The organism is Pararhodobacter marinus (genome assembly GCF_003122215.1).
Taxonomy (GTDB): domain Bacteria; phylum Pseudomonadota; class Alphaproteobacteria; order Rhodobacterales; family Rhodobacteraceae; genus Pararhodobacter; species Pararhodobacter marinus.
On sequence record NZ_QEYD01000009.1, the window covers coordinates 1 to 115343 of the forward strand.

Sequence of the window (115343 nt, forward strand, 5' to 3'; positions counted from 1 at the left end):
CCGTGGTCAACGTGGCCGATCGTGCCGATGTTAACGTGCGGTTTCGTCCGTTCAAACTTTGCCTTCGCCATGATGGCAGCTCCTTGTTCGTGTGTCGGTGATGCCGGGCAGATCCCGGCCTACAGGGGTGGTAGGGCGGGGTTATCCCCGCCTCACCGTCAAGCGTATTTCTTCTGGATCTCTTCCGAGAGGTTCTGCGGAACCGCGTCGTAATGGTCGAACAGCATCGTGAACACCGCCCGGCCCGAGGACATCGAGCGCAGGTTGTTGATGTAGCCGAACATGTTCGCCAGGGGCACCATCGCGTTGATGACGTTGGCGTTGCCGCGCGATTCCTGACCCTGGACCATGCCACGACGGCTGGTGAGGTCGCCGATGATCGAACCGGTATATTCTTCCGGCGTCACGACCTCGACCTTCATGATCGGCTCGAGCAGCTTCGCACCGGCCTTTTTCAGACCTTCCCGCATCGCGGCGCGCGAGGCGATTTCGAAGGCCAGCACCGACGAGTCGACGTCGTGGAACGCACCGTCAAGCAGCGCGACCTTGAAGTCGATCACCGGGAAGCCGGCCAGCGGGCCCGAATCCATCACCGACTTGATGCCCTTCTCGACACCGGGGATGTATTCCTTCGGCACCGCACCACCGATGATGCGGCTTTCGAACGAATAACCCTCGCCCGGTTCGGTCGGGGTGATCTCGAGCTTCACGCGCGCGAACTGGCCGGTACCACCGGTCTGTTTCTTGTGCGTGTAGTCGACCTCGGCGGGGTGCGAGATGGTCTCACGATACGCCACCTGCGGCGCACCGATATTGGCCTCGACCTTGAATTCGCGCTTCATGCGGTCGACGAGGATGTCGAGATGGAGTTCGCCCATCCCTTTCATGATCGTCTGGCCCGATTCGAAGTTGGTCTCGACGCGGAACGAGGGGTCTTCGGCAGCCAGGCGCGCCAGGGCGAGGCCCATCTTCTCCTGGTCGGCTTTCGACTTCGGCTCGACGGCGATCTCGATCACCGGCTCGGGGAACGACATGGTTTCCAGAACCACCTGCTTCTGGGCATCCGACAGCGTGTCGCCGGTGGTGGTTTCCTTCAGACCCGCCAGCGCGATGATGTCGCCCGCGAAGGCTTCTTCGATTTCCTCGCGGTTGATGGCGTGCATCATCATCATCCGGCCAATGCGCTCGCGCTTGCCCTTCGTGGTGTTCATGATCTGGTCGCCCTTCTTCAGGACGCCCGAATAGATCCGGGTGAAGGTCAGCGAACCCACGAACGGGTCGTTCATGATCTTGAACGCCAGGGCCGAGAACGGCGCGGCATCGTCGGCGGGACGCTCGATGTTGCGCTCTTCGGTCTCGTCGTCGGGCGAGAAGCCCTTCAGCAGCGGCACGTCGATCGGCGCGGGCAGCAGGTCGATGACCGCGTTCAGCAGGGGCTGGACGCCCTTGTTCTTGAACGCCGACCCACCCAGGACCGGGAAGAACGACAGCGACAGGGTGCCCTTGCGGAGCAGGGCGCGCAGGGTCGCCTCGTCGGGCTCGTTGCCCTCGAGGTACTCCATCATCGCCTCGTCGTCCATGTCGACGGCCATTTCGATCATCTTGCCGCGCCATTCGTCGGCGAGATCCTGAAGCTCGGCACGGATCGGCTGACGAACCCAGCTTGCGCCGAGATCTTCACCCTTCCAGACCCATTCTTCCATCTTGATCAGGTCGACGATGCCTTCCAGCTGGTCCTCGGCGCCGATCGGGAACGCGATCGGGCAGGGGGTGCCGCCGGTGCGGTCCTTGATCATCTCGACGCACTTGAAATAGTCGGCGCCGATCTTGTCCATCTTGTTGACGAACACGATCCGCGGGACCTTGTAGCGGTCGGCCTGACGCCACACCGTTTCGGTCTGCGGCTCGACACCGGCGTTACCGTCCAGGAGGCAGACGGCGCCGTCGAGAACCGCCAGCGAACGCTCGACTTCGATGGTGAAGTCGACGTGGCCGGGCGTGTCGATGATGTTGAAGCGGTACTTGGTGTCCGAGGTGCCTTCGGCGGTCGGATCTTCCTGACGCTGCCAGAACGTGGTCGTGGCGGCCGAGGTGATCGTGATCCCGCGTTCCTGCTCCTGCTCCATCCAGTCCATGGTCGCGGCGCCGTCATGGACTTCGCCGATCTTGTGGGACTTGCCGGTGTAGAAGAGGATGCGCTCGGTCGTGGTCGTCTTGCCGGCATCGATGTGGGCCATGATGCCGAAGTTACGATATCGCGTGAGCGGATAGTCGCGTGCCATGGTCGGGAATCCTTACCAGCGGTAGTGGCTGAACGCTTTGTTCGCGTCGGCCATCTTGTGGGTGTCTTCACGCTTCTTGACGGCCGTGCCGCGGTTGTTGACCGCATCCGACAGCTCGCCCGCGAGGCGCTCTTCCATGGTGTTTTCGTTGCGCTTGCGCGCGGCGGTGATCAGCCAGCGGATGGCCAGCGCTTCACGGCGCTCGGTGCGGACTTCGACGGGGACCTGGTAGGTCGCACCACCGACGCGGCGCGAACGGACTTCGACGGCCGGCTTGATGTTGTCCAGCGCCTCGTGGAAGACCTCGATCGGCGCGCGCTTGAGGCGCTTCTCGACGCGGTCCAGCGCGTTGTAGACGATGGATTCGGCGACCGACTTCTTGCCGTCGACCATCAGGTTGTTCATGAATTTGGTCAGCACGGTATCGCCAAATTTGGCGTCCGGCAGGACTGCGCGCTTTTCAGCAGCGTGACGACGCGACATGGATGTCTCTCCTTACTTCGGACGCTTCGCGCCGTATTTCGAGCGGCGCTGACGACGGTCTTTGACGCCCTGCGTATCGAGCACGCCGCGCAGGATGTGGTAACGGACACCCGGAAGGTCCTTGACGCGGCCGCCGCGGATCAGCACGACCGAGTGCTCTTGCAGGTTGTGCTTTTCGCCGGGGATGTAGCTGATCACCTCGTAGCCGTTGGTCAGACGCACTTTGGCGACTTTCCGCATAGCCGAGTTCGGCTTCTTCGGCGTCGTGGTGTAGACGCGGGTGCAGACGCCGCGCTTCTGCGGGCAGTTCTCCAGGTGCTGCGACTTGGAGCGTTTCACTTTCGGCTGCCGCGGCTTGCGGATCAGCTGTTGAATCGTAGGCATTCAGCTCGCCCTATCTCTTGCGGCCCGTTCAACCACCGTTCGTCAACGGGGAATCCGGGGGCAGTTCGTTTTGTCTGCCTTGCGCGTCCGCAAAGCACAAAACCGCCGACGCGCCCTTTCCGGGGGTTGGCGTCGCGGTGGAATCTCAGAGGATCGGGGCATGCACCGCCCGGATCGTGACCACTATTGTGTTCTTGTAAGCCCCGGATTCGGCACAGACCGATCCCGGGTGCGCGCCGTATAGGGGGAGTCGCCCCCCTTGTCAACACGCCGCACCCGGTCCAAGCCGCGTTGCCGCGCGCCCGCGCCCTTGCTACGTTACGAAAAAACAATGGGGCAGGCATATGGCCATCAAGGAGTATCTCGAGCGCCGGCGCGCGTCGCGCAGCGCCCATGTCATCGGCCTGTGCCGCTTCTCGTATCCCGCCCTGGGCGGCTTCAAGACCGAGCACGACACGCCCGAGGAGCGGGCGAAGTTCCTCTACGCGCCCGAGCGGCTGGACGAGCGTTTTCGCCTGTTCGAAACCTTTACCCTGCCGTCCCTGCGCACCCAGACCGACCAGGATTTCATCTTCCTGGTCGTCGTGGGCGAGGATTTCCCGCCCGAGCGCATGGAGCAACTGCGCCGGATCACCGCCGATATCGAACAGGTCGTCATCGTCCCGCGTGCGCCGGGCCGGCATCGCGACGTGATGAAAGAGGTGATCGACGAATACCGCGTGCCGGGCAGCTATTCGATCCAGTTCCGGCTGGATGACGACGACGCGATCGGCGTGGGGTTCGTGCATAAATGCCGCCGCATCCTCGATCAGAACTTCATGCTGTTCGAAGGCTCGCGCCACGTGGCGATCGACTTTACCCGTGGCTGGAACGCCCGCCCGACGGCCAAGGGCCTCCAGGCCGAGCGGCAGAAGGCGCTGTATCTCGGCGTGGCCTTCGCCATCGCCTTCCGTCCCGATACCGATCTGTGCGTGATGAACTTCACCCATCACGAAGTCTGGCAGCATATGCCGACCATCACCCGCACCGATCCCGATATGTGGATCCGGGGCGTCAACGATCACAACGATTCCGGCGACCGGATTGGCACCAAGCTGCGCTACCTGACGCCCGAGGAAGAGACGAAGTTCGAGAAAGCCTTCGGCGTCACCCAGGAACACGTCCGCTCGGTGTACCACGATGTAACCGACGGCGCGTGACGCGCTCGCGGTAGAAGGTGAACAACCCCGTCGCCACGATCAGCCCGGCCCCCAGCAGCGTCACCGGGTCGGGCCATTCGGCGAATAGCAGGAAACCCAGCACCAGCGCCCAGACAAGGCCCGAATAGCGAAACGGCGTGACGAAACCCAGCTCTCCCGTCCGCACCGCCATCACCGCCATCAGATAGCCCGCGACGATGGCGACCGAGGTCGCCAGCAACAGCGGCCCGGTCACCAGATCGGGCGCCACGAAGCTTTCGCCCATGGCCCCCGCCAGACCGAAGAGCATCACCGCCGTGCCGTTGGCCCAGGCGATCAGCAGCGACGGCACCTCGCGGGACACGCGGCGGGTAAGCAATTCGCGCAGGGTCACGAAGGCCACGCAAACCAGCGCGTAAAGCGCGTGGATGTCGAAGGCCCCGGCCTGCGGACGGACCACCATGAGAACGCCCAGAAAGCCCATGCCGATCGCCGCCAGGCGCTTCCAGCCGACCGGCTCGCGCAGGAACAAGGCCGCGCCCAGCGTCACGGTCAGCGGCAGGGCCTGCAGGATCGCGGTCAGGTTGGCAATGGGCATGTGGTAGAGCGCCTGCAGGAAGAACCAGACCGAGCCGGTATCGGCCAGCGTGCGTCCCGCCACCAGCCAGCGGTCGCGCCGCGCCAGTCGAACGTGAAACGCGCCCGCGCGCCACGCGATCAGGCCCAGGATCACCGTCACGCCAAGTCCGCGCCAGGCCAGCGTCTGGAACATCGGCAGGGTCTGGCCCAGCAATTTCATCACCGAATCCGACAGCGTGAAGGCCGCCATGCCGGTCATCATCAGAATCGCGCCGCGCGCATTGTCGGACAGCATGGGCCCACCCCGGCAGGAACCTGCCGGTGATGGCATTTCACAGGCGAAAAGAAAAGCGTCCTGATGCGCGCCGGACTTGCCGCGACCGGGCGCAAGGGCTAGGTGAGCGGGGCAGGGAGGCGCCATACGGGACCGGCCTCCTGGTCCCCCGAACACGAAGCGACACGCATGACCGATCTCGCGCCTGATTGCGCCAACGGCCTCGGACGTCCCGGCGGCCGGCATATCCCCGCCGGAACGGTGATCACCGCGCTGGCGATGGGCGGCTTCGCCATCGGCATGACCGAATTTGCCTCGATGGCCTTGCTGCCCGATTTCGCCGCGGAACTGGGTGTGACCGAGGCCCGCGCGGCCGATGCGATCAGCGCCTACGCGCTGGGGGTCGTCGTCGGCGCCCCGCTTCTGGCCGTGGCTGCCGCGCGGTTTCGCAAGCGGATGCTGCTGATCTGGCTGATGGTGGCCTTTGCGCTGTTCAATCTTCTCTCGGCGCTGGCGCCCGGTTTCGGCACCTTCACCCTTGCCCGGTTCCTGTCGGGCCTGCCGCATGGGGCCTATTTCGGCGTGGCGATGCTGGTCGCCGCGTCGGTCGTGCCGCCCAACCGCAAGGCCTATGCCGTGGCGCGGGTCTTTCTGGGCCTGACGCTGGCCACGACCATCGGCGTGCCCGCGGCGAGCCTTCTGGCGCAGCTGCTCAACTGGCGCGCGGCGTACCTGATCGTCGTCGTGCTGGCGCTGCTGACCGCGCTGGCGGTGCTGTGGAAGGCGCCACGCACGCCTGCCAATCCCGATGCCGCGCCGCTGAAAGAGCTGGGCGCGCTGAAGAACCGGCAGGTCTGGCTGACGCTGCTGACCGGCGCGATCGGCTTCGGCGGCTTCTTCGCGGTCTATACCTATATCGCCTCGACGGTCCAAAGCACGCTCGGCGCCGATGAAAGCGCGGTGGCGATCATGCTGTTCATCACCGGCATCGGCATGACCTTCTTCACGCTGTTCATGGGCTGGTGCGCCGACCGCAACCTGAACCTGACCGCCTATGTGTCCTTCGGCGGCGGGGCGGTGGTGCTGCTCCTGTTCCCCTTCGCGGTGCAGACCGGGCTGTGGGCGATGGGCGTCGCGGTGTTCATGATGTGCCTGCTCAGCGGGGTGTCGACCGTGCTGCAGACCCGCCTGATGAACATCGCGGGCGACGCGCAGCAACTGGCGGCCTCGCTGCACCATGCGGGCTTCAACGTGGCGAATGCGCTGGGACCGTTCCTGGCCGCGCGCTTCATCGCGGCGGGCTACGACTTCCCCGTCGCGGGCTATGTCGGCGCAGCGCTGAGCGCGGCGGGCTTCGTGCTGTTCGCGATCACCCTGTGGGACGCAAGGCGCAGCGGGGTCGAGTAGGCCCACGCGGCCTTTACCCGCCCCGGTACACGGGTATCCTGAGCGAATGTACAGGCTCAAACCCGGCATCAAGCAGGATCCGCTGCGCCGCTGGCGGTTGCCTGACCGGATCTTCTTCGGTCACGGCGCCTGTCATATCCTGGCCGGGGTGTATCTGCACGACGCCCCGCTGCCCGGCTTCCGGGCCGAGCGCATCATCCCCGGCGACGGCAAGCCCGGGAACCATGTCTACGTCACCGATGGGACGATTGCCTTCGACTTCCACGGGTATTCCGACCGGGAGGCCCTGTTGACGCATCATGTCCGGGGATGGCGGCGGGTGAGCGGTCCCGAGTGGCGCTGCACGGTGGAAAGCGTGCGTTTCGACCTTCTCGACACCTTGGCACTGAACGCGCGCAAGATGCGGGGACCGGATCAGTATTGGGGCGACGCGGTTGTCCGGGCGCGGGCCTTTCTGGCGCGTTTCGATCACGCCGCCTGCGCCGAGCGGGCGCGACAGCGTGGGGGCACTGCCAGAGAGTGAGCCGCCGATGCCAACGAAAAGCCCCCCGCAAGCAGCTTGCGGGGGGCTTTGTTCTAAAAAGATCCGGCGATCAGCGGTCGTCGTCATCCGCCTGAGGCTCGGCGAAGACCTGGTCCGCGGTGGGCTCGCCCGAGGGGGCGACCAGCACGGCTTCGGCTTCGGCGCGGCGCTGTTCGATCACCTCGGCATCGCGGTCGGCGGCGATCTTGCGGGTCGCGGTGGCGACGCCGCCCGTGCCCGCCGGGATCAGACGACCGACGATGACGTTCTCTTTCAGGCCCACCAGCTTGTCGCGCTTGCCGATGACCGAAGCCTCGGTCAGCACGCGGGTGGTCTCCTGGAACGAGGCCGCCGAGATGAAGCTGCGGGTCTGCAGCGACGCCTTGGTGATGCCCAGAAGGATCGGCTCGCCCTTGGCGGGACGCAGGCCCATCGCCTCGACCTTTTCGTTGGCCTCGTCGAACTCGAACTTGTCAACGGTTTCGCCCTTCAGCAGCGTGGTGTCGCCGCTGTCGAGGATCTCGTATTTCTGCAGCATCTGCCGCACGATAACCTCGATGTGCTTGTCGTTGATCTTCACGCCCTGCAGGCGGTACACGTCCTGCACTTCGTCGATCAGATAGTTCGCCAGAGCCTCGATCCCCAGGATCCGCAGGATGTCGTGCGGCGCGGGGTTGCCATCCATGATGTAGTCGCCGCGCTGGACGAAATCGCCCTCCTGCACGGGGATGTGCTTGCCCTTGGGCACCAGGTATTCGGCCGGTTCGACATTCTCGTCCACCGGCTCGATCGAGATACGGCGCTTGTTCTTGTAGTCCTTGGCAAAGCGCACATAGCCGTCGATTTCGCAGATGATCGCGTGATCCTTCGGACGACGGGCTTCGAACAGTTCCGCCACGCGGGGAAGACCCCCGGTGATGTCCTTGGTCTTGGCCCCTTCGCGCGGGATACGGGCGACAACGTCACCCGGGCGCACGTCCTGCCCGTCCTCGACCGACAGAATCGCGTCGACCGACATCGGGTAGGTGACCGGGTTGCCCGCATCGTTGCGCATCGGCTCGCCGGTTTCCTTGTTCATGACGATGATCTCGGGCTTGAGATCGCCGCCACGCGGAACCGAACGCCAATCCGTGACGATCTTCTGCGACATGCCGGTGGCATCGTCGGTGTCTTCGCGCACCGACAGGCCCGCGATCAGGTCCACGAACTTCGTCACACCGGCCTTTTCGGCGATGATCGGCAGGGTATAGGGGTCCCATTCGTAGAGCTTGTCGCCACGCTGCACGTCCTGACCGTCGCGCACGAAGAGCTTCGTGCCGTAGGTCAGCTTGTGCGAGGCGCGCTCGACACCGTTTTCGTCGATGATCGCGATCTGCATGTTCCGGCCCAGAACGATCAGGTCGCCCGAGGCGTTTTCCAGAACGTTGGTGTTGCGGAACTCGATCTTGCCCGCCGAACCCGATTCCTGGAACGACTGCGAACCGCCCTGCGCGATGCCGCCGATGTGGAAGGTCCGCATCGTCAGCTGCGTGCCCGGTTCACCGATCGACTGCGCGGCGATGATGCCCACCGCTTCGCCCTTGTTGACCAGCGTACCGCGTGCCAGGTCGCGACCATAGCACTTGGCGCAGACGCCCTCTTCCGCTTCACAGGTCAGCGGCGAGCGGATCTTCACCGTGGCAAGGCCCGCGGCTTCGATCAGGTCGGCGTCGCGTTCGTCGATGAGCTGGTTATGCTCGACGACGATCTCGCCGGTGGCCGGGTTGATCACGTCCTCGGCCGCGACACGGCCCAGGATACGCTCGGCCAGCGAGGCGACGACCTCACCGTCGTTGATCGCCGCCGAGGCGGTGATCGAACGGTCGGTGCCGCAATCGTCCGCACGGACGATGCAGTCCTGCGCCACGTCCACCAGACGGCGGGTCAGGTAACCCGAGTTCGCCGTCTTCAGCGCGGTATCGGCCAGACCCTTCCGGGCGCCGTGGGTCGAGTTGAAGTACTCGAGCACGGTCAGGCCTTCCTTGAAGTTCGAGATGATCGGCGTTTCGATGATCTCGCCCGACGGCTTGGCCATGAGGCCGCGCATACCGCCCAGCTGCTTCATCTGGGCGGGCGAACCCCGCGCGCCCGAGTGCGACATCATGTAGACCGAGTTCGGCTCGAGCTCGCGGCCCTCGTCGTCGTAACGGACGGCCGAGATTTCCGCCATCATCGCCGCCGCGACCGCGTCCGAGGCTTTCGACCAGGCATCGACGACCTTGTTGTACTTCTCACCCTGGGTGATCAGACCGTCGAGATATTGCTGTTCGAATTCCTTCACCTGATCGCGGGTCTCGTTGACGAGATCCCACTTGGTGCCCGGAATCAGCATGTCGTCCTTGCCGAACGAGATGCCGGCGCGGAACGCCTGACGGAAGCCCAGACCCATGATCTGGTCGCAGAAGATGACCGATTCCTTCTGACCGCAATAGCGGTAGACGGTGTCGATGACGTTCTGCACGTCTTTCTTCCGCAGCAGGCGGTTGACCAGCTCGAAGGGCGCCTTGGCGTTGAGCGGCAAGAGACCGCCCAGACGCAGACGGCCCGGCGTGGTCTCGTAGCGCTTGACGACCTCGTTGCCGCTTTCGTCGATCTGCAGGATCCGGCCGGTGACCTTGGCGTGCAGATGCACCTCGCCCGAGGCGAGCGCGTGCTCGACCTCGTCGATATCGGCGAAAGCCATGCCTTCGCCCTTCATGCCCTCGCGCATCATGGTGGTGTAGTAGAGACCCAGCACCATGTCCTGCGACGGAACGATGATCGGCGCGCCGTTGGCGGGCGACAGAACGTTGTTCGTCGACATCATCAGCACGCGCGCTTCCAGCTGGGCTTCCAGCGAGAGCGGGACGTGAACGGCCATCTGGTCCCCGTCGAAGTCGGCGTTGAAGGCCGAGCAGACCAGCGGGTGAAGCTGGATGGCTTTCCCTTCGATCAGCTGGGGTTCGAACGCCTGGATGCCCAGACGGTGCAGCGTCGGCGCGCGGTTCAGAAGAACCGGATGCTCGCGAATGACCTCGTCGAGGATATCCCAGACCTCGGGACGCTCTTTCTCGACCAGCTTCTTCGCCTGCTTGACCGTCGAGGACAGGCCCTTGGCTTCCAGCCGCGAATAGATGAACGGCTTGAACAGCTCGAGCGCCATCTTCTTGGGCAAGCCGCATTGATGCAGCTTCAGCTCAGGCCCGGTCACGATGACCGAACGGCCCGAAAAGTCGACCCGCTTGCCCAGAAGGTTCTGGCGGAAGCGGCCCTGCTTGCCTTTCAGCATGTCCGACAGCGACTTCAGCGGGCGCTTGTTGTTGCCCGTGATGACGCGGCCGCGACGGCCGTTATCGAACAGCGCATCGACCGATTCCTGCAGCATCCGCTTTTCGTTGCGCACGATGATGTCGGGCGCACGAAGCTCGATCAGACGCTTCAGACGGTTGTTCCGGTTGATCACCCGGCGATACAGGTCGTTGAGATCCGAGGTCGCGAAGCGGCCCCCGTCCAGCGGCACCAGCGGGCGCAGCTCGGGCGGGATGACCGGCAGCACGGTCAGGATCATCCATTCGGGACGGTTGCCCGATTCCAGGAAGCTCTCAACCACCTTCAGGCGCTTGATGATCTTCTTGGGCTTCAGCTCGCCGGTGGCTTCCTTCAGCTCTTCGCGCAGCTTCTCGGCTTCCGACGCCAGGTCGATGGCCGACAGCATCTCGCGGATCGCCTCGGCGCCGATGCCGGCGGTGAAGGCGTCAGCGCCGAAATTGTCCTGCGCGTCGAGATATTCCTCTTCGGTCATCAGCTGGCCATAGGACAGCTCGGTCAGACCGGGTTCGATCACCACGTAGTTCTCGAAATAGAGGATGCGTTCCAGATCGCGCAGCGTCATGTCCAGCATCAGGCCGATGCGCGAGGGCAGCGACTTGAGGAACCAGATATGCGCGACCGGCGAGGCCAGCTCGATATGGCCCATCCGTTCGCGGCGGACCTTCTGCAGCGTGACTTCGACGCCGCATTTCTCGCAGACGACGCCGCGATACTTCATGCGCTTGTACTTGCCGCACAGGCATTCGTAATCCTTGATCGGCCCGAAGATGCGCGCGCAGAACAGGCCGTCACGCTCGGGCTTGAACGTGCGGTAGTTGATCGTCTCGGGCTTTTTGATTTCCCCGTAGGACCACGACAGGATGCGTTCCGGCGAGGCGAGCGAGATCTTGATCTCGTCGAACTGCTTGGGCGCGGCCAGCGGGTTGAACGGGTTCGTGGTCAGTTCCTGGTTCATCGTATGATCCTTGATGCGGCTCGGAGGGGGGACGGGCGCGGTGCGTGGGGACCACGCACCCTACAGCGTCGTGCAGGATGCGTGGCGGAACGCGCCGTTACTCGTCTTCCTCCGAATCCAGGAGTTCCATGTTCAGGCCGAGGCCGCGGACTTCCTTCACCAGAACGTTGAAGGATTCGGGCACACCGGCCTCGAAATTGTCCTCGCCCTTGACGATGCTCTCGTAGACCTTGGTCCGGCCGGCCACGTCGTCCGACTTCACCGTCAGCATCTCCTGCAGGGTATAGGCGGCGCCGTAGGCTTCCAGAGCCCAGACCTCCATTTCCCCCAGACGCTGACCGCCGAACTGCGCCTTGCCACCCAGCGGCTGCTGCGTGACGAGCGAGTACGGCCCGGTGGAGCGTGCGTGCAGCTTGTCGTCGACAAGGTGGTGCAGCTTCAGCATGTACTTGACGCCCACGGTGACCGGACGCGCGAACTGCTCGCCCGAGCGGCCGTCGAACACGATCGACTGACCGCTTTCGTTGAAGCCCGCCCGCTTGAGCGCGTCGTTGACGTCCATCTCCTTGGCGCCGTTGAAGACCGGCGTGCCGATGGGCACCCCCTTGGTCACGGCCGAGGCCGCCTCGACCAGGCGTTCTTCGTCCATGCCGGCGAACGCGTCGTCATAGACCTGATCGCCATAGCCGTGCTTGAGCGCGTCGCGCACCGGCGTCAGGTCGCCCGAGCGGCGGTATTCCTGCAGCGCCTCGTCGATCTGGATCCCCAGACCGCGCAGGGCCCAGCCCATATGCGTCTCCAGGATCTGACCGACGTTCATCCGCGACGGCACGCCCAGCGGGTTGAGCACCAGGTCGACCGTGGTCCCGTCGGCGAGGAACGGCATGTCCTCTTGCGGCACCACTTTCGACACGACACCCTTGTTGCCGTGACGACCGGCCATCTTGTCGCCCGGCTGCAGCTTGCGCTTCACCGCCAGGAACACCTTGACCATCTTCATCACGCCCGGCGGCAGATCGTCGCCCCGGCGCACCTTCTCGACCTTGTCGTCGAAGCGGTGCGTCAGCTGACGCTTCTGCTGATCGAACAGCGCGTTGAGCGCCTCGACTTCCTGCGCTTCGGCCTCTTCGGCCAGCGCAAGCTGCCACCACTGACCGCGCGACAGGCTGTCGAGCAGTTCTTCGGTGATTTCCGAGTTCGGGCGAACGCCTTTCGGGCCTTTCACCGCGACCTTGCCGAGGATCAGCTGCTTCAGACGCGCGTAGATGTTGCGCTCAAGGATCGCCATCTCGTCATCGCGGTCGCGCGACAGACGTTCGATTTCCTCACGCTCGATCTGCAGCGCGCGCTCGTCCTTGTCGACACCGTGACGGTTGAAGACGCGGACTTCCACGACCGTCCCGTAGGCACCCGGCGGCAGGCGCAGCGAGGTGTCGCGCACGTCCGAGGCTTTCTCGCCGAAAATGGCGCGCAGAAGCTTTTCTTCCGGCGTCATCGGGCTTTCGCCCTTGGGCGTGATCTTGCCGACCAGGATATCCCCGGCCTGCACTTCGGCGCCGATATACACGATCCCGGCTTCGTCGAGGTTGCGCAGGGCTTCCTCGCCGACGTTCGGGATGTCGCGGGTGATCTCTTCCGGCCCGAGCTTGGTGTCGCGGGCGGCGACTTCGTATTCCTCGATATGGATCGAAGTATAGACGTCGTCCTTCAGGATCCGCTCGGAGATGAGGATCGAGTCCTCGTAGTTGTAGCCGTTCCACGGCATGAACGCGACGACGACGTTCCGGCCCACGGCCAGCTCGCCCATATCGGTCGACGGACCATCGGCCACGACCGCGCCGCGTTCGACCACGTCACCCACCTTCACCAGCGGGCGCTGGTTGATGCAGGACGACTGGTTCGAGCGCTTGAACTTGCGCAGGCGGTAGATGTCGACGCCCGGCTCGCCCGGCTCCAGCATCTCGGTCGCGCGGATAACGATCCGCTGCGCGTCGACCTGATCGACGATACCGGCCCGGCGCGCCATGATCGCGGCGCCCGAGTCGCGGGCGACGATGCCTTCGATCCCGGTGCCGACCAGCGGCGCGTCCGACTGCAGCAGCGGGACGGCCTGACGCATCATGTTCGAGCCCATCAGCGCGCGGTTGGCGTCGTCATTCTCAAGGAACGGAATGAGCGAGGCCGCGACCGAGACCAGCTGCTTGGGCGACACGTCGATCATGTCGATGCCTTCGCGCGGGTTCAGCATGAACTCGCCGCCCTGACGGGTGGACACCAGATCGTTGACGAATTCGCCCTGCTCGTTGAGCGTGGCGTTCGCCTGCGCGATGACGTGGCGCTGTTCCTCGGTTGCCGAGAGGTATTGCACCTCATCCGTCACCTTGCCGTCGATGACCTTGCGGTACGGGGTCTCGATGAAGCCGTATTTGTTCACGCGGGCATAGGTGGCCAGCGAGTTGATCAGACCGATGTTCTGACCTTCCGGCGTTTCGATCGGGCACATCCGGCCGTAATGGGTCGGGTGAACGTCGCGAACCTCGAAGCCCGCACGCTCGCGCGTCAGACCGCCCGGCCCGAGAGCCGAGAGACGGCGCTTGTGCGTGACTTCCGACAGCGGGTTGGTCTGGTCCATGAACTGCGACAGCTGCGACGAGCCGAAGAATTCACGCACCGCCGCCGCGGCGGGTTTCGCGTTGATCAGGTCCTGCGGCATGACGGTGTCGATATCGACCGACGACATGCGCTCGCGGATCGCGCGCTCCATGCGCAGAAGGCCCAGGCGGTACTGGTTTTCCATCAGCTCGCCGACCGAGCGCACCCGGCGGTTGCCGAGGTGGTCGATATCGTCGATCTCGCCACGGCCGTCGCGCAGGTCGACCAGCGCCTTGATGCAGGCGATGATGTCTTCGCGGCGCAGAGTGCGCTGGGTATCCGGCGCGTCGAGAGCCAGACGCATGTTCATCTTCACCCGGCCCACGGCGGACAGGTCGTAACGCTCGCTGTCGAAGAACAGGGTGTCGAACAGCGCGGCGGCGGCGTCCACGGTCGGCGGCTCGCCCGGACGCATGACGCGATAGATATCCATCAGCGCCTGTTCGCGGTTCATGTTCTTGTCGGCGGCCAGCGTGTTGCGGATATAGGCGCCCACGTTGACGTTATCGATGTCCAGAACCGACAGCTCGGTGATGCCCTGGTCCAGCAGCGTCTTCAGCGTGCCGCCCTTGACGTCGCCGTCCTTGTCGACTTCCCAGGTAATCTCGTCCCCGGCTTCGATCCAGATCTCGCCGGTTTCCTCGTTGATCACGTCCTGCGCGGCGAACCGGCCCAGGATATTCTCGAACGGCACCAGAAGCTCGGTGATCTGGCCGTCGTCGATCCACTTCTTGACCAGACGCGGGGTGGCCTTGTCACCGGCTTTCAGGATGACCTCGCCGGTGGCGGCATCGACCAGATCCATCGTCGGACGGGTGCCGCGCACGCGCTCGGGGAAGAACTTGGTGACCCAACCGCGGTTCTTCTCAAGCCGGTAGCTGACCTTGTCGTAATAGGCATCCATGATGCCTTCCTGATCCAGCCCCAGCGCATACAGAAGCGTCGTCACCGGCAGTTTGCGGCGACGGTCGATACGCGCGAAGACCAGGTCCTTCGGGTCGAATTCGAAGTCCAGCCACGAGCCGCGATAGGGGATGATCCGGCACTGGAACAACAGCTTGCCCGAGGAATGCGTCTTGCCCTTGTCATGGTCGAAGAACACGCCCGGCGAGCGGTGCATCTGCGACACGACAACGCGCTCGGTGCCGTTGACGATGAAGGTGCCGACCGGCGTCATCAGGGGCATGTCGCCCATGAAGACTTCCTGTTCCTTGATGTCCTTGACCGACTTGGCGCCCGTATCCGGGTCCACATCGAACACGATCAGGCGCAGCGTGACCTTCAGCGGCGCCGAATAGGTCATGTCGCGCTGCTGGCACTCGTCGATGTCGTATTTCGGCTTTTCCAGATCGTACTTGACGAATTCCAGAACTGCGGTCTCGTTGAAGTCCTTGATCGGGAAGACGGACTGGAACGTGCCCATCAGACCTTCGCCGTCGAGGGGCTTGTCGCTGTCACCCGAGCGCAGGAACAGGTCGTAGGACGACTTCTGCACCTCGATCAGGTTGGGCATCTCCAGCACTTCGCGGATCTTGCCGAACATCCGGCGGATGCGCTTCTGGCCAACATAGGACTGAGCCATGCTCGGTATCACCTTTCATCGTTCGCGGATGCGCCTGCCGTCGGGCCTCGGCGGGGCATCCCGTGCGAAACAGAAGCGGAGGCTCCATTCCTGCGAACCGTCCCAAAGGTTCGCTCCCGAGCCTCGACTGCTTCTGGAAGGGGCTTGTCATGCAAGCGCCTGCCGGAAACAGCGTCCAGAAAACAGCTTTGGCCGGGCCCGGATAACTCCGGACCCAGCCATGTCAGGTGGTCAAGGTGCGGCGCACAGGCGCGACACCCTGGCGATTACTTCAGCTCGACCTTGGCGCCAGCGGCTTCCAGCTTGGTCTTGATCTCTTCGGCTTCCGCCTTCGGAGCAGCTTCTTTCACGGCTTTGCCACCGGCTTCGACCAGTTCCTTGGCTTCTTTCAGGCCAAGACCGGTGATGCCGCGGACTTCTTTGATGACCGCGATCTTGTTGCCACCGGCTTCGACGAGGATGACGTCGAATTCGGTTTTCTCTTCTTCGGCAGCGCCAGCGTCGCCACCGGCAGCCGGGCCGGCCATCATGACAGCGCCGCCAGCGGCGGGCTCGATGCCGTACTCATCCTTCAGGATGGTTTTCAGTTCTTGGGCTTCCAGCAGGGTCAGGTTGACGATGCTTTCGGCGAGTGCTTTCAGATCAGCCATTGTTCAGTTCCATTCTAACAGGGTGTTGCCGACATGGGGTGAATACCGCCACGCGGGCCAAGGATTGCTCAAGCGGCGTCCCGCTCCTCCAGGGTGGAGAGGATGCCCGCGATGTTCGAAGCAGGCGCGCCAATCGCACCAGCGATGTTCGAAGCCGGTGCCCCGATGCACGACACGATCGAAGCGATAAGCTCCTCGCGCGACGGCATTTCGGACACGGCCTTCACACCGTTCTGGTCCAGAGCCGAACCGCCCATAGCACCGCCAAGGATCTCGAACTTCTTGTTCTCCTTGGCGTAGTCCACAACCACCTTCGCCGCGGCGACGGGGTCTTCGGAATAGGCGAGTACGGTCATGCCCGTCAGAAGGTTCGCGATGCTGGCGCACGGCTTACCATCCAGGGCGATCTTGGCGAGCTTGTTCTTGGCAACGCGGACGGCCCCGCCTGCTTCACGCATTTTCGCGCGCAGGGCCTGCATCTCGGCAACCGTGAGACCCGCGTAGTGTGCAACCACAACCACGCCAGAGCTTTCGAAGATCTGGCCGAGTTCGTCGACCACTGCTTCTTTTTGGGCTCTATCCACAGGTTTGCTCCAAGTTTGGAGGGCCTTGCGGACCCTCCGGCTCTATTTTCACCGGGTTCACGAAGACCCCGATGTCGGGTCCGCTACGGGTCCGTCCAAGTCATCCCGGGGTCAGCAGATGCCACCCGCTAGAATTCTTATTCTTTCCCGTCTCAGGCAGGACTTATGGAAGGGAGATCCCGACCGCCCACCGTCTCGGACGATGCGCAACGGGGCACGACCGAATCGTCCCCCGCTACAGGGTCGGACAGATAACCGCTAAGCGACCCGATGCCAAGGGGGGGGGCTTCAGCAATTTCCGTGCCAGACGGGCAGGGGCCGATAATCGGGATGCCCGAAAGGCAAAAGGCCCCGCGCGGGGCGGGGCCTTTCGAAGCGTTGGAACCGGGGCGCGATCAGGCGGCGCCGGTGGCCGAGGCCAGGTCGACGCTGACGCCCGGACCCATGGTCGAGGACAGCGAGACCTTTTTCAGGTAGGCGCCCTTGGCGCCCGACGGCTTCGCCTTGTTCACGGCGTCGACGATGGCGCGGACGTTTTCCACGAGCTTGCCTTCATCGAACGAGACCTTGCCGACGCCGGCATGGATGATCCCGGCTTTCTCGACCTTGAACTGGACCTCGCCGCCCTTGGCGTTGGCAACGGCGGTCGCCACGTCCATGGTCACGGTGCCGACCTTCGGGTTCGGCATCAGGTTGCGCGGGCCCAGGATCTTGCCCAGACGGCCGACGATCGGCATCATGTCCGGGGTCGCGATGCAGCGGTCGAAATTGATCTCGCCGCCCTGGATCGCCTGCATCAGGTCTTCGTCGCCGACGATATCGGCGCCGGCTTCGCGGGCCTCATCGGCCTTCGCGCCACGGGCGAAGACAGCGACGCGGACGGTCTTGCCGGTGCCGTTGGGCAGCGAGACGACGCCGCGGACCATCTGGTCGGCGTGGCGCGGGTCGACGCCCAGGTTGATCGCGACTTCGACGGTTTCGTCGAACTTGGCCGATGCGGCGCCCTTGACCAGCTTCACCGCGTCTTCGACGGTGACGTTGGCGGTGGTGCCGAAGGCTTCGCGGGCGGTGCGGGTACGTTTACCGAGCTTGGCCATGATTTACCCTTTCACCTCGATACCGCACGACTTCGCCGAGCCGAGGATGATCTGCATCGCGCCTTCGACGTCGTTGGCGTTCAGGTCCTTCATCTTCGCTTCGGCGATCTCGCGCACCTGCTTGACGGTCACGGTGCCGGCGACTTCGCGGCCCGGCTTGACCGATCCGCGGGCGCGGTTGCGCTTGCCCACGGGCTTCAGGCCGGCGGCCTTCTTCAGGTACCACGACGCAGGCGGGGTCTTCAGCTCCATGCTGAACGACTTGTCCTGGTAATAGGTGATCACCACGGGAACCGGCGCGCCGGGTTCCATGTCCGCCGACTTCGCGTTGAAGTCCTTGCAGAACTGCATGATGTTGATGCCGCGCTGACCCAGGGCGGGGCCCACGGGCGGCGAGGGGTTGGCCTGACCGGCCTTAACTTGCAGCTTCAGCTGCCCGATGACTTTCTTGGCCATGTGGCCGCTCCTTTCTCACAACGCCCCGAAACGGGGCCTGCTTAGTGGTCCGGGGGGCCCGAAAGCCGCCCTCCCACGGTGATCACTCAGGCGCCCTTGGTCACCTGGGTGAATTCCAGTTCCACCGGCGTCGGGCGGCCGAAGATCGACACCATGACCTTCAGGCGGCCATTGTCGTCGTCGACTTCCTCGACCATGCCGGAGAACCCGTCGAACGGGCCGTCCGACACCTTCACCTGTTCGCCCACTTCGAAGCGGATCAGGTTGCGCGGTGCGGTTTCGCCTTCCTCGACGCGGTTCAGGATCAGGTTCACTTCCTCGTCGCGCATCGGGCTCGGCTTGCCGTGCTGGCCGAGGAAGCCGGTCACGCGGTTGATCGAGCTCACCAGATGCTGCGTGCGGGGCGTCAGTTCCATGCGCACCAGCACATAGCCGGGCATGAAGCGACGCTCGGAGGTGACTTTCTTGCCGCGGCGGACCTCGATGACCTCTTCGGTCGGGACCAGAACCTCTTCGATCTGGTCCTCGAGCGCCGCCTCGGCGGCGGCCTGGCGGATCGCTTCGGCGACCTTCTTCTCGAAGTTCGAGAGAACGCTCACCGAGTACCAACGCTTGGCCATGCCATTTCCCCGTCTGTGACAGCCTGTGCCGTCGCGAAAATCGTTTCAGGTCAAGCGGTTCGTCGCTGCCGGACCCTGTGCGTCCCGCAGACAAAAAATGTGCGCACCGAATCGGTGCGCGCCTGTCTGCCGGAATGTGTTGCTGCCTTTAACGTCAGCGGGGGCGGGATTCAAGGGCAATTCAGGGCCGTATCCCGCTTCGATCCCCGGCTGCGGCCCTGTTTTCAAGGCCGTTCCGGCCCCGGGCCCCGCCGCCGGCGCTTAGCTGACCAGCCCCAGCACCGCACCCAGCCCGGTGCGGATCAGCAGGTCGACGAGAAAGAAGAACACCGCCGTCAGCCCGGTCAGCACCAGCACCATGACCGTGCTCACGCCGACTTCGCGCCGCGTCGGCCACGACACTTTCGCGGTCTCAGAGCGCACCTGCTGGAGGAACGTCAACGGGTTGGTCCGGGCCATGGAAACTACCTCTGGGCACAAGAATCGTCCGCAGGTCTGCGGCACCGCGCCGAGATACGCCCGGCCTTCCCGCGTTTCAACCCGTCGGACCCGCGACCGGCGGAGCGGCGCTCAGGAAGCCCGACTTGATGTCGTTTGTGCAACACAAAATGGTTAACCCGTGCAGAACAGCGGATTTTCGGTCCGGCTTCAAGCGCGTTTTCTCAGGGTTTCGGTGTCGGGCAAAGAAACCGCGCGTGCGAAAGCGGCGCTGTGTCGCATATTTCGGGGAGGGCGGTCCGGCATTGAGCATGGTCGCGCGCGGAACCGGATCGGGCCTGGCAGGGGCAGAGGGACTCGAACCCCCGACCCTCGGTTTTGGAGACCGATGCTCTACCAACTGAGCTATACCCCTAGGCCTGCGGCGGGGGATACGGGCTGCGCGGGCGGAAATCAAGAGGGGTTTTTCACCCTTTCGTACCGCCGGGACAATCGCGGTCGCGGGCCGGGACGCCGCTGGGCGCAGGGCGCCCCTCGCGCGCGAACTCAGGTCCCTTTCGCGCCGATGGCTTCAGACGCCTTCGGGTCGATGGTGGGAAACCTGCCTCACTTTGGTTCCCGCCTATAAATATAGAGTCGTGAAACCTCCCTCTTGCCCGTGACTATGGTAAGAACCGGAGTGCAGCAGCGCCCCAGGTAAGCCAGAGCCTGATAGGGCAGGGGGCTGCTGCCCGTGACTTCTGATAGGCCAAGGGAGGGCGCTCAGCCCCGTGGCCAGCCGCGTTCATCCTCCCACAGTCGGCCCCGCACTTGCCCTGTCGGGTTCCCGGGCGTGAATGTGCGGACCCAATCTATCGCTGGATCGGTGACAGAAGTTCGGGCTCTATGACCAGGTTGCGGACCCCGTGCGCGTGATCTTCCTCGAACACATTGCCGGCGAACCACGCTTCCAGCGACGCAATCGAGACGCGCATGACCTGCGGCCGGACGCTCCACGTCACCTGATAGGGTGAGCCCGCCTCGTTATAGGCGGGGCCGGTGGTCGAGCCTTGGTAGACGACCGGCATTCCCATCGTCATCGGCAGGTTCGGCGCCTGGGCGTAGCCATCGACCGACGACAGAGCGGCCAGCGTGGTGAATCGCGGGGCGGTGTCGTCGTTGACCACGACCATCACCTGCGCTTCGACGCGGAGCTGCGGGTTGCCGGTGGCGTCGTTCAGGCAGGCCCCCAGTGTCGGGCCGGGGCGGACATCCGCGGTCGTGTAGACGAAATGCACCTCGATCGTGTCGCCGGGTTCGATCGCGCCATGCGCCGTTGCGCCGACCGGACGGGGAAAAGGCGCCAGCTCGTCCGGGGTCAGGCGACCGGAATAGGCAAAGCCCGTGCCATACCCCGTGCCGTTGCCATTGCCGATATAGAGCGTGAAATCGCCGCCGCGATGCTCGGCCCCTTCGTGCAGGTGGATGTTGCACAGGTTCATGCGCGTGTGATGCGGGGCGGTGCCGAAGATCCGTGCATTGGCGCCGAAGGCCCGGTCGATGTCGCGCGGGGATTGCGGGCCGAACCCGGCGCCGATCGCGGACTGGTACAGCGCGGCCCGCTGCGCGGCGATCACCGCGTCGGGGACCGGACCCCCGCCGCCGGACACCGCGCCATGATCGTCATGCCTCCCGGCCGACGTCCCCGGCATCGGGGGCGCGGGGGCAGCTCCGTGCGCCGCAGCGGGAAGGGCGTGAGTGTCGCCCGGAGCGGCGCTGTGCGACTCGGTCGCCGGCGCCGGCGCGGGCGGAAAGGCCAGAAGGATGACCGCGAGCACCGACGCCGCGAATTTCATAAGGAACATTCGAATCCTGACACCGTTTACGAGATCCCGCTCGGGCGGGAACGAGGAGACACGATGGGCCCCGGCCCGGTGCGGATCAAGGGGCTGGCGCCGCAAGAATACAGAGCATTTTCATAGATTTGTGCGTGATCGCCTGGTCCGGAATCCGGTTTCCCGGGCCGCTGGGCCTTTCATGCCGGCGCTTCGAGCTTCGCTGGCACGAAATCCCGATGAAACTACTCAAGTTATTGATTTCAATGAGAACGTCTTGCATTCTCGGTGCCGCTCGCCTAATTGAATCCCCGCGGCAGGAACGGGTTCCAGCCAGCCAGCCATGCGGGGCCGATGGCGTCGCAAGCCAGCATCGCCAGACACCCCGTTCCTACCCGCCGCGTTCCCGTCAGGCCGCCTGCTTGCCACCCACCGGAAGCGTCAGATCGACCCGGCGCGCCGCGCAGGATGCCGAAACCCGTCCCGACCTTAACTTTCCCACGGTTTCCCGGCCTCCGGGCTTGCCTTGAGGGCGCGGCTCCCGTATAGGGCCGCATCCTGCGGATTCCGGCGACGGAATCAGCGGGCTTGTCATTGACTCCACCGGAAGCAGGGTCACCCCGAAAGGGCCCTCTGGTGATGTTGAAAAAGGAGCAGGCGCATGACCGCCGCTGAACTGACCGGCAAATCGCCGGAAGAGCTGCGCGAGCAGCTCGTCTCGCTGAAGAAAGAGGCCTTCAACCTTCGGTTCCAGAAGGCCACCAACCAGCTGGAAAACACGGCCCGCATCCGCGCCGTCCGTCGTGACGTCGCCCGCGTGCAGACGATTCTGAACCAGAAAGCCGCTGAAGCGGCGGCGAACTGAGGATAACGAGACATGCCCAAACGCATCCTGCAAGGCACCGTGACCTCGGACAAGAACGAGCAGACGATCACCGTCCTCGTCGAGCGTCGCTTCACGCATCCCGTCATGAAGAAAACCGTGCGGTCCTCGAAGAAGTACCGCGCGCATGACGCGAACAACCAATTCAAGGTCGGTGACACCGTTCGCATTGAAGAATGCGCGCCGATCTCGAAGTCGAAGCGCTGGCGCGTCGTGACCGGGGCTGACGCCTGAACACCACTCGCCAGGGTTCTACGAAACCCTGGGGATAACCCCCAAAGGTCGGGAGACTTTCCATGATCCAGATGCAGACCAATCTGGATGTTGCTGACAACTCCGGCGCTCGCCGGGTGCAGTGCATCAAGGTTCTGGGCGGCTCGCATCGCCGCTATGCTTCTGTGGGCGACATCATCGTGGTGTCGGTCAAAGAAGCCATTCCGAAAGGCCGCGTGAAAAAGGGTGACGTCCGCAAGGCCGTCGTCGTGCGCACCGCCAAGGAAGTTCGCCGCGAAGATGGCACCGCCATCCGCTTCGACCGCAACGCCGCCGTCATCCTGAACAACCAGGGTGAGCCGGTCGGGACCCGTATCTTCGGCCCGGTCGTGCGCGAGCTGCGCTCGAAGAACTTCATGAAGATCATTTCGCTTGCGCCGGAGGTGCTCTGATGGCTGCGAAACTGAAGAAGGGCGACAAGGTCGTCGTTCTTGCCGGCAAGGACAAAGGCAAGCAGGGTGAAATCACCACTGTGATGCCGAAAGACGGCAAGGCGATCGTCGACGGCGTCAACATCGCCATCCGCCACACCCGTCAAAGCCAGACCGACCAGGGCGGCCGCCTTCCGGTCGCGAAGCCGATCGACCTGTCGAACCTGGCGCTGGTGGACGCAAACGGCAAAGCCACCCGTGTCGGCTTCCGCGTGGAAGACGGCAAGAAGGTGCGTTTCGCCAAGACCACGGGAGACGTGATCTGATGCTCGACGCAGCCACCTACACCCCGCGCTTCAAGGCCGACTACAAGGACCGCATCCGCGCGGCCCTGAAAGAAGAGTTCGGCTACAAGAACGACATGATGATCCCGCGTCTGGACAAGATCGTCCTGAACATGGGCGTCGGCGAAGCGGTCAAGGACACCAAGAAGGTGAAATCGGCCCAGGCCGACCTGACCCTGATCGCCGGTCAGCAGGCCGTGATCACCAAGGCGAAGAACTCGATCGCCGGCTTCCGCGTCCGCGAGGAAATGCCGCTCGGTACCAAGGTCACCCTGCGCGGCGACCGGATGTACGAGTTCCTCGAGCGCCTGATCGTCATCGCGCTGCCCCGCGTCCGCGACTTCCGCGGCGTCAAGGGCGACTCGTTCGACGGCCGTGGCAACTATGCCATGGGCATGAAGGAGCACATCGTCTTCCCGGAAATCGACTTCGACAAGGTCGACGACGTTCTGGGCATGGACATCATCATCTGCACCACCGCGAAAACCGACGCGGAAGCCAAGGCATTGTTGAAGCACTTCAACATGCCGTTCATGGCCTGACGCGGAAGGAGAGAGAAACATGGCTAAAAAATCCATGGTCGAACGCGAGAAGAAGCGTCAGAAGCTGGTGCAGCAATACGCCGCCAAGCGTGCCGCTCTGAAGGAAGTCGCTACCGACCCGAATGCCTCGATGGAAGACCGCTTCAAGGCCAACCTGAAGCTGGCTGAACTGCCGCGCAACTCGTCGGCCACCCGGCTGCACAACCGTTGCCAGCTGACCGGTCGTCCGAAAGCGTATTATCGCAAACTGCAACTGTCGCGGATCATGCTGCGGGAACTGGGGTCGAACGGCCACATTCCCGGCATGGTCAAGTCGAGCTGGTAAGGGGGAGCGCACATGTCGATGAACGATCCTCTCGGCGATATGCTGACCCGCATTCGCAACGCCCAGCTTCGCGGCAAGTCGACCGTCCGCACGCCGGCCTCCAAGCTTCGCGCCTGGGTGCTCGATGTGCTGGCCGACGAAGGCTATATCCGTGGCTATGAGCGCACGACTTCGGTCGAGGGCCATCCCGAGCTGGAAATCCAGCTCAAATATGCCTCGGGCGAGCCCGCGATCCGCGAGCTGAAGCGTATCTCCACCCCTGGTCGCCGCGTCTATGCCGGCGCCAAGGAAATCCCGTCGGTCCGCAACGGCTTGGGCGTCTCGGTGGTTTCGACCCCGAAGGGCGTCATGTCCGATGCGAATGCACGCGCTGCCAATGTCGGCGGCGAAGTGCTCTGCCGCGTGTTCTGAGGAGGGCATCATGTCTCGTATTGGCAAGAAGCCTGTCGCCGTGCCTTCGGGCGCAACCGCGACGATCTCCGGTCAGACGGTGAGCGTGAAGGGTCCGAAAGGCACCCTGACCTTCACCGCGACCGACGATGTGACGATCACCCAGGAAGACGGTGCGATCAAGGTGACCCCGCGCGGCACCTCGAAGCGTGCCCGTCAGCAATGGGGGATGACCCGCTCGATGGTCGAGAACCTGACCATCGGTGTGACCGACGGGTTCAAGAAGGAACTGGAACTGCAGGGTGTGGGTTACCGCGCCGCGATGCAGGGCAAGGACCTGAAACTCTCGCTCGGCTACAGCCACGAAGTGATCTTCGAGGTTCCGCAGGGCATCACCGTCACCGTTCCGAAACCGACCGAAGTCGTGATCGAAGGCATCGATCCGCAGCAGGTTGGCCAGGTCGCCGCGAATATCCGCGAGTGGCGTGCGCCCGAGCCCTACAAGGGCAAAGGCATCCGCTACAAGGGTGAGTACATCTTCCGCAAGGAAGGCAAGAAGAAGTAAGGACGCGACAGATGGCGAACAAAAAGCTCAAGCTGTTCCAGAAGCGTCGCCAACGCGTCCGGAACAAACTGCGGAAAACCGCCAATGGCCGTCTGCGCCTGTCGGTTCACCGTTCGAACAAGAACATCAGCGTCCAGCTGATCGACGATTCCAAGGGGACCACGGTCGCCTCGGCCTCGACGCTGGAAAAAGAGCTGGGTGTCGTCGGTGTGAACAACATCGACGCCGCGACCAAGGTTGGCGCCAAGATTGCCGAGCGCGCGAAAGCGGCCGGCATCGAGGAATGCTACTTTGACCGTGGCGGCTTCCTGTTCCACGGGAAGATCAAGGCCCTGGCCGATGCCGCCCGCGAAGGTGGCCTGAAGTTCTGATGCTTGCAGGCGGCACGGGTGTTTCCGTGCCGCCTCGATGATCCAGGGCCCCGCCTTTGCGCGGGGCCACTGCGATCGGATCCAACCGGCGCCGCCAAGCCGCGCCACCACGAAAGGATGCCAATCCATGGCAGAACGTGATAACCGCCGGAGCCGTCGTGACGACCGCGACGAAAATCCGGAATTCGCCGATCGTCTTGTCGCGATCAACCGCGTCTCGAAGACCGTCAAGGGTGGTAAGCGCTTCGGCTTCGCCGCGCTCGTCGTCGTCGGCGACCAGAAAGGCCGCGTCGGCTTCGGCAAAGGCAAGGCGAAAGAGGTCCCCGAGGCCGTTCGCAAAGCCACCGAACAAGCCAAGCGCAACATGATCCGCGTCCCGCTGCGCGACGGTCGTACGCTGCACCACGACATCGAGGGCCGTCATGGCGCCGGTAAAGTCGTGATGCGGACCGCCGTTGCCGGTACCGGGATCATCGCGGGCGGCCCGATGCGCGCCGTGTTCGAGATGCTGGGCCTGCAGGACGTCGTGGCGAAATCGCTCGGCTCGCAGAACCCGTACAACATGATCCGCGCCACGATGGACGGCCTGAAAAAGCAGGTCAGCCCGCGTCAGGTCGCACAGCGTCGCAGCAAGAAGGTCGCCGACATCCTCCGCAAGGACGATGCCCCGGCCTCGGCCGAAGCGTAAGGAGAGACGGACATGGCTACCATCGTCGTCAAGCAGATCGGCTCGCCGATCCGTCGCCCCGCCAAGCAGCGCGAGACGCTGAAGGGCCTGGGCCTGAACAAGATGCACCGCACCCGCGAGCTCGAGGATACCCCCTCGGTGCGCGGCATGGTGAACTCGATCCCGCATCTCGTGGCGATCGTCGAAGAAAAAGCCTGAACCTCGCGTTCGGTGCCAATCGGAAAGGGCGGGGTTCTCCCCGCCCTTTTTGCATGCGCCTGGCCGATAGCCCGGCTCGGGCTTGCCTCTTCGGAAGTTGATCGCCCGGCCCTTTTGTCGCCCGAGCCAAAGCTCTACCCCTGAGCCTCGCAACCCCGACGGACGAGCCGATGCGGACCGCGATTCTCAGACTGACACTGACCCTTGCCGCGACGCTTGCCGCCGGCATGGCGCGGGCTGATATCTGCGATTACCGGCTGTCGCAATTCCTGACCCGCAATGCCTCACCCGCGGTGAACGCAGCTTCCGAGGCGGCGCGGACGCAGACCGGCACCGGCGACGCGATGCTTTATATCCTCGTCGATCCCCGCACCGGACGCGCGCATGTCGGCGCCACGGAGCCCGGCGATGCCGGCGCCGACGATGGCGGGCTGCTGGCCAGCACCGCGCGGCTGCTGGGCTCGGCCGTGGCGCTGGTGGGGCGGGACAGCCCGCTTCTGTCGGTGGGCAGCGCGGCGGTCTCTCTGGGGGCCGAGGCCTTCTGTCGCTTCGGCGACGAGCGGATCACCGAATATGACGACGTGCTCGACATCCTGCGCACCGTCGATCTGACCATGCCGCCCGACCTGTTCGCCGTGGTCGAGCCGGGGCTGGAAGAGCATGACGCCTTCATCCGTCTCAGCCGCAATGACGGTTTCGACCTCAGCGAATACCGGGTCGATCAGCTTTACATCGTGAACGGCACGCTGATGCACCGGCAATGGGGCGTGAACGAGGTCGTGGGCGACATCGCCATCTTCATGCGCTGAACGCGTGTCATCGTTGCAAACGCCACGACACCCCTTGCCCCCGCCGGTCCCCTGCGCCACTTTGCGCCCAAGCCAGGGAGGGCCAGCATGCTCGACATCGCCGATTTCGATCTGAACGCCATCGGGATGGATTACATCCGCAATCCCTATCCGGTGCTGCGCGCGCTGCGCGACAAAAGCCCGATACACCGCAACGCCGACGGCTCGGTCTTTCTGACCCGCCATGCCGATGTGCTGAAAGTCTACCAGTCGCGCGCGATGCTGTCGGACAAGACCGAGGAATTCGGCAAGAAATTCGGCGAATGCCCGCTGAAGACCCACCACACGACCAGCCTCGTCTTCAACGATCCGCCTTACCACACGATGGTGCGCAAGCTGCTTGCTTCGGCCTTCACCCCGCGCAAGCTGGCGGTGTTCGAAGGGTTGATCGAGGGCATCGTCGACCGGCTGCTCGACACTGTCGAGGAAAAGGGCGAGCTGGACCTCATCGACGATTTCGCCAAGGTCCTGCCGACCGAGATCATCAGCTTCATGCTGGGTATCCCGCCCGAATACCGCCAGAAGCTGCGCGGCTATTCGCTGGCCATCCTGGGCGCGCTGGATCCCGTGGTTCCACCCGAGCGATTGAAGGCCGGTAACGAGGCGGTCACCGAATTCACCGAGATCCTGACCGACATCATCGACCACCGCCGCCGCAACCGCGAGGGCGCGATGGAGGGCGAGGTGCTTGAAAGCCTGATCTTCGGCGAGATCGACGGGCGCAAGCTGACCGAGGAGGAGTTGATGCAGAACTGCATCTTCCTGCTCAATGCGGGGCATGAAACGACGACGAGCCTCGTGGGCAATTCGGTCGGCATCCTGCTGAACCACCCCGACCAGCACCGGCGCCTTCTGGACGACCCCGACCTGATCACCACGGCGGTCGAGGAATTCCTGCGCTATGAGAGTCCGCTGCAACAGGGCAACCGCATGGCGGGCGAGGATATCGACCTGGGCGATACGGTGCTGCCGGCAGGGACCTATATCCATACCTCCATCGCCGCCGCCAACCGCGATCCGGCGGTGTTCGACGATCCCGACCGGGTGGATCTGGGTCGCAAGCCGAACAAGCATCTGGCCTTCGCCACCGGAATCCATATCTGTCTGGGCGCGACGCTGGCGCGGGTCGAGGGGCGTATCGCCATCGGCGGGCTGGTGAAACGCTTCCCCAAGCTCGCGGCCAATGGCGAGGCGCGGATGGTGCCGCTCGCGCGCTTCCGGGGCTATGAAAGCCTGCCGGTGCGGGTGCGCTGACGGGGCAGGGGGCCGCTGTCCTTGACGGTGGCCTCCGGGTCCTGTCAGCATGCCGCGACGCAGCGACCGCAAGGCGACCGGAATGCCCCCCTTCAACGACGTCCTGGGCGATATCGGCCTGACAATGCTGGCGATCTCGCTGGCCGGGGCGCTGGGGCTTCTGTTCGGACGCCTGTCCCTGTGGGGCGTCGGGCTGGGCATCGGCGGCGTGCTGTTCGCGGGGATCCTGCTGGGGGATCTGCTGGCGCGCGCGGGCGTCGGGCTCAGCCCCGAGATGCTGGAATTCGTCCGCGAATTCGGGCTGATCCTGTTCGTCTTTACCATCGGCATCCAGGTCGGGCCGGGTTTCTTCGCCTCGCTGCGCAAAGCCGGGCTGCGTTTCAACCTCGCGGCGGCTTCCATCGTGGGGCTTGGCGTGGCGGTGACGCTGGCGATCCATCTGCTCTTTGCGGTGCCGGTCCCGGCGCTGGTCGGGCTTATGTCGGGCGCGGTGACCAACACGCCCGGTCTGGGGGCTGCGGTGCAGGCGCTGGCCGATGCGGGCGCCACCGCGGAACAGGTCGCGACGCCGCCCCTGGGCTATGCGGTGGCCTATCCCTTCGGGGTCGTCGGGATCCTTGTATCGATGCTCGTGATCCGCGCCACCACCCGCCCCTCGATCGGGGCCGAGGCCGCCGCCTATGACGCGGGCCGCCGTCAGACCGGCCCGCTGCCCAGCCTCAACATCGTGCTGCGCAACGCCAATTTCGACGGACTGCCGCTATCGTCCGTGCCGGGGCTGTTCGATGCGGGTGTCGTCGCCTCGCGGATGCGCAAGGACGGGGCGCTGATCGTGCCCCGGCGCGAGACGGTGATTGCCCTGGGCGACATGCTGCACCTTGTCGGTCCCGACGATCGCATCCGCGCGCTTCAGCGCATCCTCGGCCAGAGCGTGGACGAGCCGCTGACAACCAAGGGCACCGCCCTGCGCTGGACCCGTATGGTCGTGACCGAACGCCGGGTGCTGGGCCACCGGCTGCGGGCGCTGGCGCTGACGGAAAGCCACGGGGTCACCATCAGCCGTATCCTCCGCGCGGGCGTCGAGCTGCCGGTCGAGGCCGACAGCACGCTTGAATACGGCGACATCGTCACGGCGGTGGGACCGGCCGAGGCGCTGGAAGCCGTGCGCGGCATCCTCGGCGATCAGCGCAAGCGGCTGGACGAGGTCGATTTCCCCGGTCTCTTCGTCGGCATCGCGCTGGGTGTGTTGCTTGGGGCGATCCCGCTGGCGCTGCCGGGGCTGCCCGCGCCGCTGAAGCTGGGCCTTGCGGGCGGGCCCCTGGTCGCGGCCATCGTGCTGGGGCGGCTGGGCCATTGGGGGCCGTTCATGTGGGCCATGCCGCCGGTCGCGAACCGCGCGCTGCGGGAACTCGGCATCGTGCTGTTTCTGGCCGTGGTCGGGCTCAAGGCGGGGGACCGCTTTCTGGAAACGCTGATCCACGGCGCGGGGCTCGCCTGGATCGGCTACAGCATCGCCATCACGCTGATCCCCTTGCTGACCGTGGGGCTGATCGCGCGGCTGGTCTTCGGCTTCAATTACCTGTCGCTCTGTGGCGTGCTGGCCGGATCAATGACCGACCCGCCAGCGCTGGCTTTCGCCAATGCCCAGAGCGAGTCGCCCGCGGCGTCGGTCGCCTATGCCTCGGTCTATCCGCTGGTCATGGGGCTGCGGATATTCGTGCCGCAGGTGCTGGTCCTGCTGCTGCTTTAGCGCCGCCGCTCAGCGCCCCACTTGAACGCGCGCGCCATCCCGTCTATACGCGCCCCGGTCGGCAACCGCCGATTCACGAAACGTCACGCCGAGTTGCCCCTTTCCGTCGCAGGCGGGGTATTCCGGCACAGGAGATGCGACAATGAAACTGAACGAACTTCGCGACAATCCCGGCGCCACCAAGACCAAGAAGCGCGTTGCGCGCGGTCCCGGCTCGGGCAAGGGCAAGACCGCTGGCCGTGGTATCAAGGGTCAGAAATCGCGTTCGGGCGTGGCCATCAACGCCTATGAAGGCGGTCAGATGCCGCTGTATCGCCGCCTGCCGAAGCGCGGCTTCTCGAAGCCGAACCGCAAGGAATGGGCCGTCACGAACCTGGGCGCCATCGCCAAGTTCATCGAAGCCGGCAAGATCGACGCCAAGGCCGAGATCAACGAGGACGTGCTGGTCGCTTCGGGCCTCGTGCGCCGCAAGCTCGACGGCATCCGCGTTCTGGGCAAGGGTGAATTGACCCAGAAAGTCACGATCACCGTGTCGGGCGCCTCGAAATCGGCCATCGAGGCCGTCGAGAAAGCCGGCGGTTCGCTGAAGACCACCGTGGCGGCGGCTGAAACCGCCGAATAAGGTGTTGTGGGGGCGGCCATCGCCCCTTACATCTTCACCATGGGTTTTGCTGCGCCGCCGACCGGAACCCGGGCCGGCGGCGCTGTCATGAAAGAGACGGGAACATGGCTTCTGCTGCAGAGCAAATGGCGGCCAACACTTCGTGGGCCACGCTCGCCAAGGCGAAGGACCTCCGCCAGCGCATCCTCTTCGCGATCGGATTGCTGATCGTCTATCGTCTGGGCACCTATATCCCGGTCCCCGGCATCGACGGCGCCTCGCTGCGCGAGTTCATGACCGAGGCGGCGGCAGGGATCGGGGGCATGCTCAACATGTTCACCGGCGGTGCCATCGCGCGGATGGGGATCTTCGCACTGGGCATCATGCCCTATATCTCGGCCTCGATCATCGTGCAGCTTGTCGCGGCGATGTACGGCCCGTGGCAGCAGCTGCGCAAGGAAGGCGAGCTGGGGCGGCGCAAGCTGAACCAGTACACGCGCTACGGCACCGTGTTCCTGGCGCTGGTGCAGAGCTATGGTCTGGCCATCTCGCTGGAAGCGGGCGATCTTGTGACCGATCCGGGCTGGTTCTTCCGCATCTCGACCGTGATCACGCTTGTGGGCGGCACGCTGTTCCTGATGTGGCTGGGCGAGCAGATCACCGCGCGCGGCATCGGCAACGGCGTCTCGCTGATCATCTTCGTCGGCATCATCGCCGAGGTTCCCTCGCAGCTGGCGCAGTTCCTCAGCCAGGGCCGCACCGGCACGATCTCGTGGGCGGTGATCATCGGCATCATGGCGATGATGGTGGCGCTCGTGGCCTTCGTGGTGTTCATGGAGCGGGCTCTCAGGAAGGTGCATATCCAGTATCCGCGCCGTCAGGTGGGGATGAAAGTCTATGACGGCGGCTCGTCGCACCTGCCGATCAAGGTGAACCCGGCCAACGTGATCCCGGCCATCTTCGCCTCGTCGCTGCTCTTGCTGCCGACCACGCTGTCGACCTTCTCGGGGCAGTCGACCAACCCGATCATGGCGACGATCCTTGCCTATTTCGGGCCGGGCCAGCCGCTTTACCTGCTGTTCTTCACGGCCCTGATCGTCTTCTTCACGTTCTTCTACACGCTCAACGTGTCGTTCAAACCCGATGACGTGGCCGACAACCTGAAGAACCAGAACGGGTTCATCCCGGGCATCCGCCCCGGCAAACGGACCGAGGAATACCTGTATTACGTCGTGACCCGTCTCACCACCGTCGGTGCCATCTACCTGGCCGGCGTGGCGCTGATGCCCGAGATCCTGCGCTCGCAGCTCTCGATCCCGTTCTACTTCGGCGGCACATCGGTGCTGATCGTCGTGGCGGTCACGCTGGACACGATGAGCCAGGTGCAATCCCATCTCGTCGCTCATCAGTACGAAAGCCTGCTTGAGCGCTCGCAACTGCGCGGAAAGAACCGCGGCAAGAACCCGCGGAAAGGACCGGCTCTGCGATGAACATCATTCTTCTGGGCGCCCCGGGCGCAGGCAAGGGCACGCAGGCGCGCATCCTCGTGGAGGGGCGTGGCATGGTGCAGCTCTCGACCGGGGACATGCTGCGGGCGGCGCGTTCCTCGGGCACCGAGATGGGCCAGAAGGTCGCGGCGATCATGGATGCGGGCCAGCTGGTCACGGACGAGATCGTCATCGGCCTGATCGCCGAGCAGATCGAAACCGTCGATGCCGCGGGTTTCATCTTCGACGGTTTCCCGCGCACGCTGGCCCAGGCCGACGCGCTGGGCGACCTGCTGGAGAGGAAGGGCCTGTCGCTGGACGCCGTGGTCGAACTGCGCGTCGATGACGAGGCGCTCGTGGACCGCATCACCGGCCGCTTCACCTGCGGCAATTGCGGCGAGGTCTATCACGACCGCACGAAGCCCACGAAGGTGGAAGGCACCTGCGATGTCTGCGGCTCGCACGACCTGAAGCGCCGCGCGGACGACAACGAGGACAGCCTGCGCCAGCGCCTGATGGAATATTACAAGAAAACCTCGCCGCTGATCGGCTACTACCATTGCAAGGGTAGCCTGAAAGTGGTGGACGGGCTGCAGGACATGGCCAAGGTGACGGCGGACGTGGCCGCCGCACTGGACGGCTGACCCGGCACCGGGCACCAGGGCCTGACCAAGTAGACCCCTTCCGTGCCCCGCGCGGAAGGGGTTTTCATTGGGCTGGGCGGTCCTTTGTCCAATTCCGCCCTGCCACACTGGAAACGGCCTGCCGGGTGCTCTATCATCAGGGGCAGACCGCTGATCCGGTCGATACGGATCGCTGACGTCATGGAAATCGCGCTGTCGGGCGTAAAACGTCTTGACAGAACGCGGCGGCTCTTGACGGCCAGCCGAAAACCGCCTACCCGAAGCCCCTGACCGAAACATCCGAGTCGTTCATCGGCTCGGATCGTTTGTGTGGATCACTCCCCCCGGTCGGTTCGCTTGGCACGGCCCCGCAGGCTCGTGTTGTGAAAAAAGGTTCTGGGACTACGGAACCGCAACAGAAGGAATAACCGCGTGGCACGTATTGCTGGCGTTAACATCCCCACGGGGAAGCGCGTTCCGATCGCGCTGACCTATATCACCGGTATCGGTCCCTCGACCGCCGAACAGATCGTCGCAGCGCTGAACATCGACTCGACCCGTCGCGTCAACCAGCTGACCGATGACGAAGTTCTGGCGATCCGCGAATACATCGATGCCAATCTGACCGTCGAGGGCGACCTTCGCCGCGAGACGCAGATGAACATCAAGCGCATGATGGACATGGGCTCGTACCGTGGCCTGCGTCACCGCCGTAACCTTCCTGTCCGCGGTCAGCGTACCCATACCAACGCCCGTACCCGCAAGGGCCCGGCGAAGCCGATCGCCGGCAAGAAGAAGTAAGGGGAGGCAGGACCAATGGCTCGTGATACCAAAGTCGCGCGCGTCAAGCGCAAAGAGCGTAAGAACATTGCAGCCGGCGTGGCGCATGTGAACTCGACGTTCAACAACACCAAGATCCTGATCTCGGACGTGCAGGGCAACGCGATCTCGTGGTCGTCGGCCGGCACTATGGGCTTCAAGGGCTCGCGGAAATCGACCCCCTACGCCGCCCAGCTGGCGGCGGAAGATGCGGCGAAGAAGGCCCAGGAACACGGCCTGCGCACGCTCGAAGTCGAAGTGCAGGGCCCCGGTTCGGGCCGCGAATCGGCGCTGCGTGCGCTGGCGGCTGCCGGCCTGACCATCACCTCGATCCGTGACGTGACCCCGCTGGCGCATAATGGTTGCCGCCCGCCGAAACGTCGCCGCGTCTGACGCATTCAAACCCTGCACGGACCGCGCCCTCACGGGTGCGGTCCGCTGCTGTCATTGAGAGACCCTCGGGCGTGTCCGGCTTCGGTCATGAGCCGGTCACAAGAATGGAGGCACATCCATGATCCACAAGAACTGGCAGGAACTGATCAAGCCCGCGCAGCTTGACGTGCGCGCCGGTGCCGATCCGTCGCGGAAGGCCACCGTCGTCGCCGAGCCGCTCGAGCGCGGTTTCGGCCTGACGCTGGGCAACGCGCTGCGCCGCGTGCTGATGTCGTCGCTGCAAGGCGCGGCGATCACCTCGGTGCAGATCGACAACGTCCTGCACGAATTCTCCTCGGTCGCCGGGGTCCGCGAAGATGTCACCGACATCGTGCTGAACCTCAAGGGCGTCGCGCTGCGGATGGATGTGGACGGGCCCAAGCGCGTCACCATCTCGGCCCGCGGTCCGGCGCTGGTGAAAGCCGGCGATATCGCCGTCACCAACGGGATCGAGGTCCTGAACAAGGATCACGTGATCTGCCACCTCGATGACGGCGCCGAGCTGTTCATGGAGCTGACGGTGAACACCGGCAAGGGCTATGTCGGCGCGGACAAGAACCGGCCCGAAGACGCCCCTATCGGCCTGATCCCGATCGACGCGATCTATTCGCCGGTCAAGAAAGTCGCCTACGAAGTCACGCCCACCCGCGAGGGCCAGGTGCTGGACTACGACAAGCTGACGATGAAGATCGAAACCGACGGCTCGGTCACGCCCGAGGACGCCGTGGCCTTCGCCGCGCGCATCCTGCAGGACCAGCTGCAGGTCTTCGTGAACTTCGAAGAGCCGGAAGCGGCGGGCCGCGGTGCGGATGACGACGGGCTCGAGTTCAATCCGCTTCTGTTGAAGAAGGTGGACGAGCTGGAACTGTCGGTGCGTTCGGCCAACTGCCTGAAGAACGACAACATCGTCTATATCGGCGACCTGATCCAGAAAACCGAAGCCGAGATGCTGCGCACCCCGAACTTCGGCCGCAAGTCGCTCAACGAGATCAAGGAAGTGCTTTCGGGCATGGGTCTGCATCTGGGCATGGAAGTCGAGGACTGGCCGCCGGAGAACATCGAAGAGCTGGCCAAGCGCTTCGAAGACCAGTTCTGAAGCGCATCGGTGCGTGCAAGCACGCACCCTACAGCCTTAGGGAAGGGCGGCAGCCGCCCCTCCCGAACAATGCCCGGATAGCCGGGGAACAGACTGGGCATCCCGCCCCAACGACGCCCGCCGCAACGCACGGCTGGCAACACAAAGCAAAAGACGTCATAGGAGATCATCATGCGTCACGCCCGTGGTTACCGCCGCCTCAACCGCACCCATGAACACCGCAAGGCGCTGTTCTCGAACATGGCCGGCTCGCTGATCGAGCACGAGCAGATCAAGACCACCCTGCCCAAGGCCAAGGAACTGCGCCCGATCGTCGAGAAGCTGATCACGCTCGCCAAGCGCGGCGATCTGCATGCCCGCCGTCAGGCCGCTGCCATGCTGAAGGAAGACAAGGACGTCGCCAAGCTGTTCGACGTGCTGGCCGCCCGCTACAAGGACCGCGCCGGTGGTTACACCCGCGTCCTGAAAGCCGGCTTCCGCTATGGCGACATGGCGCCGATGGCGATCATCGAATTCGTCGAGCGCGACGTCAACGCGAAGGGCGCCGCCGACAAGGCCCGTCTGGAGCAGGACGCCTCGGAAGACTGAGCGCCGCGCCGCCCTCTGGCGACCCGACACCAAGACCCCCGCAGCCCGGCTGCGGGGGTTTTTCGCTGTGTGACGCTCCCTTGCCGGGTGCTTGACCAGGCCGGGCAGGGGCGTAAGCTCGGCCCGGCTCAACCCGCAGGAGCCAACGCCCATGTCCCCGATCGCCCTGATCCTCGTCGCGCTGGTCGCGCTTCTGCACCTCTATATCCTGTGGCTCGAGATGTTCGCCTGGGAGACGCGCGGCCCCGCCGCCTTTCGCTCGCTTCCGCGCGACTTGTTCCCGCAGACAAAGACCCTTGCCGCCAATCAGGGGCTCTATAACGGCTTTCTCGCCGCCGGGCTGATCTGGTCGCTGTTCATCGCCGATCCGGACTGGGCGCGCAACGTCGCCACCTGTTTCCTGATCTTCGTGCTGGTGGCAGGCAGCTACGGGGCGCTGACGGCGAGCCGGCGGATCTTTCTGGTTCAGGGCGTGCCGTCGCTTCTGGCTCTGGCGGCGGTCTGGCTGCTGTAAGCCTGCGTTCGCATTCGCGTGAGACGCCTTGCGCGGCGGGGACGGCATGACCATTCTGCCTTGCGTGAAACGGTATCGGAGGCAGGGATGCGGCGCGTCATCGGATGGGTCCTGATCGGCACAGTGACGGGGATCGGGCTGACCATGGGCGCGATGCAGGCGCTGCCGCCGGTCAGCGCCGAATCGATTGCCAATCCCGCGCCGCCGGCGATCTCGCCCATTCCGCCCGCCGCGCCGGGCCATGCGCAACTGGGCCAGCAATCGGACCCGGTCCCGGCGCCCATTCAGCCGGTGCCGGTGCAGCAACCCGCGGCGCCAAGCGTGCAGGTCCCGGCCAGCCAGGCGCAGATCCAGCTCAGCTTTGCGCCCGTGGTGCGGCAGACCGCGCCCGCCGTCGTCTCGATCTATGCCCGCCGCGTGGTCGAGGCGCGGCAATCGCCTTTCTTCAACGATCCGCTTTTCGGCCAGCTCTTCGGCGATCGCGGCCGCCCGCCCCGGGTGCAGAACGCGCTGGGGTCGGGGGTGATCCTGACCTCGGACGGGATCGTCGTGTCGAATTTCCACGTCGTGGGCAATGCCGACGATATCCGCGTGGTGCTGAACGACCGCCGGGAATTCACCGCCGAGGTGATTTTGGCGGATGAGACCAGCGACCTTGCCATCCTGCGGCTTCAGGGCGCCAACGACCTGCCCGCCATCGAACTGGCCGACAGCGACCGCACCGAAGTGGGCGATCTGGTGCTGGCCATCGGCAACCCGTTCGGCGTGGGCCAGACCGTCAGCAGCGGCATCGTCAGCGCGCTGGCGCGTTCGGGGCTCGCGGTGGGGTCGGGGACCGGCTATTTCATCCAGACCGACGCGGCGATCAATCCGGGCAATTCCGGCGGCGCGCTGGTCGATATGTCGGGGCGACTGGTGGGCATCAATTCGGCCATCCTCACGCGCTCGGGCGGGTCGAACGGGATCGGCTTTGCGATCCCCGCGAACCTTGTGGCGCAGGTCGTGGCGCAGGCCGAGGGCGGCGCGAGCGCCTTTCAGCGTCCATGGATGGGGATGAGCGGCCAGTCTGTCGATGCCGCGCTGGCCGAGGCTCTGGGGCTGGGCCTGCCGCAGGGCGTGGCGATCACCGAACTGCACCCGCAAAGCCCGCTGGCCCGCGCCGGGCTGCAAAGCGGCGACGTGGTGCTGGCGGTGAATGACGAGCCGGTGAACTCGCCGCAGGAAATGATGTTCCGCCTGTCCGCCGGCGGGATCGGTGGCGAGGCCACGCTGACCTGGCAGCGCGGCACCGAGCGGCGCGAAGCCCGCGTGGCGCTGGTGGCGCCCCCGGAAACGCCCGCCCGCAACCGCCTGACCGTGCGCAGCAGCGCGCTGCGCGGGCTGGTGGCCGAGACGATCAACCCCGCCGTCGCGGCCGAGCAGGGGCTCGACCCGCAAGCTTCGGGCGTGGTGGTGGTCGAGGTCGCGGATCTCGCCGCCCGCGCTGGCCTGCAGCCGGGCGACGTGCTGTTGTCGGTCAACCGCCAGCGCGTCGGCGATACCGCCGCGCTCGACCGCGCGCTCAGCGATCCCTCGCGCTATTGGGAGGTCGAGCTGGTGCGCGGCGGTCGGCGCAGCGTGCTGCGTTTCCGGATCTGATCAGACCCGCATGCGCGGCACGTCGTTGGGATCGAGCCGCAATTCGATCAACAGCGGCTTGTCGCGGGTCTCGATGGCCTTCATCGCCGCGTCCAGCTCCTCGTCCGAGGTGACGACCATCCCCTGACCGCCCAGGGCAGTGGCGACATCGGCGAAGGACGGCCATTCGAACTGCGCAAGGCCGGGATCCATCTGTCGGTCCAGGAACTGGATATGCTCGGCGCCATAGGCATTGTCATTGGCGACGATCACGATCAGGTCCTGCTTCAGCCGCACGGCGGTGTTGAACTCGTTGATGCCGCCCATCATGAACCCGCCGTCGCCGGTGAACAGCACGACAGGCCGGTCCGGCGCGGCGATGCCCGCGCCGATCGCCACCTGCAGGCCCAGCCCGATCGAGCCGAAATTGGTTGTGGCAATGAAGCTGCGCGCATCGGGACTGGAAATCCGGCACCAGACCTCGGTCATGAAGCGTCCGCCATCGGTGGTCACCAGCCGGTTTTCCGGCAGCGCCTTTTCCAGCCGTTCCAGCGCCTGCACGAAGTTGATGCAGCCCTCGGCGGTGTCGCCCGGGCGCCCGACCGGATGGCGCGTGAGCTCGTCCATGTCGAGCTCCTTGGCAAAGCCCGTCGGCGCGATCTCGGCCTCGTTCAGCCACCAGACGATATTGTCGGCGGTGAGCCCGGCATCCGAGACCAGGACCGCGTCGGGCCGGAAATTCTTCGCCGCCGCCGTCGCGTCCGAATTGATCTGCACCACGCGTTTGCCCTTCAGAAGCTTGCCCTGATCGGTGGTGAAATGGTGCAGGCTCGACCCGAAGGCGACGATGCAATCGGCCTTGTCGATCGCCTCATAGGCCGCCGGGGTCGAAAGCGTACCGAAGATACCCATATTCGACGGATGGCCCCGGAACAGGTCCTTGGCCTTCAGCGTGGTGGCAAGCGGCGCCTCCATCCGTTCGGCCAGCGCGACGATCTTGTCGCGCGCATCCAGGGCGCCCACACCGGCCAGAACGATGGGCCGCTTGGCCGAGGCGATCATGCCCACCGCCTGATCCAGATCGTCCCCCTCGGGCACATAGGCGGGCGCGCCGAAGACCGGGAAGACGCAGGCCTCGTGCTGGACCTCCTGCCACATGAAATCGGCGGGCATGTTCAGCACGATGGGCCGCTTCTCGACCCGCGCGCGGTGAAAGGCATGGGCGACGTCGTAGCTGGCGGTTTCGGGGGCGCGCATCTGCAGGAACCCGGCCCCGGTGATGTGCACCACCTCGCGCTGGTCGATATTCTGCAGGTTCTGCGGCGCCATCACCGCCGTATCGCCCGCAAGCAGCACCATCGGCACCTGCGCGCGCGCGGCCTCGACCAGCGCGGTCACGCAATTCGTCAGCGCCGGACCATGCGTCACGGTGGCGACCGCGACGCTCTGGCTGATCCGGGCATGGGCGGCCGCCATCAGGACCGCGCTGCCCTCATAGGCCACGGGCACGAACTGCCCGCCGCCCTCGCGGACGTAATGGTCGACCATGAACAGATTCGCGTCGCCCATCAGGCCGTACATCGTGGTGATTCCATGATCCAGCACGGCCTGCGCGATGGATTGGTGAACATAGGTTTTGGTGTCGGACATCGTGATCTCCCTGATGCTGTCAAACATGCATCCATGCCCCCGGAATGCAACCGGGCCGTTGCAACTGCAAGAATGACGTCGCGCGTTCGGCCTCTCTTTCCGCCCGCCCGCGCAGCCCCTACATTGGCACCATGGCCGATCTCTTCGATTCCTCGCCCGACGGCACCCCCGAGCCCCATGCCGACGCCCCGCGTCCGCTGGCCGACCGCCTGCGTCCCAAGGCGCTGGACGAGGTGATCGGACAGGAATCCGTGCTGGGCACCGACGGCCCGCTGGGCGCGATGCTGGCGGCGGGGACGCTGTCTTCGCTGATCCTGTGGGGGCCGCCCGGCGTGGGCAAGACCACCATCGCGCGGCTGCTGGCCAAGGTGACGGACCTGCATTTCGTCCAGATAAGCGCGATTTTCTCGGGCGTGCCGGAGCTGCGCAAGGTGTTCGAGGCGGCCCGGATGCGGCGCCAGAACGGGCAGGGGACGCTGTTGTTCGTGGACGAGATCCACCGCTTCAACAAGGCCCAGCAGGACGGCTTTCTGCCGCATATGGAAGACGGCACGATCCTTTTGATCGGCGCCACGACCGAGAACCCCTCGTTCGAGCTCAACGCCGCCGTGCTCTCGCGCGCGCAGGTCATCACGCTGAAACGCCTGTCGCTGGCCGATCTGGAGCGGCTGGCCGAGCGCGCCGAGCGCGAAATGGGCCGCAAGCTGCCCCTCACGGTCGAGGCGCGCGATGTGCTGATGGAAATGGCCGATGGCGACGGCCGGGCGATGCTGAACCTGATCGAGCAGGTCATGGCGTGGAAAGTGCCCGGCCCGCTGGCGCCCGATGCGCTGGCCAAGCGGCTGATGCGGCGGGCGGCGAAATACGACAAGTCGGGCGACGAGCATTACAACCTGATCTCGGCGCTGCACAAATCGGTGCGCGGATCGGATCCCGACGCGGCGCTATACTGGTTCGCGCGGATGCTCGAAGGGGGCGAAGATCCCCGCTTTCTGGCCCGCCGCCTGACCCGCATGGCGGTCGAGGATATCGGGCTGGCCGATCCGCAGGCGCAGGCTTTGTGTCTGGACGCGTGGCAGACCTATGAACGACTGGGCAGCCCCGAGGGCGAGCTGGCGCTGGCGCAAGCGGTGGTCTATCTCGCCCTCGCGCCCAAATCGAACGCGGTCTATGTGGCTTACAAGGCCGCGCGGCAGCTGGCGCAGAAGACCGGCAGCGCGATGCCGCCCGCGCATATCCTCAACGCTCCCACCAAGCTGATGGAGGAACAGGGCTACGGCGCGGGCTATCAATACGACCATGACGCGCAGGACGGGTTCAGCGGCCAGAACTATTTCCCCGAGGGCGTGAAGCGCCCGGTTCTCTATGCCCCGCCCGAACGCGGGTTCGAGCGCGAGCTGAAGAAGCGGACCGAGTATTTCGCCAAGCTGCGCAGCCGTCGCAGCAGCGCGTGATTCCCTGTTCAGCTTGACTTTGCGGCTTGCCCGCGCGAAGGCAGCGCCATGTTGACAACCCTTCTTCAAGTCGCCCTCGGGGGCGCCCTCGGCGCTTCGGGCCGCTACCTGACCGGGGTGGCGGCGATCCGCGTCATGGGTCCCGGCTTTCCCTGGGGGACGCTTACGGTGAATGTCGTGGGCTCGTTCGTCATGGGCGTTGTCGTCGTCGCGCTGGGTCATCTCGGCGCCAACCGCTTCGCGCCGCTTCTGATGACCGGCGTGCTGGGCGGGTTTACCACTTTCTCGGCCTTCTCCCTCGATGCGATAACGATCTGGGAGCGCGGCGACCACCTGACGGCGGGGCTTTACGTGCTGGCCTCGGTGGTCTTGTCGCTGGCGGCGATCCTCGCCGGGCTGGCAATCGCAAGGAGCCTTTTGGCATGAGCGGCGTGCAGACCATAACCGTGGCCGAGGACGAGGGCGATCAGCGCCTCGACCGCTGGCTGAAAAAGAAATTCCCGCAGGTCACGCAGGGCATGGTGGAGAAATTCTGCCGCAAGGGCGAGCTGCGGCTCGACGGCAAGCGCGTGAAGTCGGGCGACCGGATCGAGGCGGGGCAAAGCGTGCGCATCCCGCCGCTGCCCGATGCCGCCCCGCCACCGCCCACGCGCGTGCCGGGTATTCCCGATGCCGATGCCGAGATGATCCGCGACTGCGTGCTGTGGAAGGACGAGCATATCATCGCCCTCAACAAGCCCCCCGGGCTGCCGTCGCAGGGTGGCTCGGGGCAGGGCAACCGCCACGTGGACGGGCTGACCGAGGCGCTGAAATTCGGCTACAAGGACCGGCCCGTGCTGGTCCACCGGCTGGACAAGGACACGTCGGGCGTGCTGCTGCTGGCGCGCACCCCCCGCGTCGCCCGCCGTCTGGGCGAAGCCTTCCGCGCCCGCAACACGCGCAAGATCTACTGGGCCATCGTCGCGGGCGTGCCGCAACCGCTGATGGGCACGATCCGCTACGGGCTGGTGAAAGCCGGCCTGCGCGGCGAAAGCGAGAAGATGCGCTGCATCCATCCCAATGAGGTCGACAAGACCGACGGCGCCAAGCGGGCGACCACCGATTACGCCGTGCTCGACCGGCTGGGCAGCCGGGCCGCCTGGGTCGCGCTGGTTCCGATCACCGGGCGCACCCACCAGCTGCGCGCGCATATGGCCGAGATGGGGCACCCGATCATCGGCGACGGCAAATATGGCGGCTCGGGGCAGGAAAACCTGGGCGATGGCTGGGGCGCGCAGCTGGGCGGCGATATCAGCCGCAAGCTGCACCTGCACGCCCGCCGCATCAGCTTCGAACACCCGATCACCGGCAAGCCCGTGCTGATCGAGGCGCCGCTGCCCGAGCATATGGCGCGCAGCTGGAAAACGCTGGGCTGGCGCGAAACCGATGTGCCTGCCGATCCGTTCGAGGAGCAGGAATGACAATCCCCCGACTGGTGATCTTCGATGTCGACGGCACGCTGGTCGACAGCCAGGCTGATATCGTCGCCTCGATGACCCAGGCTTTTCTGGCGCAAGAGCTGGTCGTGCCGCCGGTCGATGCGATCAAGGGGATCGTCGGGCTGTCCCTGCCCGTGGCGATGATCCGGCTTGCGCCCGACGTGCCCGCCGCCACGCATGACGCGCTGGTCGAAGGCTACAAGCGTGCCTATCAGGCGCTGCGGCTGAAGAACGGCGCGCTGGGCAGCCCGCTTTTTCCCGGCGCGCGCGATGCGCTCGGAAGGTTGGCGGCGGATCCGAACGTGCAACTGGCCGTCGCGACCGGGAAGTCCCGGCGCGGGCTGGACAGCCTGATCGAGTCGCACGGGCTGCAAGGGGTCTTTGTCGCCACGCAGGTGGCCGATGACCACCCGTCGAAACCGCATCCCTCGATGATCCATGCCTGTTTGCGCGCGACGGGCGTTGCCCCGGCGCAGGCGGTGATCGTGGGCGATACCGAGTTCGACATCGACATGGGCCGCGCCGCGGGCATCCGCACCATCGGCGTGACCTGGGGCTATCATGCGCGCGCGCGTCTGGCACAGGCCGACCGGCTGATCGACGGTTTCGACGAGCTCGACGCGGCGCTGGAAACGATCTGGGGGCTGGCATGAGCGAGTGGGCACCGAAGAAATTCTGGACCGAGGCCAGCGTGGCCGAGCTGCCCGAGGGCTTTACCGTCCGGCTGGATGGCCGCCCGGTGAAGACGCCCGCCAAGGCGCCCCTGATCATCCCCACCCGCACGATGGCCGAGCTGGTCGCCGCCGAATGGCACGCGCAGGACGACAAGATCGTGCCCGACACGATGCCCGCGACCCGCGCTGCCAATGCCGCCATCGACAAGGTGCAGCACCAGTTCGACGAAGTGGCCGAGATCATCACCGCCTATGGCGAGACCGATCTGCTGTGTTACCGCGCCGACAGCCCGGCCGAGCTGGTCGCGCGGCAGCGCGCGGCGTGGGATCCGCTGCTGGAATGGTCGGCAGGCCGGTTCGGCGTGCAGTGGAACGTCACCACCGGCGTGATGCCGACCCCGCAACCGCCCGAGACGCTGGCGATCCTGCGCGCGCATGTCGACGGCTACACGCCGTTCCAGCTGACCGCGTTCCACGATCTGGTGGCGATGTCGGGCTCTCTGGTGATCGGTCTCGCCGCCGCCGGGGGAATCGCCCGGCCCGAGGATCTGTGGGCCGCCTCGCGAATCGACGAGGACTGGCAGACCGAGCAATGGGGCGAGGATGAAGAGGCCGCGATCCTGACGTCGGGTCGCCGCCGGGCCTTTCACGATGCGGCCCGTTTTTTCGCCGCCAGCACGCCCTGATGCATCGCCGCCTTGTTGCCTGAAAACGCGCCGGATGCCGGGCGTTTGCCGCCTGCTTGGGCAGTCAGGCGGGAAATGATTGACTTGACGGCCAATAATAATCGGCACAAATTCGCTTACGCAGCATCATAAAGGTGCGCCGCATTGCCACTGCAATGCCGAGCCGGGACCAACCCGGCAGCGATTGGCCCCGCAGTGGGCCGAACTGACCGCCGCCAAGCGCGGTGTAAACAGGAAGAGGTAAAGATGAAAAAATCGGTATTTCTGGGGACGCTTGCCGCAGCGGCTCTTGCCGGGGGCTTCGCGTCGGCCACGACGCTCGAAGACGTCCAGGCCGCCGGCACGCTGAACTGCGGTGTGTCGACCGGGGTTAACGGCTTCTCGGCTCCCGACGCCAACGGCGTCTGGCAGGGCTTCGACGTTGCCGTCTGCCGCGCTGTCGCCGCCGCCGTTCTGGGCGACCCGATGGCCGTGAATTTCGTCCCGACCACCGGCCAGACCCGCTTCACCGCGCTGGCCTCGGGCGAAATCGACCTGCTGGCGCGCAACACCACCTGGACCTTCTCGCGCGATGTGGACCTCGGCTTCACCTTCGTCGGCGTGAACTACTACGACGGTCAGGGCTTCATGGTCCCGCGTGAGCTGGGCGTGTCCTCGGCCACCGAGCTCGATGGCGCCACCGTCTGCATCCAGACCGGCACCACCACCGAGCTGAACCTCGCGGATTACTTCCGCGTCAACAACATGAGCTACGAGCCGGTGCCGATCGAAACCAACGCCGAGGCGCAGCAGCAATACCTTGCCGGCGCCTGCGACGTGTACACCACCGACGCGTCGGGCCTCGCGGCCACCCGCGCCTCGTTCGAGACCCCGGGCGATCACGTCATCCTGCCCGAGATCATCTCGAAAGAGCCGCTCGGTCCGCTCGTCCGTCAGGGCGACGATCAATGGGCCGACATCAACCGCTGGGTGCTGAACGCGCTGATCGCGGCGGAAGAGCTGGGTGTCACCTCGGCCAATCTCGAGCAGATGGCTGCCGGCACCGACAACCCGGAGATCAACCGCCTGCTGGGCACCGAGGGTGATCTGGGCGCGATGCTGGGCCTGTCGGCCGACTTCGCCCGCAACGCGATCGCCGCAGGTGGCAACTACGGCGAGATCTTCGCCGCAACCATCGGTGAAGCCACGCCGATCGGTCTGGCGCGCGGTCTGAACGCGCAGTGGACGCAGGGCGGCCTGATCTACGCACCGCCCTTCCGCTAAGGGCAAGACAAGCGGCGCGCGGTGGGACCATCGCGCGCCGTTTTCCTATCCAGACAACGCATAACCGTACCACCCGCAGCCGGCTGACCGGCGCGAGGCATAACAAAAGCGGTACGGATGCAGGGAGACAATTTATGGCAATGGACAGCGGGGCCCCACAGAGGTCCTTCACTCTGGGTATGTTGCTGTACGACACGCGCTACCGGTCGTACACGATCCAGATCTTCGCCCTGATCCTGCTGATGCTGGGCGCCGCCTGGCTGGTGGACAACACGATCCGCAACCTCGCAGCCCTCGGTAAGGACTTCTCGTTCGATTTCCTCTGGAGCACCTCGGGTTACGACATCTCGCAGCGCCCGATCGAATATGACAGCACCTATACCCATGGCCGCGCGGCCATCGTGGGCCTGCTGAACACGCTGATCCTTGCGGTCATGGCCTGCGTCACGGCGACGGTGATCGGTGTCATCGCCGGGGTCCTGCGGCTGTCGAAGAACTGGATCGTCGCCAAGCTGATGACGGTCTATATCGAGACCTTCCGCAACGTCCCGGTGCTGATCTGGATCATCGTCGTCTCGGCGGTGATGTCGGAATCGATGCCGGCACCCAGCGCTTTCCGCGGCGACACGCCGGACGCCTCGATGCTGTTCGACTCCATCGCCATCACCAATCGCGGCGTCTATGTTCCCGGTCCGCTCTTTGACAACAGCCTCGGGACGGTCAGCGTCCTGGGCGTGCAGCCGTCGCTCGACATCATCGCGGTGATCGTCGTTCTGGCGCTGTCGATCTGGGCCAATGTCCGGCTGGTGCGCCACGCGGCCAAGGTCCAGAACGCCACCGGCATCCGTCCCAAGACCTGGTGGAAGTCGATCCTGATCCTGCTGGCGCCGATCACCATCCTGCTGTTCGCGCTGGGCTTTCATCTGGATTACCCCGAACTGCGCGGCTTCAATTTCCAGGGCGGGATCCAGATGCGCAACTCGCTTCTGGCGATGTGGCTGGGCCTGTCGATCTATACCGCCGCCTTCATCGCCGAAATCGTTCGCGCCGGTATCCTGGCCATCAACAAGGGCCAGACCGAAGCCGCCTATGCGCTGGGTGTGCAGCCCAGCAAGACGATGCGGCTGGTGATCCTGCCGCAGGCGCTGCGCGTCATCGTTCCGCCGCTGATCTCGCAATATCTCAACATCACCAAGAACACCTCGCTGGGTCTGGCGGTGGGCTACATGGACCTGCGCTCGACGCTGGGCGGCATCACCATCAACCAGACCGGACGCGAGCTGGAAGGGATGTTGCTGATGATGCTCATCTACCTGCTCGTGAGCCTCGCGATCTCGGGGGTGATGAACGTCTACAACAACCGTGTCAGACTGAAGGAGCGGTGAGATGAGCGATACCCATGCCCAAACCGTCCCTTTCGTGCGCGACACGATGCTGCCCGAGGCCGAACCCCCGGCCAGCGAAATGGGCGCGGTGAAATGGATCCGCGAGAACCTGTTCAACGGATGGGTCAGCGCGGTGCTGACCGTGCTGTCGATCGCCGTCGTCGCGTTCCTGGTCTATGAACTGTTCCCGTGGTTCGCCAATTCGGTCTGGAACGCCAACTCGCTGACCGAATGCCGCCAGATCCTCGACGGCGCGACCGGCGCCTGCTGGGCGGTGATCCGGGTCAACTGGCTGCAGCTGATCTTCGGCTTCTACCCGCCGGACCTGTACTGGCGTCCGATCCTGGCCTTTGTCCTGCTGATCGTCGCGGTTGCCCCCGTGCTGTTCCCGGCGGCGCCCAAGAACCTGCTGTATTTCTCGGCCGTCTACCCGTTCCTTGCGGTGTGGCTGCTGTGGGGCGGCACGATCTGGGGCGTGCTGGTCGCGGCGATGGGCTTCGGCGTGGGCTATCTGGCCCTGCGCCTTCTGGGGTCCTTCGGCACGCTGATCCAGACCGGGGGCGCGGTGATCGCCGCGCTGGTCTGGTGGATCCTGCTGGCCGCGCCGATCATCGATGTGCTGTCGGCGGCGCTTCCCATCGGCATCGAAGCGGTGCCGTCGCGGGAATTCGGCGGCTTCATGATCTCGATCATCATCGGCGTCGCGGGCATCGCCCTGTCGCTGCCGCTGGGGATCCTGCTGGCGCTGGGACGGCAATCGAACATGCCGCTGATCAAGGGCGTCTCGGTCGTCTTCATCGAGTTCATCCGCGGCGTGCCGTTGATCACCCTGCTGTTCACGGCCTCGCTGCTGCTGAACTATTTCCTGCCGCCGGGTACGAATTTCGACCTGATCCTGCGCGTGATCATCATGGTGACGCTGTTCGCCACCGCCTACATGGCCGAGGTGATCCGGGGCGGGCTCGCCGCGCTGCCGCGCGGACAGTATGAGGGCGCCGACGCGCTGGGCCTCGATTACTGGAAGGCGCAGCGGCTCATCATCATGCCGCAGGCGCTGAAAATCTCCATCCCGGGCATCGTCAACACCTTCATCGGCCTGTTCAAGGACACCACGCTGGTCGTGTTCATCGGCCTTCTCGACCCGATCGGCCGGGCCAGCGCGATCCGCGCCACCTCGGACTGGCAGGGGATCTACTGGGAGCTGTTCATCTTCATCGGTGCCGTCTTCTGGGTCTTCTGCTTCGGCATGTCGCGCTATTCGATGTATCTCGAGCGCCGCCTTCAGACCGACCATCGCTAAGGAGTTCCTGTCATGGAAACCACGAATACCGCTGTCAATCGCAGCCAGATGACGGTCTCGGACGAGGTCGCGATCCAGATCACCAACATGAACAAGTGGTACGGCGCCTTCCATGTGCTGCGCGACATCGACATGACGGTGCACCGGGGCGAACGCATCGTCATCTGCGGGCCCTCGGGATCGGGCAAATCGACGCTGATCCGCTGTATCAACCGGCTCGAGGAACACCAGAAGGGCCAGATCATCGTCGACGGGACCGAGCTGTCCTCGGACCTGAAGAACATCGACAAGGTGCGCTCCGAGGTCGGGATGGTGTTCCAGCACTTCAACCTGTTCCCGCATCTGACGATCCTGGAAAACTGCACGCTGGCGCCGATCTGGGTGCGCAAGGTCCCCAAGCGCGAAGCCGAGGAAACGGCGATGCACTTTCTGGAAAAGGTGAAGATCCCCGAACAGGCGCATAAATATCCCGGCCAGCTTTCGGGCGGTCAGCAACAGCGCGTGGCGATCGCCCGCTCGCTGTGCATGAAGCCGCGGATCATGCTGTTCGACGAACCGACATCGGCGCTTGACCCCGAGATGATCAAGGAAGTGCTGGATACGATGATCCAGCTTGCCGAAGAGGGGATGACGATGCTGTGCGTGACCCACGAAATGGGCTTCGCGCAGGCGGTGGCGAACCGGGTGATCTTCATGGATCAGGGCCAGATCGTCGAGCAGAACGAACCTTACGAGTTCTTCAACAACCCGCAATCGGATCGCACCAAGCTGTTCCTGAGCCAGATCCTGGGCCACTGATCCGGAGTTTTTGACGGGCCGGAGAGAGGGGGGCTGTCTGCCCCCCTCTTGGCCTGCGGCCAATTCACCCCCCGAGGATATTTGCGGCGTAAAGATGCGGCAGAGATGAACAAAGCCTTACCGGCAATCGGCAAGGCTTTGTTTTTCGTCGGGGCGCCGGGATGTCCCAGCGTGGGACATACGGTGGGACCTCAGGCGGTCAGCTCGCGCGGGACGATGAAATCGCGCACCGATCCCTGATGCCAGTCGACCTGTTTCCAGTCGTCGGTTTCAAAGCTGACGACCAGCGTGGCGCCGGTCGGGTAGCGGTGAAACTCGGCATTCGCGGGCGCCCGCGCGACGATCCGTTCGGCGAATTCCGAGATGCCGGGATTGTGGCCGATCATCATCACCGTCGATCCGGTCGCGTGCCGCAGCACCGCCAGCATCACGTCCGCGCTGGCATGGTAGAGCGCAGGTTTCAGGATCAGGCGCGGCTGGGAATCGAGGGAGGCGGCGATGCCCTCCCAGGTTTCGCGGGTGCGCGCGGCATCCGAGCACAGGACCTCGTCGGGGATATCCCCGCGCGAGGCGAGCCACTGGCCCAGATCCGCCGCCGCCGCCTGTCCGCGCGCATTGAGCGGGCGATCCTTGTCGGCCATGGTCGGGTCGTCCCAGCTGGACTTGGCGTGGCGGGTCAGGATCAGACGCTTCATCATCGGTGGAACCTGCTCATGTGATAGGCGGATTGGGCGTCCAGTCTTGCATGGCTTTTCGAGACGGGGCAAGCGCGGCGCGCGGCGCAGCCCCGCGACAGGCAGTCGCCGCCCTCGGGCCGGTCGAGGAAAGCATGGCAGCGCGGCACGTCGTATTCCCTGGCCGAGAGCGCATCGACCGGGCAGGCGGTGACGCAGGGTCGCGTCGCGCAATTGTCGCAGGGATTTGCCGCGGGGGGCAGGGCGACGTCGAAAGGCAGCGCCAGAGCGCCGCGAAACGACACCCACAGGCCCTGTTGCGCATGGACCAGCATGCCGACCGGGCTTTGCCACAGATGCCCCGAGGCCAGCGCCCAGCCGAAGAAGGGCGGCCAGGGCGGTCCGTCAGACGGGTAGAGCGCCGCACCGCCGAAACGGGCGGCAAGCGCGCCCAGAACCCGCGCGGACCAGCGGTCGACGGGATCGGGCGTGCCGTCCTGCCATTCCGGCGCGGCGGTGAGCCGGTCCCAGAAGGCGCGCCCGCCCTGCGGTCCTATCAGCACCAGAGCGCGGCTGCCCGGCGGGCAGAAGATCGGGTCGGGCGCGGTGGCGGCCAGCGCCACCAGCCCGGACGCGTCCAGAGCGGCGAAAAGCGCGGTGGTCTCAGGCCTCGGCATCGCCGGAGCGCGGGGTCACGCGCGGCGGCGTGGCGCGGATCATCGAGCCCGCGCCATGCTCGGTGAAGAGCTCGAGCAGGCAGGCATTGCGCACCCGTCCGTCGAGGATCACCACCGCGCGCACGCCCTCTTCGATCGCCTTGAGCGCCGTCTCGGTCTTGGGGATCATGCCGCCCGCGATCGAGCCGTCGGCGATCATGCTGCGCACCTGGTCGGGGTGCAGCTCAGTCACGACGTTGCCGTCCTTGTCCTTCACGCCCGACACATCCGTCAGCAACAGCAGGCGGTCGGCTTTCAGCGCGCCGGCGATGGCGCCGGCGGCGGTGTCGCCGTTGACGTTGAAGGTTTCCAGCGCGCTCATGCCGGTGGCGACGGGGGCGACGACGGGGATGATGCCCGCCTTGAACAGGTCGCGCAGCACCTGCACGTTCATCTCGACCGGGCGGCCGACGAAGCCCAGTTCGGGATCGTCGGCCTCGCAGACCATGAGGTCGTCATCCTTGCCCGACAGGCCCACGGCGCGGCCGCCCTCGTCCATGATCGCCTGCACGATGCGCTTGTTCACAAGGCCCGTGAGCACCATCTCGACCACTTCGACGGTGGCCTGGTCGGTGACCCGCTTGCCGCGCACGAATTCCGACTTGATGCCCAGTTTCGACAGCATGTCGTTGATCATCGGTCCGCCGCCATGCACGACGATCGGGTTCAGCCCCACCTGCCGCATCAGCACGATGTCGCGGGCGAATTCGGCCATGTCCTCGGCATCGCCCATGGCGTTGCCGCCGAACTTGACGACGACGACGGCGCCCGAGAATCGCTGCAGATAGGGCAGGGCTTCCGACAGGGTGCGGGCGATGGCGGTCCAGTCACGATTCATGTTCTGGTTTCTCATGGCGTTACTGCATGGTGGCGATGATGGCGCGGAGCGTGGCGATACCCTCGCCCTTTTCCGACGAGGTGACAAGCAGCTCGGGATAGGCGGCGGGATGCTTGGCCAGTGCCTTGCGCACCTGGTCGAGCGTCTTGTCGCGCTGCGCGGCGCTGATCTTGTCGGCCTTGGTCAGCACGACCTGAAAGGTCACCGCGGCCTTGTTGAGAAGGTCGAGGATCTCTTCGTCGACCTTCTTGATGCCGTGGCGCATGTCGATCAGCACGAAGGCCCGGCGCAGGGTGGCGCGGCCCGACAGGTAGCTTTTCAGAAGCGCCTGCCACTGACGCACCACGGCAACCGGCGCCTCGGCGAATCCATAGCCGGGCAGGTCGACGAGAAAGAGCTTCTCGCCCACGTCGAAATAGTTGATTTCCTGCGTCCGCCCCGGCGTGTTCGACGTCCGCGCCAGCGCCTTGCGGCCCGTCAGCGCGTTGATCAGGCTGGATTTGCCGACATTCGAACGCCCGGCAAAGCAGATCTCCAGCCGGTCGGCGGGCGGCAGGCCGGACATCGCGACCACGCCTTTGACGAAATCGACCGGCCCGGCGAACAGCTTGCGTCCGGCCTCGGTGTCTTCGGGCGTGGGCTGCGGGGCCTCGGGGAAGGGCAGCATGGTCATGTCAGGATCTCCACCGGGTCTCCGAGAGCGATCTCGCCGCCGTCGAGCACGCTCGCCAGCGCGCCGAGGTCGCGGTGGTGCCAGCCGGTTTCGAGCGCGGCGAGCGTATCGCCGTCGGCTTTGCCGGTCAGCGGGTCATAGGTCGTGGCGACGCAGCGGGTGATCGGCGCCTCGACGCGCAGGCGGGTCTGACCGATGCGCAGCTCGCGCCCGACAAGGTCGAATTCCTGCCACGGCGCCAGCCCGTCGAGCCACAGGTTGCCCCGGAAGCGGTGGATCGACAGGTCCATGCCCATCCGCTCGGACAGCGCCCGCAGCGAGGCGAGGTTCATCAGCGACACGCGTCCGCCGGGCCGGTCCGTCAGGTCGCCACCGTCACGGCGCGCGACCAGACCGCGCAAAGCCGGACGCGAGTCGGGCCAGAGCGGACGCAGCCAGTCGACAAGCGCGGGGCCGTCCTCGGGCAGTGTGCCGGTGAACGGGGCAAGGTCGGGATGGCTGAGGGTGATCTGCGCGGTCGTCTCGTCGAACGCGGCACGGATCGCCATCAACCGGCCCTCGGCCGCGCCCCGGGCGAAACTGCGCTTTGGCTGCCAGCCTTCGGGCGCGCCTTCGAACTTGGCGGCTTGGGTCGCGACGGCGAAGATCCGGTCGAACGGGAGCGGGCGGCCCTGAGACAGGACCGCCCTTTCCAGCATCTGCCAGCCCAGCGATTTCACCGGGTGGCGGACGATATGCACCAGCCGCGCGTCGCTCACTTCGCCTTGCCGCTCGGTTTCGCGTCCTTGTTCGCCGCCTTTTTGCGTTTGAACGAGGATCGGATGTTGCCGAACAGGTCGGGCCGCGACCCATGCGCCGTCATGATCGAATATTGCTGGATGAAGGTGATGATGTTGTTCCCGATCCAGTAGATCAGCAGCCCCGAGGCGAAGCCGCCCATCACGAACATGAAGATCCACGGCATCCAGTTGAAGATCGTTGCCTGCATCGGATCCGCGGGCGCCGGGTTCAGGCGCATCTGGAACCACATCGAGATGCCGAACAGGAGCGGCAGCACGCCCAGGAAGATCGTCGCCATCAGCGACCCCGGATCGGGTGCCGCCCAGGGCAGCAGGCCGAAGAAGTTGTAGATCGAGGTCGGATCGGGCGCGGACAGGTCATTGAACACGCCGACGAAGGGGGCATGCCGCAATTCGATGGTGACGAAGATCACCTTGTAGAGCGAGAAGAAGATCGGGATCTGCAACAGCAGCGGCAGACAGCCGGCGGCCGGGTTCACCTTGCGGTCGCGATAAAGCGACATCATCTCCTGTTGCAGCTTCTGGCGGTCGTCGCCGGCGCGCTCCTTGATCTTCTGCATCTCGGGCTGAAGCTCTTTCATCCGCGCCATCGAGACGTAGGATTTCCACGCCAGCGGCAGCAGGATGGCCTTCAGCGTCAGCGTCAGCGCCAGGATCGCCCAGCCCATGTTGCCGATCGTCTGGTAGTAGAAGTTGAGCACGCGGAAGATCGGGCGGGTCAGGAAGAAGAACCAGCCCCAGTCGATGGCGTCGGTGAAACGCTCGACCTGAAGGTCGTTCTCGTAGGCGTTCAGGACGTTGAATTCCTTGGCCCCGGTGAACAGCATCGAGCTGGACGACGCGGTTTCGCCCGGCTGCACGGTGATCGCGGGCTGGCGCAGGCTGGCCTGGTAGATATTCGCGCCCGGCACGTATTGCGCGACCGCGGTCATGCCCTGACCGGGCATCCCGACCAGCGTGGCCATGAAGTATTTCGACGTGAAACCGATCCAGGCGTTGTTCGCGGCGGTGGTCGACAGCGTCGGGATCCGCTCGCGGTCGCTGACCTGGTAATCCTCCATGTCGCCGTAATCCGCCTCGAGCAGCGCGCCGTCGGTCATCTGCACGAGCCCCTCATGCGAGATGAAGAACCGTTCCAGATCCTCGGGGATGCCGTGCTGGGCCAGGATCGAATAGGGATCGAGCGAGACGGCGGTGCCGGTGGTGTTCTCGACCGCCTGATCCACGGTGAACATGTACTGCTCGTCGACGCTGATGACGCGGGTGAAGATCAGCCCTTCGCCATTGTCCCATTCCAGCGTCACCGGGTTGCCGACGCTCAGCGCGTTGTCGCCGACCTGGCGCCACTGGGTCGACGGGCCGGGCACCTGTTCATAGGTCAGTCCGCCGCGCGGGGTCCAGCCGTAGAGCGCATAGAACGGGTGCCGGCTGCCGCCATTGGGGTTGAGCAGGTGCACCGCGTCGCTGTCGGGGTCCAGCGTTTCGGTATAGTCGCGCAGCTGCATGTCGTCGAACCGGCCGCCGATCAGCGCGATCGAGCCGGTCAGGTGCGGCGTGTCGATGGCGATGCGCGGCGTCTGTTCCAGCGGTTCGGCCAGCGTCGCGTCGCCGTCCGCGGGCGCGTCCTGCGCCGGAGGCGGGACCAGTTCGCTTTGCGAGACCGTTTCACCGGGTTGAGGCTCGGGCGGCGGGAACAGGGCGAACCATCCCATGATGACCGCGAGGCTCAGGGCGAAGGCGAGGATCAGGTTCTTGGTTTGATCTTCCATCAGGGGATTCCGCTTGACCTTTCGGGACGCGTATTGGTGCAGCGCCGGTTCAACAGACCTTGCTCCCAAAGGTCAAGCGGATTCCCCGGATAACCGGCCGCGCGGGCGGTTGGACGCGGGGCCGGAAGCGGGGTCCGGCCGGGCCGGACCCGGGGGCGCCGGTCCGGAGCCGAGGGCCGTCGAGGCGGACCGGGAATGCAGGCGGACCTCCCTGTGGCGCGGGTGGCGCGGCGCAGGGAGGTCCGCCGGGGCAAGGGGCTGCGGTGCCGGGCGCTGCCTGTGCGGCGATGCGCCGCGCCCGGCGGAACGGGGGGGCGATCTGTCAGAACCATGCCCGGCGAGAGCGCAAGGCAGTCCCGCAAAGGCAGGGGACCGCGTCGGGGCGGGGCCGTGCGGTCAAGTCGCACAGGCGCCGGAAGTCCGCTGCAGGTTCCGATTGGTTACAGGCAAGACCTGGGCCGGGAGCGCATCTTTCGACCGACGGCAACCCATGGAGTCTTGACGATCGTCGGACGGCTCGGGACGCGATGTTCCCGAACCGGCGGGCTCTGAACCCTGCGGGGGGCATTGTGGCCGTGCCCCCGCGAAGCGACGAATGCTTGGCCGCCATATCCGGCGGTCTGCCGGGGGCGCGACGTGCACGGAAGGGGGACGCGCGGGCACCGAACACGGCAACGGCGCGCGCCCCGCCTGTTTTGCGGGCAGCCGGAAGCGGGATGCGTGAACCATCCGAGTGGTCGCGGCACTCCTGAAGGGCGGCGGGTATCGAGATACCATATCTGCCAAGCCGCGTTTGAACGCCCCTCGGTATGGTCGGCAGTCGGGACAATATGCATTCGGCGTCTGGCGCTGCGAAGGCGCCGTGGGGCTGTTCAACACGGTCCATAGACAGCGATAGGTCACGCCCGTTGGCTCGAAGCGGGATCGCATGGCGCATTCCCGACCTCGGCTAAGACGACAAAGGAGGAATGGCGATACCGGACACAGGCCGGACCGGCTGTCGCAGCGCGAGAGCCGTCGCCCCGTCGGCAAGGCGAGAGGATGGTGCGGATGCGCTTTGCGAGAGCCGCGGCCGGGTCTTCCCGCCGGGCGCTGGTTTCGCCAATCGGCAGCGGGCCGATACCGTTCGGGGCGGGGTGGTTCTTGCCGGGCCCGCCGCGTTTCTTTCGCTCGCGCCCTTTTTTCAGGACACTGCTTTGGATGCCCCGGATTTGCCTCCGAGGCTTGAACGGTGTCGTGAAGGGTAGTTGGACCGGGTCTTGGACCATGGGCCCGGTGAGGGAGCCCTTTGCGCGCGGTCTGGCCGTTCCGACCATGCCTCGGCCCCGCAGCCGCCGACCCCCATGTAGGCCGCGATCACGCCGCAGGCCCGACCGCCCGAAGACCCGCGCGGCGCGGGCCTTACTGGGCCGCGTGACCCGGAGGCGCGCGGGTTTGCGCGACGTCGTCGAGCCAGGGCTCGCCCCGTTCCAGCGCCTGACGGTGAGCGTTCAGCCAGGTCGGAAGGTCAGAGGCCGGCATCGGCCGGGCGATGGCGAATCCCTGCAGATGGTCGCAGCCCATCTGCGCCAGCTTCACTTGCTCGGCCGGATGCTCCACCCCTTCGGCCAGGGTCTCGACACCCAGCTGTCGGGCCATCGACAGGATCGCGGCCACCATGCGGCATTGGTCTTCGTCGGCATGCAGGTTGGTGACGAAACTGCGGTCGATCTTTATCCGGCTGATGGCGAAGCGGCGGATCGTCGCGATCGAGGCGTGGCCGGTGCCGAAATCGTCCAGGTCGATGCCGCAGCCCATGGTGGCGAGGCGGGCAATGGTGCGGACCGCGGTATCGTCTTCGTCATTGGCCACGACGGTTTCGAGGATCTCGATGCTCAGCCGGTCGGGTGTCAGGTCGAAGCGGTCGAGCTCCCACGCGATCTCGTCGGCCAGCCGCGCGTTGCGCAGGTCCTCGGCCGAACAATTGATCGACACTTTGGGGGCCGCCAGTCCTGCCGCGTCGAGGCCGCTCAGCATCGTCAGGGCATCGGTCAGCATTCGCGCGGCCAGTTTTCCCGACAATCCCGCCGCTTCGATCTGCGGCAGAAATTCGCCGGGTGGCAGCAGGCCGGATTTCGGATGATGCCAGCGCGCCAGCGCTTCGAAGCCGCTGACGGCACCGGTATCGGTCTTTATCTGCGGCTGAAAATGCGCGCGGATTTCGCCCGTCTCGAGTGCGCGGCGCAGGTCTGCGACGCGGTTGCCGCTGAGCGCGGCGGGAAAATCCACGACCGAATAGCTGACCACCGCACCCGGCCCGGCAACGAGCGCCTTGCGCGCCGCCCTTTCCGCAGCCTGCAGCATGTCAAGTCCGTTCAGCATGGCCGCGCGGGGCGACAGGCAATAGCCGATCGACACGCTGGGCCAGAGCGCGGCGCCGTCGATCGTGAGCGGTTCGCTCAGCCGGGAGACGATGCGCTGGCAGATCCGGAAAACGGTCCCCGTATCGCCCCCCGCATCGCCTCCTGGCTCGCCCGCCCGCGCGACATTGCCCAGGGCGACGCCGAATCCATCGTCGTCCAGCGGACAGAACAGGTCCTGCGCGCGCAGGACCGTGCCAAGGTTCAGCGTGAGCGCGTCCAGAAGCGCGGCATAGCGGGCGGGGCCCAGCTGCCGGCGCAGCCTCGGGGCTTCGTCGAGGCGGATCGCCAGCGCCGCCGCGCCGGTGGTGCCTGTCCGCCCGGCGCGCAGCAGGGCGAGGATATCGTCCCGCTGGCGCAGGCTGGTGTCGCTATCCGGGGCGATGCCCGCCCGCGGACCGGTCCGTTGCAGGATGCGGAACGCGGCCCGCAGCAGCAGCGCCTGGGGGATGAGCACGGCCAGTCGCACCCCCTCCGGCAGGTCCGCCAGGATGGTCACCAGCGTCAGCACCGGGACCGGCACCAGTAGCCAGAGCCCCGGCCGCGCCGCCTGTCGAATGAGCCAATGATATGCGGTCGTCTTCATCCGCGCGCCGTTCCGGTTTCCGCGCCGTCATGCGGGCTGCGGTCACAGGCTGGTCGCGGGTCATGACGGAAAGTTTAACGCAAACGGGGAATTTCGCTCGAATTCGAGTCAATTGAACCGGCATCCGGCTGAGCCTGCGCGGCTTCTCCCTCGCTGGGGGCCGAGGGCCAGAGCCCCGCGAAATCGAACAGCTTTGGGTCCACCAGATGCGAGGGGCGTGCGTTCATCAGCGCCTTGAACATCACGTTGCGCCGACCCGGCGTCCGGCGCTCCCATTCATCGAGGATACCCTTGACCTGCTGGCGCTGCAGCCCGTCCTGCGAGCCGCACAGGTCGCAGGGAATGACCGGGTAATTCATCGCGCGGGCGAATTTCTCGCAATCGGCCTCGGCCACGAAGGCGAGCGGGCGCAGGACGGTCAGGTCGCCTTCCTCGTTCAACAGCTTGGGCGGCATGGTTGCCAGCCGCCCGCCATGGAACAGGTTCATGAAAAAGGTTTCCAGCATGTCGTCGCGGTGATGGCCCAGGACGACCGAGGTGCAGCCCTCTTCGCGCGCGATCCGGTACAAGTTGCCCCGGCGCAAGCGCGAGCAGAGCGCGCAATAGGTCCGGCCCTGCGGGACCTTGTCGACGACGATGGAATAGGTGTCCTGATACTCGATCCGGTGGGGCACGCCCATCTTCGTCAGGAACTCGGGCAGGACCGTCGCGGGAAAGCCGGGCTGACCCTGATCGAGGTTGCAGGCCAGAAGCTCGACGGGCAGCAGGCCGCGCCATTGCAATTCGTGCAGGACGGCGAGCAGCGTGTAGCTGTCCTTGCCCCCCGACAGGCAGACGAGCCACTTGTCGCCGGGGCGGATCATGCCGAAGGTCTCGGTCGCCTCGCGCACCTGCTGGACCAGCCGCTTGCGCAGCTTGCGGAACTCGGTCGATTTCGGCGCGCCGTGGAACAGCGCGTGGATATCGTCGCCGGCTTCCGGGCGGTCTGTGTCGAGCATCGGGTCGAGCTTGGGATCGTCGCGCATGGGCTGGGCCCTCCTGACCGCGTGCCATAGTGGCATTGGCCCTGGCAGGTCAAGCAGCGCGGGCTCAGTGGTGATCGTGGCCGCATCCGCGCCGCGCGTCCCATTCCGGGTCCGCGCCGGGCACCGGGTCATAGCCGGACCGGCCCCAGGGGTGGCAGGCGGCAAGGCGTCTCAGCGTCAGCCAGCCGCCCTTGAGCGCACCATGCCGGCTCAGCGCTTCCATCGAATAGGCCGAGCAGGTGGGCTGGAAACGGCAGCCATGGCCCACCCACGGGCTGAGCAGCAGCCGGTAGGCGCGGACGGGCAGCGCAACCAGCCATGCCGCCGGGTCGCGGCGCAGGTCGGGGCGGGGGGGCTGGTTGGACGGTGACACGGCTTGGCCTTTCGGGATGCGGCACAGATGGGCGCGGTGGCCGGGCGGGGCAAGGGGCGTCAGGCCAGCAGGCTGGCCAGGGCGGCGATGTCGCGCGGGCTGAAGACGCGGATGCCGTGCCGTTCCAGCAATTCGCTGACCACGCCGCGCCCCGCAAGCCGGGTGCCGTCGTGATGGCCCGAATAAACCCAGCGGCTGCCGCAGGAGGGGCTGGCATCGGTGAGAAGCGCCACGCGGCAATCGCGCGCGCGGGCGGTATCGAGCGCGATCTGTGCGCCATCCGTGAAGAAGGCGGTGACATCCTCGCCGGTATCGGTCAGCACGCGGGCCTTGCCGTCGAGAACCTCGGCAGCGGTGGCGCCGGGTTCGATCTCGGCGGGGCGGCGGGGGGTGGCAAGGCCTGCCGAAACCTCGGGGCAGAGCGGGACGAGGCGCCCCTCGGCCCGCCAGGTATCGAGGAGCGTTCCGCTCAGGGTCTTGGCGCGTCCGTCATAGCGGACCGGGGCGCCCAGCAGGCAGGCGCTGACAAGGATGCGTGACATGCGCTGCACGGTAAGGCCGGGCCGGCGCTTGGTAAAGATGGACCCTGCACCGGCGCGCCGCTAGCCTTTGCAAAAAGGGGGGGCGGGATGCGCAAGCGGATGCTGATCACCGGGGGGACGCGCGGGATCGGGCGGGCGACGGCGCGGATGGCCGCCGCGCGCGGCTGGGATCTGGCGCTGGGCTATCGCGGGGACGACGCGGCGGCGCAGGCGCTGGTGGCCGATCTCGAGGCGACGGGCGCCCGCGCGGTGGCAAAGCCGGGCGAGGTCAGCGATCCCGACGCGGTGGCGGCCCTGTTCGATGTCGCCGAAAGCGCGTTGGGCGGGCTGGACGCGGTCGTGGTCAATGCGGGGATCGTGGCGCCCTCGTCGTCCCTGGCCGGGACCGGGACCGACCGGCTGCGCCGCGTGGTCGAGGTGAACCTTCTGGGCGCGCTTTTCACGGCGCGCGAGGCGGCGCGGCGGCTCGGCAACGGCAAGGGTAAGGGCGGCGCGATCGTGCTGGTGTCGTCCGTCGCGGCCCGGCTGGGGGCCGCCGGGGAATACGTGGATTACGCCGCCGCCAAGGCCGGTGTCGAAACGCTGGCGCTGGGGCTCTCCCGGGAGTTGGCGGCGCAGGGGGTGCGGGTGAACGCGGTGCGCCCGGGGCTGATCGATACCGGCATCCATGCCAGTGGCGGGCGGCCGGGTCGCGCGCAGGACCTGGCACATCTGGCCGCGCTGGGACGTCCCGGACGCCCCGAGGAAGTGGCCGAGATGATCCTGTGGCTGTGCAGCCCGGCCGCGTCCTATGTCACGGGCGCCGTGATGGAAGTGGGCGGCGGGCGCTGATCAGCCGATCAGCCTCACCCCCGCCGCGCGCATCTGCTCAAGCGCCGAGGCGAGCGAGCCGTCGAGGTCGATGGCCCGGCAGGCATCGAGCCTCACGCTGACGTCAAAGCCCAGCTTGGCCGCATCAAGCGCCGAGAAGGCCACGCAGTAATCGGTGGCAAGGCCCGCGAGCGTGACCGCCGTGACGCCCCGTGCACGCAGATAGCCGTCCAGCCCGGTGGGCGTGGTCTTGTCGTTCTCGAAAAAGGCCGAATAGCTGTCGATGGCCGGGCGAAAGCCCTTGCGGATGATCAGATCGGCGGGATCGGTGCGCAAGCCCTCGTGAAATGCCGCGCCCCGGCTGCCCTGCACGCAATGGGTGGGCCACAGCACCTGCGGACCATAGGGCATCTCGGTCAGCGAGAAGGGCTCGGCCCCCGGATGATTGGCGGCAAAGGACGTGTGGTCGGCGGGGTGCCAGTCCTGCGTCAGGACGGTGACGGCGAAATCCTCCATCATCGCGTTGATCGGCGCGATCACGGCATCGCCGTCGCTGACCGCCAGCGCGCCGCCGGGGCAGAAATCGTTCTGGACGTCGATGACGAGAAGGGCGTGGGTGTCGGGCTGCATGGGGCCTCCGTCGGTTCTTGCCGGGCGGTTCGTGCCCGTGGCATCGTGCCGGGCAGTTTCACGGCGATAAGAGGCGCTCTGCGGCGCGGCGTCAAGCCGGCGGCGTCAAGGCGGTGGCGCGGGGCCGGGCGTCGCCACAGGGTCGCCACGGGGGCGGTAAATCCGGTTGCACCGGCCGCCCTGCGCCCCCAAGATGCCCGCGACATCGCAAAGGCCCGACGTCGCAAGAGAATGACCCGATGAGCATCGAATCCTGGGATGAAATCCGCACCGCGTGGCAGGTTGCGCGCGCGGGGACGGTCAGCGGCGCGGCCGAGATCCTGGGCGTTCACCATGCCACGGTGATCCGGCATATCGACGCGCTCGAGGCCCGGCTGGGCGTGAAGCTGTTCCAGCGGCACGCGCGCGGCTACACCCCGACCGAGGCAGGCAACGCGCTGGCGCAGGTGGGCCGCGTCACCGACGAGCAATTCGCCCAGCTCGGCACGCGGCTGACGGGCGTCGGCACCGGGATCGAGGGGGATCTGGTCATCACCACGCTGCCGGGCATCGTCCCGCTGCTGCGCCCGGCGCTCCTGACGCTCAACAAGACCTATCCCGATCTGGTGCTGCGGGTGAAGACAGAGCGGCGGGTGCTGCGGCTGGAATACGGCGAGGCGCATGTGGCGCTGCGGGCAGGCAACCGCCCGACCGAACCCGACAATGTCGTGCAGCCGCTGCTGACCTGCCCCGTCTCTCTTTATGCCAGCCCCGCCTATCTGGAAGAACACGGCCGGCCCGCCGATGTGTCCGAGCTGCAACACCATCGGTTCGTGGCCGAGGAGCTGGACGACAACCGCGCGCCCTTCGCGCAATGGTTCGCCCGTCTCGACCCCGCGCCGCATGTCGTGTTCCGCTCGAACGAGGCCGAGGCGCGCCGCGTCGCCATCGCCGACGGGCTGGGTCTCGGGTTTCTCTTCGGGGAAGAGGATGCGGAGGATCTGGTCCAGGTCATGCCCAGCCGCCCGGAATGGGATTTCACCATCTGGCTGGTCACCCATGTCGACCTGCACCGCACGCCCAAGGTTCAGGCGGCGGTTTCGGTGATCAAGCAGGCCTTCAAGCAATGACCGACGCGTCCGGATCCCGGCCCGCCCCCGGCTATGGCGCGATGCGCGGCCGCCAGCAGGCGCTGCGCGGTCACGCGGCGATGCTGGGCTTTTCGGCGGCCGTGTCGGGGTCGTTCAGTCTGGGCGCGATGGTCGCCAACGACATCGCGCCGGTGGCGCTGACCTCGGTGCGGTTCCTGCTGGCCTCGGCGGTCCTGGCGGTGATGGTGGTGCTGTTGCCCGCCGCCGGGCGCCACGGCGCGCGCGGCTTCACGCGCGAGGACTTGCGCGCACCGTGGCGCTACGCGGTGCTGGCGGTGTTCTATGGCGGCTATTTCGTCCTGATGTTCGAGGCGCTGAAGACCGCCGATCCGGTCCAGGCGGGCGTGATCTTCACCCTGACGCCACTGATGACCGCGCTGATCGCGGTGCCGCTTCTGGGCCAGAAGCTGTTGCCGCGGGTCGCGGGCGCTCTGGCCATCGGGGCGGTTGGCGCGGCCTGGGTGATCTTTCGCGGCGACTGGACGGCGATGGTTCGGTTCGAGATCGGGTTTGGCGAACAGCTTTATTTCGTCGGCTGCGCGCTGCATGCCTTTTACGCGCCCGCGCTGAAATGGCTGAACCGCGGGGAAAGCGCTTTTGTCACCGCCTCGCTGATGACGCTGGCCGGGTTCATCCTGTTCGCGACCTATGGCTGGCGCGAGATCGCCGCGACCGACTGGCTGGCGCTGCCGGGGCGGGTCTGGTTGGTGCTGGCCTATCTGGTGGTGTTTGCAACCGCGCTGGCGGGGTCGGCGGTGCAGTTCGCCGCCCAGCGTCTGCCGGCTTCGCGGGTGATGGCCTATACTTATGGCACGCCCGCCTGGGTGATCCTGTGGGAACTGGCGCTGGGCCATGGTGTGCCCGGGGCGATCGTGCTGCCGGGAATCGCGCTGATCGCGGTGGCGCTTCTGGTTCTTTTGCGCGCGGACTGAGCCGCGCGGGCCGCCATGCGCCTTCCGACTTCACGGCTTTATTTCTTGCCTTTGTCGCCCGTCCGGCGCAGCATTCGCGGCGTTTGAAAAAGACTATTTTCTGCGCTGCGAGCCTTTCTGGTTCCGGTCGCGGGCAAGTGACAGCGAAAGGAGCGGCATGGGCCCGCATCTCCGATCACGGTTTGGCCGCCGCCCCTTGTGCATCGCATCAGCGCAGCCCCGGCCTGGCGTGCCAGCTTGCGGAACGCCTTGCCCTGCGCCTTGCACAGGCGCCGCGCGGCCCTTTGAACAGGCCGGGTCGACCGGCCGAGCATTTCTTACCAGGAGGACAAGATGATTCATGTTTTCACCCCCACCCGCCCGCGGGCCGTGGCTGCGCTGGCCCTGATCGGCAGCATGAGCGCCAGCGGCGCCTTCGCCTGCCCGGACTGGAGCCTGCAGGGCACGCCCATCGCATTCGGGTCCGAACAGCTCTGGGTGCCGCAGGCCGTGGATGTCGTGGCGGGCGGGAATGTCGATCTCGCCACCTGTCCCGTCGAGGGCTATGGCTGGGTGATCACGCAGCCGGATTTCGACTTCACCTTCTCGGAAAACGATGCCGGGCGCGAGCTGGAGCTGCGGGTCGAGGGGACCTGCGATACCGTGCTTCTGGTCAACGATGCCTCGGGGACGTGGCATTTCAACGACGACGACCGCGAGCTCAATCCCGGGATCCGTATCCCGAACGCGCCCGCCGGGGCCTATGACATCTGGGTCGGAACGTATGCGCCGCAGACCTGCGCGGCGCGGCTGGTTCTGGAAACCTTCGGCACGCCGCCGGGGGGCGGTTCGCAAGGCGGCGCGTCGCAGGGCGGCGATGGCGGGGGCGGGATGCAGGCGATGGCCGATCCCGGCAACCTGACCGATTACCGCGACCGGGTCGGGCAGAGCTTTACCTTCACCGTGACCGGCACGGACCGGGGATCGGTCTGGGGCTCGGATATCTATACCGACGATTCCGCGCTGGCGGCGGCGGCGGTTCATGCCGGGGCGATCGGCATGGGCGAAACCGGGCCGGTGACGGTGACGATCCTGCCGGGGCAGCAAAGCTATCAGGGCTCGCCCGCGAACGGGGTGACCACGTCGGATTACGGCTCGTGGAGCGGCAGCTACCAGTTCGTCCTGCCCGAGGCCGCCGTGGAACCGGCGCCCGCCAGCCTGACCGATTACCGTGACCGCGTGGGCCAGACCTTCCGCTTCAGCGTGACGGGATCGGATCGCGGTTCGGTCTGGGGATCGGGGCCCTATACCGACGATTCGGCGGTGGCCGTGGCGGCGGTTCATGCTGGCGCCCTGGCCGTCGGCGAAACCGGCGTGGTCGAGATCCGCATCGTGCCCGGCCAGCAAAGCTATCAGGGGTCGAGCGCGAATGGCGTCACGACCTCGAATTACGGCTCGTGGCAGGGCAGCTACGATTTCGTGGGTCACGAGGCCGCACCGGCGCCCGCGCCGGCAGCAGAAGCCCCGGCCGCACCGTCGGCAGGCAAGTAACCGCCGCCAAAGACGACAGAAAAGGCCCGGCTGTTGCCGGGCCTTTTCGTCAGAGCGGACGGTCCTGGCGGGCCATGGCGCGAATGAAGGGGGCGAGCGCATCCTCATGGCGCGTCCAGTCCTCGAACGCGCCGGGGGCGTCCAGTGCTTCCATCATCGCCGGATGAGGCGCGAGGCCCAAAGCCTCGGCCAGAGCACGAAGCTGCGGGTCGGGATCGGCGCGCAGACCCTCGTAGCGGCAGGTCACGAAGGCATCGGGAAACTGCGCCTGCCAATGCTCGATCAGTGCGTCAAGCTGGGCGTGATAGCTGGCGATATCCTCCAGATCATGCGCCCAGGGGAAGGGCTCGGCGGGCATGTCCTGCGCGTAGAGATCAAGCGCGGTGGCGCGGGGATCGCGCGTGACATGCACGATGCGGGCCTTGGGGAACAGCGTCAGGATCAGCCCGGCCCAGTCCGCATTGGCGGGCGTGGGATCGAAAAGGCGCGGCGCATCGCTGGCCCCCGAGGCCAGCGCCCCGGCCCGCGCGGCAACCCAGTCCGGCGTCATCACGCGCGGCGCGGCCAGCACGGCGCGGCCCAGCCCGGGGATCGCGCCGGGCGCGTCGGTGGCGTGGATCTGCGGATGCGCGGCGAGCGCGCGCGCCACGGTCTCGGCCGCCGTGCCGGGCATCCCGATCAGGAAGACGGGCTGCACATCCGTCCGGCCCTGCGCGGAAAGGGCGGCGACCTGTTCCGGGCCAAAGAGCGTGCGGATGCGGCCGATCTCCTTGCGGCGCTGGGCGTGGGAATAGGCCGGGGCCTGCTGGCGACGAACGGCCTGCGCGGTGTCGAGCAGCGCGAAGACCTGCGCGTCGGCGCCGCTGTCGGCCAGCGCCCGGGCCAGCACGAAGGACAGCCGCGTGCGGGCCTCGCCGCTTGCCGCGTCGAGCGCCGCGCGCAGCCGGTCGAGCCGGGGATCGTCCGGGGCGAAGGTGGTGACGGCGGCGATGCCCTCCCACGCGGCGACCTCGGCCGGATCGAGCGCCAGCGCGGCCTCGAAGGCGGCGCGCGCCGCGCCGGGTTCGCCCTGCGCCGCAAGGATCTCGCCCCGGACCAGCTGTGCCTCGGCCACGTCCGCAAGCGGGGCGAGGGTTTCGAGCGCCTCGGTCAGCTGCCCCTGCTCGCGCTGGATCGAGGCCAGCATGACGCGGGCGGCGGGATGGCCGGGTTCGGCGATCATCGCCTGCTTTGCGGCCTCTTGCGCGGCGGGCCAGTCGGCCTTGAGCACCAGCGCGCTGGCAAGGTTGCGCAGCAGCGAAGGGTCGCCGGGCCTGTCCCTGAGCGCGGCGCGGATCGGCGCCTCGGCCTCGGCGACGCGGCCGGTTCCGATCAGCGCCGCGACGAGGTTATGCGTCACCTCGGTGTAATCGGGCGCCATGGCATGGGCGCGCTGGAAGGCGCGGGTGGCGTCGTCGGGCCGCCCGGTCTGCATCATCGCCACGCCCATCACGTTGTAGAGCAGCGGCACATCGGCATTGCGCCGCAACATGCCGCGCGCGGCGACGATCGCGTCGTCGAAACGCTCGTCCTGCATCAGGCTTTGAAGGTCGTTCAGTTCGCTTTCGGTCAGGGCCATGACGCTCTCGTCTCGGGGATCGGGTGGTGTCACAGGTGCCCGCTGCGAGGGCCGGGGTCAAGCGGGGGCAGGTTCGGGGGCTCAATGGAAGTCCCGGCTGGGAAACAGGATCCGCGCCTGATCGCGCGGATGCACCCGCCCGCCGCCGCCGCCCGTCTTCGAGCGCAGCGGATGCTTGCCCGGCAATTCGCGCAGCGGCACCGGGCGGCGGGTCTCGTCGCCGCGCCCCTCGGTCGGGTCGATCGCCTCGGTCCCCAGCTCGCCCAGGTAGTTCAGCGCCATCGAGTAATCCTCGACCGTTTCGGCGATCAGGTGGATGATGCCTTCCTGCCGCTGCAGCCGCCCGGTGATCTTCAGCAGCCGCCCGCCGATGACGATCCGGCGGAAGCGTTCATAGACCTTGGGCCAGACGACGACGTTGCACACGCCGGTCTCGTCCTCGAGCGTGATGAAGATCACCCCCGAGGCGGTGCCGGGCCGCTGCCGGGTGATGACCAGCCCACAGACGCTGACGGCAAGCGGGGATTGTCCCAGATCGGCGGCAGCGGTGAGACCGGGCAGGTTGGGGCGCACGATCTCCATCGGATGCGCGCGCAGGCTCAGGCGCAGCGACAGGTAATCGTCGATCACCTGCTCGCCCAGCGTCATCTGCGGCAGGTCGGCCTCGGGTTCGATGACGCCCTCGCCGGTATCGCCGAACAGCGGCAGGGGCTTGGGCGCGCGAATGGCCTTCACCGCCCAGAGCGCGTCGCGCCGGTTCAGCCGCATCGGCGCGAAAGCATCGGCCAGTGCCAGCTTTTCCAGCGCGGCCGGCGCCACGCCCGCGCGCCGCCACAGGCTTTCCACATCCGGATAGCCGTTGCCCCGGCAGGCGGTGATCCATTGCGCGTCCTCTTCGCGCAGGCCCTTGATCTGGCGAAACCCCAGCCTGAGCGCCAGCGCGCCGTCGGGCCGCCTTTCCAGCGTGTTGTCCCATTCCGAATGGTTGACGCTGATCGGCCGGACCTCGTGCCCGTGTTCCTGCAGGTCGCGCACCAGCTGGGCGGGGGCATAAAAGCCCATCGGCTGGGAATTGAGCAACGCGCAGGTAAAGGCCGCCGGGTGGTGCCGCTTCAGCCAGGCCGAGGCATAGACCAGAAGCGCGAAGCTGGCGGCGTGGCTTTCGGGGAACCCGTATTCGCCGAAGCCCTCGATCTGGGCGAAGCATTGCTCGGCGAAGGGCAGGTCATAGCCGCGAGCCAGCATCCCGCCGATGAAGCGGTCCTTGAAGGTGCCGATCGTGCCCATCCGCTTGAAGGTCGCCAGCGAGCGGCGCAGGCGGTCGGCCTCTTCGGGGGTGAAACCGGCCGCGACCACGGCGATCTGCATCGCCTGTTCCTGGAACAGCGGCACGCCCATCGTCCGCTCCAGCACCGCGCGCAATTCGGTCGAGGGCAGGACGACCTCCTCCTTGCCCTGACGGCGGTTGATATAGGGATGCACCATCCCACCCTGAATCGGGCCGGGGCGGATGATCGCCACCTCGATCACCAGATCGTAGAATTCGCGCGGCTTCATGCGCGGCAGAAAGGCCATCTGCGCGCGGCTTTCGACCTGAAACACCCCGATGGCATCGGCGCGGCACAGCATGTCATAGGTGTCGGGATCCTCGCGCGGCAGATTTTCAAGGTCCCAGTGCTGGCCCCGGTGCTGCGCGATCAGGTCGAAGGCCTTGCGGATGCAGGTCAGCATCCCGAGGCTGAGCACATCCACCTTCAGGATCCCCAGCGCGTCGATATCGTCCTTGTCCCATTCGATGACGGTGCGCCCGTCCATCGTCGCGTTCTCGATGGGGCAGAGTTCATCCAGCCGCCCCCGGGTGATGACGAAGCCGCCCACATGCTGCGACAGGTGACGCGGGAAGCCGATGATCTCGGCGATCAGGTCCAGCGTCTGCGCCAGCCTGCGGTCGTCGGGATTGAGCCCCAGTTCCAGAAGCGAATCACGCGAGGGCGCGCGCGACGACCAGCCCCACGATCCCGAGGCGATGGCGGCCAGCAGATCCTCGGACAGGCCCATGACCTTGCCCACCTCGCGGATCGCCGCGCGCGAGCGGAAATGGATCACCGTCGCGGTCAGCCCGGCGCGGTGGCGGCCATAGGTCTCGTAGATATGCTGGATCACCTCTTCGCGGCGCTCGTGCTCGAAATCGACGTCGATATCGGGCGGCTCGCCGCGCGCCTCGGACATGAAGCGCTCGAAGACCATGCTGATCGTGTCGGGCGCCACCTCGGTGATCCCCAGCGCGTAGCAGATCACCGAATTGGCGGCCGAGCCCCGGCCCTGACACAGGATCCCGCGCGAGCGCGCGAAGGTCACGATATCGTTGACGGTCAGGAAATAGGCGGCAAAGCCCAGCGTGCCGATGATGCGCAGCTCTTTCTCGACCTTCTGCAGCGTGTCCTGCGGTGTGCCGCGCGGGAAGCGGCGGCGCAGCCCCTCGATGGTCAGCCGCTCCAGCCGCTTCTGCGGCGGTTCGCCGTTGCTGATCTCGTCGGGATAATCGTAGCTCAGCTCATCCAGCGAGAAGGTGCAGCGCCGGGCGATGTCCAGCGTGCGCCGGATCGCGGCCGGATGATCGCGGAACATCCGCGCCATGTCGGCGGGGGCTTTCAGCCGCCGCTCGGCATTGGGCAGGGCGCGCCGGCCGATCCGGTCGATGGTGCAGCCCTCGCGCAGACAGGTCAGCACATCGGCCAGCCGCCGCCGCCGCGCGTGATGCATCAGCACGTCGCCCAGGGCCACCATCGGCACCCCGGTGCGCTGCGCCAGCCGCGCGCGCTCGGCCAGCCGCGCGCGGTCGCGCCCGTCGTAACGCGGCGCGGCGCCCAGGAAGACATGGCCGGGAAAGCGCCGCATCATGTCGCGTAGCCGCGCCTCGGTCGTGCGCGCCTCCGGGTCTTCGGCCCCGGGCGAGGCCTCCTCGGGCGGCAGCCCGATCAGGATCAGCCCCTCGCCCTCGGCCTGCAGGTCGGCCAGATGCAGATCGCACCGCCCCTTGCGGGCGCGCCGCTTGCCGGTGGACAGCATCCGCGACAGCCGCGCATAGGCGTCGCGGTCGGTGGGCAGGGCCAGCCACTCGACCGGGCTGTCGCTGAAGACAAGCCGCGCGCCGACGATCAGCCGGGGCAGGCGCGGCGGAACCGGAAGGCCCGCGCCGCGGTCGTCCTGCCGGCTGGACGGGTCGTGCACGACCTGCCCGCGAATCGTCACCGTGCCGCCCTCGGCCAGTCCGCGCCGGATCTCGCGCAGCGCGGAATGCGCGCGGACCACGCCCGCAAGGCTGTTGCGGTCGGTGATCGCCACTGCCTCGAGCCCCAGTTCGGCGGCGCGCGCGACCATCTCCTCGGGATGCGAGGCCCCGGTCAGGAAGGTGAAATTCGTCGTCACGCAAAGCTCGGCATAGCGCGTGCCGGGGGCCAGATCGACCCGCCTTTCGTCCGGCGTGCCTTCGTGCCTTTCACCTTGTCCCAAATACTCCGGAGACCCGCCATCGGCAGCGCCACCGGTTCCGGTCTCTTCCATCCTGTCCTCGGGGATCATTCGAACTCCCCCTGCACCGCCCAGCCGGGATCCTGCGGCGTGAAGAAGATCCACAGCCGCGGCCCTTCGAGCGTGTCCAGCCGCCAGTAATCGCGCACCCCGCTGCGCCAGAGCGGATCGTCCAGCCACCATTCCGGCGTCAGCCGCTCGGGACCGAATACCCGCAGCCGCGTCAGCGCCTGCCGCCGCCAGCGCAGGTGCCGGGGCGGATCGGGCAGGGCCGGGGCGTCGAGCGGCTCGGGCGGGAACAGCACCAGCGGCCGCACGGCGCCGGGGCGCCCGTCGGCCGGCCCGGGACGCGGCCAGCCGTCCGGCGGTTCGGTGAAGGCGGCGGCGGCGCTGAGAAAGGCGCGCTCGGGGATATGGCTGTCGGCGGGCAGGGGGCGGATCAGCGCCTCCAGCCCGACCCGGTTGCCCAGCCGCGTCATCAGATCGGCCAGCGCCTCCGAGCTGCCGCTGCGCGCCCCGCCCTGCGCGGGCGACGTCCCGCCCCGCCGGGTGCCGCCGCCGCCGGTCAGTTGCGCGGGCGGCAGGGCCTCGACCAGGGGCGCCGAAAGCCGCAGCGCATCGAAGCCGAACCCCGCCTCCAGCGCGTCGATCGCGCGCTCGAACAGCGCGGCCATCGCCGCCGCCTCGCGCATCGGCCGGGCCAGGGCGATCTCGGCCTCGGCCCGGCCGCCATCCGCGCGCGCCAGTTCCAGCCGGAGCTGGCGCGCCCCGGCCTCTTCGCGTTCGAGCCTGCGGCACAGCCGTTCCAGCAGCCGCGTGAGCCCCGCCATCACGTCCTGCGACGTGCCGATCGGCTCGGGCAGCGACAGGCGCACGGCATGGGGCGCGGTTTCGGCGGGCGCGGCGACGGGTTCGCGCAGCACGCCCTGCGCCTGGTCGAGCCGCATCATCAGCTCGGGCCCGAAACGGCGGGTCAGCGGCGCGCGGGGCGTGCGCCCGAGATCCGCGATCCGCGTCAGGCCCAGCCGCGCCAGCCCGGCGACGGTCTCGGCCTCGATCCTGAGCGCGGCCATCGGCAGCGGCGCAATCGCCGCGCCCGCCTCCTCGGCCAGCGTGACCGGGCCGGGCGCGAACCGCGCCAGCCCCCAGGCCGCGCCGCGCGTCGGCGCCACGGCGATCCGCGCCTCGATCCCCATCGCCGCCAGGCGCTGCGCCATGTCCGCGCAGAGCGCCGCCTCGCCCCCCATCAGATGCGCCGATCCCGTCAGGTCCAGCACCAGCCCGTCCTCGCCGTCGACCGCGACCCAGGGCGCATAGCGCAGCGCTTGGCGGCGCAGCGCCTGCAGCGCGCGGCGGGGCAGGGCGGGATCGTACGGGCGGGTGGTCAGGCCGGGCACCAGGCTGCGCGCCTCGGACAGGGATTGCCCGCAGCGCAGCCCCTGGGCCGAGGCCGCCGGGGACAGGCAGGCCACGACCTCGCCCCGGCCCCGGCGCGCCACCAGCACCAGAGGCTCGCTCACCTTGCGCGCCCGCCGCCGCACGAGATCGCTGGCGAGGCGGGGGAGGAACAGGGACAGGATACGCGCGGACATCGGCCATTTGTTCTTGATATGTTCTCATTTAGCGCGCCGGACAAAACGAGTCGAGTCGATCCGGCGCCGGGCTGGCCGACAGCCCCGGGGGCCAGCCCCCGGACCCCCGGGATATTTGAAGAACAAAGATGGGCGTTAACGCGTCGCTAACCGGCATCTTTGTTCCCCAAATATCCTCGGGGGGTGAGGCCGCAGGCCGAGGGGGGCAGACAGCCCCCCTTTCGGGCGCGCCGCGTCTCGAGGCCGCCGCGCGCGACATGATGCGCAGCGCGGGTCTTCGGCATTGCTCCCGGCCGGTCAGGGGCATAGACAGTGCCGGACAACAGGCCACAAAAGACCGGAGGCCCGGCATGACCGGCAAGAAACCCGTCGTTCTGTGCATTCTCGACGGATGGGGGATCAATCCGAAGACCGAAGGCAATGCCGTAGCTCTTGCCGATACGCCGAATTTCGACCGGGTGATGGCGACCTGCCCGCATGCGACGCTGGTGACTTTCGGCAATGACGTGGGCCTGCCCGCCGGCCAGATGGGCAATTCCGAGGTCGGCCACACCAATATCGGCGCGGGCCGGGTGGTGGCGATGGATCTGGGCCAGATCGACCTGGCGGTCGAGGACGGTTCCTTCGCGCAGAACGCGGCGCTGCTGACCTTCATCAAGCGGCTGCAAGGCACGGGCGGCACCGCGCATCTGATGGCGCTGGTGTCGGATGGCGGCGTGCACGGGCATATCACCCATCTCAAGGCGGCCGTCGCGGCGATCGCGGGCGCGGGCGTGCCGGTGGTGATCCATGCGATCACCGACGGGCGCGACGTGGCGCCGAAATCGGCCGATGGGTTCATCGCCGATCTGGTGGCCAGCCTGCCCGAAGGGGCCAGCATCGGCACCGTGATCGGGCGCTATTACGCGATGGACCGCGATTCGCGCTGGGAGCGGGTCGAGAAGGCCTATGACGCGATGGTTCGGGCTTCGGGGCGCGAGGCGCCCGATGCGCAGGCCGCCGTCGCGCAGGCCTACGCGGCGGGCGAGACGGATGAGTTCATCCTGCCCACGGTGATCGGCAACTACAAGGGCGCGCGCAGCGGCGACGGCCTGTTCTGTCTGAACTTCCGCGCCGACCGCGCGCGCGAGATCCTCGCCGCGGTGGGGGCGCCTGCCTTCAACGGGTTCGAGGCGCGCCAGCGGCCCGACTGGGCGATGATGCTGGGCATGGTGGAATATTCCGAGGCCCACAACGCCTTCATGAAGACGGCCTTCCCCAAGCGGGTGATCCGCAACACGCTGGGCGAATGGGTGGCAAAGCAGGGGCTGCGCCAGTTCCGGCTGGCCGAGACCGAGAAATACCCGCATGTGACCTTCTTCCTCAACGGCGGCAAGGAAGTGCCCGAAGAGGGCGAGGACCGTTTCATGCCGCCCTCGCCGAAAGTGGCGACCTACGATCTGCAGCCCGAGATGTCGGCCGCGCAGGTGACGGAGAAATTCGTCGAGGCGATCGAGGCGGGCTATGACCTGATCGTCACCAATTTCGCCAATCCCGACATGGTCGGTCATACCGGCGTGGTCGAGGCCGGGATCCGCGCGGTTGAGGCGGTGGATCAGGGCCTGGGCACGGTTCTGACCGCTCTCGAGAAGGCGGGCGGTGCGATGGTGCTGACCGCGGACCATGGCAATTGCGAGCAGATGATCGACTACGCCACCGGCGGGCCGCATACCGCGCATACCACCAATCTGGTTCCCGTGGCGCTGATCGGCGGGCCCGAGGGCGCGACGCTGGCCGATGGCCGGCTGGCCGATGTGGCGCCCACGCTGCTGGCGCTCATGGGATTGCCGCAGCCTGACGAGATGACCGGCAAAAGCCTGATCCGGAAGGCCTGATCCATGAGGCGCGGGGGCTTTCTGGGCTGGATGCTCGCGGCGGGGCTGGGACTGAGCCCGGCGGCGCCGGGTCTGGCCAATACCGCCGAGAACGCGCAGGCCGCCGCGATCGACCTTCTGACCGCGATCGACAGCCTGGGCGAGGCCCGGCAGGCGCCCGACCAGATCGAGGCGCTGACCCGCGCGATCCAAGCGCACGAGGCCGGGTTGTCGGCGCTGCGCGAGGGGATGCGCGAGGCCGCCCTGCGCGAGGCCGCCGTCGCGCGTGTGCTTGAGCAGCAGCAGGCACAGGTCAGCCGCGTTCTGGGCGCGATGATGGCCGTCGAGCGGGTCGAGGGGCCGGTGATGATGGTGCATCCGCAGGGGCCTCTGGCCACGGCGCGGGCGGGAATGATGATCGCCGATGTCGCGGCCGGCATGCAGGCCGAGGCCGATCGTATCGGCACGCTGGTGCGCGAATTGCGCGACCTGCGCGCGGTGCGCGAGGACGCGGTCGAGACCCTGGCCTCGGGGCTGGCCAGCCTGCAGGGCGCGCGCGCCGAGTTGAGCCAGGCGATGGCCGACCGGCGCGAATTGCCCCCCCGGGTGGGCGATGACGAGGCACGGATGCTGGCGCTTCTGGAATCGGTGCGCACGCTGCAGGGACTGGCGGCCGGGCTGGCCGAGCGGCCCTCGGGCACGGCCTCGGAACTGCCGTTGTTCGAAACCGCGCGCGGGCGGCTGGAACTGCCCGCCATCGCCACGATCCTGCGCGGCGCGGGCGAGGCCGACGCCGCCGGGATCGAACGTCCGGGGCTGGTTCTGGCGACCGAGCCGGGGGCGCTGGTCGTGGCGCCGTGGTACGGCACCGTGCGCTATCGCGGGCCGCTTCTGGATTACGGCAATGTCGTGCTTCTGGAACCGGGCGAGGGCTGGCTGATCGTGGTGGCGGGGCTCGACGTGGTCTATCCGCGCGCGGGCGAGGTGCTGGCGCAGGGCGACGCGCTGGGCCTGATGCCCGGGGGCGATCCCGTGGCTGACGAATTCGTGCGCGCCGACGAGGTAGCGAGCCGCAGCGAAACGCTGTATCTGGAATTGCGGCGGAACGGGCAGGCCATTGACCCTGCCGACTGGTTCGATTTGAGTGGACAGGAGCCGTGAAACGGCTGGACACGCGTGCGACAGGGCGCGCAGGACCGACAGACGGGATGGAAGCATGAACAAGTATCTGGTGGCAGCGGCGGCGGGCATCCTGGGCGGTGCCGTGCTGTCGACGCAGGTCGCCGCGCCGCTTCTGGCGCAGGAACAGGACGCCAACCAGTCGGTCTATGAGCAGCTCGACCTGTTCGGCGACGTCTTCGAGCGGATCCGCGCGCAATATGTCAACGAAGCGGATACCGGCCAGCTGATCGAGGCGGCGATCAACGGCATGCTGAACTCGCTCGACCCGCATTCCAGCTATCTGCCGCCCGACGATTACGAAGACATGCGTGTGCAGACCCGGGGCGCCTTTGGCGGGCTGGGGATCGAGATCACCCAGCAGGACGGTTATGTCCGCGTCATCACCCCGATCGACGAGACCCCCGCCGCCGATGCCGGCGTGCAGCCCGGCGATTTGCTGACGCATGTGGACGGCGTGTCGCTTCTGGGCCTGACGCTGCCCGAAGCGGTCGATCTGATGCGCGGCCCGGTCGGCAGCGAGATCGTCGTGACGATCCTGCGCGAGGGCGTGAGCGAGCCCTTCGACCTGTCGATCATCCGCGACACGATCCGCATTCAGGCGGTGCGCTCGCGGGTCGAGGGCAATATCGTCGTGCTGCGCGTGACGACCTTCAACGAACAGACCTACGACAATCTTGAAGCCGAGCTTCAGCAGGGCATCGAGGAACTGGGCGGGATCGACCAGCTTCAGGGGATCGTGCTGGACCTGCGCAACAATCCCGGCGGCCTGCTGATGCAGGCGATCCGCGTGTCTGATGCGTTCCTGGAACAGGGCGAGGTCGTCTCGACCCGCGGCCGCGACGAGGCCGAGGGCGAGCGTTACAACGCCACGCCCGGCGACCTGATCGAAGGGCGGCCCATGGTGGTGCTGATCAACGGCGGCTCGGCCTCGGCAAGCGAGATCGTCGCGGGCGCGCTGCAGGATCACCGCCGCGCGGTCGTGGTGGGCGAGCGCAGCTTCGGCAAGGGCTCGGTCCAGTCGCTGATCCCGCTGCGCGGCGACGGCGCGATGCGGCTGACGACGGCCCTGTACTACACCCCCTCGGGGCGGTCGATCCAGGCGCTGGGCGTGGCTCCCGACATCGTCGTGCACCAGCCCCAGCGCCACGATGCCGCCATCGCGCCCGAGGAAGACGGCGCCGTGCCGCGCCCGCTGCGCTCGGAATCGACGCTGCGGGGCGCGCTGTCCAACACCAACATCACCGACGATGAACGCCGGCAGATGGAGGAGGAAGAGCGCGCCGCCGAAGAGGTCGCCCAGCTGCGCGACGAGGATTATCAGCTGGCCTACGCGCTCGACATCCTGCGCGGCCTGTCGGCGATGAACGACAACTGATGACGCCCGAAGAGCTTCAGGCGCTGCCCTACCGGCCCAATGTCGGCGTGATGATGATCGACGGGCGCGGCATGATCTTTGCCGCAAGGCGGCTCGACAGCGCGGTCCCGGCCTGGCAGATGCCGCAGGGTGGGATCGACGCGGGCGAAGACCCCCGCGCCGCCGCCCTGCGCGAGCTTCAGGAAGAGACCGGCGTCGCCCCGGCGCTGGTCCAGGTGCTGGCCGAGACGCCCGACTGGCTGTGCTATGACCTTCCGCCCGAATTGCTGGGCAAGATGTGGAAGGGCCGCTACCGGGGCCAGCAGCAGAAATGGTACCTGCTGCGCTATCTCGGCCGCGACGATCAGATCGACCTGGAGCAGGAACATCCGGAATTCAGCGAATGGCGCTGGGTCACGGCAGATGAGATGATCGAGGCGATCGTCCCCTTCAAGCGCGAGATCTACAAGCAGGTGGTCGCGGCCTTCCGCCCGCATCTGGCCTGACTCCGCACGGCAGGGCGAACGGCGCGGCGAATCGGGCGTCGGAATCGACGCGCGCGCTCTGGACGTTGCCTGCGCAATCCGCATAACTGCACGCTGTTTAATCATTTCGGGAAAAGCGGCGTGAAACTCGGCATCTCCTTTCTGGTCCTCGCCTATGTGCTGAGCCAGTTCTACCGCGCGTTCCTGGCCGTGCTCTCGCCGCTTCTGTCGCGCGATATCGGCGCTCTGCCCGAGGATCTGGCGCTGTCGTCGGGCCTCTGGTTCCTGACCTTCGCCCTGATGCAGATCCCGGTGGGCGCCGCGCTCGACCGGATCGGACCGCGCCGCATCTCGGCCTGGCTTCTGGGCGTCGCGGGGGCTGGCGGCGCGCTGGTCTTCGGGCTGGCGCAGGCGCCGTGGCACATCCATGTGGCGATGATCCTGATCGGCATTGGCTGCTCGCCCGTGCTGATGGCCAGCTATTACATCTTCGGCCGGATGTATCCCGCCCGGGTCTTCGCCACGCTGGCGGGCGCGATCATCGGCTTCGGTACGCTGGGCAACCTGGCCGGCGCCTGGCCGCTGGCCTGGGCCGCGGAGAGCTTTGGCTGGCGGCTGACCGTGCTGACGCTGGCAGGCGTGACGCTGGCGGTGGCGCTGGCGCTCATGCGGCTGGTGCAGGACCCGCCGCCGCTGCCCCGGCACGAGGCCGGCCGGGGATCGCTGTTCGATGTGCTGAGGATCCCGGCCCTGTGGCTGATCCTGCCCTTGATGGCGGTGAACTATGTCCCCGCCGCCGCCGTGCGCGGGCTCTGGGCCGGGCCGTTCTTTGCCGATGTCTACGGCGCCAGCGCGATCGATATCGGCTGGGTCACGCTGGCCATGGCGCTGGCGATGGTGGCGGGATCCTTCGCTTATGGTCCGCTCGACCGCGTCTTCGGCACGCGCAAATGGGTGGTGCTGACGGGCAACGTTCTGGGCGCGGCCTGTATCCTGACGCTCTGGGCGGTGCCGACCATCGGCTTCCTGCCCGCCACGGCGCTTCTGGCGGGGGTGGGGCTGTTCGGCTCGTCCTTTCCGCTGATGATCGCCCATGGCCGCAGCTTCTTTCCGCCGCATCTGCTGGGGCGCGGCGTCACGCTGATGAACCTGTTCGGCATCGGCGGGGTCGGGGTGATGCAGACCGTGTCGGGCGGCCTGCACCGCGCGACCGCGCCGGTCCCGCCCGAGGCCCCCTATCAGGCGATCTTCCTGCTGTTCGGGCTGCTCTTGCTGGCGGGCTGCGCGATCTATCTGTTCTCGCAGGACCGCACGGACTGAGATTTTCGGGCCCTAATCGGCGCTTATGCGGGGTCCGGCCCCCCATTGGGCTTTAATCCCGGGCGGAAACCGCGTATTCGCGCTGCTGTCCATGACGCTTCTGTCCTTCCGGGCGGGGCGGTCATGCCTGTCCGTACGTCCAAGGAGGATCTGATGGGTTACAAGGTTGTTGTTGTCGGTGCCACGGGGAATGTGGGCCGCGAAATGCTGAACATCCTCGCCGAGCGCGAGTTTCCGGTCGACGAGATCGCCGCGCTGGCCTCGCGTCGCTCGCTGGGAACCGAATGCAGCTTCGGCGACAAGACGCTGAAATGCCAGGATCTCGAGCATTTCGATTTCACCGGCTGGGACATCGCGCTGTTCGCCATCGGCTCGGACGCGACCAAGGTCTACGCGCCCAAGGCCGCCGCCGCCGGCTGCGTGGTGATCGACAATTCGTCGCTCTACCGCTACGACCCCGACGTGCCGCTGGTGGTGCCGGAAGTGAACGCCGCCGCCGTCGACGGCTATACCAAGAAGAACATCATCGCGAACCCCAACTGCTCGACCGCGCAGATGGTCGTCGCGCTGAAGCCGCTGCATGACCGCGCGAAGATCAAGCGCGTCGTGGTGTCGACCTATCAATCCGTGTCGGGCACCGGCAAGGACGCGATGGACGAGCTGTGGAACCAGACCAAGGGCGTGTTCGTGCCGGGTCAGGAGGTCGCGCCCTCGGTCTATCCCAAGCAGATCGCCTTCAACGTGATCCCGCATATCGACGTCTTCCTCGACAGCGGCGACACGAAAGAAGAATGGAAGATGGTCACCGAGACCAAGAAGATCGTCGATCCCAAGATCAAGGTCACCGCGACCTGCGTCCGGGTTCCGGTCTTCGTCGGCCATGCCGAATCGATCAATGTCGAGTTCGAGGATTTCCTCGACTGGGAAGAGGCGACCGAGATCCTGCGCGAGGCGCCCGGCATCCTGGTCGTCGACAAGCGCGAGGCGGGCGGCTACATCACGCCGGTCGAATGCGTGGGCGAATACGCCACCTATGTCAGCCGCATCCGTCAGGACGTGACGATCGAGAACGGCATCAACTTCTGGTGCGTCTCGGACAACCTGCGCAAGGGCGCGGCCCTCAACGCCGTGCAGATCGCCGAGGTCCTGGGCCAGCGCTGCCTGAAGAAGGGCTGAGGTTCGGAAAAACACTGCCAACGGGTCGCGGCATCGAAAATCAACTTGGATGCCGCGATCAGCCTTTTATTCTGCCGTTGTCCCGTCCGACGGGGCAAGACATTTCACTTTATCATTGGTGCCTTCAGCCGGCACGCTATGACTCTTCCAAAGCGGTTCGGCGGGCAACTCGGGATAAGATTTCCATGCGTGCAATCGTTCATATCGGTGCCCCGAAAGCCGGCTCTACCGCAATTCAGAGTAACATCCGCGACAACAGGCAGGAGCTGTCGGATCAAGGCTTCTTCTGTTACTGGCCGTCGCGCGGTCCGAATGATCGAGCGCTTTCAGAACGTTTTGAAGCGGCAAAGGGTCCGAGGCCTCCTCAAGTGCAGCATGCCTTTGAGAAGATTCCTGACCCTGTTTCGTGGAGCAACGCCTGCTGGAGAGAACTCGCTGAACAGGTCGCCCGGAGCGACCATGATTTCGCGATCATTTCTAGCGAGCATTTCTTCAATACGCCTGACCCTAACGGGCTTCTTGATGCCCTGAGCGGGATTTTCGACGATCTAACCCTCGTGGTTTATCTTCGTGACCCCGTGGAGCAATACAACTCACACTTGAATCAGCTGATCCGAGGGGGCGCACGGTTTCGCAATCTGAAAACCCCTGTAGCCTACCAATATTATGCATACTCGCATCTGCCGGCGATGCTAGAGAAGATCGGTTCCGAAAAGGTTGTGGCGCGGAATTTCAGCCGCAAACACTTGAAGAACGGTGACGTTGCAGATGATTTCTTCGATGTTGTCTCTTCTATTGCCGATCGTCCTGTTTCAGTGTCGCAAAAAGCGGCTCGCGTGAATGAAAGCCTGTGCGGTGCGGCGACAGTTTGGCTCATGGCGCAGAACGAAAGTTTTTCCGTTCAGGCGCCGAAACATCTGGAGCTCCGCCGGCAAGTGATCCGGCGTCTGCGCGAGGATCTCGCCCTGAAAGATCTTCCGCCGCTTAAGCTGGAAGATCCTGCCATGGCGGCTATCCTTCGTTGGAACGCGCGCGAAGCGTGCCAATGGTATAACGACACATTGCTTGGCTCCGATTCTTTGCTTGCTCTGGAAACGGCAGCTCCGGATGTTCCGGACTACCGAGAAGCGCGTGAGCAAATGCGAGCTTGGATGTTTAGCTACCTGTCGCAGGATGCCTTGGAAAAAGTCTTGCGCGCTGCGGTTCCTGTAACGGGCTGAAAGCCGTTACTTCTTGTCGCGCCCGTTCTGCTGCTGGATAGCAAAGCAAAAAGCAGTCCGCCCTGGGCCTAGGTTTCGCGCCTATTCCGCAGTCTTCTTCAGGTGCATCAGCTTCCGCGACATGACATTCGACACCAGCTCGGGGTCGTAGTCCTCGCCCAGAAAGGCAAACAGCGGCTCCAGCTTGCTGTGGTCGCTCGTATAGTCGTTGTAATGGATATGATGGCAACGGTCGGGATTGTTGCGCATGTAGCGATGGAACAGCGCTTCGGTCGCGGACAGCCGCTTCTTGACCTCGCTGGGGTCCTGCTGTGCCCACCAGCCCGAGCGCACCACCTCGTCCAGATTGCGGGTGTTGAAGACGAACTTGGCCGGGCTCAGGAAACGGTGCAGGAAATTCAGCGTATTGCTGAGATCCGCGAAGCTGTTGCCCCAGCGGATTTCCTTGAACCCCGTAACCCGGGTGCCGGCAGGCGGCATCAGGATCTGGTTGCGAAAGGTCCGGGCCAGCGCATCGCCATATCGGCGATGATTGCAGTTCTCGGCCCCGTACCAAGGGTTGTTGGGCTGTGTCGTCTCACCTGTGCGGGCATGGCTGCGGATGACGTCGTTGTCCCGGACATTGACCCAGGCCTGCGCCAGAGGACCGGCCGCGTTCGCGTTCTCCCCGCGGATGCAGTACCCGTCGATCGCGTTGAGCAGGTTCTGGACCAGTGTCGATCCCGAACGCCCATAAGTGACCACGAACACATAACCCTTTATGTCGGTGCTCTGGGCATCGCCTGACGACATCCGTTCGTCCTCTAACCGTCTACGCGCCTTGAATATCGTTGCGAATTGTGGAGAACAAGCGGAAACCAGACCTCGGGGCGGCCACCAAGGCGGCGCGGAGGCAAGCCTGAAAGACGTAGCGGAGCGCGGGGCACGCCATGACGCAGACCGACGAACCGCTCATCTCCGTCATCGTCGCAGTGCATGACGTGGCCGATCACGTCGGCGCGGCGGTGGCCAGTCTCAGGGCGCAGAGCCTGACCGATTTCGAGGCTCTGATCGTCGATGACGGCTCGACCGACGGCTCGGGCACGGTCGCGGCCGAGGCCTGCGCGGGGGATCCGCGTTTTCGCGTGATCCGGCAGGACAACCGGGGTCTGTCGGGCGCGCGCAATACCGGGCTGGATCAGGCGCGGGGCCGGTTCGTGGCCTTTCTCGACGGCGATGACGCCTATGCGCCGGGCTACCTGTCGGGGCTGCACGGGGCGCTGACGCGGCAGGGGACCGACTGGGCCGCCTGCGCGATCGAGCTTGCCTATCCCGACGGGACGCGGATCAGCCATCCCGCGCTGCATGCCTCGGAACCGCTGAACGCCGAACAGATCCTGCAGCTGGACGATGCGCGCGCGGCCGTGCGGGTGTTTCCCTCGGCCTGGAACAAGCTCTACCGGCGCAGCCTGTTCGACGGGCTGCGCTTTCCCGAAGGCATCTGGTTCGAGGATCACGAGGTGTTCTGGGAGATGGTCGCCCGCGCGCCCGCGCTCGCCTATACGCCCGAACCGCTGTACCTGCATCGCCGCGAACGGGCGGGCCAGATCACCGGGCGCGACGACGACCGGGTCTTCGATCAGCTGCGCGTGCTCGACCGGCTGCATCCCCGGCTGACGGCCCTGGCCCACGGCAAGGAGGCTTTCGACCGGCTGGCGACCCGGCTGGTCCACGAGCGCGCGGCCGTGCTGGTCGACCGCGCCCGCCGGACCCGGTTCCTGACCGCCACCTACGCGCTGTTCGACCGTCTGGATGCGCAATGGTCGCCCGACTGGGACCCGGATATCAGCCGCGCGCTGGGCCGGGTGCTGGCCGGCGAAACGCCGCTGACGATCCTCGTGCTGGATCCCGATCCGGGCCGGGCGCTGGCGGCGCTCGACCGCACGGCGCAGGGCGATTTCGAGCTTCTGGTCACCGCCGCCGACGCGCCGGAAACCCTGCCGTCCGGGCAGGTGGTGGAGCGGGTCTCGCCCGAAGGGCTGACGCCGCGGCGGCTGGGCGAGATCGCGCGCGGCGATTGGGTGATCGTGCTGGCCCCGGGCGAGATCCCCGCGCCGGACGGGCTGAAGCGGCTGCTCAACCTGGCGATGGAAAGCGGTTGCGATCTGGCGATCGGGGCGCTGCTGCGCGAGCGGCAGGGCTATCACGACGGCTGGACCAATAACGCCGCCCTGGGGTTCGATCCGACCGCCCTGCCTGCGACCGGGGGAAGGATCGCGATGGGCGAGGGGGCGGTCACCCGGCAATATCCCGCGCTGGGCAACCGGATCCTCCGGCGCGACCTGCTGGCCGCGATGCCCGAGCGCCAGGCGCTTCGCGGCGATCCGCTTTCGGTTCAGATGATCGTGACCGAACTGGCGCAATCCGCGCGCCATGTCGTCTATACCCGCTACGCGGTCACCTGCATTCCCGATTTCATGGCAGACAGACGCGGCCTGTTTGCGCTGCGGCGCGCGGTGGCGCATCTGCCCGAGGCCGGGCTGGCGCCGGGATGGCGCGGACAGGTCTATCTGCGCCTGCTGCGCCTGACAGGGCTGCGCGGCGCCTTGCGCTGGGCGCTGGCGGCAGGGCTGGTTCTGCTGTCGGGCTGGGGACCCGGCCATCCGCGTGCACAACCGCATGGTCAGCCCGACCCCGAGACGCCCGCTCTGGCACGCAGGATGCTGACTCGCGGGCGGCGTTGAGGCAGAGTTGCATCGCGTAGCAGCGCTTGCCATAAGGTCCGGATTTAATGCTGCGATGCAGTGTCGATTGAATGGCAGGGTTTGAATGGAGTCCTTTCGTACCGCCCAAGGGGCAAGATTCTGGACTTTGGCCGATTTTTCCGCCGGCTTCGTCCTGAACCTCGATTTCTATAACGACGCCGAAACCGAGATTCCCTTTCACCTGTCGGTCCGGCGCGATGAGAAGCTGGTCGTGGTGAACCGTAAGGCGCCCGAGGGCTGGCGCCGCGAGATCCGCTTTCCCATGGAGTTCGAGAACCGGCTCACCCCGGTTCAGATCGTTTTCGCCAATGGCACCGCCGAGGTGCATGTCGACGAGCGGCGCATCGGGCTGTTCGATTCGCTGCCCCGGCTGGACCTGTCGGGGCGCATGTTGATGCGGCGCGGCTTTCCCCGGCTGGACCAGATCGCCAAGGTGAATGTCACGGGCTGGTCGGCCTATGACCGGATGGTTCTGGACACGTCCAGCGACCGCTGGCGCAACGAAACCGGCCTGCACCTGAACGATTCGTTCGAAGCGGTGGTGCGGAAGCTTCGGGCCGAACACGCGCGCGACGGGGTGCTGCGGATCGCCGGGATGGAAGAGACGTTCCGCGCCTCGCTGCGCCTGATCGTCCCTGCGGCCGACCGCGCCCGGGCCGAGTTTGGTATGGTCGCGCTGCCGCCGGGCCGGATCTGGACCGGGGCGGGCGACACGCTCGTGCTGACGATGACCACGCGGGATGGCGCCATGCTGGGGCAGATGACTCTGACCCGCGCCGACCTGGCCGCACGGATCAGCGAGCTGGCGCGCGCGGGGGGGCTCGATCAGAACGACCGGGCGGCCCTGCAGGCGCTCGAACACGTCAAGTTCGCCGAGATCGGCGACGACCTGTCGCCCGAGGTCTGGGGCGTCCTGTCGAAGGCGGCCGAGCGGTTCAAGCTGAAGGACTACCTGCCCGAGCGCGCGTCGGCCGGGGCGGCGCCCCTGCGCCCGGCTGTGGCCGAGGATCCCGAGCAGCCGGCGATCGAGGCGGTCGAGCGTTTCACCGTCGCCATGCGCGCCGATCCGTTGCGCGACCCGGTGGCGCTGCTTGACGCCGAAATGAAGATTCTTGCGGCTCAGGCGGCCAATCTGCCGAAGAGCCGCCTGCCTGAGGTGGAGCCTTCCGCCACCGCGGACGGCACGCCCGTCGCCCCGGTGGACATGCTGAAACTGATGTTCCTGTACCGGCTGATGATCTGGTTCGCGCAGAACGACCGGATGGACGATCTGCTGCGCTACCGGCGCGATGCGGGACTGCCGTACCGACCGCTCGACTGGCCGATCAGCTCGGCCCGCTCGCTGATGATCGCGCTCTATTACGGCGAAGGCCGGTTTCAGGAGGCGATGGAGGCCATGCACCAGATCGCCGCGCCGGGCGGCGACTGGCTGAACACGCCGGTGATCGCCTGGGTGATGGAACAGGCGGCACGAAGCGCGCCGGCGCTCGATGGCACGCTGCCGCTCGACTGGGTTGCGCGCGAGATCCTGGCCGGCGCGCTGAACCTGATCGAATGGCACAGCGGCGATTACTGGAGCCACATGACCTGTCAGCGCCTGATGCGGGCGACCGTGGCGATCCTGTCGCGCGACAAGGCGCTGCCGCCCGAAGTGCGCGAGCGCGCGATCTGGGTTGCGGGCAAGGTCTATGCGCTCAATCCCGGCTTCTGGGCGATGGTGGACGAGGCTCAGGCCGCCACCGGCTGGGTTCTGCCCGACAGCCTGCGCGCGATGCGCGAGGTCTTCGAGCCGATCGAGGCCGCGATCCTGAACGGGCCGGTTCTGTCGATCGCCGATGCCGAGCGGGTCGATCACGCGCTGAACCTGCACCGGCAACTCGGCACCGGCGCGATGGTCCGTTTCCGGCGCGAACTATTCGGGCCGCTGGGCATTGCCGAGACGGCGATGGGGGGGGCGCTGGCCCCGCTGATGGCGGGCATGGATCCGGCCGAGGGCGCGCTGCGGCTTCTGACCTTCCCGCGCGCCCGGGTCGACCTGACCGAGGACCAGCGTCAGGAGGCCCTGCGCGGGCTGGAGCGCTGTAACGAACAGCTCGTCGTCCTGCCTTTCGCGGATCAGAACAATCATCTGCGCGCCCAGGCCGAGGCCATCCTCGCCGGCGACGCGGACGCCCCGGCGCTGACGCGCTGGCTTGAGGCCCTGCCGCCGATTTCGGGCGCGCAGGGGCGGTTCGTCGGCATCATGCTGGCCTTTGCCACCGCGCGCGGGCTTCTGGACCGGGGCCGCGCCGACGAAGCCGGGCAGGTGCTGGAACAGGCGCGCCGCCTTGTCGCGACGCAGCTGTCCGACAGGGTGGCCACCGGGCTGCTCCTGGCCTCGTCGCTGGTCGGAATGTCGTTTCATGCTCTGAACAGGGCGCATGGCGACAGGCCGGACATCCGCGCGCTTGCCGGTCTTCTGACCCACCGTCTTCCCGCCGCGCCGCTCGAGGCGATCGACGACCGCGCCGCCGACCTGATGCAGGCGGCCAGCCCGCTTCAGAACACGCTGCTTTGCGTCTATACCTGTCAGCCCAATCTGGACACCCGGGTCCGGATCATGCGCGAGACATGGCTGCCGCTTCTGAAGGCGATGGGCGTGCCGTTTCTTGTTTTCGTGGGCAATGGCGACGGGCGGCGCGAGGGCGATGTCGTCTATCTCGACGCGCCCGACGATTACGAGGGGCTGCCGCAAAAGAGCCTCGCGCTGGCGAAATGGGTGCTCGAACACACCAATTTCGCGCATCTGGTCAAGGTCGACGACGATTGCTTCATCGACCCCGAAGCGTGGTTCGGGGATCTCGCGCATCGGGGCGCCGATTACCATGGCCGGCGGCTGCATCGCTCGCGCGGGCAGGTCGACCGCGCGTGGCATCAGGGCAAGTCCCGCTCGCAGCGGGGCCGCTTCGAACTGGACAAGTCGCCCGAGCCGTCGACCTATGCCGATGGCGGTACGGGCTATTCGCTGTCGCGCGTGGCGATGGCCGCGCTGGTCGAGGCCGCGCAGACGGCCGAGGGGCGCGAGCTGGAGCAATTGTCCTTCATGGAGGACAAGCTGGTCGGCGACCTGCTGAGCCTGCGCAATATCGGGCTCGACAATACCGGCTATCATGTCAGCGTCCTGCGCCGCACCGCACCGGGCGGTCCGATCGTGCCACAATGGGTGAACGGCTTCCTGCCGTTCAGGGGCGCGCGGGTGAAGCTGGCGCATCTGGACGGCGTCGACCGCATGGCCGAGGTACTGGCCGGGATGGATCAGGACCGCCCGCTCGACCGCAAGATCTGGCCAAGCTATCAGCCGGTTACCTTGGGCTTCAATTCGAACGCGCTGGATCTGGTGTCTTCGCAGGCAAGGCTCGACACTGTGAACGAGGCCGAGGTGGCGGCGGTCATCTGCCTGCGCAACGAGATGTTCATCCTGCCCGCCTTCCTTGACCATTACCGCAAGCTGGGCGTCGGCGGGTTCCTGATCGCCGATAACGGCTCGGATGACGGCAGTTTCGAATATCTGGCCGAGCAGCCCGACGTGGCGCTGTTCTCGGTCGATACCGAATACGGCAAGTCGGGCTACGGCGTGGCATGGCAACAGGCGCTGATGTCGAATTTCCGTGTCGGGCGCTGGTCGCTGGCCGTCGATGCAGACGAATTCCTGTTCTGGAACCTCGACCGGTCGGGCGATCTGCCGACGCTGGTGCAATCGCCCGAATTCGAGGGCGCCGATGCCGCGCGGATCTTCATGCTGGACATGTATCCCGAAGGCTCGCTCTCGACGGCGGATTTCAAGAGCGGCGATCCCTTCGCGCAGGCCGGCTTCGTCGAGCGCGAGCCGTTTCTCACCGCGTCGATGGCGCTGGGGCCGTTTTCGAACTCGCCCACATGGACCAGCGCGCTGCGTCACCGGCTTATCCCCGGCTCGCGCAGCGATCTGTTCGTTGCGCAGAAATACGCGCTGTTGCGCTATCGGCCGTGGATGCGGCTGTCGGCGGGGCTGCATTACGTGTCCGAGACGCGGCTGGCCCGGCGCGAGCTGCTGTTCGCGCATTTCAAGTACAACGCCCATTTCCGCGCCAAGGCGCAGGCCGAGGTCGCGCGCAGCCAGCATTTCAACAATGCCGAGGAATACCGCAAGTATCTGGCGCTGGTGGGCGAGGGGCGCGACGTGATCCACGATCCCGAAATCTCGGTGCCGTGGGATCAGGCCGCTTTCGTGCGGCGGGTCTGCGGCGGCTGAAAGCCGCCGGGCCCGGGAGGGCGCTCAGAACCTGGTGAAAAGCCGCTCGCGGTCGGGGAAGAACTGCGCGCGCAGGCGCTCGTTGCTCTCGGCATGGGCGGCGCGGATCCGTTCGCGCTGCGCGTCGCTCAGGACCAGTTTCGACCCCGGCTGTTTCAGCCCGCGCCGCTTCAGCGCCATGACCGCGTGAAACAGCGGGTTCGGCCCGCCGCTTTTCAGCCGCGACGGCGTCCATTTCCCGATCCGGATCGACAGATCCACCTCTTCGGCGCTGAGCGACTGGTTCAGATAGGGCGGATCTTCCAGCGGGCCGCGATCGATCCCGGCCACCGCGCAGAAATCATCCAGCAGATCGCCGTTCTTCATCACGCCCCGGTCGAACAGCCGGACGGTCAGGTTTTCCTGCCCCACGACCGAAGCCCACATGCGCGCGCGGCGGAAGAAATTCATCTTCGGCAGCATCGTGTCGATATGCTGGTCGAGTGTCTGGAACTCGCCGCGCTTGATCGCCTCGGAATAGGTCGAGAGCATGAACTCGTCCTGCGGGCGGTAATAGACGATGTAGCGCACGCTGTCGAAATGGCGGTTCAGCGTGTCGTGCAGCGCCTGCATCCGGTCGAGCGTGTGGCACCAGGCATGGATCTGCTCGCTTGAGGCCAGATAGGTATGCTCGGGCCATGTCCGCACACCCTTGCTCAGCATCGCCTCGAACCGGTCGACATAGGCTTCCTGGCTGGCGCGGCCCTTGACGCCCATGGCGTAGAGCTTGTTCGCCGCTTCCAGCTCGCCGCCCGAGCGGATGATGGCGGTCAGGCCCAGCTCCATCTGCGCGGGGTTGCGGGGCGTGAAGGGCTCGAAACGCAGCCCCTGCGAGGACAGCGCCGGGCGGTTCAGGGCCAGAAACGACTGGATCGTCGTCGTGCCGGTCTTCTGCGTTCCGATGTGAATGACGGCTTTCATGGCGTTTCCCGGTAAATCTGCAGAAGCTCTTCGATATGGGTCTGGACGCTGACGGGCGCGATGGCGTTGGCCCAGTAATTGGCTGGCGTGACGCTGCCGTCCAGAAGCCGCGACATCACCCTGTGGAAGGCGTCGATGCTGTCGGCGCGGAACACCAGGTCGTTGCAGCGCCCCAGTTCCTGCGCGCCGCCGCGGTCCGAGGTGATCAGCGGGATGTGGCGCGAATGCATCTCGATGGCGACTTGCGGCAGGTTGTCTTCCCACACCACCGGCACCACGCCCAGATCGACATCGGACAGCATGGTCTTCAGGTCGTCATGCGAATAGCCGGCGATATGCGTGACCTCGGCCAGATGCCCACGCAGATCGGCCAGAAGGCCCATCGCCTCGCCGTCGCCGGGCAGGGCGGCCAGTTTCAGCCGCACGCGCGCGGCCAGTTCGGCGGGCAGGGCGGCAAGCGCGCGCATCAGGAAGTGATAGCCCTTGTCGCGGCGCATGTAGCCCAGATAGGCGATCCGCAGCGTGCCGTCTTCGTGCAGAAAGGTGGTGCGCGGGCGGCTGTAGTGCCATTCGCCCGCCTCGGCCGAGCCGATATAGCTGGTCTGCAGCTTCGAGGCATGGATCCCGTGATGCAGCGCGATCTGGCGCACCCGGTCGGACACGCACAGCACGCTGTCGCAATGTGCGTTGATCAGGCTCACGAAGCGCGCGCGGCGTCGGGCGAAAGCCTCGGCCGGGGTGGCGCTGCTGGGCTTGGGATGGGCGCGGCGCTGGTCGTCGCTCGCGGGGGGGATCACGGTCGGCACGTTGCCGCCCTGCGCGGCCTGCGCGCTGGCGCTCGCCCCCGCGCCGGCACCAGCGGCGACAAGGCGCACGGGCTCGGCCATCTGGCGGCGCCGCCGCACGTTCAGGATGCGCCGCAGGCTGCGCCAGGCCAGCCGCATCGCGGGACGGAACACATGGTCGTAAAACCGCGTCCCCGGTCCCAGCCCGGTCCGGGCGAAGGTCCAGGCGATGGCATAGGCCGTGCGGATCGAGCGCGGCTCGGGCTGGGCGGCAAGACAGCGCGTGCAGCTCGATCCGCCGTGGAAATCGTCGCAATGCTCGCGCTCGGCATACCACAGGTTCACTTGCGGGCAGAACGGGTAGTAATTGTGCAGGGACAGCACGAATTTCGTCCCGGGCCAGCGCCGTTTGAGGTTCAGCACATTGGCGGGCAGGCCTTCGAGATTGTTGAAATGGATGACGTCCCACGGGCCGGTGCGATCGACGAAATCGGCAAAGGCCGCTTCGGTCGCCGGATCGTCAAGCTGCGCGCGTCCGCCGAAATCGGCATGGGACGGGGCGATCAGGCCGGAATTGACCAGCGTGTAGCGCGGGCTCTTGCCACCCTCGACGGTGATCACATGCGGCTTGCGGCGCAGGAATTCCTGCGACAGGCCCGAGGACAGAAAGGCGGTTTCGATGTCCTCATGCGCGGCCATCCCGTTGATGACATTGCGCTGATAGACGCTGACGCCGCCGCCGCGCCGCTCGCGATCAAGGTAATCGGCCCAGTTGTAATACAGGATTCTCATTGCGGCTTGTCCTTGCCCGGAGCCTTGCCCTGCGCCTTGGCCGGAGTCTCGTCCGGCGCCTTGGCCGGGGCCGGGGCCTGCGGCTTGCCCAGCTGATCCTCCAGCGTCTTGATGCGCTGGGCCTGCGTGGCCAGCCTTTCGCGCAGGCGGGCGATCTCGCTGGACAGGATCGCGAACATCTCGGCGGTTTCGCGCCGCGCCGGGTCCTGCGGGCGGGGCGGATCGGCGCGCATGGCCGCCAGATCCAGCGCCGCGCCCGGCAGCGCCGCCAGCGTGTCGAGCCCCGTCAACGCGCGGTCGCGGATCTGCTCGAAGGTCAGCGGCGGGCGCGGTTCGGACCATTGCGGCGCGCGGGTCTCGGCGCCGAGCGCGCTGTCCACATCCTGCATCATCGCCGTCTTGACCCACCGCCGCGCCGGCACATGCTGCATCCCGCGCTTGATCGGCAGAAGCTTTTCATCGAGCCGGGGATTGGGATCGGCATCGGGCGTTCCCGCACGGGCGGGGAAGGGCTGGCCGATCGCGTTCAGGAAATCGCGGTACATCGCATCATCGCGGCGCAGCGCCGGCGTGAAGCCCCGCAGGATCACCGCGTCGCGCCCGAAGATGTCGATCCACGGCCGCAGCGCCTGCGCGTAATCCCAGTGGATCGGCTCCATCACCTGCTCGACCGTGGTATCGAAGCCGGGCACGTCGAAACCGATCTTGATCAGCTGGTTGTACCAGCTTTCCAGATGGCTTTGCGGCGCGCGCAGATAGCACACGACGCGAAAGCGCAGCCTGTCGCGCACGGTGTCGATCAGCGCCCGCAGCGCCGCCTCGGCGCCGGGATGCGCGCCCAGCCGCATGAATTCCTCGCTGCTGACCAGAAGCGACTGCCCGCCCTTCAGCGCCAGCGCCTCGTCGAACAGCGCCTGCCACATGTCGCGCGCCGGGGCGGGGGGCTGGAAATTGTAGAGCAGCGATTGCACGCCCGCCTCGTGATAGAGGACATGCGCAAGCGGCGAATGCTTGGCCAGCTTTTCATGCGTCCGGGCGTAAACCAGCCCCTGCCGCGCCAGCTTGCCGCGATTGGCCTGGAAAAAAACCTGAAGCGCCGTCGTCCCGGTCTTGAAGTGACCGATATGGAAAATGATTTCCGGCGGCGTCTTGTCGAAGAATCGTACCAAACAGGAACTCCAGAAACTCAGGCGAGCAGTTGCTCGTGGTGTTTGATGGCTTCGTCGAGATCCTCGAAATACCGCAAACGGCCTTCGTGCAAGACCAGAGCGGAATCGCAGAAGGCGCGCAGTTCGTTGAGGTTGTGATTGACGAGAATAGCGCTGGAACGCTGCATCCGGTCCCGGAACAGCAACTGGCTCTTGCGTCGGAAGCGCTGGTCGCCGACCGCGGTCACCTCGTCCACCAGGTAGGTGTCGAAATGGATCCCCATCGAGATGCCGAAGGTCAGCCGCGAGCGCATCCCCGACGAATAGGTCCGGATCGGCATGTAGAAGTGTTTGCCGATCTCGGCGAAATCCTGAACGAAATCGGCCAGTTCCTCGGTGTCGACGCCGTAGACGCGGGCCAGGAAACGGGTGTTCTGCGCGCCGGTCAGGTCGCGGTGGAAACTGCCGCCGAACCCGACCGGCCAGGAAATCGTGCCGTCGCTGATGATGCGTCCGCGGTCGGGCGCCATGGTGCCCGCGATCAGTTCCAGAAGCGTGGACTTGCCCGCGCCGTTCCCGCCCAGCAAAGCCATCGACTTGCCGCTGGGCAGGGTCAGGTTCAGGTTGCGGATCACCGGCTGGTATTGCCGGCGGATCCAGAACCCCTTGGACAGATTCTCGAACTGGATCATCGTGCGTCTCGCGTCAGCCGCGGTCCCGAAGACTGTAGAAGACCAGCGTAAAGGCCCCCCAGGCCAGAAGCAGGAAGAACCCGAAAAGCAGGATCAGGGTGCTGCGCTGGGGATATTCGGCGCGCTGGGCCAGGGTGGGACGGACATAGGTGGCCAGATACAGACTCTGCCGGTCGGCATTCGAGCGCGCGACATCCAGTGCTTCCAGCGCGGCGGTATAGGTGCGCTCGGCGAATTCCTGGTTGACCATCAGCGATTCGAACTGCGCGATCAGGCGCGGATAATCGGTATCGAAGACCGTCACGTCCTGCGTGGCGAAGTTGCGGCGCTCTTCCGAGATCCGCTCGCGGATCACCTCGATCCGGCGCTCGGCCTGACGCACGCGGGGATCGTTCTCGGCCGTGGTCTGCAGCAGCAGGTCGTATTCGACCAGCGATTCAGCCAGCGTGGTTTGCAGCCCGTTGATCACGCCCATTCGGCCGGCGATATCGGCTTGCGGATCGACGATCTGGGTCCGGGCGCGGAAGCTGGCCAACTCTTCACGCGCGGTGCGCAGCCGCTCGAGCGCGTTTTCCAGATCCTGCTGCGCATTGGCGATGCTGTCGCGGCGCGACTGGGCGTTGAGCGCGTTGATCATCGCTTCGCTCTCGGCGACGATCTCTTCGGCGACCTGCTGGGCGAACTCGGCGGTGTTGGCGCGCACTTGGACGTCCATCAGCCCCGAGCTCTGGTCATAAGAGACGATGACGACGCGTTCCCAGAACGACATCAGGTCTTCGACCGTGGCGTCAGGCCAGATCGAGAAGACCGGGTCGATGCTCCAGTTCTGCGAGTAATGCGCGCGGATATCCAGTGCTTCCTGCGCCCGTTCGACCATCTGCTGGCTATGGATGAAGGCATAGAGAACATCGGTATTCGACGACGAGCTGCCGCCGACGATGGAGCTAAGCCCGCCCACCAGTTCCGAAGCCGAGCTCGTTTCGTCGCTGCGCACGGTGAACCCGGTATTCGAGGCATACTGGTCCTGCGCGAAGACATAGAGGTAGGTCGCGATGATCAGAAGCGGCGCGAAGACGATCACGACCAGCGACAGGAACAGCGCGCTGTGCCGGCGGCGGATCGTGGCGCGTCCGACGACCGGCCGCACCATCGCATCCTCCGTGCCCCCGCCGGCTTGCTGGGCGCGGCGTGCGGCGCGTCTTTGGCCTCTCTGCTCGGCGTCAGAGCTCCCGTTCGGCCGTTGCTGGCCGGGATTGTTGGTGCCCACGGAGCGCTCCAAGTGTTGTTTGCCTTGTCAGCCGGTTTTCTACATAGTCCGGCGGGCAAACACCAGTGAAAGGACTGCTCGATGAGCGCTGGGTCGTACCCGGATTTGCCTGCTGCGCCGCCGGCGCCGCTGAAGCAGCACCGCCAATCCTATCACGACGCGCGCGTGCTCCTGGCCTTGGTCATGCGCGAGGTGACGACCCGTTTCGGTCGCACGCCGGGCGGGTTCATCTGGGCGATCATGCAGCCCTTGGGGCAGATCATCATCCTGGGCTTCGCCTTTTCGCTGATCGCCCGAAACCCGGCGCTGGGCACCAGCTTTCTGTTGTTCAAAGCCACCGGGATCCTGGTGTTTCAGGCGTTCAAGACCACCTCGAACATGATTGGCAAGTCGCTGAGCTATTCCAACAAGCTGCTGTCCTATCCGGGGGTTGAGTGGCCGCACGCCTTGCTGGCGCGGTTCATCCTGAACATCTTCGTGAACCTGGTGGTCAGCATCCTGATCTTGAGCGGGATCATCATCGCCGAGAACCTGACCCTGATCATGGACTGGAAGCCGGTCTTCCTGGCCTATTGCCTGGCGTGGATCCTGTCCTTCGGCATCGGAGCGCTGAACTGCTACCTGTTCGAACGCGTCGATATCTGGTCGAATGTCTGGGGCATCATGACCGGCCCGCTGATGATCGTGTCGGGGGTTATCATCCTGTACGAGGATCTGCCGCCCGTCGCGCAGGAAATCCTGTGGTACAACCCGCTTTTGCATATCACCGGCCTGATGCGCGAAGGGTTCTATTCGACCTACACGCCCGGCTATATCTCGATCCCGTTCGTGCTGGCCTGCGGGATGATCCCGATGGTGCTGGGGCTGATGCTGGTGCGCAAGCATCACCTGTACCTGCTCAACCGCTGACCCGTGGTCGCTGACCCGTGGCCGCGTGACCCTTAGCCTTCCGTGCCGGGCTTCTGCTTGCGGCCCTCTGCGCGGCGCAGGATCTCGTCATGCGACCGCTCGGTGCGCCGGCGCAGGCCATCGGCGACCGCAAGCCCGAAAAGCCGAAGGAACGTCCCGCGCTCGCCCCTGTGGTGGCGCAGCCTGAAGAGCCAGCGCGGCAGGTAGAGCAGCAGCACCGGACCAAAGAAGAGACCGGTGGCGATGCGGTACAGGATCAGCAGGTTGCGGTGGTAGTAATAGACTTTCCACAGCGGCCGGATGCGTGGATCGGCGCTGGAATAGGTGCTGCTGTCATGCTCGAAGCGGACCGAGGGATCGAAGCCGATCGCGTGGCCCGCCTTGGTCAGGCCCATCGTGTAGATCGCGTCGTCGCCATAAAGAAACAGCGCCGGATCGGGATAGCCGCGCTGGCGTACCGTGCGGGCGCGGACAAAGAAGCCGACGAAGGACGCGCCATCGACCCGGCGCAGGCCCGGGATCTCGAAATCCTCGGGCCCCAGATGGAAGGCGCCGCGGCCTCCGCCAAGCAGGGTGCGGGCAAGGATCGTCTTGTGCCAGAACGGGTTGAAGGTCGGGCGGTTCATCTCGCACAGGGTGCCGTCGGGATGGCGTACGGCGGCGGCGAAACCGTCGAACCCGGTCAGGTCCAGCGCCTGAAAAGCGGCGAAGGCGCCCGGTTCGGGCCGCGCGTCGTCATCCATGACGACGATCCAGTCGGGTGACAGATGCTCGACGGCGTGGCGCATCCCGGCCTCGAAGCCGCCCGCGCCGCCGCGGTTTTCGGGCAGGGTCAGGGTGATCAGCCGCGCATCGCTTTGCCCGGCCAGCCATTCCGCCGTCCCGTCCTGCGAGGCGTTGTCGACGACCAGCACGGCGGACAGGTCGCGCGTGGGTTGGTCCAGAAGCGCCTGCAGCGTCACTCTGAGCTGATCGAGCCGCTGATAGGTCACGACCACCGCGACGAGCCGCCCGTTCGGACCCACCGCGACCGCGTCGGAAAGAGATGTCGTGCCCGCAGGTTCTGTCTTCGTCACGCGTCGTCTGCCCGCTGCTGGCCCTCGGGGCCCGATTTCGGCGCAGAGCTAGGCGGGGCGGCGGAGTTTGTCAAACGCCAAGCGATGCGGCCATTCGTATGGGCGTTCCGTAAAATCCAAGCTGTTTGCCTCATTCTTGCCGCATTCGGGCGCCTGCAACCGCCACGCCGTCGGGCGATGACGGAAGCAGGCGTTGCAAAGGGTTCGGCCATGCGGCTGCATTTGGAAGGGGTCATCGAAACCGGGACCAACCTGCTGGATCAGGGGATCACCGATTTCGAGATCGCGGTCATTGACGGGGTCACGCATCTTTATGCGTCGACCGGGCGCAATGGCGGGCTTTCGGAATACGTGATCGGCGGCAATGGTGACATCACCCTGAGCACCAGCGTGATCTTCCCGGCCAATATCCGGGGCGTGGTCAGCGACCGGATCATCCTCAATGACGGCGCCGACGGGCCCGAAATGTTGCTGGGCGGGCGTGGCAGCGGGCTGATGGCCTACGGGCTGCGCAACGACGGGGATATCGGCTATCTCTACAACGTGTCGTGGTCCGATGCGCGCGCGGCCTTCGATGCCGGAAGCGACGCGTTCCTGCAGGCCATCGTGATGATGGATGGCAGCACCTGGGGAATCTTCCCCAACGGGTTCGACGGGGATCAGGTGGTCGATCTGGAATGCGTGACCATCGGCGTGCGCGATTTCGTCGTCGTCGCGAATGCACAATCCGACAATGTCGTGGCCTACCGGATCGACCCGGCGACGGGCGACCTGGTGCAGGTGGATTCGCTGGGCGCCGGGCGCGGGTTGGGGATCGACGCGCCGGTGGCGATGGAGACGATCACGCTGGGCGGGCGGACCTTCGTCGTGCTGGCCTCGGCCAATACCTCGTCCGTTTCGGTGATGGAACTCACGGCGACCGGTCAGTTGGAACCCGTCGACCACGTCGTCGATACCGGGGCGCTCAGGATCGGCGGCGTGCAGGCCATGGACGTGATCGAGGTCGGCGGCCAGGTCTTTGTCGTCGCGGGCGGTGCCGATAACGGGATCACGCTGTTCAGCCTGTTGCCCGACGGAACGCTGGTCGAGGTGCTGACGCTGGGCGATGATGCCGATACCGCGATGCACAATGTCAGCGCGATCGAGATGACGGTCGATGGCGGCACGCTCTATATCTTCGTGGCCTCGCAGAACGAGGCGGGGATCACCACCTTCACGCTGGATCTGGCCGATCTGGGCCGCGTGCTGGAAAGTGGCTGGGCGGCCGAGACGGTGAGTGGCACGCAGCGCAACGACATCCTGATGGCCAAGGGGCAGAACGACACGCTTCTGGGCGGCGCCGGGGACGATATCCTTGTCTCGGGCGGGACCGGCACGCAGATGACCGGCGGCGAGGGCGCGGATATCTTCGTCATCCGCGACGGCAGCGGCACCACCACGATCGAGGATTTTCAGGCCGGAAGCGACATACTCAACCTGTCCGACCTGCCGATGCTGCGCGACGTGTCGCAGCTGGATTTCACGGTGACAGGGACGGGGGCGGTGATTTCCTACCGGGGCGTGGTGATCGTGCTGAACTCGGCGGACGGGCAGCCGCTGAGCCTGTCGGACGTCTTTCCCGACGGGTTTGCATGGGGGGACCATTTTCCCTTCACGCCGATCGATGACGGCAACACGTCCAATCCCGGGATCTGGCGGCGGGGAAGCAATGGCGCCGATACGATCTGGGGCGGCGCGCGCGACGACACGCTGCTGGGCGGCGGCGGCAACGACCAGATCAGCGGCGGGCAGGGGGACGACCATATCGACGGCGGCGCCGGCCACGACACGTTGCGCGGCATCGACGGCGAAAACACGCTTCTGGGCGGGCTGGGGAACGATTTCATCGCCGGGGGCGCGGGCGCGGATTCGATCTCGGGCGGGGACGGGAACGACAGCGTTTTCGCGAATGACGGGGACGACACGCTCTATGGCGGGGCGGGCAATGACCTGCTTTACGGCGGCGCCGGCAACGACTTCGTCAGCGTTACCGCCGGGCGGAACATGATCGGTCTTTCGACCGGCAACGACACAGCGCAGGGCGGGACAGGGCAGGACACGATCTGGTGCGGAACGGGCGATGACGTCGCCCGCGGCGGCGAGGGGCACGACAAGATCGGGGCCGGGCTGGGCGACGACATGATCTATGGCGATGCCGGCAACGACACGGTCTACGGCGCCGCAGGAAACGACATGATTTCCGGGGGCGACGGCAACGACCTGCTTTTCGCCTCGACCGGCAACGACACCGTTTTGGGCGGAGCGGGCAACGACAACCTGTGGCTGGGCGATGGCGATGACCGCGCCGATGGCGGGGCCGGGGCCGACCAGTTGCGGGGCGGCACCGGCAATGACCGCCTGCATGCCGGGGGCGACAACGACATCGTCTGGGGGCAGGATGGCAACGACACGATGGAGGGCGCGGGCGGCGACGACTGGTTGTCGGGCGGCGCGGGCAACGACATCCTGAACGGCGGATCGGGCAACGACACGCTGCGCGGCGGATCGGGATACGACGTCTATTGGGGCGGCGCCGGGGCCGACGTGTTCGAATTCTTCCGCGATCACGATACCGGGCGGGTGATGGATTTCGACCCGGCCGAGGGCGATCTGATCCGGCTCGACGACTGGATCTGGTTCAGCCTGGGGGATCTGACCCCGCAGCAGGTGGTCGAGCGCTTCGGCTCGCTCGACGATCAGGGCAATGTCGTGCTGGATTTCAGCGATGTCGGCGGGAACGTGGTGATCCTGAACGGCTATGACGACCTGGCCGGCCTGTCCGATCACATCGAGATCTTCTGACCCCGACGCGCCCCGGTTGCTGATCCGATCGCCGGGCCGTCAGCCGCGGGCGAGGCTTTCGGCAAGCCGCAAATTGTTGTCCAGATCGCGCTTCAGCCAGTGCATCATCTCGGCGACGGCGGTGTCGGCATCGCCCGTCTCGACCGCGCCGCGCAGCGATTGCAGGGCGCGGACGATTTCGAATTCGGTCAGCAATTCCTCGCGCGCGCAGCCCAGCTTGGGATGCGCGGTCTGCGACAGGCGCGGGCTGACGGTCAGTTCCTCGTGCAGCTTCTCGCCTTCGCGCAGGCCGGTGGTGATGACCTCGATATCGCCGTCGGGATTGTCCTTGTCCTGAACGGAATACCCGGCCGCTTCGATCACCTGCCGCGCCAGATCGGCGATCTTCACGGGCTTGCCCATGTCCAGAACGAAGATCTCGCCGCCCTCGGACAGCGTGCCCGCCCACAGGACCAGGCGACAGGCTTCCTGGATCGTCATGAAATAGCGCGTGACCTCGGGGTCGGTGACGGTGACGGGCCCGCCGCGGCTGACCTGATCGTAGAAGATCGGCACGACCGATCCCGACGAGCCCAGCACATTGCCGAACCGCACCATCGAGAACACGGTTTCCTTCGAGCGCCGGGCGCAATCGCCGACGATCAGCTCGGCCATGCGCTTGGTCGCCCCCATCACGCCCAGCGGACGCACCGCCTTGTCGGTCGAGACCAGCACGAAACGCTCGATCTTGTTGTCGAGCGCGGCCATGGCCACGGTCTGCGTCCCGAAGACGTTGTTCGCGATCCCGGCCAGCGGGTTCTTTTCGACCATCGGCACATGCTTGTAGGCGGCGGCATGCAGGATCACCTGCACGCCCTGCGCGCGGATCGTCGCGTCCACAAGCCGCGCATCGTTGACCGAGCCCAGGATCGGCACGATCTCGGTGCCCGTATCCTCGGCCAGGGCGCGCAATTCCCGGTCGATGGAGAACAGCGCGAATTCGGTCAGTTCCAGCAAGACCAGCCGCTCGGGCTTGCAGCTGAGGATCTGGCGGCAGATTTCAGACCCGATCGAACCGCCCGCGCCGGTGATCATCACGCAGCGCCCGCGATAGGCGGTGCAGCCGCCATCCAGCGCGTCTTTCAGATGCTTGCGGCCCAGAACCTGGTTGGGCAGCACCGGCGCCAGCTTGTCGACGATTTCTTCCTGCCCGATCAGCTGCGCGAACGAGGGGAGCGTCTGCACCTCGACCTTCATCTTCGCCACGCGCCGCGCGATCTGCGCCTGACGGGGCTGGCTGAGCGACGGCATGGCCAGCAGCACCTTGTCGACATTCTGCGACCGGATCAGCGCCTCGATCCGCTGGGCGGGATACACGGTCTGCCCGGCGACGGTCATGCCGTGCAGGACGCTGTTGTCGTCCAGAAAGCCCAGCAGACGCACGTCTTCGGTCGATTTCAGCGCCATGGCCAGCTGGATGCCGGTCTTGCCCGCGCCGTAGATCAGCACGCGGGTCTCGTCGACATTCTTGCGGTACAGCGCGAGGAGGATCTGCAGCAGCACCAGCCGCGACGTGGCCGAGAAGACCGAATACATCAGCGCCAGAATGACGGGCGTGCCCGCCTGGACGTTCGACTGCCCCATCAGCACCATGATCGCCAGCATCCCGGCCAGCATCCCGCCCAGCGCGGCCGAGCGGCCCAGCGCCGACAATTCGTAGGATTTGAGCTGCACGCGCGGCAATCCCAGCGAGACCGAGATGAACCCCGCCGCGACCGACAACAGGATCATCGCCGGAAGCTCGGCGCGGATTTCCTGCAGGAAGGGGATCGTGCTGGACGACACCGCCATCGACACCAGAAGCGAGACGGGAACCAGCAGGATGTCCAGCCAGAGCAGGATCAATTGCTTGGTCCGCCGGGACAGGGTGGTCAAACGGGTCAGCATAAATACCTTCAATGCAGCTGCGGCAAAACGGGATTGATCGTGCGACTCGAACCGATGCGCGTCAGGTGCCGTAACAGGCCTATCTGAGCATGAAACGGCCGATATTGCATCATAATTTGGACTACATGGTCAGGCTTGGGCATTCTTTTGCCCAATGCCGTGGCATTTTCGCATAGGTCGCGATGCTGCGGTGCGGCGCGAGGGTCTTGGAAATGCTGCGCTACAGCGGCGCATGAACGAAGGCCGGCATCGCCTTGTTCCCGGCCCGAGACCGCAAGAAGTGCCGCGCGGTGTCCAGCGCCTCGCGGATCGTGACATCCATGTCGAGATAGCGATAGGTCCCCAGCCGCCCGACAAAGGTCACGCCGGCCAGCGTCTCGGCCCGGGTGACGTAATCGCGCAGCAGGGTTTTCTCTTCGACCTGCCGGATCGGGTAATAGGGGATGTCGTCGGGTCCGCAGGCGCGTGAAAACTCACGGTACATCACCGAGCCTTCATGCGTCTCCCACGGCGCGAAATGCTTGTGTTCGGTGATCCGCGTGAAGGGCACCTCGGCGTCGCAATAATTCATCACCGCGCAGCCCTGGTAATCGCCCTGTTCGGTGAACCGCTCGAAATCCAGCGTGCGATAGCCCAGCCGCCCCAGATCGTGCCCGAAATACGCGTCCAGCGGCCCCGACCAGAAGACGTGATCGGCATCGTCGGCCATGTCCGGCGCGTAGGGGGTGTTCAGCGCGACCTCGATCCCCGGATGGTCGAGGATGCTTGCCACCATCTCGGTATAGCCGCCTTCGGGCATCCCCTGATGGCGATGGGCGAAGTAATCGTCGTCGTAATTGAAGCGCACGGGCAGGCGCTTGAGGATCGCCGCAGGCAATTCGCGCGGATGGCAGCCCCATTGCTTCTGCGTGTAGCCCTTGAAGAACGCCTCGTACAGCGCGGGGCCCACGAAGCGCAGCGCCTGTTCCTCGAAGGTCTGCGGATCCTCGATCGTGGTATCCGCCTGCGCTTCGATAAAGGCGCGGGCCTCGGCCGGACGCAGGGTCTGGCCGAAGAACTGGTTGATCGTCAACAGGTTGATCGGCAGGGAAAAGACCCGCCCGCCGCTTTGCGCCTTGACCCGGTTCTTGTAGGGCAGAAAGCGCATATGCGCGTTCACATAGTCCCAGACGCCGGTGTCGTCGGTATGGAAGATGTGCGGGCCGTAGACATGCACCATCACGCCCGTTTCGGGGCAGCGCTCGGTATGGCAATTGCCGGCGATGTGGTCGCGCGCCTCGACAATGCGCACGGAATGTCCCGCCTCGGCCAATTCGCGGCCGATCACCGCGCCCGACAGGCCCGCGCCGACGATCAGAATGTCCTTGCCCAAACCGTGTTCTCTTACCTTGCTGAAATGCTGCTGGGTGACTGGCCGGATCGCCGGGGACGACCCCCTAGCATCTGAAGGGACCGCGTTGCGCGCGGATAGCGGAGAATGCGCAACAGGACATGTCCTAACCTCGGCCAGATGGGCGCCGCGGCCGTCAGACCGACCCGGCGCGGTTGCGCGCAGGCATAGGGCGGGGGCGTGCGCAGGTCAACGCCCGCGTCAATGCGCGCCCATCGTGGTGGCCGTAATCTGCCCGGCACCCGTGTCGCGCGTCAGTTCCGCGCGGGCCAGCGCGATGCCCGCCTGGATGTCGGGGGCGTGCGGGACGCCCGGGGCCGCCAGGCCATGCGCCTGAAGCCCGGCTTGCAAGGCCTCGTCGCCGCCGGACAGCACGACCAGAACACCCCGCCGCTGCGCGCTTGTCACCAGCCCGGCGATGGTGTGGATCGCGGTGGAATCCACCATCGCCGCTTCGGTGAAATCGACGACCATCGCGCGATGGGTGTCGCCGATCCGTTCCAGCACCGCCCCGACCGAGGCCGCGGCGCCAAAGAAAAACGCCCCCCGGATGCGGTAGACGACGATCTCGTCGTCGCGGCGCAGCCCGGTCGGGGCAGTGTCGGACTCGTCTCCCTCCAGCGTCGCCACCTCGGCTGCCTTGCTCATACGGTGGATGAACAGCACCGATCCCAGCGCGAAACCGACGACGATCGCCTCGGTCAGGTCGCGGAACACGGTCAGCAGCAGCGTCACGGCCAGCACCGCCGCATCGGCTTTCGAACTGCGGATCAGCGTGGCGATGGCGTGGCGCTCGATCATGTTCCACGCCACCGTCGCCAGAACCCCCGCCAGCGCGGCGAGCGGGATCATCCCCACAAGGGGCGCGGCCAGCATCATGAAGGCCAAGACGAAGACCGCATGCAGCATCCCCGCGACCGGCGAATGCGCATTGGCGCGGACATTGGTCGCGGTCCGGGCGATGGTGCCGGTCGCGACCATGCCGCCCATCATCCCCGAGGCAAGGTTCGCAGCCCCCTGCGCGATCAGCTCCATGTTCGAGGAATGGCGCCGCCCGCTCATCCCGTCCGCGACCACCGCCGACAACAGCGCCTCGATGGAACCCAAGAGCGCAAAGCCCACCGCATTGGGCAACACGGCGACCACCAGCTCCCACGAGACCGGCGGCAGGGACGGCGCGGGCAGCATCGCCGGGACCGCGCCGAAGGTCGACACGATGGTCGGCGTGTCCAGATCGAGAAGCGCCACAGCCAGCGTCGTGACCACGACCGCGATCAGCAGCTCGGGCAGGCGCGGGGCGACGCGCTTGAGGCCAAGGATCAGCGCGATGGTGACGGCGGCCAGCGCGATGGTGACGGGGTTGGCGGTGGGCAGCGCCTGCCAGATCGCGGGCAGTTTCTCAAGGATCGGGCCGGGCTCGGGGCCGTCCAGCGTCAGGCCCAGCAGATCCTTGATCTGGCTGGCGAAAATGATCGTGCCGATGCCGGTCGTAAAGCCCACGGTGACGGGATAGGGGATGAAACGGATATACGAGCCCAGCCGCAAAAGCCCGAGAGCGGCCATGATGACCCCGGCCAGCATGGTGGCCAGGAACATCCCGCCGATCCCGTGCTGCGCCACCGTCGCCGCGACCAGCACGATGAACGCGCCCGCCGGCCCGCCGATCTGATAGCGCGAGCCGCCCAGGGCCGAGATCATGAAGCCGCCGACGATCGCCGTGTAGAGCCCCATCGCCGGCGTCCCGCCCGAGGCAATGGCGATGGCCATCGACAGGGGCAGGGCGACGATGGCGACGGTCAGCCCGGCAAGGGCGTCGCGTTTGAGATGTGTCAGCGAGTATCCCTCGCGCAGGACGGGATACAGGGCCGGAACGAGCCTGTCGGAATAGGGCATGGGACCGCCGGAAAAGAAGGAACGGCGCGAACTTAGCGCGCCGTTCCCGGATTTCGCAAGAGCGGCGCGCGGCGCGCCGGCTGCGACTCAGCCGACCGGCACGAAGGCGTCGATGTCGGAATCGTAGGCGTCCAGCCCGCCTTCGCCAATATTATGCCACAATCCGTGCAGCGTCAGGGTCTCGGACTCGACGGCCTCGCGCACGAAGGGAAAGGTCATCAGGTTGGCGAGCGAGATCTTCACCGCCTCTTTCTCCATCGCCGCGATGCGCTCGGCCTCGTCGGCGATCGCGCCGGTGGCCTCGTATCCCGGGCGCAGGATCTCCATCCATGTTCCCACGAAGCTCGACTCCGCCGACAGCTCGGGCGCCTTGCCCGCGCACATGTCATGACAGCCGCGCACACCGCCGCAATTTGAATGCCCGACGACGATCAAATGCGCGACTTTCAAGGCGGTTACCGCATATTCGACCGCCGCCGAGGTGCCGTGCTGCTGACCATCCGGCGTGTAGGGCGGCACCAGGTTGGCGATGTTGCGGTGGATGAAGAACTCGCCGGGATCCGCGCCGAAGATCGAGGTCACATGCACGCGCGAGTCACAACAGGCGATCAGCATCGAGCGCGGATGCTGGCCTTCCTGGGCGAGGTGGCGAAACCAGCTCTTGTTCTCGGCGTAATGCGTAGCGCGCCAGCCACGAAACCGGTTGGTCAGGTATCCGGGCAATTTGCGGGCATTCGGCATCGGCGTTTCCTCTTAATTCCACCACAATCCGGTGCTAAGCTCAATTTGCAGGAAAATCGAGCAGCTTTCCCGCACCCGGGGCAACGAATTGTTAGCCCGGATCAAAGATCCTTCGGGCGGGTGCAAGGGAAATAGACTGGGGCAGAAAGGGTGCGATCGTGACTATTGTCGTCGAATTGCGTCCAAGCGAACGTGTCATCATCGACACGGCGACCTTGGATGCCGTCTTTAAGACTCTGGGCCACCGTGGGGCCGAGAGTCATGTCATCGAAACCGTCGAGGCGATCTCGGACCTTCTGGCCGAGGTCGACGCGATGGTGCGGGCCGATAATCTGGCCGGGATTCCGGAACTGGCGCAGCGCGTGTCGCGGCTGAGTTTGGATATCGGCCTGACCTCGCTGGCGCGTGTCTCGCGCGACATGGGGATTTCGGCGCGTGAGGGCGATATCGTCGCCTATCGGGCGATCTGGGAACGGCTGGTGCGCATCGGCGACCGCTCGCTGGCGCTGGTCTGGGAAGTGCCCGGCCTGTCGATGTAGCCGGTCGCGGTCCCGCGCGGACAGGGCGGCGGAACCGGGTGTATCCCCCGCCGCCACGCGCTTGCGTCGGGCGGGCAGGGGATTCCTGTCACGCCCTCCGGCGCCAGGACTTTCTGCGAACCCGTTTCGACATCCGGATTGGTGCGCGCAGTTTGGTGCGCGCCGCGACGCCGGCTGTTCATGCGGCTTTCTTATCCGGGCTGTTCCGGCGGGGCCTCGCTGAGCGCGGTTCAATCGCTCTTTCCCTTCGGGACCCCGACGGCATAGGGTGGCGCAAAGATCGAAACCGGGACTTTCCATGCGCCGTTCTCTCTCAGCCTTCGCTTCGACCGATCAAGCCTCGATCCCGCTGCATGTCGTCACCGCCGACAGTCTGGCGCAATGGCTTGACGGACAGCCCGAGCGTGTGCGCGCCTGGGTCGCCAATACGGGCTTCCAGGGCCGCTCGGGCGAGACGCTCTGCGTGCCGGATGCCTCGGGCGGGATCGACATGGCCTTGTCCGGCCTCGGCAGCGCCGCGGCGCAGGCCCGCAACCGCTTCGCGCTGGGCGCGGCCCGGCTCAAACTGCCTGCCGGAACCTATCATCTTGCCGGCGGCCTTGACCCTGAAGCCGTCGCCGAACAGGCGCTCGGCTGGCTTCTGGCCGGCTACAGTTTCGAGCGGTTCCGCCATCGCCCGGCCGAGGAATTGTCGCTTCCCGCGCTCAAGGCCCCGCCGGGTCTCGACGCCAAGCGCATTGAGATCCTCGCCGCGGCCGAATGGCTGACGCGCGACCTGATCAACACGCCCGCCTCGCAGCTTGGCCCCGAAGAGCTGGAAACCACGGTCCTGTCGCTGGCCGAGGAATACAAGGCCGAAGTATCGGTCACCTATGGCGACGATCTCCTGGTCGAGAATTTTCCGCTGATCCACGCCGTGGGCCGCGCCTCGGACCGGATGCCGCGGCTTCTGGACCTGCGCTGGGGCGATGAGGGGCCGCGCCTGACGCTGGTTGGCAAGGGCGTCTGTTTCGATACCGGCGGGCTGAACATCAAGCCGGGCGCCTCGATGGGGCTGATGAAGAAGGATATGGGCGGGGCGGCCACCGTTCTGGGGCTGGCGATGATGATCATGGCGCTGGGCTGGAAGGTCCGCCTGCGCGTGCTGATCCCGGCGGTCGAAAACGCCATTTCCGGCAGCGCGATGCGACCGGGCGACGTGCTGACCGCGCGCAACGGCAAGACCATCGAAGTCAACAACACTGATGCCGAAGGCCGTCTGGTGCTGGCCGACGCGCTGGCACTCGCCTGCGAGGAAGCGCCCGACGCGCTGATCTGCATGGCGACGCTGACGGGAGCGGCACGCGTGGCGCTGGGGCCCGACCTGCCGCCCTTCTACACCGACGACGAACTGCTGGCCGAGGCGCTGGCCCGCGCCGCGCGCGCCGAATCCGATCCGCTCTGGCGGATGCCCTTCCACGCGCCCTATGAAAGCCTGATCGAACCCGGGATCGCCGATCTGGACAACGCGCCCTCGGGCGGCATGGCGGGCTCGATCACCGCCGCGCTGTTTCTGCGTCGCTTCGCGGAAGGGGCGCAGCGTTTCGCGCATTTCGATATCTATGGCTGGCAGCCCACCGCCGCGCCCGGCCGGCCCAAGGGCGGCGTCGGGCAGGGCGCGCGCGCGCTTCTGCGGGCCCTGCCCGAGATCCTCGGCCCCGATATCGCGCCGGGGGGCCGTGCCGCGTCATGACCGATCGTCGCTATCTGCGCGCGGCGGGCGGCGTCGCGCATGACAGCCTCCGCGGCGCGCTGGACGGGGTGCTCTTCGTGGCCGGGCGCTGGCAGCGGGTGAGGGCCCCACTTGCGGATCTGCGCGAAACGCCCGGCGGCGCGCGCGACCGGCAGCTTCTGCACGGCACGCGGGTCTGCATCATCACCGAATGCGACGGCCATGCCTTCGGCTTCGACGAGGACGAGGGCTATTGCGGCTGGCTGCGCGAGAGCGATCTGGGCGATGACGGCGCGGTCACGCATTGGGTCTCGGCGCCCGCGACGCATCTCTATAACGCGCCCGACATCAAGCAAGGCGACCGCATGGCCCTGAACATGGGCGCGCGGCTGAGGGTCACGGGTGAAGAAGGCCGCTTCGCCGTCACGCCCGACGGCTATGTCCCGGCCCGCCACCTGCGCGCGATCGGCGACTGGCGCGATGACCTCGTGTCGGTGGCGCGCGACTTCCTGGGAACGCCCTATCTGTGGGGCGGCAATTCGCGCAGCGGCATCGATTGTTCGGGGCTGGTTCAGGCCGCGTTCCGCGCGCTCGGCCGCGACTGCGCGGGCGACAGCGATATCCAGAGCCAGATGGCCGGGGCCGAGGTGGTGCCGGGGCAGGAAGAGGCGGGCGACCTGATCTTCTGGGCGGGCCATGTGGCGATCGTCAGCGCCCCGGGCCGGACGATCCACGCCAATGCCCACCACATGGCGGTGACAGAGGAGGCGCTCGACGCGGTGATCGCCCGCGCCGAAGAACCGGTGCTGCGCCGGGTGCGCCCGGCAGGGTGAGCGCGTCGCAGGCGGGAGCGCCGCGCCGTGAGTATTTAAGGCAAAGTGAAGGGGCTTAACGAAGTCTTAAGGCCCGTCTTTGTTCTTCAAATATCCTGGGGGGTGAGCCGCAGGCGAGGGGGGCAAAGCCCCCCTTTCCCCGGGCCGTTACGCGTTCCAGGCCCGGTCGCCTGACGCGTCCTTCACCCGAGTCGGCAGGCCGATCCGGTCGAGGATCTCGAAGAAGGGTTTCGGGTCCAGCTCTTCGACATTCACCATCTTCGACACGTCCCAGGTCCCCTGCGCGATCAGCATCGCCGCGGCCACGGGCGGGACGCCGGCGGTATAGCTGATGCCCTGGCTGCCGACTTCGTTATAGGCATCCTTGTGATCGGCCACGTTATAGACGAAGACCTCGGTCTCCTTGCCGTCCTTGGTGCCCTTGACCACCGTTCCGATACAGGTTTTGCCGACGTAATCGGGCGCCAGCGAGGAGGGGTCGGGCAGCACCGCCTTCACCACCTTGAGCGGGATGACTTCCAGCCCCTCGGCGGTGGTGACGGGTTTCTCCGACAGAAGGCCCAGGTTCTTCAGCACCGTGAAGACGTTGATGTAATGGTCGCCGAAGCCCATCCAGAAGCGCACATCCGCCTGCGGGTAATTGGTGGCGAGCGAATGAACCTCGTCATGGCCGGTCATGTAGGCCTTCTGCATGCCCACGACCGGCAGGTCCCATTCCTTGCCCACTTCGAACATCGTGTTCGACTGCCAGGCGCCGTTCTGCCACGAATAGACCGTGCCGGTGAATTCGCGGAAATTGATCTCGGGGTCGAAATTGGTCGAGAACCAGCGCCCGTGCGAGCCCGCGTTGATGTCGACGATGTCGATCGAGGCGACCGCGTCGAGATAGGTGTCGATGCCGTAGCGGGCATAGGCGTTCACCACGCCCGGATCGAAGCCCACGCCCAGGATCGCCGTCACGCCCTTTTCGGCGCAGGCTTCCTTCCGCTTCCATTCGTAATTGCCGTACCACGGCGGCGTTTCGCAGATCAGGTTCGGCTCTTCGTGGATCGCGGTGTCCATATAGGCCACGCCCGTCTCGATGCAGGCGTCGAGCACCGGCATGTTCACGAAGGCCTGCGCGACGTTGATCACGATGTCGACGCCGGTTTCGCGGATCAGCGCCGCGACCTCGTCCGAATTGCGGGCGTTGACGGCATGGGCTTTCAAAACGCCCTCGCCCTTCATCGCGCCTTTCTCATGGACCGAGGCGATGATCGCCTCGCATTTCGAAAGGGTCCGGCTGGCGATATGGATGTCGCCCAGGATGTCGTTGTTCTGCGCGCATTTATGCGCCACGACCTGGGCGACGCCCCCGGCTCCGATGATCAGGACATTGCGTTTCATTCGCCCCTGCACCTCCGTGTTGGTTGGCTTTACTCTGTCAGCTCAGCGCGGCGGCGAAATCGTCATAGCCGAAATCGCGCACCTCGCGGATGGTTCCGTCCATCTCGCGGATGGCGATGGCGGGCATCTTCACGCCGTTGAACCAGTTCTTTTTGACCATCGTGTAACCGCCCGCGTCCTGCACCGACAGCCGGTCGCCGGCTTTCAGTGGCTGCGGAAAGCGGAATTCGCCGAAAATGTCCCCCGCAAGGCAGGATTTCCCGCAGACCATCCATTCGTGATCGCCCGCATTCGGCTCCATCTTGGCCTGCTCGCGGTAGATCAGCAGATCGAGCATATGCGCCTCGATCGAGCTGTCGACGATGGCGAGGTTCTTGCCGTTGTAGAGCGTATCCAGCACCGTCACCTCGAGCGTGGTCGATTTGGTGATCGAGGCCTCGCCCGGTTCCAGGTAGACCTGCACGCCGTTCGTGTCGGCGAAGCGTTTCAGCCGGTCGGCCAGACGCTCGAGCGGATAGCCCTCGCCGGTGAAATGGATGCCGCCGCCGAGGCTGATCCAGTCCATGTCGCGGATCAGGTGGCCGAAGCGCTGTTCGATCAGCGAGAGCATGGTGTCGAAGCGGTCGAAATCCGCGTTCTCGCAATTGTTGTGGAACATGAAGCCGGAAATCTTGTCCGCGACCTTGGCGATCTCTTCGGGGTCGTGTTCGCCCAGCCGCGAGAAGGGGCGCGCCGGATCGGCGAGGTCGAAGCCCGAGGTCGAGACGCCGGGATTGACCCGCAGGCCGCGCACATGGTTGGCGCTCTGGGTCTCGAAGCGTTCGAGCTGGCCGATCGTGTTGAAGATGATCTTGTCGGAATGCGCCAGCACCTCGCCGATCTCGTGATCCGCATAGGCGACCGAATAGGCGTGCGTTTCCTTGCCGAACTTCTCGCGTCCCAGCCGGACCTCGTAGAGCGAGGACGAGGTCGTGCCGTCCATGTATTCCGACATGAAATCGAAGACCGACCATGTGGCGAAGCATTTCAGGGCCAGCAGCGATTTCGCGCCCGAAGCCTCCCTCAGCCAGGCGATCTTTTCCATGTTCGGCAGAAGCCGCGCTTTGTCGATCAGGTAATAGGGAGTTTGCAGCATCTCGGGCCCTTCTGTCGGCACGGGGTGTGGCGTGTCTTTGGCAACGCAGCCCGGCCCCGCCCGGCGGACGAGGCACTGGGTTGCGGATTCGACGCTGCTGATAGCGCCAGTCTCGTGCAGAGACAAATGGCTTTTACGGGCGCGAAGGCAAGCACCAGGCGCCCACGGGCCCGAAAGGGTCAGCCTTCGAGCGCCTTTTTCAGCCTGCCGAAGCTTTCGGCATTCGACTTCGCGCCCTGTCCGCCCAGAAACGCGTCGAGCTTCGGCCACAGCTTGATCGCCCGGTCGGTCAGCGGGTCCGAGCCCTGCGCGTAGAGCCCGGCCTGCACCATCATCTCGGCCCGTTCCCAGGCGCCGATCAGCCGCCGCGCTTCGGTGATCTGCGCGTTTTCGCTGGGCGAGGCGGCGGCGGGCAGCGAGCGCGAGACGCTGCGCATCAGGTCAATGGCGGGGAAGCGGCCGCGCTCGGCAATCGCCCGGTCGAGGATCACATGCCCGTCCAGCACTCCGCGCAGGATGTCGGCGACGGGTTCGTCCATGTCCGATCCGGCGACCAGCACGGTAAAGATCGCGGTGATGTCGCCCGTTCCGGGCGCGCCCGGTCCGGCGCGTTCGGCCAGAGCCATGATCTGATGCGCGGTCGAGGGCGGGAAGCCCCGGAGCGACGGTTGTTCCCCCGCAGCCAGGGCGATCTCGCGATGCGCTTCGGCAAAGCGGGTGACGGAATCGAACAGCAACAGCACATGCTGACCCGCATCGCGGAAATGCTCGGCCACGCTCATCGCGGTCAGCGCCGCGCGGCGCCGGGCAAGCGGCGATTCGTCCGAGGTGGCGCTGACCACGACCGACCGGGCAAGCCCTTGGGCTCCCAGCACATCCTCGACGAAATCGCGCAATTCGCGTCCGCGCTCGCCCACCAGCGCCAGCACGACGACGTCGCATTCGATCCCGCGCGCAAGCTGACCCAGAAGCATCGTCTTGCCCACGCCCGAGCCCGCGAACAGGCCCACCCGCTGGCCGCGCACCAGGGGCAGCATCGTGTTGAACGCGTCGAGCCCCGTGGACAGTCGCCCGCCCAGCCGCTTGCGCCGCGCGGGCGAGGGGGGCGCGCTGCGCAGGCTGCGCGGGGTCTGGCCGCGCACCAGCGGTCGTCCGTCCAGAGGGTCGCCGTAAGGGTCGATGACGCGCCCGATCCATCGGTCGTCGGGGGCGATCATGTTGCGGCCCACATGCTCGACCCGGTCGCCGATGGCCAGCCCCTCGGTCGTGTCCTCGGGCAGGATCTCGGCCCCGGCGGACGTGAGGGCGATGATTTCGCCGCCGATCCGATTGCCCTGTTGGTCAAGCACCACGACCCGGTCCCCCAGCCGCGCGCGCTGCGACAGGCCCAAGACCGTCAGCGTGGTCGCCTGCATCGCCTCGACCCGGCCGGAATGGCGCACGGGCCGGATCGTGGCCAGGTCGGCCAGAAGGGGATCGAAAACCGACATCGGCAGGCTCCTTTGCGCAACGGGCGCCGGGATGACGCCCGATTACGGTTTCTAAAGGAATCACCCTTAATCCTTCGTGTAAGCCAGCAACGGGAGAATCCCATGTTCGAAAGCCTGGACGTCCTGCGCATGGCGCAGGCCTATGCCACCCACGCCGCGAGCCGCCAGCAGGCCATCTCGCAAAACGTCGCGAATGCCGACACGCCCGGCTACCGCTCGCGCGATGCGATTCCCTTCGCCGATTACTGGAATGCCAGCCTCGACGGGTCGCTGGCGGATCGCGGACGGCTGCGGCTGGACGAAAACCCCGCCACCGTCGCGCCCGACGGCAACACCGTGTCGGTCGAATACGAGATGATGCGCGCGGTCGAAGCGCGCCAGCAGCACGAAATGGCGCTGGGCATCTATTCCATGTCGCGCGACCTGATGCGCGCCAGCCTGGGCCGGTGAGATGAGCGCGCTGTTCGATACCCTCGCGCTGTCCGCCTCGGGGATGCGGGCGCAGGCCCAGCGGCTGCGCCATGTCTCGGAAAACATCGCCAATGCCGACACGCCCGGCTACCACCGCAAATTCATCGATTTCCGGCCCGCCGCCATGCCGGGCGACGCGTTCGGCGACGAAAGCGGCGTGCGGCCCGGCCCCGTCCAGCTCGACCGCGCGGAACTCACCCGCGTGTACGACCCCGGCCATATCCTGGCCGACGAATCCGGCCATTACGATGGATCGAATGTCGATCTGATGGTCGAGATCGCAGACGCGCGCGAAGCGCAGCGTTCCTACGAGGCGAACCTCAGGATGTTCGATCAGGCGCGGCAAATGTCGCAAAGCCTGATCGGGCTTCTGCGCAGATAAGGAGACATCTCATGGACATTTCAGCCGCCTTCGCCGCCCGTTCCTACGGCGCGGCACGGCCCGCCACCCGCCCCGACGAGGCCGCCGGTCCCTCCGCCAGCGCGCAGCGCGCGGCCGAGGATTTCTCGCAGGTGCTTCAGCGGGCCGAAACCACCGCGCAACAGGCGATGACGGGCGACGCCGATCCCCACGCGCTGGTTTCCGCGCTGAGCGAGGCGCAGCTCGCGGTCGAAACCGCCGTCGCCGTGCGCGACAAGGTGGTCGAGGCCTATCTCGAAATCCTGCGCATGCCGGTCTGACAAGGGAGACGGCGATGACCGAGGTGGATTTCTACGACATCCTCCGGCAGGGGCTTTGGGTTTCGGTGGCGATGTCCGCGCCGCTTCTCGGGATCGCGCTGATCGCGGGGCTGGCCGTCGGGCTGTTTCAGGCCCTGACCTCGGTTCAGGAAATGACCCTTACCTTCGTCCCCAAGATCCTGGCCATGCTGGTCGTGTTCTGGGTGTCGATGAGCGCGATGACCGCGCTTCTGGTGGACTTCTTTCACCGTCAGGTCCTGCCCGTCGTGGCAGGGGGCTGACGCATCCGGAACGGAGAGACCGCATGGACAATGCCGGATACACCCAGCTCACGCGCCAGTCGGGCCTGCTGCGCGAGATACAGCTTATCGCCCACAACATCGCCAATCTGTCGACCACCGGTTTCCGGCGCGAGGGGCTGTTGTTCTCCGAATATGTCAGCGCGCTGGGCCACGAGGAAGAATCCCTGTCGATGGCGGCGGCGCGCGCGCATCAGACCTATCTGACGCAGGGGACGATGACGATGACGGGCGGAACGCTCGATCTGGGGATCGAGGGCGACGGGTTCTTCACCATCCAGACCCCGGACGGCGAGCGGTACACCCGCGCCGGCCATTTCACCCCCAACCAGGCCGGCGATCTGGTCACGCCCGACGGGCACCCGGTTCTGGATATCGGCGGCGCGCCCATCTTCATTCCGCCCGCGGCCGGCCAGATCGCCATCGCGCGCGACGGCACGATCTCGGCCGACGGGCAGCCATTGGCGCAGATCGGCCTGGTGGTGCCGGCCGAACAGGCCGATCTCAAGCGCGAAACGGGCGTTCTGCACCGGATCGACGGCGATGTCCTGCCGGTCGAGACGCCGGTCGTCCTGCAGGGTTTTCTGGAGGAGTCGAACGTCAACGCGATTTCCGAAATGGCCCGTCTCATCCAGGTCCAGCGCGCCTATGAGACCGGGCAGAAATTCCTCGACCGCGAGGATGAGCGCATCCGCAACGTGGTCCAGACCCTTGGCAAATAGGAGGTTCCGATGAGAGCCCTGCAAATCGCCGCCACCGGCATGAGCGCCCAGCAGATGCGGGTCGATACCGTGGCCAACAACCTCGCCAACATGTCGACCACGGGCTACAACGCCCGCCGGGCCGAGTTTGCCGACCTGCATTATCAGCAACATACGCGCGCGGGCACGATCAGCGCGTCGGATGGCACGATCGTGCCGACCGGCGTGCAGCTGGGGCTGGGCGCGCGTCCGGCGGCGGTGTCGATGATGGTGCAGCAGGGCGTGCTCAGCGCCACGGGCGGCGATCTGGATATCGCCATCGAGGGGCGCGGCTGGCTGGAGGTCACGCTGCCCGACGGGCGCGCGGCCTATACGCGCGACGGCTCGCTCAAGCGGACGGGCGAGGGGTTGATCGTCACCTCGGACGGCTACGAGGTCGCGCCCGGCATCACCATTCCCGCCGATGCGCGGCAGATCTCGGTCAATGCGCAGGGCGAGATCTACGCCTATTTCCTCGATCAGGTGCAGCCGCAGCTTCTGGGCCAGCTCACCCTGACCGGCTTCACCAACGAACGCGGGCTTGAAGCCTTGGGGTCGAACCTGTTCGTCGAGACCGAAGCCTCGGGGCCGCCGGTGCAATCGGTACCGGGCGAGGATGGCCTGGGCCTGTTGCGGCAGGGCTATCTTGAGGAAAGCTCGGTCGATCCGGTGCGCGAATTGACCGAGATGATCAAGGCGCAGCGCGGCTACGAGCTGAACGCCAAGGTCATCACCGCCGCCGACCAGATGCTCGCCGCGACGACGCAGGTGCGCTGATGCGCAGGCTCGCGCTCCCGCTGGCGCTTGCGCTCGGCGCCGCTCCGCCGGTCCCGGCCGAGGTCCTGCTGGCCGCCCGGACCCTGCGGGCGGGTACCCAGATCGCGCCCGGCGACGTCGTCGTCTCGCGCGAAGCCGCGGCGCCGGGCATAGCGCAGACCCCGGACGAGGCCATCGGACAGGAGGCGCGCGTCACGCTCTATGCCGGCCGGCCCATCCCTATCGGCAGCCTCGGCCCCCCCGCTCTGGTCGAGCGCAACGAGCTGGTCACGCTGGTCTTCCGGCAAGGCGGGCTCGATATCCGCGCCGAGGGGCGCGCGCTGGGGCGCGGCGCCGGGGGCGACACGATCCGGATCATGAACCTCGGTTCGCGCGCCACCGTCACCGGCACGATCGTCGAGCCGGGACTGGTCAGCGTACCGTGAAAGGAACCTCCATGCGTCTTGCCTTCCCGCTGACCGGGCCCCTTCTGGGCCTCGCCCTTATGCTCGCCGCCTGCAGCGATCTGGCCGAGGTGGGGCGCGCGCCCGAATTTTCGCCGCTGGTGCCGACGCTGGAACATCACGCGCTCTACAACGTGCCGCTGCCCGAGACGGCCGAGCGGCGCGGTTCCACCGACGCGGCGTCGCTCTGGACGGCCAGCCAGCGGTCGCTCTTCGGCGACCGGCGCGCGGCGCAGCCCGGCGATATCCTGACCGTGGTGATCGAGATCGACGATTCCGCGCAGATGACCAACTCGACCGGGCGGGGGCGGACCGGCTCGCAGAGCATGGGCGTCCCGCAATTCATGGGCCTGCCGCAGATCATCGACCGCAACCTGCCCGACGGCGCGACGATGGCCGATGCGGTCGGGTTCAACGGCACGACCAGCTTTCAGGGCCAGGGCAGTGTCAGCCGCAACGAACAGCTTGCCCTGCGCGTTGCGACCACGATCATCGAGCGTCTGCCCAACGGCGTGCTGCGCATCGAGGGCAGTCAGGAGGTGCGCGTGAACCACGAACTGCGCGAGCTGATCGTCACCGGCTATATCCGCCCCGAGGACATCTCGCGCCGCAACGAGATCGCCTATGACCGCATCGCGGGCGCGCGCATCAGCTATGGCGGGCGCGGCACGATCAGCCAGATGCAGCAGCCGGGTTACGGCCAGCAGATCACCGATATCATCCTGCCGTTCTGAAGGGAGCCGGGCCCATGATACGCAAGCTTGTTCCCGTTCTTTTGCTTCTTCTCGGCCTGGGGCTGGGCGCTGGCGCGGGGATCTTCCTCAGACCGGCCCCGTCCGAAGCGGTGGCGCATGACGGGGGCGATGCCGGCCACGGTGCCGGCTTCGGTGCCAGTTCCGGTGGCGGAACGGAAGCGGATGGCCATGGCGCCGCCGATGATCACGGGGATGGCGCTTCCGGTGGCGACGGGCATTACACGCCAGAAACCGGCCCGACCGAGACGGTGCGGTTGCCGAACCAGTTCGTGGTTCCGGTGCTGCATGACGGGCGGGTCGAGGCGCTGGTGGTGATCGGGCTCGCGCTGGAGATGCGGACGGGGCATGCCTTCGATCTGGCCACCGACGAGCCCCGGCTGCGCGCCGCGCTTTTGCAACTGCTGTTCGATCACGCGAATATCGGCGGCTTCGACGGGTTGTTCACCTCGGGCGAGGTCCTGCTGTCGCTGCGCCGCGCGCTGGTGACGACCGCCCGCGGCGAGGTCGGCCCGGATGTGCAGGACGTGCTGATCACCGAGCTGTTGCGGCAGGAAAGCTGAACGCGGCGACGAAAAACGCCCGGGCAGCATTCTGCACCGGGCGTCAATCTGGGTCTTGGACCGCGGCTCAGCCCTGAAGCGTGCGCACCCCGTAGCCCTCGCGCCGGGCCATCATCGCCTGCGTCGCGGCAATGGCGCCCGCGGCGGTGGTGAAATAGGGGATCTTGTCCATCAGCGACACCCGGCGGATGTCGCGGCTGTCGGCGACCGCCTGCGTGCCCTCGGTGGTGTTGAACACCAGCGCGATCTCGCCGTTCTTCAGCCGGTCGACGATGTTGGGACGGCCTTCATAGACCTTGTTCACCGCCGTGGCCTCGATTCCTTCGGCTTTCAGCCAGCGCGCGGTGCCGCCGGTCGCGACGATCTCGAACCCCATGCCCGCGAGGTCGCGCATGGCGCCGGCCAGCGCCGCCGTCTTGTCGTCATCGCGCACCGAGACGAAGACCCGCCCCTCTTCGGGCAGATGCGTGCCGGCTCCCATCTGCGCCTTGAGGAAGGCGAGGGCAAAGGAGCGGTCCCAGCCCATGACTTCGCCGGTCGAGCGCATTTCCGGGCCCAGGAGCGTATCGACGCCCGGGAAGCGGGCGAAGGGCAGCACGGCTTCCTTGACCGAGAACCACGGCGTGATCGGATCGGCCAGCGTATCGGGGTTGGCCAGGGGCAGCGGTGTGTCCGGGCCGACGCCTTCGGGATAGGGCGCGCGCAGCGGGAAATTCGCCATCGGCTCGCCCGCCATCAACCGCGCGGCAATCGACGCG

General features: G+C 66.3%; 104 protein-coding genes, 1 tRNA gene and 1 pseudogene (1 of these 106 running past the window's edge). 62 read left to right on the top strand and 44 right to left on the bottom strand.

Features of this window, described 5'->3' with window-relative positions:
* Positions 1-158 precede the first annotated feature (158 nt).
* From fusA to rpsL, 3 genes are read right to left on the bottom strand one after another with little or no spacing between them, the layout of a single operon-like run.
* Positions 159-2282, bottom strand: a complete 2124-nt coding sequence (gene fusA / locus C4N9_RS14595; RefSeq protein WP_109534091.1) for an elongation factor G — start codon at positions 2280-2282, stop codon at positions 159-161.
* Between the two features lie 12 nt (positions 2283-2294).
* Positions 2295-2765: a 30S ribosomal protein S7 gene (gene rpsG / locus C4N9_RS14600; RefSeq protein ID WP_109534092.1), complete on the bottom strand. Its 471-nt coding sequence runs from the start codon at positions 2763-2765 to the stop codon at positions 2295-2297.
* A 12-nt stretch (positions 2766-2777) separates the two neighbouring features.
* Positions 2778-3149 carry a 30S ribosomal protein S12 gene (rpsL, locus tag C4N9_RS14605; protein WP_109534093.1) on the bottom strand — a complete coding sequence of 124 codons (372 nt, stop codon included), beginning with the start codon at positions 3147-3149 and terminating at the stop codon, positions 2778-2780.
* A gap of 344 nt (positions 3150-3493) precedes the next feature.
* On the opposite strand from rpsL, the gene C4N9_RS14610 reads away from it, so the two are divergent.
* Positions 3494-4348: a glycosyltransferase gene (locus tag C4N9_RS14610; protein WP_109534094.1), complete on the top strand. Its 855-nt coding sequence runs from the start codon at positions 3494-3496 to the stop codon at positions 4346-4348.
* On the opposite strand, the gene C4N9_RS14615 is transcribed toward C4N9_RS14610, so the two are convergent.
* Positions 4296-5201, bottom strand: coding sequence for a DMT family transporter (locus tag C4N9_RS14615; RefSeq protein WP_109534095.1), 906 nt, complete (start codon positions 5199-5201; stop codon positions 4296-4298). The genes C4N9_RS14610 and C4N9_RS14615 overlap by 53 nt on opposite strands.
* 168 nt (positions 5202-5369) lie before the next feature.
* On the opposite strand from C4N9_RS14615, the gene C4N9_RS14620 reads away from it, so the two are divergent.
* On the top strand, positions 5370-6587 hold the full coding sequence (locus C4N9_RS14620; RefSeq protein ID WP_109534096.1) for an MFS transporter: 1218 nt from the start codon (positions 5370-5372) through the stop codon (positions 6585-6587).
* Between the two features lie 46 nt (positions 6588-6633).
* On the top strand, positions 6634-7110 hold the full coding sequence (locus tag C4N9_RS14625; RefSeq protein ID WP_109534097.1) for a hypothetical protein: 477 nt from the start codon (positions 6634-6636) through the stop codon (positions 7108-7110).
* A gap of 70 nt (positions 7111-7180) precedes the next feature.
* Here the strand turns inward: C4N9_RS14625 and rpoC are convergent, their stop codons facing one another.
* From rpoC to C4N9_RS14675, 10 genes are all read right to left on the bottom strand, one after another.
* A complete protein-coding gene (gene rpoC, locus C4N9_RS14630) occupies positions 7181-11413 on the bottom strand; it encodes a DNA-directed RNA polymerase subunit beta' (protein WP_109534098.1) in 4233 nt (1410 codons plus the stop codon).
* Between the two features lie 97 nt (positions 11414-11510).
* Positions 11511-15647 (bottom strand): DNA-directed RNA polymerase subunit beta, encoded by a 4137-nt coding sequence (gene rpoB, locus C4N9_RS14635; protein WP_109534099.1) that lies wholly within the window; start codon positions 15645-15647, stop codon positions 11511-11513.
* Positions 15648-15913: 266 nt separating this feature from the next.
* Positions 15914-16297 carry a 50S ribosomal protein L7/L12 gene (gene rplL, locus C4N9_RS14640; RefSeq protein ID WP_109534100.1) on the bottom strand — a complete coding sequence of 128 codons (384 nt, stop codon included), beginning with the start codon at positions 16295-16297 and terminating at the stop codon, positions 15914-15916.
* Positions 16298-16365: 68 nt separating this feature from the next.
* Positions 16366-16881: a 50S ribosomal protein L10 gene (gene rplJ / locus C4N9_RS14645; protein WP_109534101.1), complete on the bottom strand. Its 516-nt coding sequence runs from the start codon at positions 16879-16881 to the stop codon at positions 16366-16368.
* A gap of 395 nt (positions 16882-17276) precedes the next feature.
* Positions 17277-17978 (bottom strand): 50S ribosomal protein L1, encoded by a 702-nt coding sequence (gene rplA / locus C4N9_RS14650; RefSeq protein ID WP_109534102.1) that lies wholly within the window; start codon positions 17976-17978, stop codon positions 17277-17279.
* 3 nt (positions 17979-17981) lie between these two features.
* Positions 17982-18434 (bottom strand): 50S ribosomal protein L11, encoded by a 453-nt coding sequence (gene rplK / locus C4N9_RS14655; protein WP_109534103.1) that lies wholly within the window; start codon positions 18432-18434, stop codon positions 17982-17984.
* Between the two features lie 86 nt (positions 18435-18520).
* Complete coding sequence (gene nusG, locus C4N9_RS14660) at positions 18521-19054, bottom strand: transcription termination/antitermination protein NusG (RefSeq protein WP_109534104.1); 534 nt, start codon at positions 19052-19054, stop codon at positions 18521-18523.
* A gap of 261 nt (positions 19055-19315) precedes the next feature.
* Positions 19316-19513, bottom strand: a complete 198-nt coding sequence (secE, locus tag C4N9_RS14665; protein WP_109534105.1) for a preprotein translocase subunit SecE — start codon at positions 19511-19513, stop codon at positions 19316-19318.
* A 318-nt stretch (positions 19514-19831) separates the two neighbouring features.
* A tRNA-Trp gene (locus tag C4N9_RS14670) sits at positions 19832-19907 on the bottom strand.
* A 436-nt stretch (positions 19908-20343) separates the two neighbouring features.
* Positions 20344-21327: a delta-class carbonic anhydrase gene (locus C4N9_RS14675; protein ID WP_245902572.1), complete on the bottom strand. Its 984-nt coding sequence runs from the start codon at positions 21325-21327 to the stop codon at positions 20344-20346.
* A gap of 640 nt (positions 21328-21967) precedes the next feature.
* Here C4N9_RS14675 and rpmC point away from each other — a divergent pair.
* The 23 genes from rpmC to C4N9_RS14790 all read left to right on the top strand — a co-directional run bounded on the left by rpmC (position 21968) and on the right by C4N9_RS14790 (position 37906).
* Positions 21968-22171 (top strand): 50S ribosomal protein L29, encoded by a 204-nt coding sequence (gene rpmC, locus C4N9_RS14680; protein ID WP_109534106.1) that lies wholly within the window; start codon positions 21968-21970, stop codon positions 22169-22171.
* A gap of 12 nt (positions 22172-22183) precedes the next feature.
* Complete coding sequence (gene rpsQ, locus C4N9_RS14685) at positions 22184-22423, top strand: 30S ribosomal protein S17 (protein ID WP_109534107.1); 240 nt, start codon at positions 22184-22186, stop codon at positions 22421-22423.
* A 62-nt stretch (positions 22424-22485) separates the two neighbouring features.
* Positions 22486-22854, top strand: a complete 369-nt coding sequence (rplN, locus tag C4N9_RS14690) for a 50S ribosomal protein L14 (RefSeq protein WP_109534108.1) — start codon at positions 22486-22488, stop codon at positions 22852-22854.
* Positions 22854-23159 (top strand): 50S ribosomal protein L24, encoded by a 306-nt coding sequence (rplX, locus tag C4N9_RS14695; protein ID WP_109534109.1) that lies wholly within the window; start codon positions 22854-22856, stop codon positions 23157-23159. The genes rplN and rplX overlap by 1 nt, the downstream gene beginning before the upstream one ends.
* A complete protein-coding gene (gene rplE / locus C4N9_RS14700; RefSeq protein ID WP_109534110.1) occupies positions 23159-23719 on the top strand; it encodes a 50S ribosomal protein L5 in 561 nt (186 codons plus the stop codon). The genes rplX and rplE overlap by 1 nt, the downstream gene beginning before the upstream one ends.
* Before the next feature lie 19 nt (positions 23720-23738).
* Positions 23739-24044 (top strand): 30S ribosomal protein S14, encoded by a 306-nt coding sequence (gene rpsN, locus C4N9_RS14705; protein ID WP_109534111.1) that lies wholly within the window; start codon positions 23739-23741, stop codon positions 24042-24044.
* A 12-nt stretch (positions 24045-24056) separates the two neighbouring features.
* Positions 24057-24455 (top strand): 30S ribosomal protein S8, encoded by a 399-nt coding sequence (gene rpsH / locus C4N9_RS14710; RefSeq protein ID WP_210404048.1) that lies wholly within the window; start codon positions 24057-24059, stop codon positions 24453-24455.
* Between the two features lie 10 nt (positions 24456-24465).
* The gene (gene rplF, locus C4N9_RS14715) at positions 24466-24999 is read left to right on the top strand and encodes a 50S ribosomal protein L6 (RefSeq protein WP_109534112.1); all 534 of its coding nucleotides are present in this window, start codon (positions 24466-24468) and stop codon (positions 24997-24999) included.
* Positions 25000-25010: 11 nt separating this feature from the next.
* Positions 25011-25370, top strand: a complete 360-nt coding sequence (gene rplR, locus C4N9_RS14720) for a 50S ribosomal protein L18 (RefSeq protein ID WP_109534113.1) — start codon at positions 25011-25013, stop codon at positions 25368-25370.
* A gap of 127 nt (positions 25371-25497) precedes the next feature.
* Positions 25498-26058, top strand: a complete 561-nt coding sequence (gene rpsE / locus C4N9_RS14725) for a 30S ribosomal protein S5 (RefSeq protein ID WP_109534114.1) — start codon at positions 25498-25500, stop codon at positions 26056-26058.
* Between the two features lie 12 nt (positions 26059-26070).
* The gene (gene rpmD / locus C4N9_RS14730; RefSeq protein WP_109534115.1) at positions 26071-26256 is read left to right on the top strand and encodes a 50S ribosomal protein L30; all 186 of its coding nucleotides are present in this window, start codon (positions 26071-26073) and stop codon (positions 26254-26256) included.
* A gap of 170 nt (positions 26257-26426) precedes the next feature.
* Positions 26427-27065, top strand: coding sequence for a hypothetical protein (locus tag C4N9_RS14735; RefSeq protein WP_109534116.1), 639 nt, complete (start codon positions 26427-26429; stop codon positions 27063-27065).
* 87 nt (positions 27066-27152) lie between these two features.
* Positions 27153-28358: a cytochrome P450 gene (locus C4N9_RS14740; protein WP_109534117.1), complete on the top strand. Its 1206-nt coding sequence runs from the start codon at positions 27153-27155 to the stop codon at positions 28356-28358.
* An 82-nt stretch (positions 28359-28440) separates the two neighbouring features.
* Positions 28441-30108 (top strand): putative transporter, encoded by a 1668-nt coding sequence (locus C4N9_RS14745; RefSeq protein ID WP_109534118.1) that lies wholly within the window; start codon positions 28441-28443, stop codon positions 30106-30108.
* 142 nt (positions 30109-30250) lie between these two features.
* Entirely contained in the window at positions 30251-30730 is a 480-nt protein-coding gene (gene rplO / locus C4N9_RS14750; RefSeq protein WP_109534119.1) for a 50S ribosomal protein L15, read from the top strand.
* A 104-nt stretch (positions 30731-30834) separates the two neighbouring features.
* The gene (secY, locus tag C4N9_RS14755) at positions 30835-32199 is read left to right on the top strand and encodes a preprotein translocase subunit SecY (protein ID WP_109534120.1); all 1365 of its coding nucleotides are present in this window, start codon (positions 30835-30837) and stop codon (positions 32197-32199) included.
* Positions 32196-32840: an adenylate kinase gene (locus C4N9_RS14760; RefSeq protein WP_109534121.1), complete on the top strand. Its 645-nt coding sequence runs from the start codon at positions 32196-32198 to the stop codon at positions 32838-32840. Before secY ends, C4N9_RS14760 begins: the two co-directional genes overlap by 4 nt.
* Positions 32841-33251: 411 nt before the next feature.
* Positions 33252-33620, top strand: a complete 369-nt coding sequence (gene rpsM / locus C4N9_RS14765) for a 30S ribosomal protein S13 (RefSeq protein WP_109534122.1) — start codon at positions 33252-33254, stop codon at positions 33618-33620.
* A gap of 15 nt (positions 33621-33635) precedes the next feature.
* Positions 33636-34031 carry a 30S ribosomal protein S11 gene (rpsK, locus tag C4N9_RS14770; RefSeq protein WP_109534123.1) on the top strand — a complete coding sequence of 132 codons (396 nt, stop codon included), beginning with the start codon at positions 33636-33638 and terminating at the stop codon, positions 34029-34031.
* 118 nt (positions 34032-34149) lie between these two features.
* Positions 34150-35166, top strand: coding sequence for a DNA-directed RNA polymerase subunit alpha (locus C4N9_RS14775; RefSeq protein ID WP_109534124.1), 1017 nt, complete (start codon positions 34150-34152; stop codon positions 35164-35166).
* Between the two features lie 171 nt (positions 35167-35337).
* Positions 35338-35754: a 50S ribosomal protein L17 gene (gene rplQ, locus C4N9_RS14780; RefSeq protein WP_109534125.1), complete on the top strand. Its 417-nt coding sequence runs from the start codon at positions 35338-35340 to the stop codon at positions 35752-35754.
* A 151-nt stretch (positions 35755-35905) separates the two neighbouring features.
* Positions 35906-36268, top strand: a complete 363-nt coding sequence (locus C4N9_RS14785; protein ID WP_109534126.1) for a DUF1304 domain-containing protein — start codon at positions 35906-35908, stop codon at positions 36266-36268.
* Positions 36269-36355: 87 nt separating this feature from the next.
* Complete coding sequence (locus C4N9_RS14790) at positions 36356-37906, top strand: Do family serine endopeptidase (protein WP_245902573.1); 1551 nt, start codon at positions 36356-36358, stop codon at positions 37904-37906.
* On the opposite strand, the gene C4N9_RS14795 is transcribed toward C4N9_RS14790, so the two are convergent.
* Entirely contained in the window at positions 37907-39535 is a 1629-nt protein-coding gene (locus C4N9_RS14795) for a thiamine pyrophosphate-binding protein (RefSeq protein ID WP_109534278.1), read from the bottom strand.
* Between the two features lie 131 nt (positions 39536-39666).
* Here C4N9_RS14795 and C4N9_RS14800 point away from each other — a divergent pair, with 131 nt between their 5' ends.
* From C4N9_RS14800 to C4N9_RS14840, 9 genes and pseudogenes are all read left to right on the top strand, one after another.
* Positions 39667-40989, top strand: a complete 1323-nt coding sequence (locus C4N9_RS14800) for a replication-associated recombination protein A (protein ID WP_109534279.1) — start codon at positions 39667-39669, stop codon at positions 40987-40989.
* A 48-nt stretch (positions 40990-41037) separates the two neighbouring features.
* A pseudogene (gene crcB / locus C4N9_RS14805) lies at positions 41038-41412 on the top strand (fluoride efflux transporter CrcB); the annotation flags it as partial.
* A complete protein-coding gene (locus C4N9_RS14810) occupies positions 41412-42449 on the top strand; it encodes an RluA family pseudouridine synthase (RefSeq protein WP_109534128.1) in 1038 nt (345 codons plus the stop codon). The pseudogene crcB and the gene C4N9_RS14810, both read left to right, overlap by 1 nt.
* Positions 42446-43120 carry an HAD-IA family hydrolase gene (locus tag C4N9_RS14815; RefSeq protein ID WP_109534129.1) on the top strand — a complete coding sequence of 225 codons (675 nt, stop codon included), beginning with the start codon at positions 42446-42448 and terminating at the stop codon, positions 43118-43120. The genes C4N9_RS14810 and C4N9_RS14815 overlap by 4 nt, the downstream gene beginning before the upstream one ends.
* Positions 43117-43827 carry an ATP12 family chaperone protein gene (locus C4N9_RS14820; RefSeq protein ID WP_109534130.1) on the top strand — a complete coding sequence of 237 codons (711 nt, stop codon included), beginning with the start codon at positions 43117-43119 and terminating at the stop codon, positions 43825-43827. Before C4N9_RS14815 ends, C4N9_RS14820 begins: the two co-directional genes overlap by 4 nt.
* 246 nt (positions 43828-44073) lie before the next feature.
* On the top strand, positions 44074-45090 hold the full coding sequence (locus C4N9_RS14825) for an amino acid ABC transporter substrate-binding protein (RefSeq protein ID WP_109534131.1): 1017 nt from the start codon (positions 44074-44076) through the stop codon (positions 45088-45090).
* Between the two features lie 134 nt (positions 45091-45224).
* Positions 45225-46475: an amino acid ABC transporter permease gene (locus tag C4N9_RS14830; protein WP_109534132.1), complete on the top strand. Its 1251-nt coding sequence runs from the start codon at positions 45225-45227 to the stop codon at positions 46473-46475.
* A 1-nt stretch (position 46476) separates the two neighbouring features.
* A complete protein-coding gene (locus tag C4N9_RS14835) occupies positions 46477-47775 on the top strand; it encodes an amino acid ABC transporter permease (RefSeq protein WP_109534133.1) in 1299 nt (432 codons plus the stop codon).
* Between the two features lie 12 nt (positions 47776-47787).
* Complete coding sequence (locus C4N9_RS14840; RefSeq protein WP_109534134.1) at positions 47788-48573, top strand: amino acid ABC transporter ATP-binding protein; 786 nt, start codon at positions 47788-47790, stop codon at positions 48571-48573.
* Between the two features lie 191 nt (positions 48574-48764).
* Here the strand turns inward: C4N9_RS14840 and C4N9_RS14845 are convergent, their stop codons facing one another.
* The 10 genes from C4N9_RS14845 to C4N9_RS14890 form a co-directional block, all read right to left on the bottom strand.
* Positions 48765-49271, bottom strand: a complete 507-nt coding sequence (locus C4N9_RS14845) for a SixA phosphatase family protein (protein WP_109534135.1) — start codon at positions 49269-49271, stop codon at positions 48765-48767.
* Positions 49268-49924 carry a ferredoxin gene (locus C4N9_RS14850; protein ID WP_245902574.1) on the bottom strand — a complete coding sequence of 219 codons (657 nt, stop codon included), beginning with the start codon at positions 49922-49924 and terminating at the stop codon, positions 49268-49270. The genes C4N9_RS14845 and C4N9_RS14850 overlap by 4 nt, the downstream gene beginning before the upstream one ends.
* Complete coding sequence (gene argB, locus C4N9_RS14855) at positions 49911-50816, bottom strand: acetylglutamate kinase (RefSeq protein ID WP_109534136.1); 906 nt, start codon at positions 50814-50816, stop codon at positions 49911-49913. The genes C4N9_RS14850 and argB overlap by 14 nt, the downstream gene beginning before the upstream one ends.
* 4 nt (positions 50817-50820) lie before the next feature.
* Entirely contained in the window at positions 50821-51474 is a 654-nt protein-coding gene (yihA, locus tag C4N9_RS14860; RefSeq protein ID WP_109534137.1) for a ribosome biogenesis GTP-binding protein YihA/YsxC, read from the bottom strand.
* Complete coding sequence (locus C4N9_RS14865; protein WP_245902575.1) at positions 51471-52232, bottom strand: MOSC domain-containing protein; 762 nt, start codon at positions 52230-52232, stop codon at positions 51471-51473. Before C4N9_RS14865 ends, yihA begins: the two co-directional genes overlap by 4 nt.
* Positions 52229-54043 (bottom strand): membrane protein insertase YidC, encoded by a 1815-nt coding sequence (yidC, locus tag C4N9_RS14870; RefSeq protein ID WP_109534138.1) that lies wholly within the window; start codon positions 54041-54043, stop codon positions 52229-52231. The genes C4N9_RS14865 and yidC overlap by 4 nt, the downstream gene beginning before the upstream one ends.
* Before the next feature lie 1401 nt (positions 54044-55444).
* Positions 55445-57028: a GGDEF domain-containing phosphodiesterase gene (locus C4N9_RS14875; RefSeq protein ID WP_109534139.1), complete on the bottom strand. Its 1584-nt coding sequence runs from the start codon at positions 57026-57028 to the stop codon at positions 55445-55447.
* Positions 57029-57102: 74 nt separating this feature from the next.
* Positions 57103-58053 (bottom strand): tRNA 2-thiocytidine(32) synthetase TtcA, encoded by a 951-nt coding sequence (gene ttcA, locus C4N9_RS14880; RefSeq protein WP_425440805.1) that lies wholly within the window; start codon positions 58051-58053, stop codon positions 57103-57105.
* A 64-nt stretch (positions 58054-58117) separates the two neighbouring features.
* Positions 58118-58393: a membrane protein insertion efficiency factor YidD gene (yidD, locus tag C4N9_RS14885; RefSeq protein WP_109534282.1), complete on the bottom strand. Its 276-nt coding sequence runs from the start codon at positions 58391-58393 to the stop codon at positions 58118-58120.
* 92 nt (positions 58394-58485) lie between these two features.
* Positions 58486-58968, bottom strand: a complete 483-nt coding sequence (locus tag C4N9_RS14890) for a 2-thiouracil desulfurase family protein (protein ID WP_109534283.1) — start codon at positions 58966-58968, stop codon at positions 58486-58488.
* Positions 58969-59055: 87 nt separating this feature from the next.
* Here C4N9_RS14890 and C4N9_RS14895 point away from each other — a divergent pair, with 87 nt between their 5' ends.
* The gene (locus C4N9_RS14895) at positions 59056-59799 is read left to right on the top strand and encodes an SDR family oxidoreductase (RefSeq protein WP_109534140.1); all 744 of its coding nucleotides are present in this window, start codon (positions 59056-59058) and stop codon (positions 59797-59799) included.
* On the opposite strand, the gene pncA is transcribed toward C4N9_RS14895, so the two are convergent.
* Positions 59800-60408, bottom strand: a complete 609-nt coding sequence (pncA, locus tag C4N9_RS14900) for a bifunctional nicotinamidase/pyrazinamidase (protein ID WP_109534141.1) — start codon at positions 60406-60408, stop codon at positions 59800-59802.
* A gap of 239 nt (positions 60409-60647) precedes the next feature.
* Here pncA and C4N9_RS14905 point away from each other — a divergent pair, with 239 nt between their 5' ends.
* From C4N9_RS14905 to C4N9_RS14915, 3 genes are all read left to right on the top strand, one after another.
* A complete protein-coding gene (locus tag C4N9_RS14905) occupies positions 60648-61517 on the top strand; it encodes a LysR family transcriptional regulator (protein WP_109534142.1) in 870 nt (289 codons plus the stop codon).
* Positions 61514-62470, top strand: coding sequence for a DMT family transporter (locus C4N9_RS14910; RefSeq protein ID WP_245902576.1), 957 nt, complete (start codon positions 61514-61516; stop codon positions 62468-62470). The genes C4N9_RS14905 and C4N9_RS14910 overlap by 4 nt, the downstream gene beginning before the upstream one ends.
* Before the next feature lie 333 nt (positions 62471-62803).
* Positions 62804-64000, top strand: coding sequence for an LCCL domain-containing protein (locus C4N9_RS14915; protein ID WP_109534143.1), 1197 nt, complete (start codon positions 62804-62806; stop codon positions 63998-64000).
* Between the two features lie 49 nt (positions 64001-64049).
* Here C4N9_RS14915 and C4N9_RS14920 read toward each other — a convergent pair whose 3' ends face one another.
* The 3 genes from C4N9_RS14920 to C4N9_RS14930 form a co-directional block, all read right to left on the bottom strand.
* Entirely contained in the window at positions 64050-65618 is a 1569-nt protein-coding gene (locus C4N9_RS14920) for a tetratricopeptide repeat-containing sulfotransferase family protein (RefSeq protein ID WP_109534144.1), read from the bottom strand.
* A gap of 81 nt (positions 65619-65699) precedes the next feature.
* Positions 65700-69200 carry an error-prone DNA polymerase gene (locus tag C4N9_RS14925; protein ID WP_245902577.1) on the bottom strand — a complete coding sequence of 1167 codons (3501 nt, stop codon included), beginning with the start codon at positions 69198-69200 and terminating at the stop codon, positions 65700-65702.
* Positions 69197-70741 (bottom strand): Y-family DNA polymerase, encoded by a 1545-nt coding sequence (locus tag C4N9_RS14930; protein WP_109534145.1) that lies wholly within the window; start codon positions 70739-70741, stop codon positions 69197-69199. The genes C4N9_RS14925 and C4N9_RS14930 overlap by 4 nt, the downstream gene beginning before the upstream one ends.
* Positions 70742-71091: 350 nt before the next feature.
* Here C4N9_RS14930 and gpmI point away from each other — a divergent pair, with 350 nt between their 5' ends.
* The 7 genes from gpmI (at position 71092) to C4N9_RS14965 (ending at position 79331) form a co-directional block, all read left to right on the top strand.
* Positions 71092-72615, top strand: coding sequence for a 2,3-bisphosphoglycerate-independent phosphoglycerate mutase (gpmI, locus tag C4N9_RS14935; protein ID WP_109534146.1), 1524 nt, complete (start codon positions 71092-71094; stop codon positions 72613-72615).
* A gap of 3 nt (positions 72616-72618) precedes the next feature.
* Positions 72619-73755 (top strand): murein hydrolase activator EnvC family protein, encoded by a 1137-nt coding sequence (locus C4N9_RS14940; RefSeq protein ID WP_109534147.1) that lies wholly within the window; start codon positions 72619-72621, stop codon positions 73753-73755.
* 55 nt (positions 73756-73810) lie between these two features.
* The gene (locus tag C4N9_RS14945) at positions 73811-75151 is read left to right on the top strand and encodes a S41 family peptidase (RefSeq protein WP_109534148.1); all 1341 of its coding nucleotides are present in this window, start codon (positions 73811-73813) and stop codon (positions 75149-75151) included.
* The gene (locus C4N9_RS14950) at positions 75151-75636 is read left to right on the top strand and encodes an RNA pyrophosphohydrolase (protein WP_109534149.1); all 486 of its coding nucleotides are present in this window, start codon (positions 75151-75153) and stop codon (positions 75634-75636) included. Before C4N9_RS14945 ends, C4N9_RS14950 begins: the two co-directional genes overlap by 1 nt.
* A 120-nt stretch (positions 75637-75756) precedes the next feature.
* Positions 75757-76935 (top strand): MFS transporter, encoded by a 1179-nt coding sequence (locus tag C4N9_RS14955; protein ID WP_109534150.1) that lies wholly within the window; start codon positions 75757-75759, stop codon positions 76933-76935.
* 153 nt (positions 76936-77088) lie between these two features.
* Positions 77089-78111, top strand: coding sequence for an aspartate-semialdehyde dehydrogenase (locus C4N9_RS14960; RefSeq protein ID WP_109534151.1), 1023 nt, complete (start codon positions 77089-77091; stop codon positions 78109-78111).
* A gap of 185 nt (positions 78112-78296) precedes the next feature.
* Positions 78297-79331 carry a hypothetical protein gene (locus C4N9_RS14965; RefSeq protein ID WP_146195172.1) on the top strand — a complete coding sequence of 345 codons (1035 nt, stop codon included), beginning with the start codon at positions 78297-78299 and terminating at the stop codon, positions 79329-79331.
* A gap of 81 nt (positions 79332-79412) precedes the next feature.
* Here the strand turns inward: C4N9_RS14965 and C4N9_RS14970 are convergent, their stop codons facing one another.
* Complete coding sequence (locus tag C4N9_RS14970) at positions 79413-80123, bottom strand: sulfotransferase (protein WP_109534153.1); 711 nt, start codon at positions 80121-80123, stop codon at positions 79413-79415.
* A gap of 137 nt (positions 80124-80260) precedes the next feature.
* Here C4N9_RS14970 and C4N9_RS14975 point away from each other — a divergent pair, with 137 nt between their 5' ends.
* Both C4N9_RS14975 and C4N9_RS14980 read left to right on the top strand, forming a co-directional pair.
* Positions 80261-82054 (top strand): glycosyltransferase family 2 protein, encoded by a 1794-nt coding sequence (locus C4N9_RS14975; protein WP_109534154.1) that lies wholly within the window; start codon positions 80261-80263, stop codon positions 82052-82054.
* A gap of 127 nt (positions 82055-82181) precedes the next feature.
* Positions 82182-86345: a glycosyltransferase family 2 protein gene (locus C4N9_RS14980; protein WP_168192247.1), complete on the top strand. Its 4164-nt coding sequence runs from the start codon at positions 82182-82184 to the stop codon at positions 86343-86345.
* Between the two features lie 24 nt (positions 86346-86369).
* On the opposite strand, the gene C4N9_RS14985 is transcribed toward C4N9_RS14980, so the two are convergent.
* From C4N9_RS14985 to C4N9_RS15005, 5 genes are read right to left on the bottom strand one after another with little or no spacing between them, the layout of a single operon-like run.
* Complete coding sequence (locus tag C4N9_RS14985; RefSeq protein WP_109534156.1) at positions 86370-87305, bottom strand: hypothetical protein; 936 nt, start codon at positions 87303-87305, stop codon at positions 86370-86372.
* A complete protein-coding gene (locus C4N9_RS14990) occupies positions 87302-88882 on the bottom strand; it encodes a glycosyltransferase (protein WP_109534157.1) in 1581 nt (526 codons plus the stop codon). The genes C4N9_RS14985 and C4N9_RS14990 overlap by 4 nt, the downstream gene beginning before the upstream one ends.
* Positions 88879-90051 carry a hypothetical protein gene (locus C4N9_RS14995; RefSeq protein ID WP_109534158.1) on the bottom strand — a complete coding sequence of 391 codons (1173 nt, stop codon included), beginning with the start codon at positions 90049-90051 and terminating at the stop codon, positions 88879-88881. Before C4N9_RS14995 ends, C4N9_RS14990 begins: the two co-directional genes overlap by 4 nt.
* Positions 90052-90068: 17 nt before the next feature.
* Positions 90069-90722: an ABC transporter ATP-binding protein gene (locus tag C4N9_RS15000; protein WP_109534159.1), complete on the bottom strand. Its 654-nt coding sequence runs from the start codon at positions 90720-90722 to the stop codon at positions 90069-90071.
* A gap of 13 nt (positions 90723-90735) precedes the next feature.
* The gene (locus tag C4N9_RS15005) at positions 90736-91872 is read right to left on the bottom strand and encodes a KpsE/RkpR family capsule polysaccharide export protein (protein ID WP_109534160.1); all 1137 of its coding nucleotides are present in this window, start codon (positions 91870-91872) and stop codon (positions 90736-90738) included.
* Positions 91873-92070: 198 nt separating this feature from the next.
* On the opposite strand from C4N9_RS15005, the gene C4N9_RS15010 reads away from it, so the two are divergent.
* Positions 92071-92898 carry an ABC transporter permease gene (locus C4N9_RS15010; protein ID WP_109534161.1) on the top strand — a complete coding sequence of 276 codons (828 nt, stop codon included), beginning with the start codon at positions 92071-92073 and terminating at the stop codon, positions 92896-92898.
* Between the two features lie 32 nt (positions 92899-92930).
* On the opposite strand, the gene C4N9_RS15015 is transcribed toward C4N9_RS15010, so the two are convergent.
* On the bottom strand, positions 92931-93974 hold the full coding sequence (locus C4N9_RS15015; RefSeq protein ID WP_245902578.1) for a glycosyltransferase: 1044 nt from the start codon (positions 93972-93974) through the stop codon (positions 92931-92933).
* Positions 93975-94184: 210 nt separating this feature from the next.
* On the opposite strand from C4N9_RS15015, the gene C4N9_RS15020 reads away from it, so the two are divergent.
* Complete coding sequence (locus C4N9_RS15020; protein ID WP_168192248.1) at positions 94185-96815, top strand: calcium-binding protein; 2631 nt, start codon at positions 94185-94187, stop codon at positions 96813-96815.
* Between the two features lie 39 nt (positions 96816-96854).
* Here the strand turns inward: C4N9_RS15020 and C4N9_RS15025 are convergent, their stop codons facing one another.
* The 4 genes from C4N9_RS15025 to C4N9_RS15040 form a co-directional block, all read right to left on the bottom strand.
* The gene (locus tag C4N9_RS15025; protein ID WP_109534163.1) at positions 96855-98741 is read right to left on the bottom strand and encodes a polysaccharide biosynthesis protein; all 1887 of its coding nucleotides are present in this window, start codon (positions 98739-98741) and stop codon (positions 96855-96857) included.
* A gap of 220 nt (positions 98742-98961) precedes the next feature.
* The gene (gene glf, locus C4N9_RS15030) at positions 98962-100113 is read right to left on the bottom strand and encodes a UDP-galactopyranose mutase (protein WP_109534164.1); all 1152 of its coding nucleotides are present in this window, start codon (positions 100111-100113) and stop codon (positions 98962-98964) included.
* A 219-nt stretch (positions 100114-100332) separates the two neighbouring features.
* Entirely contained in the window at positions 100333-102024 is a 1692-nt protein-coding gene (locus tag C4N9_RS15035) for a SulP family inorganic anion transporter (RefSeq protein WP_109534165.1), read from the bottom strand.
* A gap of 87 nt (positions 102025-102111) precedes the next feature.
* Positions 102112-102765, bottom strand: a complete 654-nt coding sequence (locus C4N9_RS15040; protein ID WP_109534166.1) for a carbonic anhydrase — start codon at positions 102763-102765, stop codon at positions 102112-102114.
* A 158-nt stretch (positions 102766-102923) separates the two neighbouring features.
* Here C4N9_RS15040 and C4N9_RS15045 point away from each other — a divergent pair, with 158 nt between their 5' ends.
* The 3 genes from C4N9_RS15045 to C4N9_RS15055 all read left to right on the top strand — a co-directional run bounded on the left by C4N9_RS15045 (position 102924) and on the right by C4N9_RS15055 (position 105848).
* The gene (locus C4N9_RS15045; RefSeq protein WP_109534167.1) at positions 102924-103304 is read left to right on the top strand and encodes a hypothetical protein; all 381 of its coding nucleotides are present in this window, start codon (positions 102924-102926) and stop codon (positions 103302-103304) included.
* A 298-nt stretch (positions 103305-103602) separates the two neighbouring features.
* Complete coding sequence (locus C4N9_RS15050; RefSeq protein ID WP_109534168.1) at positions 103603-105036, top strand: leucyl aminopeptidase family protein; 1434 nt, start codon at positions 103603-103605, stop codon at positions 105034-105036.
* On the top strand, positions 105033-105848 hold the full coding sequence (locus tag C4N9_RS15055) for a C40 family peptidase (RefSeq protein ID WP_109534169.1): 816 nt from the start codon (positions 105033-105035) through the stop codon (positions 105846-105848). Before C4N9_RS15050 ends, C4N9_RS15055 begins: the two co-directional genes overlap by 4 nt.
* 147 nt (positions 105849-105995) lie before the next feature.
* On the opposite strand, the gene C4N9_RS15060 is transcribed toward C4N9_RS15055, so the two are convergent.
* The 3 genes from C4N9_RS15060 to C4N9_RS15070 form a co-directional block, all read right to left on the bottom strand.
* On the bottom strand, positions 105996-107234 hold the full coding sequence (locus C4N9_RS15060; RefSeq protein WP_109534170.1) for a saccharopine dehydrogenase family protein: 1239 nt from the start codon (positions 107232-107234) through the stop codon (positions 105996-105998).
* 37 nt (positions 107235-107271) lie between these two features.
* Positions 107272-108366, bottom strand: coding sequence for a carboxynorspermidine decarboxylase (locus C4N9_RS15065; RefSeq protein ID WP_109534287.1), 1095 nt, complete (start codon positions 108364-108366; stop codon positions 107272-107274).
* 182 nt (positions 108367-108548) lie between these two features.
* Positions 108549-109859: a FliI/YscN family ATPase gene (locus C4N9_RS15070; protein ID WP_109534171.1), complete on the bottom strand. Its 1311-nt coding sequence runs from the start codon at positions 109857-109859 to the stop codon at positions 108549-108551.
* A gap of 102 nt (positions 109860-109961) precedes the next feature.
* On the opposite strand from C4N9_RS15070, the gene C4N9_RS15075 reads away from it, so the two are divergent.
* The 9 genes from C4N9_RS15075 to C4N9_RS15115 are packed head-to-tail and all read left to right on the top strand — an operon-like array spanning position 109962 to position 114585.
* The gene (locus C4N9_RS15075; protein WP_109534172.1) at positions 109962-110309 is read left to right on the top strand and encodes a FlgB family protein; all 348 of its coding nucleotides are present in this window, start codon (positions 109962-109964) and stop codon (positions 110307-110309) included.
* Between the two features lies 1 nt (position 110310).
* Complete coding sequence (flgC, locus tag C4N9_RS15080; protein WP_109534173.1) at positions 110311-110712, top strand: flagellar basal body rod protein FlgC; 402 nt, start codon at positions 110311-110313, stop codon at positions 110710-110712.
* A gap of 11 nt (positions 110713-110723) precedes the next feature.
* Positions 110724-111011, top strand: a complete 288-nt coding sequence (gene fliE, locus C4N9_RS15085; RefSeq protein ID WP_109534174.1) for a flagellar hook-basal body complex protein FliE — start codon at positions 110724-110726, stop codon at positions 111009-111011.
* A gap of 14 nt (positions 111012-111025) precedes the next feature.
* The gene (locus C4N9_RS15090; protein WP_109534175.1) at positions 111026-111292 is read left to right on the top strand and encodes a flagellar biosynthetic protein FliQ; all 267 of its coding nucleotides are present in this window, start codon (positions 111026-111028) and stop codon (positions 111290-111292) included.
* Positions 111293-111315: 23 nt separating this feature from the next.
* Positions 111316-112032 carry a flagellar hook-basal body complex protein gene (locus tag C4N9_RS15095; RefSeq protein ID WP_109534176.1) on the top strand — a complete coding sequence of 239 codons (717 nt, stop codon included), beginning with the start codon at positions 111316-111318 and terminating at the stop codon, positions 112030-112032.
* A 9-nt stretch (positions 112033-112041) separates the two neighbouring features.
* Entirely contained in the window at positions 112042-112827 is a 786-nt protein-coding gene (flgG, locus tag C4N9_RS15100; RefSeq protein WP_109534177.1) for a flagellar basal-body rod protein FlgG, read from the top strand.
* Positions 112827-113252 carry a flagellar basal body P-ring formation chaperone FlgA gene (gene flgA, locus C4N9_RS15105; RefSeq protein WP_109534178.1) on the top strand — a complete coding sequence of 142 codons (426 nt, stop codon included), beginning with the start codon at positions 112827-112829 and terminating at the stop codon, positions 113250-113252. The genes flgG and flgA overlap by 1 nt, the downstream gene beginning before the upstream one ends.
* An 11-nt stretch (positions 113253-113263) precedes the next feature.
* Positions 113264-114004 carry a flagellar basal body L-ring protein FlgH gene (gene flgH, locus C4N9_RS15110; protein WP_109534179.1) on the top strand — a complete coding sequence of 247 codons (741 nt, stop codon included), beginning with the start codon at positions 113264-113266 and terminating at the stop codon, positions 114002-114004.
* A 14-nt stretch (positions 114005-114018) separates the two neighbouring features.
* Complete coding sequence (locus C4N9_RS15115) at positions 114019-114585, top strand: flagellar basal body-associated protein FliL (protein ID WP_109534180.1); 567 nt, start codon at positions 114019-114021, stop codon at positions 114583-114585.
* 67 nt (positions 114586-114652) lie between these two features.
* On the opposite strand, the gene carB is transcribed toward C4N9_RS15115, so the two are convergent.
* On the bottom strand, positions 114653-115343 hold the 3' portion of the coding sequence (carB, locus tag C4N9_RS15120) for a carbamoyl-phosphate synthase large subunit (protein WP_109534181.1). Its footprint extends 2639 nt past the window's final position; the window shows 691 of its 3330 coding nt (coding positions 2640-3330); the start codon falls outside the window, past its right edge — the gene reads right to left on this strand; its stop codon occupies positions 114653-114655.

Coding starts and splice junctions, on each gene's coding strand:
- C4N9_RS14975 (WP_109534154.1), top strand. CDS start 80,261: ATGACGCAGACCGACGAACCGCTCATCTCCGTCATCGTCGCAGTGCAT.
- rpmD (WP_109534115.1), top strand. CDS start 26,071: ATGGCTACCATCGTCGTCAAGCAGATCGGCTCGCCGATCCGTCGCCCC.
- rpsG (WP_109534092.1), bottom strand. CDS start 2,765: ATGTCGCGTCGTCACGCTGCTGAAAAGCGCGCAGTCCTGCCGGACGCC.
- secE (WP_109534105.1), bottom strand. CDS start 19,513: ATGGCCCGGACCAACCCGTTGACGTTCCTCCAGCAGGTGCGCTCTGAG.
- yihA (WP_109534137.1), bottom strand. CDS start 51,474: ATGACCATGCTGCCCTTCCCCGAGGCCCCGCAGCCCACGCCCGAAGAC.
- C4N9_RS14945 (WP_109534148.1), top strand. CDS start 73,811: ATGAACAAGTATCTGGTGGCAGCGGCGGCGGGCATCCTGGGCGGTGCC.
- nusG (WP_109534104.1), bottom strand. CDS start 19,054: ATGGCCAAGCGTTGGTACTCGGTGAGCGTTCTCTCGAACTTCGAGAAG.
- C4N9_RS14820 (WP_109534130.1), top strand. CDS start 43,117: ATGAGCGAGTGGGCACCGAAGAAATTCTGGACCGAGGCCAGCGTGGCC.
- C4N9_RS14625 (WP_109534097.1), top strand. CDS start 6,634: ATGTACAGGCTCAAACCCGGCATCAAGCAGGATCCGCTGCGCCGCTGG.
- C4N9_RS14915 (WP_109534143.1), top strand. CDS start 62,804: ATGATTCATGTTTTCACCCCCACCCGCCCGCGGGCCGTGGCTGCGCTG.
- rplO (WP_109534119.1), top strand. CDS start 30,251: ATGAAACTGAACGAACTTCGCGACAATCCCGGCGCCACCAAGACCAAG.
- C4N9_RS14785 (WP_109534126.1), top strand. CDS start 35,906: ATGTCCCCGATCGCCCTGATCCTCGTCGCGCTGGTCGCGCTTCTGCAC.
- C4N9_RS14905 (WP_109534142.1), top strand. CDS start 60,648: ATGAGCATCGAATCCTGGGATGAAATCCGCACCGCGTGGCAGGTTGCG.
- gpmI (WP_109534146.1), top strand. CDS start 71,092: ATGACCGGCAAGAAACCCGTCGTTCTGTGCATTCTCGACGGATGGGGG.
- ttcA (WP_425440805.1), bottom strand. CDS start 58,053: ATGCGCGACGATCCCAAGCTCGACCCGATGCTCGACACAGACCGCCCG.
- C4N9_RS14845 (WP_109534135.1), bottom strand. CDS start 49,271: ATGATGAAGCGTCTGATCCTGACCCGCCACGCCAAGTCCAGCTGGGAC.
- yidC (WP_109534138.1), bottom strand. CDS start 54,043: ATGGAAGATCAAACCAAGAACCTGATCCTCGCCTTCGCCCTGAGCCTC.
- C4N9_RS15010 (WP_109534161.1), top strand. CDS start 92,071: ATGAGCGCTGGGTCGTACCCGGATTTGCCTGCTGCGCCGCCGGCGCCG.
- flgH (WP_109534179.1), top strand. CDS start 113,264: ATGCGTCTTGCCTTCCCGCTGACCGGGCCCCTTCTGGGCCTCGCCCTT.
- C4N9_RS14920 (WP_109534144.1), bottom strand. CDS start 65,618: ATGGCCCTGACCGAAAGCGAACTGAACGACCTTCAAAGCCTGATGCAG.
- C4N9_RS15040 (WP_109534166.1), bottom strand. CDS start 102,765: ATGCCGAATGCCCGCAAATTGCCCGGATACCTGACCAACCGGTTTCGT.
- fliE (WP_109534174.1), top strand. CDS start 110,724: ATGGACATTTCAGCCGCCTTCGCCGCCCGTTCCTACGGCGCGGCACGG.
- flgA (WP_109534178.1), top strand. CDS start 112,827: ATGCGCAGGCTCGCGCTCCCGCTGGCGCTTGCGCTCGGCGCCGCTCCG.
- C4N9_RS14620 (WP_109534096.1), top strand. CDS start 5,370: ATGACCGATCTCGCGCCTGATTGCGCCAACGGCCTCGGACGTCCCGGC.
- C4N9_RS14850 (WP_245902574.1), bottom strand. CDS start 49,924: ATGCCGAGGCCTGAGACCACCGCGCTTTTCGCCGCTCTGGACGCGTCC.
- rplA (WP_109534102.1), bottom strand. CDS start 17,978: ATGGCCAAGCTCGGTAAACGTACCCGCACCGCCCGCGAAGCCTTCGGC.
- C4N9_RS14800 (WP_109534279.1), top strand. CDS start 39,667: ATGGCCGATCTCTTCGATTCCTCGCCCGACGGCACCCCCGAGCCCCAT.
- C4N9_RS14815 (WP_109534129.1), top strand. CDS start 42,446: ATGACAATCCCCCGACTGGTGATCTTCGATGTCGACGGCACGCTGGTC.
- C4N9_RS14950 (WP_109534149.1), top strand. CDS start 75,151: ATGACGCCCGAAGAGCTTCAGGCGCTGCCCTACCGGCCCAATGTCGGC.
- C4N9_RS14985 (WP_109534156.1), bottom strand. CDS start 87,305: ATGAAAGCCGTCATTCACATCGGAACGCAGAAGACCGGCACGACGACG.
- argB (WP_109534136.1), bottom strand. CDS start 50,816: ATGAGAAACCAGAACATGAATCGTGACTGGACCGCCATCGCCCGCACC.
- C4N9_RS15005 (WP_109534160.1), bottom strand. CDS start 91,872: ATGGTGCGGCCGGTCGTCGGACGCGCCACGATCCGCCGCCGGCACAGC.
- rpsK (WP_109534123.1), top strand. CDS start 33,636: ATGGCTCGTGATACCAAAGTCGCGCGCGTCAAGCGCAAAGAGCGTAAG.
- C4N9_RS14930 (WP_109534145.1), bottom strand. CDS start 70,741: ATGTCCGCGCGTATCCTGTCCCTGTTCCTCCCCCGCCTCGCCAGCGAT.
- C4N9_RS15060 (WP_109534170.1), bottom strand. CDS start 107,234: ATGAAACGCAATGTCCTGATCATCGGAGCCGGGGGCGTCGCCCAGGTC.
- flgG (WP_109534177.1), top strand. CDS start 112,042: ATGAGAGCCCTGCAAATCGCCGCCACCGGCATGAGCGCCCAGCAGATG.
- C4N9_RS14790 (WP_245902573.1), top strand. CDS start 36,356: ATGCGGCGCGTCATCGGATGGGTCCTGATCGGCACAGTGACGGGGATC.
- C4N9_RS14890 (WP_109534283.1), bottom strand. CDS start 58,968: ATGTCACGCATCCTTGTCAGCGCCTGCCTGCTGGGCGCCCCGGTCCGC.
- rplE (WP_109534110.1), top strand. CDS start 23,159: ATGCTCGACGCAGCCACCTACACCCCGCGCTTCAAGGCCGACTACAAG.
- fusA (WP_109534091.1), bottom strand. CDS start 2,282: ATGGCACGCGACTATCCGCTCACGCGATATCGTAACTTCGGCATCATG.
- C4N9_RS15025 (WP_109534163.1), bottom strand. CDS start 98,741: ATGCTGACCCGTTTGACCACCCTGTCCCGGCGGACCAAGCAATTGATC.
- C4N9_RS14970 (WP_109534153.1), bottom strand. CDS start 80,123: ATGTCGTCAGGCGATGCCCAGAGCACCGACATAAAGGGTTATGTGTTC.
- C4N9_RS14960 (WP_109534151.1), top strand. CDS start 77,089: ATGGGTTACAAGGTTGTTGTTGTCGGTGCCACGGGGAATGTGGGCCGC.
- C4N9_RS14740 (WP_109534117.1), top strand. CDS start 27,153: ATGCTCGACATCGCCGATTTCGATCTGAACGCCATCGGGATGGATTAC.
- C4N9_RS14965 (WP_146195172.1), top strand. CDS start 78,297: ATGCGTGCAATCGTTCATATCGGTGCCCCGAAAGCCGGCTCTACCGCA.
- pncA (WP_109534141.1), bottom strand. CDS start 60,408: ATGCAGCCCGACACCCACGCCCTTCTCGTCATCGACGTCCAGAACGAT.
- C4N9_RS14940 (WP_109534147.1), top strand. CDS start 72,619: ATGAGGCGCGGGGGCTTTCTGGGCTGGATGCTCGCGGCGGGGCTGGGA.
- rpsL (WP_109534093.1), bottom strand. CDS start 3,149: ATGCCTACGATTCAACAGCTGATCCGCAAGCCGCGGCAGCCGAAAGTG.
- C4N9_RS14895 (WP_109534140.1), top strand. CDS start 59,056: ATGCGCAAGCGGATGCTGATCACCGGGGGGACGCGCGGGATCGGGCGG.
- rplF (WP_109534112.1), top strand. CDS start 24,466: ATGTCTCGTATTGGCAAGAAGCCTGTCGCCGTGCCTTCGGGCGCAACC.
- C4N9_RS14775 (WP_109534124.1), top strand. CDS start 34,150: ATGATCCACAAGAACTGGCAGGAACTGATCAAGCCCGCGCAGCTTGAC.
- C4N9_RS15000 (WP_109534159.1), bottom strand. CDS start 90,722: ATGATCCAGTTCGAGAATCTGTCCAAGGGGTTCTGGATCCGCCGGCAA.
- C4N9_RS15090 (WP_109534175.1), top strand. CDS start 111,026: ATGACCGAGGTGGATTTCTACGACATCCTCCGGCAGGGGCTTTGGGTT.
- rpmC (WP_109534106.1), top strand. CDS start 21,968: ATGACCGCCGCTGAACTGACCGGCAAATCGCCGGAAGAGCTGCGCGAG.
- flgC (WP_109534173.1), top strand. CDS start 110,311: ATGAGCGCGCTGTTCGATACCCTCGCGCTGTCCGCCTCGGGGATGCGG.
- C4N9_RS14615 (WP_109534095.1), bottom strand. CDS start 5,201: ATGCTGTCCGACAATGCGCGCGGCGCGATTCTGATGATGACCGGCATG.
- C4N9_RS15055 (WP_109534169.1), top strand. CDS start 105,033: ATGACCGATCGTCGCTATCTGCGCGCGGCGGGCGGCGTCGCGCATGAC.
- C4N9_RS14610 (WP_109534094.1), top strand. CDS start 3,494: ATGGCCATCAAGGAGTATCTCGAGCGCCGGCGCGCGTCGCGCAGCGCC.
- C4N9_RS15050 (WP_109534168.1), top strand. CDS start 103,603: ATGCGCCGTTCTCTCTCAGCCTTCGCTTCGACCGATCAAGCCTCGATC.
- C4N9_RS14810 (WP_109534128.1), top strand. CDS start 41,412: ATGAGCGGCGTGCAGACCATAACCGTGGCCGAGGACGAGGGCGATCAG.
- rpsH (WP_210404048.1), top strand. CDS start 24,057: ATGTCGATGAACGATCCTCTCGGCGATATGCTGACCCGCATTCGCAAC.
- C4N9_RS15020 (WP_168192248.1), top strand. CDS start 94,185: ATGCGGCTGCATTTGGAAGGGGTCATCGAAACCGGGACCAACCTGCTG.
- rplQ (WP_109534125.1), top strand. CDS start 35,338: ATGCGTCACGCCCGTGGTTACCGCCGCCTCAACCGCACCCATGAACAC.
- C4N9_RS14825 (WP_109534131.1), top strand. CDS start 44,074: ATGAAAAAATCGGTATTTCTGGGGACGCTTGCCGCAGCGGCTCTTGCC.
- C4N9_RS14795 (WP_109534278.1), bottom strand. CDS start 39,535: ATGTCCGACACCAAAACCTATGTTCACCAATCCATCGCGCAGGCCGTG.
- rplX (WP_109534109.1), top strand. CDS start 22,854: ATGGCTGCGAAACTGAAGAAGGGCGACAAGGTCGTCGTTCTTGCCGGC.
- C4N9_RS14760 (WP_109534121.1), top strand. CDS start 32,196: ATGAACATCATTCTTCTGGGCGCCCCGGGCGCAGGCAAGGGCACGCAG.
- C4N9_RS15115 (WP_109534180.1), top strand. CDS start 114,019: ATGATACGCAAGCTTGTTCCCGTTCTTTTGCTTCTTCTCGGCCTGGGG.
- C4N9_RS14875 (WP_109534139.1), bottom strand. CDS start 57,028: ATGAAGACGACCGCATATCATTGGCTCATTCGACAGGCGGCGCGGCCG.
- rpsE (WP_109534114.1), top strand. CDS start 25,498: ATGGCAGAACGTGATAACCGCCGGAGCCGTCGTGACGACCGCGACGAA.
- C4N9_RS14925 (WP_245902577.1), bottom strand. CDS start 69,200: ATGATCCCCGAGGACAGGATGGAAGAGACCGGAACCGGTGGCGCTGCC.
- C4N9_RS15070 (WP_109534171.1), bottom strand. CDS start 109,859: ATGTCGGTTTTCGATCCCCTTCTGGCCGACCTGGCCACGATCCGGCCC.
- C4N9_RS14835 (WP_109534133.1), top strand. CDS start 46,477: ATGAGCGATACCCATGCCCAAACCGTCCCTTTCGTGCGCGACACGATG.
- C4N9_RS15035 (WP_109534165.1), bottom strand. CDS start 102,024: ATGCCCTATTCCGACAGGCTCGTTCCGGCCCTGTATCCCGTCCTGCGC.
- rpoC (WP_109534098.1), bottom strand. CDS start 11,413: ATGAACCAGGAACTGACCACGAACCCGTTCAACCCGCTGGCCGCGCCC.
- C4N9_RS14745 (WP_109534118.1), top strand. CDS start 28,441: ATGCCCCCCTTCAACGACGTCCTGGGCGATATCGGCCTGACAATGCTG.
- rpsN (WP_109534111.1), top strand. CDS start 23,739: ATGGCTAAAAAATCCATGGTCGAACGCGAGAAGAAGCGTCAGAAGCTG.
- C4N9_RS14990 (WP_109534157.1), bottom strand. CDS start 88,882: ATGAGAATCCTGTATTACAACTGGGCCGATTACCTTGATCGCGAGCGG.
- rpsQ (WP_109534107.1), top strand. CDS start 22,184: ATGCCCAAACGCATCCTGCAAGGCACCGTGACCTCGGACAAGAACGAG.
- rpoB (WP_109534099.1), bottom strand. CDS start 15,647: ATGGCTCAGTCCTATGTTGGCCAGAAGCGCATCCGCCGGATGTTCGGC.
- C4N9_RS14675 (WP_245902572.1), bottom strand. CDS start 21,327: ATGAAATTCGCGGCGTCGGTGCTCGCGGTCATCCTTCTGGCCTTTCCG.
- secY (WP_109534120.1), top strand. CDS start 30,835: ATGGCTTCTGCTGCAGAGCAAATGGCGGCCAACACTTCGTGGGCCACG.
- C4N9_RS14910 (WP_245902576.1), top strand. CDS start 61,514: ATGACCGACGCGTCCGGATCCCGGCCCGCCCCCGGCTATGGCGCGATG.
- rplL (WP_109534100.1), bottom strand. CDS start 16,297: ATGGCTGATCTGAAAGCACTCGCCGAAAGCATCGTCAACCTGACCCTG.
- C4N9_RS14735 (WP_109534116.1), top strand. CDS start 26,427: ATGCGGACCGCGATTCTCAGACTGACACTGACCCTTGCCGCGACGCTT.
- C4N9_RS14840 (WP_109534134.1), top strand. CDS start 47,788: ATGGAAACCACGAATACCGCTGTCAATCGCAGCCAGATGACGGTCTCG.
- C4N9_RS15095 (WP_109534176.1), top strand. CDS start 111,316: ATGGACAATGCCGGATACACCCAGCTCACGCGCCAGTCGGGCCTGCTG.
- rplR (WP_109534113.1), top strand. CDS start 25,011: ATGGCGAACAAAAAGCTCAAGCTGTTCCAGAAGCGTCGCCAACGCGTC.
- rplK (WP_109534103.1), bottom strand. CDS start 18,434: ATGGCCAAGAAAGTCATCGGGCAGCTGAAGCTGCAAGTTAAGGCCGGT.
- C4N9_RS15075 (WP_109534172.1), top strand. CDS start 109,962: ATGTTCGAAAGCCTGGACGTCCTGCGCATGGCGCAGGCCTATGCCACC.
- rplN (WP_109534108.1), top strand. CDS start 22,486: ATGATCCAGATGCAGACCAATCTGGATGTTGCTGACAACTCCGGCGCT.
- C4N9_RS14830 (WP_109534132.1), top strand. CDS start 45,225: ATGGCAATGGACAGCGGGGCCCCACAGAGGTCCTTCACTCTGGGTATG.